Annotated in this window: 99 protein-coding genes, 2 tRNA genes, 1 rRNA gene and 1 pseudogene (1 of these 103 cut by a window edge); 47 read left to right on the forward strand and 56 right to left on the reverse strand. The window is 53.8% G+C overall.

Features of this window, described 5'->3' with window-relative positions:
* Positions 1 to 72 precede the first annotated feature (72 nt).
* Positions 73 to 187: ribosomal RNA gene (rrf, locus tag ACK5LI_RS01510) — 5S ribosomal RNA — on the forward strand.
* A gap of 1496 nt (positions 188 to 1683) precedes the next feature.
* On the forward strand, positions 1684 to 2199 hold the full coding sequence (locus ACK5LI_RS01515; protein WP_416945863.1) for a hypothetical protein: 516 nt from the start codon (positions 1684 to 1686) through the stop codon (positions 2197 to 2199).
* Positions 2200 to 2530: 331 nt separating this feature from the next.
* Here ACK5LI_RS01515 and ACK5LI_RS01520 read toward each other — a convergent pair whose 3' ends face one another.
* Together ACK5LI_RS01520 and ACK5LI_RS01525 are read right to left on the reverse strand one after the other, a co-directional pair.
* Positions 2531 to 3307: an acyl-CoA dehydratase activase gene (locus ACK5LI_RS01520; RefSeq protein ID WP_416945864.1), complete on the reverse strand. Its 777-nt coding sequence runs from the start codon at positions 3305 to 3307 to the stop codon at positions 2531 to 2533.
* A gap of 2 nt (positions 3308 to 3309) precedes the next feature.
* On the reverse strand, positions 3310 to 4590 hold the full coding sequence (locus ACK5LI_RS01525) for a double-cubane-cluster-containing anaerobic reductase (protein WP_416945865.1): 1281 nt from the start codon (positions 4588 to 4590) through the stop codon (positions 3310 to 3312).
* Positions 4591 to 4820: 230 nt separating this feature from the next.
* Here ACK5LI_RS01525 and ACK5LI_RS01530 point away from each other — a divergent pair, with 230 nt between their 5' ends.
* The 6 genes from ACK5LI_RS01530 (at position 4821) to ACK5LI_RS01555 (ending at position 9988) form a co-directional block, all read left to right on the forward strand.
* On the forward strand, positions 4821 to 6557 hold the full coding sequence (locus tag ACK5LI_RS01530) for a hydantoinase/oxoprolinase N-terminal domain-containing protein (protein ID WP_416945867.1): 1737 nt from the start codon (positions 4821 to 4823) through the stop codon (positions 6555 to 6557).
* Between the two features lie 21 nt (positions 6558 to 6578).
* On the forward strand, positions 6579 to 6932 hold the full coding sequence (locus ACK5LI_RS01535) for a hypothetical protein (protein WP_416945868.1): 354 nt from the start codon (positions 6579 to 6581) through the stop codon (positions 6930 to 6932).
* 449 nt (positions 6933 to 7381) lie between these two features.
* Positions 7382 to 7987 (forward strand): class I SAM-dependent methyltransferase, encoded by a 606-nt coding sequence (locus ACK5LI_RS01540; protein WP_416945869.1) that lies wholly within the window; start codon positions 7382 to 7384, stop codon positions 7985 to 7987.
* Positions 7988 to 8045: 58 nt separating this feature from the next.
* Complete coding sequence (locus ACK5LI_RS01545) at positions 8046 to 8288, forward strand: hypothetical protein (RefSeq protein WP_416945870.1); 243 nt, start codon at positions 8046 to 8048, stop codon at positions 8286 to 8288.
* A 37-nt stretch (positions 8289 to 8325) separates the two neighbouring features.
* Positions 8326 to 9396, forward strand: a complete 1071-nt coding sequence (locus ACK5LI_RS01550) for an FUSC family protein (protein ID WP_416945871.1) — start codon at positions 8326 to 8328, stop codon at positions 9394 to 9396.
* Between the two features lie 79 nt (positions 9397 to 9475).
* Positions 9476 to 9988 carry a ClbS/DfsB family four-helix bundle protein gene (locus ACK5LI_RS01555; protein WP_416945873.1) on the forward strand — a complete coding sequence of 171 codons (513 nt, stop codon included), beginning with the start codon at positions 9476 to 9478 and terminating at the stop codon, positions 9986 to 9988.
* A gap of 178 nt (positions 9989 to 10166) precedes the next feature.
* Here ACK5LI_RS01555 and ACK5LI_RS01560 read toward each other — a convergent pair whose 3' ends face one another.
* The 7 genes from ACK5LI_RS01560 to ACK5LI_RS01590 form a co-directional block, all read right to left on the reverse strand.
* Complete coding sequence (locus ACK5LI_RS01560) at positions 10167 to 10706, reverse strand: bacterioferritin (RefSeq protein ID WP_416945874.1); 540 nt, start codon at positions 10704 to 10706, stop codon at positions 10167 to 10169.
* A 313-nt stretch (positions 10707 to 11019) separates the two neighbouring features.
* Positions 11020 to 12735, reverse strand: coding sequence for an adenine deaminase (ade, locus tag ACK5LI_RS01565; protein WP_416945875.1), 1716 nt, complete (start codon positions 12733 to 12735; stop codon positions 11020 to 11022).
* An 83-nt stretch (positions 12736 to 12818) separates the two neighbouring features.
* On the reverse strand, positions 12819 to 13748 hold the full coding sequence (locus tag ACK5LI_RS01570) for an ABC transporter permease (RefSeq protein WP_416945876.1): 930 nt from the start codon (positions 13746 to 13748) through the stop codon (positions 12819 to 12821).
* A 65-nt stretch (positions 13749 to 13813) separates the two neighbouring features.
* Positions 13814 to 14908 carry an ABC transporter permease gene (locus ACK5LI_RS01575; RefSeq protein WP_416945877.1) on the reverse strand — a complete coding sequence of 365 codons (1095 nt, stop codon included), beginning with the start codon at positions 14906 to 14908 and terminating at the stop codon, positions 13814 to 13816.
* A complete protein-coding gene (locus ACK5LI_RS01580; RefSeq protein WP_416945878.1) occupies positions 14905 to 16443 on the reverse strand; it encodes an ABC transporter ATP-binding protein in 1539 nt (512 codons plus the stop codon). The genes ACK5LI_RS01575 and ACK5LI_RS01580 overlap by 4 nt, the downstream gene beginning before the upstream one ends.
* Before the next feature lies 1 nt (position 16444).
* Positions 16445 to 17116: a phosphoribosyltransferase family protein gene (locus tag ACK5LI_RS01585; protein ID WP_416945879.1), complete on the reverse strand. Its 672-nt coding sequence runs from the start codon at positions 17114 to 17116 to the stop codon at positions 16445 to 16447.
* A gap of 207 nt (positions 17117 to 17323) precedes the next feature.
* Positions 17324 to 18418: a BMP family ABC transporter substrate-binding protein gene (locus ACK5LI_RS01590; protein ID WP_416945880.1), complete on the reverse strand. Its 1095-nt coding sequence runs from the start codon at positions 18416 to 18418 to the stop codon at positions 17324 to 17326.
* 878 nt (positions 18419 to 19296) lie between these two features.
* Here ACK5LI_RS01590 and ACK5LI_RS01595 point away from each other — a divergent pair.
* Positions 19297 to 20220: an ABC transporter substrate-binding protein gene (locus ACK5LI_RS01595; RefSeq protein ID WP_416945881.1), complete on the forward strand. Its 924-nt coding sequence runs from the start codon at positions 19297 to 19299 to the stop codon at positions 20218 to 20220.
* A gap of 215 nt (positions 20221 to 20435) precedes the next feature.
* Positions 20436 to 21356: an ABC transporter substrate-binding protein gene (locus ACK5LI_RS01600; protein WP_416945882.1), complete on the forward strand. Its 921-nt coding sequence runs from the start codon at positions 20436 to 20438 to the stop codon at positions 21354 to 21356.
* A gap of 357 nt (positions 21357 to 21713) precedes the next feature.
* Here ACK5LI_RS01600 and ACK5LI_RS01605 read toward each other — a convergent pair.
* Positions 21714 to 21790: transfer RNA gene (locus tag ACK5LI_RS01605), tRNA-Arg, on the reverse strand.
* Positions 21791 to 22049: 259 nt separating this feature from the next.
* On the opposite strand from ACK5LI_RS01605, the gene ACK5LI_RS01610 reads away from it, so the two are divergent.
* From ACK5LI_RS01610 to ACK5LI_RS01625, 4 genes are read left to right on the forward strand one after another with little or no spacing between them, the layout of a single operon-like run.
* Complete coding sequence (locus ACK5LI_RS01610; RefSeq protein WP_416945883.1) at positions 22050 to 22628, forward strand: UbiX family flavin prenyltransferase; 579 nt, start codon at positions 22050 to 22052, stop codon at positions 22626 to 22628.
* 34 nt (positions 22629 to 22662) lie between these two features.
* Positions 22663 to 23385, forward strand: coding sequence for a metal-dependent hydrolase (locus tag ACK5LI_RS01615; RefSeq protein WP_416945884.1), 723 nt, complete (start codon positions 22663 to 22665; stop codon positions 23383 to 23385).
* A gap of 60 nt (positions 23386 to 23445) precedes the next feature.
* Positions 23446 to 23724: a GIY-YIG nuclease family protein gene (locus tag ACK5LI_RS01620; protein ID WP_416945885.1), complete on the forward strand. Its 279-nt coding sequence runs from the start codon at positions 23446 to 23448 to the stop codon at positions 23722 to 23724.
* Between the two features lie 41 nt (positions 23725 to 23765).
* Positions 23766 to 25352 (forward strand): DEAD/DEAH box helicase, encoded by a 1587-nt coding sequence (locus ACK5LI_RS01625; RefSeq protein WP_416945886.1) that lies wholly within the window; start codon positions 23766 to 23768, stop codon positions 25350 to 25352.
* Positions 25353 to 25465: 113 nt separating this feature from the next.
* On the opposite strand, the gene ACK5LI_RS01630 is transcribed toward ACK5LI_RS01625, so the two are convergent.
* From ACK5LI_RS01630 to ACK5LI_RS01645, 4 genes are all read right to left on the reverse strand, one after another.
* Positions 25466 to 26203, reverse strand: a complete 738-nt coding sequence (locus ACK5LI_RS01630; protein WP_416945887.1) for a Rossmann-like domain-containing protein — start codon at positions 26201 to 26203, stop codon at positions 25466 to 25468.
* An 8-nt stretch (positions 26204 to 26211) separates the two neighbouring features.
* The gene (locus ACK5LI_RS01635) at positions 26212 to 26880 is read right to left on the reverse strand and encodes a molybdate ABC transporter permease subunit (protein WP_416945888.1); all 669 of its coding nucleotides are present in this window, start codon (positions 26878 to 26880) and stop codon (positions 26212 to 26214) included.
* Between the two features lie 3 nt (positions 26881 to 26883).
* Positions 26884 to 27738, reverse strand: coding sequence for a molybdate ABC transporter substrate-binding protein (modA, locus tag ACK5LI_RS01640; RefSeq protein ID WP_416945889.1), 855 nt, complete (start codon positions 27736 to 27738; stop codon positions 26884 to 26886).
* A gap of 418 nt (positions 27739 to 28156) precedes the next feature.
* Positions 28157 to 29596 carry a PLP-dependent aminotransferase family protein gene (locus tag ACK5LI_RS01645; protein WP_416945890.1) on the reverse strand — a complete coding sequence of 480 codons (1440 nt, stop codon included), beginning with the start codon at positions 29594 to 29596 and terminating at the stop codon, positions 28157 to 28159.
* 259 nt (positions 29597 to 29855) lie between these two features.
* On the opposite strand from ACK5LI_RS01645, the gene ACK5LI_RS01650 reads away from it, so the two are divergent.
* Both ACK5LI_RS01650 and ACK5LI_RS01655 read left to right on the forward strand, forming a co-directional pair.
* A complete protein-coding gene (locus tag ACK5LI_RS01650; protein WP_416946013.1) occupies positions 29856 to 30761 on the forward strand; it encodes an AzlC family ABC transporter permease in 906 nt (301 codons plus the stop codon).
* Positions 30751 to 31074, forward strand: a complete 324-nt coding sequence (locus ACK5LI_RS01655; protein ID WP_416945891.1) for an AzlD domain-containing protein — start codon at positions 30751 to 30753, stop codon at positions 31072 to 31074. Before ACK5LI_RS01650 ends, ACK5LI_RS01655 begins: the two co-directional genes overlap by 11 nt.
* Positions 31075 to 31166: 92 nt before the next feature.
* On the opposite strand, the gene ACK5LI_RS01660 is transcribed toward ACK5LI_RS01655, so the two are convergent.
* Together ACK5LI_RS01660 and ACK5LI_RS01665 are read right to left on the reverse strand one after the other, a co-directional pair.
* On the reverse strand, positions 31167 to 32900 hold the full coding sequence (locus ACK5LI_RS01660; protein WP_416945892.1) for a LytS/YhcK type 5TM receptor domain-containing protein: 1734 nt from the start codon (positions 32898 to 32900) through the stop codon (positions 31167 to 31169).
* Between the two features lie 31 nt (positions 32901 to 32931).
* Positions 32932 to 33813: a LytR/AlgR family response regulator transcription factor gene (locus ACK5LI_RS01665; protein WP_416945893.1), complete on the reverse strand. Its 882-nt coding sequence runs from the start codon at positions 33811 to 33813 to the stop codon at positions 32932 to 32934.
* 159 nt (positions 33814 to 33972) lie between these two features.
* Between ACK5LI_RS01665 and ACK5LI_RS01670 the strand changes: the two genes are divergently transcribed.
* Positions 33973 to 34896 carry a DsbA family protein gene (locus tag ACK5LI_RS01670; RefSeq protein WP_416945894.1) on the forward strand — a complete coding sequence of 308 codons (924 nt, stop codon included), beginning with the start codon at positions 33973 to 33975 and terminating at the stop codon, positions 34894 to 34896.
* 245 nt (positions 34897 to 35141) lie between these two features.
* Here ACK5LI_RS01670 and ACK5LI_RS01675 read toward each other — a convergent pair whose 3' ends face one another.
* From ACK5LI_RS01675 to ACK5LI_RS01690, 4 genes are all read right to left on the reverse strand, one after another.
* Positions 35142 to 35321 carry a hypothetical protein gene (locus ACK5LI_RS01675; RefSeq protein WP_416945895.1) on the reverse strand — a complete coding sequence of 60 codons (180 nt, stop codon included), beginning with the start codon at positions 35319 to 35321 and terminating at the stop codon, positions 35142 to 35144.
* 516 nt (positions 35322 to 35837) lie between these two features.
* A complete protein-coding gene (locus ACK5LI_RS01680; RefSeq protein ID WP_416945896.1) occupies positions 35838 to 36050 on the reverse strand; it encodes a hypothetical protein in 213 nt (70 codons plus the stop codon).
* 125 nt (positions 36051 to 36175) lie between these two features.
* Complete coding sequence (locus tag ACK5LI_RS01685; protein WP_416945897.1) at positions 36176 to 36595, reverse strand: DUF523 domain-containing protein; 420 nt, start codon at positions 36593 to 36595, stop codon at positions 36176 to 36178.
* A 477-nt stretch (positions 36596 to 37072) separates the two neighbouring features.
* Positions 37073 to 39013: a lysophospholipid acyltransferase family protein gene (locus tag ACK5LI_RS01690; protein ID WP_416945898.1), complete on the reverse strand. Its 1941-nt coding sequence runs from the start codon at positions 39011 to 39013 to the stop codon at positions 37073 to 37075.
* 234 nt (positions 39014 to 39247) lie between these two features.
* Between ACK5LI_RS01690 and ACK5LI_RS01695 the strand changes: the two genes are divergently transcribed.
* Positions 39248 to 39619, forward strand: coding sequence for a TraR/DksA family transcriptional regulator (locus ACK5LI_RS01695; RefSeq protein WP_416945899.1), 372 nt, complete (start codon positions 39248 to 39250; stop codon positions 39617 to 39619).
* A gap of 478 nt (positions 39620 to 40097) precedes the next feature.
* Here ACK5LI_RS01695 and ACK5LI_RS01700 read toward each other — a convergent pair whose 3' ends face one another.
* From ACK5LI_RS01700 to ACK5LI_RS01760, 13 genes are all read right to left on the reverse strand, one after another.
* The gene (locus ACK5LI_RS01700) at positions 40098 to 40922 is read right to left on the reverse strand and encodes a carbohydrate ABC transporter permease (protein ID WP_416945900.1); all 825 of its coding nucleotides are present in this window, start codon (positions 40920 to 40922) and stop codon (positions 40098 to 40100) included.
* Entirely contained in the window at positions 40922 to 42040 is a 1119-nt protein-coding gene (locus tag ACK5LI_RS01705) for a carbohydrate ABC transporter permease (protein WP_416945901.1), read from the reverse strand. Before ACK5LI_RS01705 ends, ACK5LI_RS01700 begins: the two co-directional genes overlap by 1 nt.
* A 66-nt stretch (positions 42041 to 42106) precedes the next feature.
* Entirely contained in the window at positions 42107 to 43378 is a 1272-nt protein-coding gene (locus tag ACK5LI_RS01710; protein ID WP_416945902.1) for an ABC transporter substrate-binding protein, read from the reverse strand.
* Between the two features lie 151 nt (positions 43379 to 43529).
* Complete coding sequence (locus ACK5LI_RS01715) at positions 43530 to 44624, reverse strand: ABC transporter ATP-binding protein (RefSeq protein WP_416945903.1); 1095 nt, start codon at positions 44622 to 44624, stop codon at positions 43530 to 43532.
* A 12-nt stretch (positions 44625 to 44636) separates the two neighbouring features.
* A complete protein-coding gene (locus ACK5LI_RS01720) occupies positions 44637 to 46118 on the reverse strand; it encodes an aldose epimerase family protein (protein WP_416945904.1) in 1482 nt (493 codons plus the stop codon).
* Between the two features lie 8 nt (positions 46119 to 46126).
* Positions 46127 to 47131, reverse strand: a complete 1005-nt coding sequence (locus ACK5LI_RS01725; protein ID WP_416945905.1) for a LacI family DNA-binding transcriptional regulator — start codon at positions 47129 to 47131, stop codon at positions 46127 to 46129.
* A gap of 141 nt (positions 47132 to 47272) precedes the next feature.
* The gene (locus ACK5LI_RS01730) at positions 47273 to 48820 is read right to left on the reverse strand and encodes a galactokinase (RefSeq protein WP_416945906.1); all 1548 of its coding nucleotides are present in this window, start codon (positions 48818 to 48820) and stop codon (positions 47273 to 47275) included.
* A gap of 1 nt (position 48821) precedes the next feature.
* Positions 48822 to 49901, reverse strand: a complete 1080-nt coding sequence (locus ACK5LI_RS01735; protein WP_416945907.1) for a UDP-glucose--hexose-1-phosphate uridylyltransferase — start codon at positions 49899 to 49901, stop codon at positions 48822 to 48824.
* Positions 49902 to 50624: 723 nt separating this feature from the next.
* Positions 50625 to 50700, reverse strand: a tRNA-Lys gene (locus ACK5LI_RS01740).
* A 106-nt stretch (positions 50701 to 50806) separates the two neighbouring features.
* Complete coding sequence (gene serS, locus ACK5LI_RS01745; RefSeq protein ID WP_416945908.1) at positions 50807 to 52090, reverse strand: serine--tRNA ligase; 1284 nt, start codon at positions 52088 to 52090, stop codon at positions 50807 to 50809.
* Positions 52091 to 52255: 165 nt separating this feature from the next.
* Positions 52256 to 52654 (reverse strand): hypothetical protein, encoded by a 399-nt coding sequence (locus ACK5LI_RS01750; RefSeq protein ID WP_416945909.1) that lies wholly within the window; start codon positions 52652 to 52654, stop codon positions 52256 to 52258.
* Between the two features lie 614 nt (positions 52655 to 53268).
* Positions 53269 to 53703, reverse strand: coding sequence for an alternative ribosome rescue aminoacyl-tRNA hydrolase ArfB (gene arfB / locus ACK5LI_RS01755; protein ID WP_416945910.1), 435 nt, complete (start codon positions 53701 to 53703; stop codon positions 53269 to 53271).
* 81 nt (positions 53704 to 53784) lie between these two features.
* On the reverse strand, positions 53785 to 54183 hold the full coding sequence (locus ACK5LI_RS01760) for a PilZ domain-containing protein (protein WP_416945911.1): 399 nt from the start codon (positions 54181 to 54183) through the stop codon (positions 53785 to 53787).
* Positions 54184 to 54374: 191 nt separating this feature from the next.
* On the opposite strand from ACK5LI_RS01760, the gene ACK5LI_RS01765 reads away from it, so the two are divergent.
* The 4 genes from ACK5LI_RS01765 to ACK5LI_RS01780 all read left to right on the forward strand — a co-directional run bounded on the left by ACK5LI_RS01765 (position 54375) and on the right by ACK5LI_RS01780 (position 56286).
* On the forward strand, positions 54375 to 54740 hold the full coding sequence (locus ACK5LI_RS01765; protein ID WP_416945912.1) for a NifB/NifX family molybdenum-iron cluster-binding protein: 366 nt from the start codon (positions 54375 to 54377) through the stop codon (positions 54738 to 54740).
* A gap of 26 nt (positions 54741 to 54766) precedes the next feature.
* Complete coding sequence (locus ACK5LI_RS01770) at positions 54767 to 55255, forward strand: YchJ family protein (protein ID WP_416945913.1); 489 nt, start codon at positions 54767 to 54769, stop codon at positions 55253 to 55255.
* A gap of 145 nt (positions 55256 to 55400) precedes the next feature.
* Entirely contained in the window at positions 55401 to 55751 is a 351-nt protein-coding gene (locus tag ACK5LI_RS01775; RefSeq protein ID WP_416945914.1) for a restriction endonuclease, read from the forward strand.
* Between the two features lie 82 nt (positions 55752 to 55833).
* Positions 55834 to 56286, forward strand: a complete 453-nt coding sequence (locus ACK5LI_RS01780) for a hypothetical protein (RefSeq protein ID WP_416945915.1) — start codon at positions 55834 to 55836, stop codon at positions 56284 to 56286.
* A gap of 303 nt (positions 56287 to 56589) precedes the next feature.
* Here the strand turns inward: ACK5LI_RS01780 and ACK5LI_RS01785 are convergent, their stop codons facing one another.
* The gene (locus tag ACK5LI_RS01785; protein WP_416945916.1) at positions 56590 to 58299 is read right to left on the reverse strand and encodes a Na+/H+ antiporter NhaC family protein; all 1710 of its coding nucleotides are present in this window, start codon (positions 58297 to 58299) and stop codon (positions 56590 to 56592) included.
* 421 nt (positions 58300 to 58720) lie between these two features.
* A complete protein-coding gene (locus ACK5LI_RS01790; protein WP_416945917.1) occupies positions 58721 to 59230 on the reverse strand; it encodes a peptidylprolyl isomerase in 510 nt (169 codons plus the stop codon).
* A 162-nt stretch (positions 59231 to 59392) separates the two neighbouring features.
* Here ACK5LI_RS01790 and ACK5LI_RS01795 point away from each other — a divergent pair, with 162 nt between their 5' ends.
* A complete protein-coding gene (locus tag ACK5LI_RS01795) occupies positions 59393 to 61039 on the forward strand; it encodes an FAD-dependent oxidoreductase (protein ID WP_416945918.1) in 1647 nt (548 codons plus the stop codon).
* Positions 61040 to 61215: 176 nt separating this feature from the next.
* On the opposite strand, the gene ACK5LI_RS01800 is transcribed toward ACK5LI_RS01795, so the two are convergent.
* Positions 61216 to 63165: a diguanylate cyclase domain-containing protein gene (locus ACK5LI_RS01800; RefSeq protein WP_416945919.1), complete on the reverse strand. Its 1950-nt coding sequence runs from the start codon at positions 63163 to 63165 to the stop codon at positions 61216 to 61218.
* A gap of 110 nt (positions 63166 to 63275) precedes the next feature.
* Between ACK5LI_RS01800 and mutY the strand changes: the two genes are divergently transcribed.
* Positions 63276 to 64385: an A/G-specific adenine glycosylase gene (mutY, locus tag ACK5LI_RS01805; protein ID WP_416946014.1), complete on the forward strand. Its 1110-nt coding sequence runs from the start codon at positions 63276 to 63278 to the stop codon at positions 64383 to 64385.
* On the opposite strand, the gene ACK5LI_RS01810 is transcribed toward mutY, so the two are convergent.
* Together ACK5LI_RS01810 and ACK5LI_RS01815 are read right to left on the reverse strand one after the other, a co-directional pair.
* Positions 64382 to 65407, reverse strand: a complete 1026-nt coding sequence (locus ACK5LI_RS01810) for an ABC transporter ATP-binding protein (protein WP_416945920.1) — start codon at positions 65405 to 65407, stop codon at positions 64382 to 64384. The genes mutY and ACK5LI_RS01810 overlap by 4 nt on opposite strands.
* Positions 65383 to 66414, reverse strand: coding sequence for an aminoglycoside phosphotransferase family protein (locus ACK5LI_RS01815; RefSeq protein ID WP_416945921.1), 1032 nt, complete (start codon positions 66412 to 66414; stop codon positions 65383 to 65385). Before ACK5LI_RS01815 ends, ACK5LI_RS01810 begins: the two co-directional genes overlap by 25 nt.
* A 634-nt stretch (positions 66415 to 67048) precedes the next feature.
* Here ACK5LI_RS01815 and ACK5LI_RS01820 point away from each other — a divergent pair.
* The 3 genes from ACK5LI_RS01820 (at position 67049) to ACK5LI_RS01830 (ending at position 71336) form a co-directional block, all read left to right on the forward strand.
* Complete coding sequence (locus tag ACK5LI_RS01820; protein ID WP_416945922.1) at positions 67049 to 68800, forward strand: glycosyltransferase; 1752 nt, start codon at positions 67049 to 67051, stop codon at positions 68798 to 68800.
* A gap of 106 nt (positions 68801 to 68906) precedes the next feature.
* Positions 68907 to 70256 carry a protoporphyrinogen/coproporphyrinogen oxidase gene (locus ACK5LI_RS01825; protein WP_416945923.1) on the forward strand — a complete coding sequence of 450 codons (1350 nt, stop codon included), beginning with the start codon at positions 68907 to 68909 and terminating at the stop codon, positions 70254 to 70256.
* Positions 70257 to 70265: 9 nt separating this feature from the next.
* Positions 70266 to 71336: an aminopeptidase P family protein gene (locus ACK5LI_RS01830; protein ID WP_416945924.1), complete on the forward strand. Its 1071-nt coding sequence runs from the start codon at positions 70266 to 70268 to the stop codon at positions 71334 to 71336.
* A gap of 266 nt (positions 71337 to 71602) precedes the next feature.
* Here ACK5LI_RS01830 and ACK5LI_RS01835 read toward each other — a convergent pair.
* Positions 71603 to 72057: pseudogene (locus tag ACK5LI_RS01835) on the reverse strand (HPP family protein).
* A 138-nt stretch (positions 72058 to 72195) separates the two neighbouring features.
* Between ACK5LI_RS01835 and ACK5LI_RS01840 the strand changes: the two are divergent.
* Complete coding sequence (locus ACK5LI_RS01840) at positions 72196 to 72777, forward strand: TetR/AcrR family transcriptional regulator (protein WP_416945925.1); 582 nt, start codon at positions 72196 to 72198, stop codon at positions 72775 to 72777.
* 589 nt (positions 72778 to 73366) lie between these two features.
* Positions 73367 to 74272, forward strand: a complete 906-nt coding sequence (locus ACK5LI_RS01845) for a tetratricopeptide repeat protein (protein WP_416945926.1) — start codon at positions 73367 to 73369, stop codon at positions 74270 to 74272.
* On the opposite strand, the gene ACK5LI_RS01850 is transcribed toward ACK5LI_RS01845, so the two are convergent.
* The 6 genes from ACK5LI_RS01850 to ACK5LI_RS01875 all read right to left on the reverse strand — a co-directional run bounded on the left by ACK5LI_RS01850 (position 74269) and on the right by ACK5LI_RS01875 (position 78571).
* Entirely contained in the window at positions 74269 to 74412 is a 144-nt protein-coding gene (locus tag ACK5LI_RS01850; protein WP_416945927.1) for a hypothetical protein, read from the reverse strand. The two genes, ACK5LI_RS01845 and ACK5LI_RS01850, sit on opposite strands and share 4 nt — an antisense overlap.
* Positions 74413 to 74493: 81 nt before the next feature.
* Positions 74494 to 74850 (reverse strand): response regulator, encoded by a 357-nt coding sequence (locus ACK5LI_RS01855; RefSeq protein WP_416945928.1) that lies wholly within the window; start codon positions 74848 to 74850, stop codon positions 74494 to 74496.
* Between the two features lie 80 nt (positions 74851 to 74930).
* Positions 74931 to 75599, reverse strand: a complete 669-nt coding sequence (locus ACK5LI_RS01860) for a DUF1641 domain-containing protein (RefSeq protein WP_416945929.1) — start codon at positions 75597 to 75599, stop codon at positions 74931 to 74933.
* A 14-nt stretch (positions 75600 to 75613) separates the two neighbouring features.
* Positions 75614 to 76855 (reverse strand): NAD(P)/FAD-dependent oxidoreductase, encoded by a 1242-nt coding sequence (locus tag ACK5LI_RS01865; protein ID WP_416945930.1) that lies wholly within the window; start codon positions 76853 to 76855, stop codon positions 75614 to 75616.
* Positions 76856 to 77016: 161 nt separating this feature from the next.
* On the reverse strand, positions 77017 to 77616 hold the full coding sequence (locus ACK5LI_RS01870; protein ID WP_416945931.1) for an RrF2 family transcriptional regulator: 600 nt from the start codon (positions 77614 to 77616) through the stop codon (positions 77017 to 77019).
* A 445-nt stretch (positions 77617 to 78061) separates the two neighbouring features.
* Positions 78062 to 78571: an RrF2 family transcriptional regulator gene (locus ACK5LI_RS01875; RefSeq protein ID WP_416945932.1), complete on the reverse strand. Its 510-nt coding sequence runs from the start codon at positions 78569 to 78571 to the stop codon at positions 78062 to 78064.
* Between the two features lie 1183 nt (positions 78572 to 79754).
* On the opposite strand from ACK5LI_RS01875, the gene ACK5LI_RS01880 reads away from it, so the two are divergent.
* Positions 79755 to 81389 (forward strand): SDR family oxidoreductase, encoded by a 1635-nt coding sequence (locus ACK5LI_RS01880; RefSeq protein ID WP_416945933.1) that lies wholly within the window; start codon positions 79755 to 79757, stop codon positions 81387 to 81389.
* A 613-nt stretch (positions 81390 to 82002) separates the two neighbouring features.
* On the opposite strand, the gene ACK5LI_RS01885 is transcribed toward ACK5LI_RS01880, so the two are convergent.
* Positions 82003 to 82554 carry an acetate uptake transporter gene (locus ACK5LI_RS01885; protein ID WP_416945934.1) on the reverse strand — a complete coding sequence of 184 codons (552 nt, stop codon included), beginning with the start codon at positions 82552 to 82554 and terminating at the stop codon, positions 82003 to 82005.
* A 321-nt stretch (positions 82555 to 82875) separates the two neighbouring features.
* On the opposite strand from ACK5LI_RS01885, the gene ACK5LI_RS01890 reads away from it, so the two are divergent.
* Entirely contained in the window at positions 82876 to 84588 is a 1713-nt protein-coding gene (locus ACK5LI_RS01890; protein WP_416945935.1) for an ATP-binding protein, read from the forward strand.
* On the opposite strand, the gene fumC is transcribed toward ACK5LI_RS01890, so the two are convergent.
* From fumC to ACK5LI_RS01910, 4 genes are all read right to left on the reverse strand, one after another.
* A complete protein-coding gene (gene fumC / locus ACK5LI_RS01895; RefSeq protein ID WP_416945936.1) occupies positions 84585 to 85991 on the reverse strand; it encodes a class II fumarate hydratase in 1407 nt (468 codons plus the stop codon). The two genes, ACK5LI_RS01890 and fumC, sit on opposite strands and share 4 nt — an antisense overlap.
* A 221-nt stretch (positions 85992 to 86212) precedes the next feature.
* On the reverse strand, positions 86213 to 87427 hold the full coding sequence (sstT, locus tag ACK5LI_RS01900; protein WP_416945937.1) for a serine/threonine transporter SstT: 1215 nt from the start codon (positions 87425 to 87427) through the stop codon (positions 86213 to 86215).
* A gap of 254 nt (positions 87428 to 87681) precedes the next feature.
* Positions 87682 to 88584, reverse strand: a complete 903-nt coding sequence (locus ACK5LI_RS01905) for a M23 family metallopeptidase (protein ID WP_416945938.1) — start codon at positions 88582 to 88584, stop codon at positions 87682 to 87684.
* Between the two features lie 94 nt (positions 88585 to 88678).
* Positions 88679 to 89431, reverse strand: a complete 753-nt coding sequence (locus ACK5LI_RS01910; RefSeq protein WP_416945939.1) for a tRNA lysidine(34) synthetase — start codon at positions 89429 to 89431, stop codon at positions 88679 to 88681.
* A gap of 389 nt (positions 89432 to 89820) precedes the next feature.
* Between ACK5LI_RS01910 and ACK5LI_RS01915 the strand changes: the two genes are divergently transcribed.
* From ACK5LI_RS01915 to ACK5LI_RS01965, 11 genes are all read left to right on the forward strand, one after another.
* Positions 89821 to 91233: a DUF4340 domain-containing protein gene (locus tag ACK5LI_RS01915; protein ID WP_416945940.1), complete on the forward strand. Its 1413-nt coding sequence runs from the start codon at positions 89821 to 89823 to the stop codon at positions 91231 to 91233.
* Positions 91234 to 91266: 33 nt separating this feature from the next.
* On the forward strand, positions 91267 to 91485 hold the full coding sequence (gene rpoZ, locus ACK5LI_RS01920) for a DNA-directed RNA polymerase subunit omega (RefSeq protein ID WP_416945941.1): 219 nt from the start codon (positions 91267 to 91269) through the stop codon (positions 91483 to 91485).
* A 6-nt stretch (positions 91486 to 91491) separates the two neighbouring features.
* Positions 91492 to 92619 (forward strand): molecular chaperone DnaJ, encoded by a 1128-nt coding sequence (dnaJ, locus tag ACK5LI_RS01925; RefSeq protein WP_416945942.1) that lies wholly within the window; start codon positions 91492 to 91494, stop codon positions 92617 to 92619.
* A gap of 2 nt (positions 92620 to 92621) precedes the next feature.
* Complete coding sequence (gene moaC, locus ACK5LI_RS01930; protein ID WP_416945943.1) at positions 92622 to 93101, forward strand: cyclic pyranopterin monophosphate synthase MoaC; 480 nt, start codon at positions 92622 to 92624, stop codon at positions 93099 to 93101.
* 195 nt (positions 93102 to 93296) lie between these two features.
* Positions 93297 to 95267 (forward strand): ABC-F family ATP-binding cassette domain-containing protein, encoded by a 1971-nt coding sequence (locus ACK5LI_RS01935; protein WP_416945944.1) that lies wholly within the window; start codon positions 93297 to 93299, stop codon positions 95265 to 95267.
* Positions 95268 to 95318: 51 nt separating this feature from the next.
* Positions 95319 to 95714 carry a (deoxy)nucleoside triphosphate pyrophosphohydrolase gene (locus ACK5LI_RS01940; RefSeq protein WP_416945945.1) on the forward strand — a complete coding sequence of 132 codons (396 nt, stop codon included), beginning with the start codon at positions 95319 to 95321 and terminating at the stop codon, positions 95712 to 95714.
* Between the two features lie 8 nt (positions 95715 to 95722).
* Complete coding sequence (locus ACK5LI_RS01945) at positions 95723 to 96166, forward strand: DMT family transporter (RefSeq protein WP_416945946.1); 444 nt, start codon at positions 95723 to 95725, stop codon at positions 96164 to 96166.
* Between the two features lie 147 nt (positions 96167 to 96313).
* Positions 96314 to 96730: a bacteriohemerythrin gene (locus ACK5LI_RS01950; protein WP_416945947.1), complete on the forward strand. Its 417-nt coding sequence runs from the start codon at positions 96314 to 96316 to the stop codon at positions 96728 to 96730.
* A 55-nt stretch (positions 96731 to 96785) separates the two neighbouring features.
* Positions 96786 to 97832 (forward strand): aspartate-semialdehyde dehydrogenase, encoded by a 1047-nt coding sequence (locus tag ACK5LI_RS01955; protein ID WP_416945948.1) that lies wholly within the window; start codon positions 96786 to 96788, stop codon positions 97830 to 97832.
* Between the two features lie 17 nt (positions 97833 to 97849).
* Positions 97850 to 98791 (forward strand): aminotransferase class IV, encoded by a 942-nt coding sequence (locus tag ACK5LI_RS01960; protein ID WP_416945949.1) that lies wholly within the window; start codon positions 97850 to 97852, stop codon positions 98789 to 98791.
* 29 nt (positions 98792 to 98820) lie between these two features.
* Positions 98821 to 99981 carry a glycosyltransferase family 4 protein gene (locus ACK5LI_RS01965; protein WP_416945950.1) on the forward strand — a complete coding sequence of 387 codons (1161 nt, stop codon included), beginning with the start codon at positions 98821 to 98823 and terminating at the stop codon, positions 99979 to 99981.
* A gap of 81 nt (positions 99982 to 100062) precedes the next feature.
* Here the strand turns inward: ACK5LI_RS01965 and ACK5LI_RS01970 are convergent, their stop codons facing one another.
* The gene (locus ACK5LI_RS01970) at positions 100063 to 102471 is read right to left on the reverse strand and encodes an ATP-binding protein (RefSeq protein ID WP_416945951.1); all 2409 of its coding nucleotides are present in this window, start codon (positions 102469 to 102471) and stop codon (positions 100063 to 100065) included.
* Positions 102472 to 102817: 346 nt separating this feature from the next.
* Between ACK5LI_RS01970 and ACK5LI_RS01975 the strand changes: the two genes are divergently transcribed.
* From ACK5LI_RS01975 to ACK5LI_RS01995, 5 genes are all read left to right on the forward strand, one after another.
* A complete protein-coding gene (locus tag ACK5LI_RS01975; protein ID WP_416945952.1) occupies positions 102818 to 103942 on the forward strand; it encodes a branched-chain amino acid ABC transporter substrate-binding protein in 1125 nt (374 codons plus the stop codon).
* A 330-nt stretch (positions 103943 to 104272) separates the two neighbouring features.
* The gene (locus ACK5LI_RS01980; protein WP_416945953.1) at positions 104273 to 105178 is read left to right on the forward strand and encodes a branched-chain amino acid ABC transporter permease; all 906 of its coding nucleotides are present in this window, start codon (positions 104273 to 104275) and stop codon (positions 105176 to 105178) included.
* Positions 105175 to 106143 carry a branched-chain amino acid ABC transporter permease gene (locus ACK5LI_RS01985; RefSeq protein ID WP_416945954.1) on the forward strand — a complete coding sequence of 323 codons (969 nt, stop codon included), beginning with the start codon at positions 105175 to 105177 and terminating at the stop codon, positions 106141 to 106143. The genes ACK5LI_RS01980 and ACK5LI_RS01985 overlap by 4 nt, the downstream gene beginning before the upstream one ends.
* Positions 106140 to 106907, forward strand: coding sequence for an ABC transporter ATP-binding protein (locus tag ACK5LI_RS01990; RefSeq protein WP_416945955.1), 768 nt, complete (start codon positions 106140 to 106142; stop codon positions 106905 to 106907). The genes ACK5LI_RS01985 and ACK5LI_RS01990 overlap by 4 nt, the downstream gene beginning before the upstream one ends.
* Before the next feature lie 9 nt (positions 106908 to 106916).
* On the forward strand, positions 106917 to 107633 hold the full coding sequence (locus tag ACK5LI_RS01995; RefSeq protein ID WP_416945956.1) for an ABC transporter ATP-binding protein: 717 nt from the start codon (positions 106917 to 106919) through the stop codon (positions 107631 to 107633).
* Positions 107634 to 107873: 240 nt separating this feature from the next.
* Here the strand turns inward: ACK5LI_RS01995 and ACK5LI_RS02000 are convergent, their stop codons facing one another.
* The 5 genes from ACK5LI_RS02000 to ACK5LI_RS02020 all read right to left on the reverse strand — a co-directional run.
* Positions 107874 to 108731: a hypothetical protein gene (locus tag ACK5LI_RS02000; protein ID WP_416945957.1), complete on the reverse strand. Its 858-nt coding sequence runs from the start codon at positions 108729 to 108731 to the stop codon at positions 107874 to 107876.
* A gap of 242 nt (positions 108732 to 108973) precedes the next feature.
* Positions 108974 to 110257 (reverse strand): ATP-binding protein, encoded by a 1284-nt coding sequence (locus tag ACK5LI_RS02005; protein WP_416945958.1) that lies wholly within the window; start codon positions 110255 to 110257, stop codon positions 108974 to 108976.
* A gap of 324 nt (positions 110258 to 110581) precedes the next feature.
* The gene (locus ACK5LI_RS02010; RefSeq protein ID WP_416945959.1) at positions 110582 to 111220 is read right to left on the reverse strand and encodes a GNAT family N-acetyltransferase; all 639 of its coding nucleotides are present in this window, start codon (positions 111218 to 111220) and stop codon (positions 110582 to 110584) included.
* Positions 111221 to 111420: 200 nt separating this feature from the next.
* Entirely contained in the window at positions 111421 to 112734 is a 1314-nt protein-coding gene (locus ACK5LI_RS02015; RefSeq protein ID WP_416945960.1) for a (Fe-S)-binding protein, read from the reverse strand.
* A 398-nt stretch (positions 112735 to 113132) separates the two neighbouring features.
* Positions 113133 to 114343, reverse strand: the 3' portion of a protein-coding gene (locus ACK5LI_RS02020; protein WP_416945961.1) for a TRAP transporter large permease. It continues 127 nt past the right edge of the window; the window shows 1211 of its 1338 coding nt (coding positions 128–1338); the start codon falls outside the window, past its right edge; the stop codon is at positions 113133 to 113135.

Consider the following 114343-nt stretch of genomic DNA (forward strand, 5'->3'; position numbering starts at 1 on the left):
CCGTTGTCGATGTGGCGCAGGGAGATATACCTGCCGCCTTCCCGATAACCACCCGCCCGGCCACGAATTTGCCTTGGTGACCATGGAGGCTGGGGTACACCCGATCCCATTCCGAACTCGGAAGTTAAGCCAGCCATCGCCGATGATACTGCAGGGTAGCTTGTGGGAAAGTAGGCCGTCGCCAAGGCTTTTTCTTTTGAAAAAGCGCAACAGGCTCTGATCAGATACGATCAGAGCCTGTTGTCGTTTCGTCAACCACGCCATCTCCATCAATTGCTCAGAAGAGGCGTTTGTAGTAGTTGGCGCCGCGGCTTCCTTCTTTCTCTTTTCCCTTCCTGAATTGTTTCCAGCCGCACATCCTTTAGTCCGTTTGTTACGGCTCTCATTAAACCCATGCTGATTCTTCCGAGTTTTTTTAGGATGCCGAACTGGACCGGGATATATTAAAAACGTTGGTCATCTTCAGCAAGGCACCGAAATGAAGTCTCGTCTCATCAGGAAATACTGCGCACAGTTTTCGGTGAAAAGGATGCGCCATGTTCACAAAGTTTCCAAGAGCGAAGACATGTACCGGCATAGTAGTACCGTTCTATTCTCTGGTGTGCGCCGATGTCAGCCGTGCCTTACTTTCCCTTTCCCTCACTTCAGTCAGTTTGTCTGAGGTCTGATCTTGTGCAGGTTCCTTGGGGGGGCTGCCAGACTTATACGTTTATGTACGTTGTTTCTTCACCTCTCCAGCGCACTGTCGGCATTTTCTGGGAGATACAACTTCAGGGCCATAGTCAGATAACAAAAAATCACTCTGCTTCGGCTGGGCGCTAAAATCTGGCTACATGCTTTTGAGGGGTTGCAGGAATTCTCTTTGGACGCTTGTAGGCTATTTACTCACCTACCTATGCAGGAAGAGGCTGTAGCCTGCTAATGGAGTACGTTTGTATCAACGTCTTGACAGTTTTTAATAGCGCCTCCATGGATCAAAGGCTAGAACGATAACGCTCCGCATAAAGGTTTACGGATGCGCTCGTAAAGAGAATTCGTTTGCCTGTTACCAGCCGTTGAGTCTCCAGTTTAGTGGGGGCAACTCCAGCTAAGTGTATCCGAAAGTTACGCTCTGTGCTTCTCTTTGGGCACCTAATTTGCTTTTCTGAGGAGTGCTGGCCGCAAGGCGGGGGACTTCCTGTGCAAGTTAGCGTGAGGAAAAATACTGCAGGCTTATTCTTTCTGAGCCGTTGCCTACTACTTTCCCCAAATTTCTATCCATCGCCCCTTGCTCATCCCAACCTTATGGGCTTTGTTACAACCGCACTGCCGGAGACTAGCCCCATTTGTTGAAACAATGCCGAGCGCTTTCTCATCTGCAATCTCGTTATCAAAATCTATATCGTCTGAATTCGTTATTCATCGTATGCGTATGACCGCGGGCAGGAAAGGTAAAGGTTAGCTACATATGTATAGCGCTGGATGCGACTTCAAGGCTTTGCTAATAAATTGCCCCCTGTGTAACTGTATATATTTAGTGCCGCACCAGTAAGTGATGAAGTAGAGCACGAGAGCATATTGGAGGACAGGCGAAGGAAAGTAGTTCAGGGCTTGTCTAACCTGTTTGTATTAGACATATTGCGGTGGGTTATGCCACAACCAAGCGGACTGAGGATAACACAACTACGTTTTGCGAGGTTTGTTATGCGATATGTGCATATGCTTGTATTGGCTTTTGGAGTTGTATTAACGCTATGCAGCGCATTATTTGCCATGGAAATGGACGGTACCGCGTACAAGCCGAAAGGAAGGGCTTTAGTTACCGGTATTGAAGCCAGAGATAGTGCCTGGGATTTTATTTCCAATATATTTATTACCAACGTTTCCGATACAGAGGTAACGTGCCGGATAACCGTGTATAACCATATCGGCGAGAACGTCAGCAGTTTATGCAATGTTTATACGGGGAGTACTTCAGGTAGTCCTGTTGAGCTTACTTCCGGTGGTAATGAATTCCGCCTGCCTCCTGCCAATACCCGTATGGTACAGGTGTGGGCTCCGGGCATGATGCCTGTGGTGTTTGGCCACGCAGTTATAGAATGGACATCTGAAAGTACGACGGTAAGAAAGGCTTTGGTTGCTGCACTTAAAACGGTGCGCGTGAACGGGGCAAGTACCTATGGGTTTATGTCGCAGATAAACGGCGGAGAGCCTTTTTAGCTTTTGGTCAGCCTTTGTATAGGTAACTAAACAAGGCCCCTTATGGGGCCTTGTTATTTGTTTAGATACGCGTGGCAGATACTATTAAATCAGTAGCCATACTCTGCGCTGAAGACAGGCTGTTGTCTTGCTACCAGAGTAAAGTACAACTCCGTCACCTAACCTTTGAATCTTACCAGATGTTTGCTGGCAACAGCCTTTCTGGAACTCTGCAAAGCCTACATTGGCAAGGGGGCGCTGGAGCCAAACTGACCTTCAGGTTGCTTTCCATCGCTTTCTCATGCGTCATATGGTGTTGTGCTGTCTTAATCCATCTCATTCTCTGATGGAGTTAACCTTGAGCCCGCATCCGTGCGTGCAACGCTGCACCTCTGGCACCGTTCATGTCTGGCTCATCGGGAATCAGCAACGTCCGGCCTTCTTCCAGCCCCAATTCATCTGCGACCAGCTTTTTCATGCAGGGGTTGCGGGCAACGCCGCCGGCAAATACCAGCGGAGCTTCCAGCCCCACGCGTCCCAGCATATTTACAGTTCGTCTGATGATTGCCTTATGCAACCCCAGCGCGATATCGGCACCGGCTATACCCTGTGCCATGAGTGAGGTAGCTTCAGTCTCGGCAAAGACAGTACACATGCTGTTAATAACGGGCGGCGATTCGCCGTTAAGTGCGTATTGGCCGAATTCAGCAACGGGTATCTGAAAAACCGTTGCGGTATATTCCAGAAACTTGCCAGTTCCTGCGGCGCAACGGTCGTTCATCTCAAACCGCGAAACCTTGCCGCCTGCAAGCAGGGCTATGGCTTTGGTATCCTGACCGCCGATATCCAGCACTGTGCGCGCAGTTGGAAAGGCTGCAAGAGCGCCCATGGCGTGTGCTTTGATTTCGGTGATGGCTTCTACACGTTTTGCCAGCGCAAGTGGCTCCACCAGCGCTCTGCCGTATCCTGTTGCCACAAGCACGTCCGGATTCCAGCCCTCCAGAATACCTTTTACCTGTTTTACAGGTTCAAAGGTTGTGGGTACACAGGCGCTGTGAACGACGTCACCGTTTTTTTCAATCAGCACTTCGATTGAGCGCGACCCGATATCAATTCCGGCAGTGAGCATGGTTAGCTGCGTACCATTTCCACAAAGGCTTCCACGCGGGTTTTCAACTGTTCCACATCTTCCATGGAATAATCTGTTTCGATAGCAAGCATGGGAATGCCTGCTTCACGCGAAGCTTTATCAATTTTAAACGCTTCGTGTGCATACGGCTGGCAGAACATCAAAGCGTAGTGGACAATGCCGTCGGCCTTCAGTTCTTTTGCCATGGAAGTCACGTTGCCTGTGCGCTCATCGTTGGGCGTAAAGCAGGCACAGTCAATCTTCATGTATCTGTCCACGATAGCGTCGAGCATGGCATCCATGCTGTCTGCGGATTCATTTACCAGATCGCGGGTGTTGCGGGTGCCGATACAGGATTCTTCTCCCACGATAACAGCACCGGAGCTTTCCATGATGTAGGGCAGCTTCCAGTTGGGCACAGCCATGGGACAGCCGGAAAGCATAAGGCGGGGTGTGCCTGCGGGGGTAATGCCTTCACCTGCTTTTATACGCTCTTCCATCTGGTCGCACAGCGTGTTGACCGACTGTGTGAAGCGGACAGGATCGTCGTAGAATGACACCTGATTGATCAGCAGTGCGTCGCGGCCGGAGATGGGTGCGGGGTCGCTGGCGCGAAGTGCGGAAAGACGCTGCAGTGCGCGACGTTTTTCGTTGACGATGCGGATGCCTTCGGCAAGGCGCTGGGGCGTTATGGTAGTGCCTGTAAGTTTTTCAAGCTGTTCTTTGTAGCGCAACACTTCCGCCTTGAAGAGTTCCCGTGCAGACTGGCTTTTGGTGTGAGGTACTTCCATAACATGCATGGGAACATGCTCGGAAAATGCTTCGTACGCTTTCTTTTTGCCGTCACATGTGGTTTCGCCCACAACAAGGTCACAAGACTCGGTATAGGGGCAAAGGCGGGCCATTTTAAAGCCGATGAATGATTTGATCAGGGCGCATGTATTGCGGGGAACAAGTTGTTCCGCCTGTTCTGTGCCTGCGTCTGCACCGGCACACAGGCCCACATGCACGGCATCGGCGGCAAGGGTCAGCTCTTCCGGAACAAAAACACAGAACGTGCCGATGACCTTGCGGCCCTGCGCTTTGGCATCCTGCAGTTCTTTAATGCGCAGGCCGTGTACTTCTGAAAGAACAAAATCAAGGTATTCCATACCCTTCAGGCGGCCTTGCTGCGACAGGTAAATGTCGCCGTAAAATTTGCCTAACACTTCCAGCAGCCCGTCATGGGCGGAAAGGTCGAGGTTAAGATTTTCCCACATCTGCGTGTAATTCGGGTTGCTCATGCTTCCTCCGGTGCGTTGTCTGTGTCACGGTGTAGCCAGCCATCCCCCTCGGCTGCGGGTAAATGCAATATCCCGTGTGCAGCAGGAATGGCTTGCGGGCAAATCGTTTATATTGATTGTTTTTTGCAAAAAGTATCGACATGTTCGATAGGTGTGGCGTCAGGCATTGCCAACTGTAGCATCGGGCGGTATCACTGCCCGCAGGTGTGATAACAAAACGGAGCAGTTCAATGGACGACGCACTCATGGATACGCAGACTGCCAGACCGTACGCGGCTACAGGGTATGTAATCGGAGTTGACGCGGGCGGAACCTATACCGACGCAGTCATAGTGGATGTTGCAACCGGAAGCGCAGTTGCATGGGCCAAAAGTCCCACAACACACCACCAGCCCAGCATAAGCGTGGCTGCAAGTGTCGGCGCTGTTCTGAAAAAGGCGCAGATCAACCCTGCCGACGTACACACCACGGCGGTTTCCACAACGCTGGCGACCAACGCTTTGCTGGAAGACAAGGGTGTAGACGTGGGACTTTTTGTCATCGGCTTCAATCAGCGGATGGAAGTTCCGGCTGCTGCCGCGCGCTTTGTGCCGGGCGGGCATAAACAGGACGGCTCCGAAGCTGAACCGCTGGGCATCGAATACCTGATTGATCACCTGAAAGACCTGCACGGCAAGGTGGACGCTTACGCAGTGTGCTCCATGCATGGGTACGTGAACCCCGCCCATGAGCTGGTCGCGGCCAAGGCCATTCAACTGACCAGCAAGTTGCCGGTTTTTTGCTCGCACGAAGCCAGCATGCAGGCCGGTATGCGGGAACGCGCCACAACTGCGGTGCTTAACGCGCGCCTGCTGCCGGTGATGGAGCAGTTCCTTGCCGGTGTGCGTACCGCCTTGGCGGATCTGGGTCTGAAAGGCTCCGTATATGTAGTACGCGGCGATGCGACCACCATGACCATGGAAGAAGCAGCCAGAAAAGCAGCAAGTACAGTGGCAAGCGGCCCTGCGGCCACTGCCTGCTTCGGTGCGGAATATGCTTCCACCACATGCTGCGACTTCAGCGGGCAGAAACAGCCCGATGTGTTGGTAGTGGATGTGGGCGGAACCACAACGGATATGACCATTGTACGCAACGGCAACCCCGTGATTGACACCGGCGGCATGATCATAGGCGAGTGGCAGACACATGTGGACGCGGTTGAGATGTTTACGGTGGCAGTCGGCGGAGACAGCCTTGTGGCGCTGGACCCTGCCGGCGGTATGAGTATCGGCCCCACGCGTGTTGTGCCCGTCTGTATGGTGGCGGGGATGGGCATGGAATTGCCTGACCCTGCCGGATGGGCTGGTACCGGTCTGGGTTCCCGTTGCGTGTGTGCGGGGCAGGCTTTGACGGATGAAGCCTGTCAGGGCGACAAGCTGCTGGCGCTGTTAAACGAACGCAGGGTTATGCCGCTGAAAGAATTGCTGGCAGAGCTGAACATGCCGGAAGTCACCTATAATGCCCGCATGCTGCGCCTTGCGCGGGAACAGAAAATTTTTGAGTGCGGCTTTACGCCTACGGATGCTTTGCATGTGCTGGAAGCAATGAAAATGGGCTGTACGGAAAGTGCATTGCGGATGGCGCGCCGGCTTAGTGCTCTTCGGGGTGAAGATGCTGTCACCTTCAGCCGCAATGTGGTGGAAAAAGTGGAAGCCCGCATTGAAGACGCCATTTTGCAGCATGTGGCCCGCCGTGAAGTAGGGGGCAATCTTGCGGGGTTTCTGGCACGGCGTAACAATTTTTCTTTGCTGGATATCAAGGTGCGCCTTGCTGTTCCGGTGGTGGGTATCGGAGCTGCCTCGCAGTATCTGGTTCCCGGTGTGGCGTCCAGGCTGGGCACCCGGGCGGTTTTTCCCCGATTGCATGAAGTGGGTAATGCTGTGGGCGCTGCCATGCTGGCGCTCAAAGGCCTGCAACAGGCTGATTAAATGGATTTTCAAGGAGAAGTTATGGCGCACAGGCCATTATGTTTTGATGCGGCTATGGAAGTTTCGAGCGAACTGGAAGATTTTGGCGTGGTCCACGCATGGATTCGTAAAGATAGCATGTGGGTGCTGCACGCCTGGGCGGAAAACGAAGACGCCGTGTATGACCTGACAGAAACAAACAGCCCCATACGCCGTGAAGATTATTATGCTGCATGCGGCGTAACGGAAGAACGCCTGCGGCGTTATGACCGCGTTGCTTTTTTTACGCAGGTGGCGGAAAAAGGCATGTTCGGCCCGTTTGATACTGGCCTGTTCTTCGCTACGGAAAGCGAAAAAGACCCCCTTGAGGTGATGAAAACTTTTACTCCCCTGTAAAACGCCAAAAGGCCCCGTACGGGGCCTTTGGAGTCGCCGGTTTAACATCCCGGCAGAGCAAAGGGAGTCATCAAGTGAGGCAAGAACAGGGGGAGTCATGCAGCTGCCCCGCCGTATGGGGTGCCGTTGCTTTCCACCAGTTCATGGTCTGGTAGACAAGGCGCTTTTCCTGGGCGGGGATAGCGCGTAAAGCTTCGGCGATGGCTGACGGCCCGGAAGGAGGTACGGGCCTGCAGGTTACAGCAGTTTGTATCGGGGCAGTGTACATATTCATAACCTCACGTATGTATGTACTAAAGCATACGCCGTGCCAAAATGTTATTTTTAATAAATTCAGCCTAATAGTAGTTTATGACTGTGTTTGATGTGCAAGGCTTTGTGCAGGTTGTGTCTGTTTTTGCAACTCAATTTGTGCAATGCTATGCACTTGTGCATGACGGAGAAGTAGAATGAGCCAACCGGCCTCGGGCAGACGTCGTTCGCAGCTGCCCTCCATAATTGAATTTACGCATTCTTTACTTAAACGTGTTCTGCAGGCAGGCGACATTGCTCTGGATGCCACAACAGGCAACGGCCATGACACCATGTTTCTGGCAGCGTGCGTAGGCCCGCAGGGCCACGTATACGGTTTTGACGTGCAGCAGCAGGCTGTGGAGAACACTGCGCAGCGGTTGCAGGATAACGGGGCAGAGGGCTATTGTACGCTGTTTCATTGCGGGCATGAAGAAGTGGCCCGGCGGGTGCCCGATATGCAGGGCAGGCTGAGCTGCGCCATGTTTAATCTGGGCTATCTGCCCGGAAGCGATAAATCCGTTGTTACGCGTCACACAACCACTATTGCCGCGCTGGAGTCGCTGAAAGACATGCTTAAGCCGGGCGGCCTGATTACGCTGCATCTGTACGCAGGGCATGCAGGGGGCGACGCAGAAGCGCAAGCTGTGGAAGAGTATTGCAACGTATTGCCATGGCCCGAATGGCGGGTGCTGCGCTATGATTTTGCGAATAAGCAAAAAAACAGAGAAACTCTGCTGGTGCTTGAAAAAAGTGTATGTTAGCGGGTGCTGACCACACACGGAAGTGGCTTGGTCAGACTACATTCTCAAGGAGCATCCCATGACTGAAGAGACACTTGTTTTTCCTGATAAGGACGACATCGACCTGCTGCGCAAGGTGATGCAGGCCATCGAAGAGAAGCATCCCGGACGCTTTAACGATGCGCAGAAGCTGGAAGCTTTTACCAAGACATGCGAACGCTATGACGACTCTCTGCCTTTGGAGCGTTTTCTCAAACGTGCTATCATCAACTGTGTGTGGGACAGACCCATCATCGATAAAGATATTCTGGCCCGTAACTAACTCCGGACAATAACCGCTGCATTTTGCAGAGTAATACATGGCATATCACGATCCTACGTCTACAACTGCGCATGTGCGCCACGGTATAAAAACAGGCATTGCCGCAGTGCTTGCCTATCTGGTTACGCAATATTGGGGATTCAAGTTCGGCTACTGGGCGTCCATCTCTGCCGTTATTGTAATGCAGATGAACGTGGCCGACTCATTGCAGATGGGTTGGTATCGTTTCAGCGGCACTGCCGTGGGCGCTGTCATTGGCGTCTTCGCCATTCTGGCTTTTCCCGATACTACACCGATGCACATGCTGTCGCTTTTTACGTCTGTCAGCTTTTGTGCGTATATGACGCGGTACAACGCCCGTTACCGGATGGCAGCCATCACGGTATGCATCGTTGTACTGGCAAGTTACGGACAGCCAGAGCCTGTGCAGTTCGGCATCTATCGCGTGCTTGAGATTGTTGTGGGTGTGTGTAGTGCCTTTCTGGTTTCAATACTGCTTTGGCCCCAACGCGTGGGTGAAGTCCTTCGCGAGCGAATGCGCAGCCAGTTTGCCGAAGCTGCGCGTTTGTACGAAGTTATGCTGGAAGCGTTTATTGATTCGCAGAAAGTGCTTGATCCCGCCATGCTGGATAACTTCAATGCAGGGGTGGCAGAAGATAAAACCCTGTATCATAAAGTCGCCAGCCATGAGCGGCTGCTCTATCACGATGACGTCCACGTGCTTTCGCTGAAGGTGGATACATTGCGCAAGTGTGCATCCCACCTGCGCGCCATGCTCCATGCCTTGAATAATACAGAAGGCGAAGGCTATGATGTTATTATGAAGCACGAGCTGCGCGAATTGGCAGAAGCCACCAAGGATGGGCTGCAAGCCATCGGGCAAGGCAGAAAGCCGTCAATTTCTCATCTTGAATCATCACTGGCGGTGTGTGAAAACAGGCTGAGCACGTTACGCGATGAAGGGGCGACCAAACGTTTTTATTTGCAGAAGCTGCTGCAGTTTTTTGCATTTTATCACAGCCTGCAATTCATGGCGCATGACCTGCTTCATTATGCAAAGCAAATGGACCCGCTTGTGGCTTCAAACCAAAAACAGGCGGACTTGTAATTTCGTCGGAATGATTGCGGTAACGCGTGTCGCTGGGCCATTTCCCCACGATAAGGTTGATAACCGGTGAGTGTGCCATATGGGAGTACCGACTTCAAAGAGTGAGCTTCTGGCTGCCGTCTCTGAACGGTTCGGCAAGCTGGAACGCGTTCTGTCGCAGGTTCCCGATGCGTTACAGACTGTGAAGACCATGGAGGGGCACGCCAAAGGGACTGTTATGAGTCCGGCAGACCTTGTATCTTACCTGATAGGCTGGAACGAACTGGTGTTAAAGTGGCTGGCGCGGGATGATAAGGGGGAGCCTGTTGATTTTCCGGAAGCCGGGTATAAGTGGAATGAGCTCGGTAAGCTGGCGCAGAAGTTTTATGCAGATTATGCAGCGCTGAGTTTTGACGAAAAGCGGGAGCGGCTGACTGCCGCTAATCAGCGGATACGGGAAGAAGTCTCCGCGCGGTCAGACGAAGAGCTTTACGGGGCACCTTGGCACGGGAAGTGGACAAAAGGGCGGATGATTCAATTCAACACGTCTTCTCCTTACGAGAATGCGCGTGGACGCCTGCGTAGCTGGCTTAACTCGCAGAATCAGCGTTAAAAATGCTTTTTTTCTCCTTGCACCGGACGGAATGCATTTCGGGCTTAGCCTGCTTGTGGTAGTAACGGCGCAGGCTGAAGCGGGCAATATTTTGGGCAACAATATGCCCTGCTATATTCAGACATGAAAAAGCGCAGAACCGCAATGCGGTTCTGCGCTGAGTTATTTTGACAAGCTGCTATGCGCCGCCCTTTGCAATGGCAAAGCCTTGCGGCGTCAGACCTGTTGCGGACGGGGTTCCGGCAATGCGGGAAAGGTAGGAATCGCCCAGAGTTTCAATGTGGTTGTCTTCATTTTCAAAGTAGCTTAAGTGCAGCTGCTCATCTTCAATGATGGTTTCAAACAGCTTGGCACTGATGCTGTCGCCGTTTTCCCGACAGATCTGCAGGAACTGGTTGTAGGCGTCGATGGTGTCATCTTCAAGGTCCGCATCAAACGAATAAATCTTTCGTACGTCCTGACGTTTTTCAATGGGACCGGCAGGCTCTGCCACAGGTTCGCCGCCAAGCTCTTTGATGCGTTCAGCAAATGCTTCGGCATGGCGCATTTCATCGATGGCGATCAGCTTCATTTTACCTGCCATTTCGCCATAGTCCATGTCATCAAGGCCGTAGTGCTGGTTCATGTATTGATGAATTGCCTGCAGCTCCATGGAGCGGGCTTTGTTCAGCACTTCAATAACCTTTGCCTTTCTTTCTTCACGTTTTGCTGCTGTCATGGAATCCTCGCTCTGTAACGTTGTGAAGGTGTGTTAAAACCGCATGTCTCTGCGCACGGTTACAGTGGTAAAGGAAAGCGTGACTGTTACGATGCATTGCGTGCATGCGGAACCATATAGTTGTGTTGCCAGAGTATCCTTAAGAATTTTCCATGACAAGGATTCCGGTAAAAAATGCAATAGAAAAGCTGAGGCATTATAATGGTGTCACTATCATCATGTTTTTTTACAATGCATTGCGTGCGGGGTTCCGACCATAAAAAAGGCGGCCCCGTGAGAGCCGCCTTACGTTGTATTGAATCAGGCCGTGAAGCTATTCTTCTGTCCACAGCGGGACAAGTTCGAATTTGTGTACGTCCACAAGACCCATGTCGGTAAGCTTGAGAGACGGAATGACCGCCAGCGAAAGAAATGCCAGAGCGGCAAACGGACTGCTCAGCTTATAGCCCAGAGTCGCCAGCGCCTCGTTGATGTTGTGCAGCCCTGCCAGCACTTCTTCCACAGGGGCGTTGCTCATCAGTCCGGCGATGGGCAGCGGCAGCGAGGCAAGCACCTTGCCGTCACACGCCACAGCCAGACCGCCGCCGATACGCTGTACTTCCTGCGCGGCGGTAAGCATGTCGTCATCGCTCATGCCTGCCACGATAAGGTTATGGGAATCATGGGCGACAGTTCCTGCCAGCGCACCTTTGCGCAGTCCGAGGCCGGAAGAGAACCCGAGCCCCACATTGCCGGTACCTTTATGACGCTCAAACACGGCCATCTTGGCCAGATCGCGGTCAACATCGGCCACAGCCAGACCGTCCTGCACCTTGGGAGGCATTTCCAGCGCTTCGGTAATAACCTGTCCGGGAACAATGCCGATGACGCGCAGGTTGCCTTTGCCTTCGGGGATGCGAAGTGCCTCAGGTTCAAGGTTGGCTATATGTACTGTGTTTTCGCAGAACTCGGCACCGCCGTCGCAGAAAGTGATGTCCTTGACGTTTTTGCCTGCAAGGTAGCAGGCGGCAATTTTAACGGTTTCAAGGTCGTCCAGCAGTACAAAGTCTGCACGATAACCGGGTGCGACTGCGCCGCGGCGATGCAAGCGGAAGTAGCGCGCCGTGTTGATGGAGGCCATCTGAACGGCACGGACGGGCGGCAGCCCCGCGGCAATGGCTTTGCGCAGAATGTCGTCCATATGGCCCGTGTCCATCAGGTCGTTGACCACTTTGTCATCGCTCACAAACGATACGTTCTGGGTGTTGAACTCGTTCAGCACCGTAATCAGCTCATCAAGATTATGCTCCTGCGAACCGCCTTCGCGGATCATCAGATGCATGCCTTTACGCAGCTTTTCGCGGGCTTCGTTGGCGTTGGAAGTTTCATGGTCGCTGGAAGGGCCGCCCAGAATGTATGCATTCAGCTGCTTGCCGGAAAGAAGCGGTGCATGGCCGTCGATAACGTGATTTCTGGACGCATCAAGTTTTTCCATTACTTCTTCGTCGCGGAAGATTACACCGGGGTAGTTCATCATTTCTGCAAGGCCGGGCATACGGTCGGGGTAGCGCGAAAGAAAGTCGCTTACATCTTCTGCCCGCAGTGTGGCGCCTGCGGTTTCCATATGGGTCGCCGGAACGCACGACGGCATCATGACGAAGACGGAAAGGGGCAGCTTTTCACTGGCATGCAGAATGTATTCAATACCTTCCGCACCCATGACGTTTGCAATTTCGTGCGGGTCACACATGACGGCGGCAGTGCCGTGGGGCGCGGCGGCAGCGGCAAAACGCTGGGGCGAGAGCAGTGTGGATTCAATGTGAATATGCCCGTCGATCAGTCCGGGAATGCAGTGGCGACCTTTGCCTTCCACTACGGTTTTGGCTTCGTATTCTTCAAAGCCGACGATGACACCGTTCTTTACAGCGATGTGAGCATCGTGAATTTCTCCGGAAAGTACGTTGACCAGCTTTACGTTACGAACAAGCAGGTCTACGGGGCCTTCGTCCTGTGCCGCGCCGATAAGGGCGCGCATAGTCTTTTTATACATATCAGTATCCTCTGGCTGGCAACGCAGGCATAAAAGCACGGCTGCCTGTTGCTGCGGTTGCCGGTTTGGCGGTAGCGGCCGCGTTATCCTTCGCGGCTGAAGGGAACGCCCAAAGATGCGGGCGCACCGCCTTTGCCTTTTGTTTTATCAAGCCGCATGACCACGATAAGCACCAGAATGGTGATCAGATACGGGAACATGCGTAGCAGGTTGACGGGGATGACTTCGACCCCCGTAGCCTGAAAATAAAATTGCAGAGCTGTAAGCCCGCCGAAAAGCAGCGCACCCAGAAACGCACGGAACGGGTACCATGTGGCAAAGATTACCATGGCAATGGCAACCCAGCCCTGCCCCATGGTCATGCCTTCTTTCCAGCCCGGTGTATAAGCAATGGAAAGATACGCCCCGCCCAGTCCGGCCATGCAGCCGCCGAAAAAGGTGCACAGGTAGCGCAGCAGCACCACGTTGACGCCCATGGCATCGGCAGAGCCTGCATCTTCACCCGCGGCACGGATTTTCAGCCCTGTACGGGTGCGGAACAATATATATGCCGAAAGCGGTAGCAGCACGTAGGCAACATACACCAGCGGGGTGTGGGTGAAAAATATTTTTCCTACAACGGGAATATCCTGCAGGTAGGGAACCGACCATACCTTCATGCGCAGGGCGGCCTTGCCTATGTAGGCGCGGCCCAGAAAGCTGGCAAGCCCAGCGCCGAGGATAGTCAGCGCAAGGCCGGAAAGCGTCTGGTCCACGCGCAACGTAATGGCAAAAAAAGCATGAATAAGCGAAAACAGCCCTGCCGCAATCACGCCGCCAGCCACGCCCAGCCACGGGTTGCCGGTGGCTATGCCCGTGACAACAGCGCTCAGCGCGCCGATAAGCATCATGCCTTCCACGCCAAGATTCAGCACGCCGGAGCGTTCTGCATATATCTCGCCCAGTGCCGCAAACAGCACTGCCACAGAAGACTTCATGGCGATTTTTGATATGAATACAAAATCTTCAATCATTGTCGTTCCTGCAAGGGGCGGCAGTTAAATACCATGCCCCGTAGCCGCAGTATTGCGGCCTGCTGTTAAGCGTTTGCGCCGTCCTTTACAGAGCGGGCCTTTGCGGTGCTGCCAAAGCGGATATGGTAACGCTGAAGCGTTTCACCCAGCAAAAATCCAAAGAGCAGGGCGCCTTCCAGTATGCGGCTGATAGATGAGGGCAGCTGCATGGCTGTGGAAAGCTGCTCGCCGCCCACCAGAAAAATACCCAGCAGCACGGCGCACGCGGGTACACGCAGCGGTCGCAACGAGGCAAGGCATGCCACGATGATGCCGTCGAACCCGTAACCGGAAGCAAACCCTTCCTGCAAACGGTAGTGGATAGCCGAAACTTCGCCCATACCTGCAAGCCCTGCCAGCGCACCGCTGATGCCCATTACCAGCAGAATGTTGCGTCCCACGTTCATACCGGCGTACTGCGCGGCACGGGGGCCAAGGCCGATAACCCGGGTAGCGTAGCCCCATTTGGAGCGGCCCAGCATGGCGGCCAGTATCAGCGCGGCTGCGATGGCCAGCAGTATGCCCATATGGATGCGCATATCGAAAAGGCGCGGCAGCATGGCTTCGTCGGGAAAGGTCATGGTGCCTGGAAAGCCGAATCCTTCAGGGTCGCGCCACGGGCCGAAATACAGATGCTCCACAATGATGATGGCTACATAGTTAAGCAGCAGGGTGGAAAGGATTTCGCTGACGTTTGTCCAAACCTTGAGCGCGGCGGGGATAAGTGCCCACACCATGCCCATGACGGCACCGCACAGAATAACGGCAGGCAAAACCAGCCATGGCGGCAGAAAAGGGCTCAGATAAAGCGCGGCCCATGTGGCACCTATGCCGCCCATGACAAACTGGCCTTCACAGCCGATGTTCCACAGCTGCATGGTGGCAGCCAGCGCAACGGCAAGGCCGGTAAGTGTAAGAGGAATGGCCTTGACGGCAACCTCTGCAAGGCCGTAGCCGGAGCCGAGCGCACCCTGCAGCATGACGCCATATGCCGTAAGCGGATTTGCACCGAATGCGCCGATAACAAGCGCACCCACCACAAAGGCCATGCCAAGAGACAGCCCCAGCGTGACTAACGTTGCATGGCGCAGCGGTGTATGGCGTTTTTCAAGACGGATCATGCGGTTTCTCCTGAAGGAACAGAAGCGGGCGCATCTGTTGCGGCGGAGCCGGCCATCAGCAGGCCGATGCGCTCCACGGTGTCGGCATCCTGTGTATCAATGATGTCCATAAACCGGCCACGGAACATAACGGCGACTCTGTCCGCCAGTGAAAGGGCTTCGCGCAGGTCGCCTGTTACCAGCAGCACGGCGGAATGTTTGCGTTGTGCCAGCATGGCGGCCCAGACGTCTTCGGTGGCTTTAATATCAAGTCCTTGCGTGGGTTGCTCCGCAATGAAAAGCTTGGGCTTTTCTGCCATCTCACGGGCCAGCAGCAGCTTTTGCAGATTGCCGCCGGAAAGAGTGCCGGCACGTGTTTCTGTGCTGTGCGCTACTATTTCAAATTGCCTGATGGCTTCTTCCGTCTGCTCGCGCATGCGTTGCGGGTCCAGCCACAGGCCGTCGCCCGCATGCTTCAGGCGCGTAAGAAAGTAATTGTCGGCAAGGCTCATACTGCCGACGCTGCCGGTATGGTGCCTGTCTTCCGGCACGTACGAAAGCGAAGCCTCACGTTCCTGCGCCCATCGTGCCGCCGTGTATTCAGTGCCGCAAAAGCGCACAGTGCCGCTTTTGGCCGCACTGCGTCCGGCTATGGCAGCAGCAAGGGCTTCCTGCCCGTTACCGGCCACGCCGACAATGGCGAACACTTCACCCTGCTGTACGCGGAAGGAAATATCTTCAAAGCCGCCCAACGGCGATTCGCCGCTCAGACCTTGAGCTTCAAAGACGACTTCACCCGGCGGAATTTCGGGCTTGTCCACGCGCAGGACAACTTCGCGGCCTACCATAAGGCGGGCCAGCTCCAGCTTGTTATTGATGCGCGAGGGTTCTGTCTGGGCGACAATGCGGCCGCGGCGCAGAATGGCGATGCGGTCTGCGGCTTCCATCACTTCGTCCAGCTTGTGGGTAATGAACAGAATGCCGCGCCCGTCTGCTTTCAGCTTGCGGAATACTTCGAAAAGTCCGGCGACTTCCGGCTTTGCCAGCACTGCCGTAGGTTCGTCAAAAATCAGTACGCGGGCGTTTTGTACCAGCAGCTTGAGAATTTCCACACGCTGCCTGCCGCCCATGGAAAGATCGCGGATGCGGGCATCAGGATCTACTTGCAGGCCATACCGGTCTGCCAGCTCGCGCATGCGGGCGACCACCTGTTTCATGGACAGGCGCTGGCCGCAGGCATCGGCAGCCAGCAGGACGTTTTCTGCCGCGGTAAGCGTGTCTACCAGCATGAACCGCTGGTAGACCATGCCGATGCCGCGTTGCATGGCCTGTGCGGGAGCGGTAAAAGCTACAGGCTCTCCATCAATGCGTATGGTGCCTTCGTCGGGTCGGTACCTTCCGGCGATGATGGACATCAGGGTGGATTTACCTGCGCCGTTTTCGCCCAGAACTGCCACCACCTGACCGGCATGAACGGCCAGATCGATGCCGGTATTGGCATATACCGGCCCGAACCGTTTGCTGATGCCTTCGCAGGCAAGAAGCGGAGCGTTCATGCTACTCTGGCTCCACCGCCGACCCGGAAACGGGTTCGACAACAGGCTCGGGCAGAACACCCAACCCGTATACGGGGGCAGGCAGCAGAGGCGATTGTTCGCCTTCTGTTGCGGCGCAGAAGACTCCTGCGATTTCCGGTGCGGGCATACCCTTCTGGCGGGCAACTTCTTCCAGTATATCAGCAAGGCTGAAAATAGTGCCGCCGGAAGAGACAACGTCGTCCATCAGGATGAAGCGCTTGCCCTGTGCCAGCAGGTTCATGTCGCGCTCGTACAGCGCCAGAAATTTTCCGCCGCTGGTGATGGATGAAGCGCCGATCTGGATAACCGGTCTGCGCTGTGCTTCCATGTGCGGCTTTATGCGGTTGTAGGCTACTGCTACGGCTTCCAGACCCAACTCTTCTGCCACAACCTGTGCCAGCTGAAGGCCTTTTTCGACTACTGTCAGCATGACCACGCCGTCCATGCCGCCGACCACTTCGCGCACACGGGCTGCAAGCAGCTTGCCCATATCGCGGTTCAGGCGGATTTGTCCGACGAGGTTAAGGGAGGCTATCTTCAGAGTTTTGCCATCGGCAGGCAGGCGAACCAGCGGCAGTTCAACTGCGTAGGGCAGGCCTTCTACTTCCCAGCGGTACTTTTCACCAGAGTCCAGACCTTGCAGAACGTCCATAGGGGCTCCTTGTTACAGAACAGTCTCGGGTGCTGTGCCATGCACCGGTTGTTTTATGAAGACTGTATAGTGAAATCAGGCGGCACGCCACGCCGGTATACCGGCGTATGCACCACCTGCGGATAAAGCACGAGAGCAATGAAAGACGAGACTCCGGGCCGCCTGTGCGACCCGGAGCCGGAATTAGCAAACGTAGGGGCAAACCCGCTATTGCGGAATGCTGCCGTTTACGCCGTCGATGAGCACCATCATGCCCAGCAGGTCGGCATCGGATGCCTTTTGACCTTCTGCGATGATGACTTTGCCGGACTGGTCTTTGATGGGACCGGCAAAAATGTTGTCTTCACCGTTGGCCAGCTGCTGGCGAACGGCGTCAACTTTTGCGCGTACATCTGCGGGTACTTTTTCGTTGAAAGCGGTAATGCGGATGCCGTCGTCTTCAAAGCCGCCCCAGTAAGACTGAGCCTTCCACTTGCCGTCCAGAGCAGTCTGTACTGTCTTTACGTAGTAGCGGCCCCAGTTGAAGATGGAAGAGGTCAGTACGCAGTCTGCGCCGTATTCTTCTGCAGGGCTGCCGTAGCCCACTGCGGGCAGGTCGCGTGCGCAGGCTGCCAGCGAGCTTTCAGGGGTGTCTGCCATCTGGCGGATAAGGTCGTGGTCACGGTCGGCCAGAGTTTCTGCAAGGGTGGTTTCCTTGATGGGGTCTGCCCAGGACTTCATCCATACGACGGTGTTCAGCTTGTTCATGTCGTAGGCGATGCCTGCTTCATTCAGCCCGCGCATCAGGCCCAGCGTAAAAGCGTTTACGCCGCGGATGGGTTCGGGGATGGGGTGGGTACCTACGGTACCTACGTTTTTGTAGCCCATCAGACCGGCGGTGTAACCGGCAAGGTACTCAGCCTGATACATACGGCCGAAGTAGTTGCTCAGGTTCGGGCCCATCTTGTAGCCGGAGCAATGTTCAAACTTCTGGTCGGGGAAGTCTTTTGCCACGCGCTCAATGGCATCCATGTGCGGGAAGCTGGTACCGAAAATAAGGTCGTAGCCCTGCTGTGCATAGTTGCGCAGCACGCGCTCGGCGTTATGGGCGCCTACATTTTCGGTGTAGGAAATTTCAATTTTATCGCCCAGAGCGGCTTCCAGTTCCTGAATGCCTTTGTAGTGGGCGGTGTTCCAGCCGCGGTCGTCAATGGTGCCCAGCAGGGCAAAGGCAACCCGTAATTTGCCTTCAGCCATAGCGGGCATAGCAGCGCAGAGCAGCAGCGCAACAGCTGCCAGCAGAGTGCAGATACGTTTGGTCATCGGTGTTCTCCTCACGGACCATTTTTGTAAGTAGTTGCCAGCCGCCCGGAGCGGGCGCAACAGGTAATGAAAGCACCGGATGTGCACATTGTCAATCAAACAGTGATGAAGCGTGCTGAACCTTAGTGTTTACAGGGAGAATGAAGGCTTTTGTGTATTGTTTGCTACATTTTTACTGTCGGACGGTGTTGCCGGAGTCTCATTCTATCATGTGTCGCCTGATTCTGTTGTGCTATGTGCTGCTGAACATGGCTGCAGAGTGTTCTGCAAGAGGCTGTGTTGCAGTAGGTACAGGATGTCGCATGTCGATTGCTTGATAAAGTGTTGTATAACAATTTGTTATGTAGGATGGCAGCGTTTTTGTATGTCCGTTATCCTTCGGGGCTGATAATGAGCAGAAGTGGCGGCAGCTGTTTTGAGCTATGGGGATGCGTCGGAAAGGAGATCCTTGCTTGAGTGTTAACATGCTGTAATAGCAGGTGTTGTGTTTTTATGAAGATGGATGCAGTTCGCTCGGAATAACGGCGGATTGCTTGTCTTGAGTTTAGTAATACAATGTAAATTGAAATGATCATGCTGTATAATGCAATGATGTACTGTTATAATTACAATATAAATAAAATTGTACAATGGTATCCGAAAAAATGCTGATATAGAGATTTGATGAAGGTAAAAAAATAAATTTCTAACGCAAAAAGCTTGGCATGTGTTTCTTGAGGACGGGCCACTATTGTCAGCATGATTTGATGCTGCATATGTCGCTTTGACATTCAAACAAAAGTTTACTATCAAGAATAATGCATGGGGTGTATCCTGATGTCTTGATGCGCTTTGAGATGTGTTTTTTGATGCGTTGCCGGTATATATTGGAGGAAACTTTGAAACGGTTATTGCTTTTTATTTTACTCAGTGTTTTTTGCTTGTCATTGCCCCTTTCCGCCAAGGCTGAAGGGCTTCGCTTCGGTGTGCCGCCATGGCCCGGCGTGACGGTAAAGTCTGAAGTGGTATGTCAGATTCTGGAAGCTATGGGATACAAAACCAGTCAGCTCGAAATCGGCCCTCCGATCATCTACAAGGGGCTTACTACTGATGATGTAGACGCTTTTTTAGCTGGCTGGATTCCGCAGCAGAACGAAATGTTTCTGCCTTTAAAGGAAAAGAAGGCCATTGATGTGGTGGCGATAAACGTGGACGAAGCAGGAACCAGTCTGTGTGTTCCTACGTATGTATGGGAAGCCGGTGTACGTTCCATCGCAGACCTTGCTGCTCACGCGGAAAAGTTCGACAGCACCATTTACAGCATCGAGATCGGCAGCGGAATGCAGGTGAGCACCGAGGATATGATTGCAAATAACGTTGCGGGGCTCGGCGGCTGGAATCAGATCAGCAGCACTACTCCCGTGATGCTGAGCGCCGTACAGGAGCGCATCCGCGGCAAAAAGTGGGTCGTGTTTCATGGCTGGCAGCCGCACTGGATGAACTTTCAGCTTGATATGAAGTATCTGGAAGGAGTGCCCGGTACGGAAAAGCTGGTGAGCAACAGCGTTGTGTACACTGTTGTGAGCAACGACTTTGCCAAGCGTTATCCGCAGCCTTATGCGTTTTTAAAAAAGTTTTATGTTTCCGGCGCAGTGCAGAGCGAATGGATCAACGACTTCGGGTTTAAAAAGATTGCGCCCGAAAAGGTTGCATCCGACTGGATTGTCGCAAACCTTGATACTGTAGGCGAGTGGCTTGAAGGCGTAACTGCCGCAGATGGCTCCGCCGGTATTGATGCTGTGCGCAGCCGCTTTGCCAATTAAGTTTTTTCTGGTCGCCTGCGGGGTGTCTGCTGGCGGCCTTTTTTTGCGACCTGCGTCCGGCTGTTTTGTTTTTGTGTACGCATTACGTACTTGCAATCTGGTGGATACAGGCCGCAGCACAGGTCAGGAGATGCCTGTGTATTGTATATGCTTCGGCTTCAGCGTTGTTTACTTAGTGCTGAGCCGACTGGTTTTACTGTAACCTGGAGGTTGGTTTGAAAAAGGCCGTACTCTATGCTGTTTTTTTGACTTGTTGTTTCTTTGCTCCCGTTAACGCACACGCAGAAGCCGTAAAATTTGGTGTTCCGCCATGGCCCGGCGTAACTGTGAAGACTGAAATTTTGGCACAGATTATCGAAGCCATGGGTCATGAAACAGAGCAGCTCGAAGTTGGCCCCGCCATTGTCTACAACGGGCTGACCACAGGCGATGTTGATGTGTATGTGGCAAGCTGGATTCCGCTTCAGAACGAAATGTTCAAGCCGCTGAAGGAGAAAAACGCCGTCGACATCGTGGGCGTTAACCTTGATGAAGCGGGCGTAAGCCTGGCAGTGCCCACCTATGTATGGGAAGCAGGTGTCCGGACTATCGCAGACCTTGATAAACATGCCGCTAAGTTCGACAGCACCATCTACAGCATTGAAGTTGGCAGCGGAATGCAGATTTCCACTGAAAAGATGATTAATAACGACGTGGCAGGTCTGGGCGACTGGACCATGTTATGCAGCCCTGTGCCTGCCATGATTCGTGCTGTTCAGGATAAAGTGCGCGAAAATAAGTGGGTAGTCTTCCACGGCTGGCAGCCTCATTGGATGGTGTTCCAGATGGACATGAAATTCCTTGAAGGTGTGCCCGGTTCGGAAGAACTGGTCAGCGAAAGTACGGTGTACACGCTGGCGAGCCTCGACTTTAAAGATCGTTTCCCGCAGGTGCATAAGTTCCTCGGCAACCTGTACATCAAAGGCGCAACCCAGAGTGAGTGGATTAACGAGTACGGCTTTAAAAAAGTAAGGCCCGAAGAAATCGCCCGCACATGGATTCCCGCCAACCTTGATACGGTGGAAAAGTGGCTGGAAGGCGTAAAGGCCAAAGACGGCAGCCCCGCTATTGAGGCCGTGCGCAAGGCATATATGTAGTGTTCCGCTCTAGGTGATATGTTCACCCGGGTGGTATTGTTAATTGCTCGCTACCGTAACAGTAAAAGTCCGGCACGAGAGTGTCGGGCTTTTTTGCGGGGCCTGGTTTTGAGTGATAAAGCGAGGAGAGCGGGAGGGGGGCGTGCAGCACGCAGTCGAGCGAACGTTAGATATAGTGATCGGGGTTGGAGTCATACGCATGAGCTGTCATTGCATAACATCTTTTAAGAACAACGGTTTTTTTAATTATTCCATTACAACAGGTGTTCCTGCTTGTCCGAAAGCAGAAATACACAGGGCTCTTTTTGCCACAAAAAAAGAGCTTACCACAACGGTGGTAAACTCTTGATTTTTTCATGGCGGGCAATACAAGATTCGAACTTGTGGCCTTCAGCTCCGGAGGCTGACGCTCTATCCAACTGAGCTAATTGCCCGAGAACCAAAATTTCTAATCTTCATGCTTGCAATCTGTCAAGAAATAACTGACACGAAAGACCAACGGTGGCACCTATTGGGTGGCGGCTATTCTCTGTTTGCTCAATGTGTCTGATTTTATACAGAATTGAACAATTTTGTATGCATGTTACGGAATCTCTGGCGTGTGGTGCACAATTTTGCTAAAAAAGGCCACCTGAGCGCATGGTGGTAATGCTGCGCGTCCTATTTTGCTTAAAAAACAAGACAAGGATCACCATGAAGCGAATTGTCGTGGGTGTTTCAGGGGCCAGCGGAATGCCTCTTGCGGTGACGCTGCTGAATGCGTTGGCATGTGCTGCAGGCGTAGAGACTCATCTTATCGTTTCCGGCGCTGCGGAAAAGGTGCTTTCGCTGGAGTCCGGCCTTTCTGTACAAAAGCTGACCGAGCTGGCCGATGTATGCCACGATGTGGACAACATCGGGGCCGCACCCGCAAGCGGGTCGTGGCGACATTCCGGCATGATTATCTGCCCGTGCAGCATGAGTACGCTGGGAGCGGTTGCCAACGGTATAGGGTCAAACCTGATTCATCGTGCAGCGGATGTAACGCTGAAGGAGCGTAAGCCGCTTATTCTCGTACCGCGTGAAACCCCGCTCAGCAGAGTTCACCTGCGCAATATGCTTGCTGCGCAGGAGGCAGGCGCAACTATTATGCCGCCTTGCCCCGGTTTTTATAGCAGGCCGGAGACTATACAGGATATACTCAATCATCTGGCAGGCAGAATGCTTGATCATTTAGAAATAGAGCATGAACTTTGCCGCCGGTGGGACGGAATGCCGTCAGCTGACGCCTAACAAGCTTCTACAGCCACATAGAGAGGAGTATCCGATGCAGCATACATTGACATGGCATGGCCATGCGAATTTTCAGATCGCCACCGAAGGCGCTAATATTCTTATAGACCCTTTTTTTGAGGGCAACCCTTCGGCAGGCACTCCGTGGGCAGATATTACAGCGCCTGATCTGGTGCTGGTAACCCACGATCACGGTGACCACGTAGGTCAGACTGTGGATATCTGCCGGCAGACTGGCGCCATGATGGGCGCTATCGTAGGTACGGCAGAAAAACTGGTCGGTGCGGGAGTGCCGCAAGGGCAGGTGCTTAACGGCATCGGCTTTAATATCGGCGGCACCGTGATGCATAACGGCGTGGCTGTGACCATGACGCAGGCGTATCATTCGTCCGAGTCCGGCGCACCCGCAGGATACATCATTACGCTGCCTGACGGCTTCACCATTTACCATGCGGGCGATACCGGTATTTTTTCCGGCATGGAACTGTGGGGCCGCCTGTACTCCATTGATGTGGCTCTTTTGCCCATCGGCGGAGTGTTTACCATGGACGCAAAGCAGGCTGCGCTTGCCTGCCGTCTGCTCAAAGCCCGTTCGGTAGTACCTATGCATTGGGGCACCTTCCCCGTGCTGGAAGGCAACACCGCACGGTTTAAAGAGCAACTTATGAATTTTGCTCCGGACTGCCGCCTCTTCGACATGAAGCCCGGAGAAACACTGACGCTTGAAACTGCGTCAGAAGGCTGTGCCTGCGACTAGCAGGGTTTCTCATGCGTGCGTCTGGCATCGTGCGCCAGAGAAAACACATCGGCGGTTTAGATGGATTGGGTAGTCTACCTGTTGGCCTGTGCCGACGGAACGCAATACTGCGGCGTTACCACGGACATGGATCGACGCCTTGACGAACATAATCGGGGCTGTGGCGCAAAATACACGCGCGCGCGGCGTCCTGTTTCACTGATCGTCAGCGCCTCGTTTCCTGACCGGAGCACAGCGCAACGGGTAGAGTGGAAAGTAAAGAGGCAGCCCTCCGGCAAAAAAAGAACCTATCTGCTGCAAATGGCAGAAGAGTTCCGCAATGCCGCAGCGTTGCCATAACGCGATGCCGAAAGACGCATAGCAAGGAAACACATAAAACAATGGTCGAAAAACTTCTTTTTGCAGATCTTCCCCTTTCTAAGGAAGTGCTGCGCGCTATTCAGGACATGGGCTTTGAGGAGGCGTCTCCCATCCAGACAATGTCCATTCCGCATATTCTTGCGGGTAAGGACGTAGTCGGACAGGCCCAGACAGGCACGGGCAAAACAGCTGCTTTCGGGATTCCGATTCTCGAACGCATTGACCCCCGTGACAAAGCCACGCAGGCCGTGGTGCTGTGTCCTACGCGTGAACTTGCCATTCAGGTGGCAGAAGAAGTGACAACTCTGGCTAAGTACAAGCGCGGCATCAACGTGGTGCCCGTGTACGGCGGTCAGCCCATCGAACGTCAGGTGCGCGCGTTGCGCCGCGGTGCTCAGGTTATCGTGGGTACCCCCGGACGTGTGATGGATCACCTCGACAGAGGCACCATGAGCATCGAAACGGTCAAAATGGCCGTGCTGGACGAAGCGGACGAAATGCTCGATATGGGCTTCCGCGACGATATCGAGTTCATTCTGGGCAAAATGGAGCAGGAAGTGCAGACTGTATTTTTCTCTGCCACCATGCCCCGCGCCATTCTGGATATGGCAAAGCGCTACCTGAAGGAGCCTGAATACCTCAAGGTTACCCAGAAGCTGCTTACCGTGCCCAGCATCGAACAGATTTACTTTGAAGTACGCCCCTTCCAGAAGCTGGAAAGCCTCTGCCGCGTGCTCGACGTATATAACCCCAAGCTGACCATCGTGTTCTGCTCCACTAAAGTGGGCGTGGACGAGCTGGCCACTAACCTGCAGGCGCGCGGCTATGATGCCGACGGTCTGCACGGTAACCTGAATCAGGCCCAGCGCGACCGCGTGATGAACCGCTTCCGTAAAGGCAACATCGATATCCTGGTGGCAACCGACGTGGCTGCCCGTGGTATCGACGTTGAAAACGTAGAAGCCGTGGTCAACTATGACATTCCTAACGACGTGGAAAGCTACGTACACCGTATCGGCCGTACCGGTCGTGCAGGCCGTACCGGTCGCGCATTTACGTTTGTTTCCGGTCGTGAATTCTATAAGCTGCGCGACATCAAGCGCTTTACCAAAGCGCAGATCGCACAGCGTCAGGTGCCTTCGCTTTCTGAAGTGGAAAATGCCAAATCCTCTCAGATGCTGAGCGATGTTACCAACCAGATCCGCACGGGCGGTCTGGAGCGCTACATCGAGCTGGTGGAAGGCATCATCGGTGAAGAGTTCACCTCTGTAGAAGCCGCCGCCGCACTGTTGCGCATGATGATGCACCGCAATGCAGGCGAAGCCGTGGCAGAAGAGCAGAAGTTCGGCGATACCGGTGCTCAGCCCGGTATGGTGCGCCTGTTCTTCAACGTGGGCCGCAAAGCCCGTGTGACCGCCCGTGACTTCGTAGGTGCCATTGCCGGTGAAACCGGTCTGCCCGGTCGCATGATCGGCTCCATCGACATCTACGACCGTTTCACCTTTGTTGAGGTGCCTAACGAGTTCGCTTCTGAAGTGCTGGCCGTCATGAACGGCAACCAGATTCGTGGCAACCGTCTTGCCGTTGAGCCTGCAAGCCGTCGCTAGTCAGCTGGAAGGCGGCCGTTAGCCGGTTGCCAGCCAATTTGGCATAATACTGAAGACAGCCCGTTCCGGAATGTCGGAGCGGGCTGTTTTTTATTATGGGCACCTGTCTGTTTTCAGCTGCTTTTGGGGCAGTAGCGTTGCCAACCCATGAGCGAAGCGGCTCCCGCTATGGTTGTGCCGTAAAACAAAACCGGCTTGCGGTCTGCCTGCTCTGCAAGTTCTCCGATGGTGTCGTTTGCCAATGTAGTGCCGGTTATCAGCAGCAACTCTGCCCATTCAAGCGCCTCTGCGGCCGTTTCTGCGCCTTCAATCTGCACACTGTAGCGGATCTGCCCGATGTTGTCGGGATCAAGGTCCACGATGCGCAGAGGCAGCTGTGCCGTGGTGACCGCGCTGGCCATGGCAGGTTGCATACCAATCAGGGTTATGCGCGGAGTACCGTAGTTGCGGCGGATAAACTCAGGCAGTTCTGCTGCACATTCCTGCGGGCCGCAGTCTTTACAGTGAATTGTGTTGGACGTGCGCTGCTGCCAGCGCATAACCGCGTTCATGGTGGACACAAAAACAGCGCGGTGGAAGTTACAGTTCAGGGGGAGGTCTGCAACCTGCTGTAATGTGCCGCTGTAGGTTCCGTAATGGTCGGTAAAGGCCTGTCCGCGTTCAGAGCGGAAATGAGCCTGCATCAGTTTTTCCTTGCCTTTCTGGATGGGAAAGTCAGTCTGTTGCGGTTTACCTATGGCTTCTTCCACTGTGAGCGGGCCGGCTGTTACTGCGATGGTTTCACCCATCAGACCTGCCTGCAGCCATTCGGCGGCAACTCTGTTGCGGATAGATTCAAGAATCGTCGGCATGATGACTCCTATAGAGCGGAAAGACGTTTGAGCATGAAAAAGATACCTAGCGAAAACAAACCGATAATGCCGGAGAGAACCAGCGCCCGGTCAAATTCCCCGCTGAAAACGGCATTGTATATTTCAAGCGACAACGTGTTTGTTTTGCCAATGATGTTACCTCCAAGCATCAATGTAATGCCTACTTCGCCCAGAGATCTTCCCATGGCCAGAAACCAGCCGGAAAGCACGCTGCGGCGTACATTGGGCAGCAGCACCTGCCAGAAAACCTGCCATTCGTTCTTACCCAGTACTCTGGCTACTTCCGCCAGCCTTTGCACTTCGCCGCGCAGTGCGGCTTCCACGGGTTTTACCATCAGTGGCATACCGGCAATGACAGAAGCAATGACAACGCCCGTAAAGCTGAAAATCATATCCACAGGCAGCATTTTTCCGAACACACCCTTGCGCCCGAGAAGCAACAACAGGAAAAATCCCGTGGCGATAGGAGGAAAGACCAGCGGCAGAGTAACGACAAAGTCCACAGTGGAGCGGACCGGACTTTTAGGGCCTGTCAGATAAAATGCCAGCAGCACGCCGCCCAGCAAAAGCAGAATACCGGAAACTGCAAGCGTTTTTGCGGTCAGCACAACTGGGCCGGTGGTTTCCGGCTGGGCGAGGATGGCAGCCACAGACATTGGTTACAGTCCGTGTTTCTGAATGATTGTTTTAGCCTGCGGTGTGGCCAGAAATGTCAGAAAGCTAAGGGCGGCTTGAGGTGCGGGGGCACCGTCCAGCAGGCCTGCCATGATGAGGATGGGCTTGTGTTTTGATGCATTCAGAACAAGATATCCGCCAAGCTTGTCGGCAACGTTCAAGGCGTGGGTCAGGTTCATGAAGCCCAGATCTACTTCTCCTGCCGTGAGGTATGAAAACACCTGTGGTACAGTGGCTACTTCGATCAGCCGCGGCTTGATGGCAGGCAACCTGCCTGTGGCGGTAAGATATTCGCGTGCGGCAATGCCATAGATAGCTTTTGATGCGTCCGGCAGGGCGATTCGCTGCATTCCGGCATCATCAAGTACGTCCGGCGAGGTAATGGTGTGTCCCTTCGGACAGGCAAGAACCAGTTTGCCGTGACCAAGTATCAGTTCCTGCGCAAACGGCAGACCGGCTCCGTGCAGGTATGTCTGGTCGCCTATGACCATATCCACTTTGCCGGTTTGACCGGCAAGGGTAGTGACACGGCCCATATTACCGTAGATACGGTCAACGGTAATGCCTGTGGACCGGGTAAATTGTTGCACCAGCGCGTTTACCATTTTTTTGTAACCGGCACCGGAGGCAAGCACCAGCTGAGGCTCTGAAGCCGGTGGATCTGCTGCGGCGGCTGGAGAAAATGATGTAAAAACGCACCACAGAAAAAGTAAAAGTACGCTGGCTTGTTTCAGAGAAAACGCTTCGAACAGCATGGTGTTGCGATGTTTTAGTGTGTGGGATACCGGTTTGGAAAAAAGCGGACGGGCAGATTCAGATTCTGAAGGGCGTGAACGCATGAGGCCTCCTTCTTTGTTGCAGATGGTGTGTGCAATGGAAAATCAGCAGGCTATCCCATAAGAATACTGTGCACACAGCACAAGAACGTCACGAAAACAGGTAAATACGTGACCGGCGATGGAGGGCAAACAGTAGTTTGCGGGGAGTTTTTTGGTGAGTGACCCGTCCCGAAATAAATTGACGGTCTTAAGATTGTTCAGGATCGGGCTGGGAGAGTACCCAAGCAGCCCGCTTTATATAGGTATTCCGGCGTGTTCATATTTAGGTCAAGATGAGGGCGCTACGTATCGGGATATTCAGTAGCTGCTCTTGCGTTTTTGCAAACGACAAAGGGCGCAGGAGTGCGCTCATCATCACTATTTCTTGTGGAGCTGATTCTCGGCAGCGGGCCGAGCACGTGGTTTCCCGCAGAGAAATTTATGCCAGTTCCTTCGCCAGTCCGCCTAATTCCCGCAGCGCTTCTTCCATCCGCTGATTCCAGATACCGCAGCAAGATAGGCGGATGTAGTTAGAGAACCGGTCTCGGGTTGAGAATATCGATCCCGGAGCAATTCCGATACGGCTTGCCCGGGCTTTAAAGAACAGATCTACTCCGTTGATGGCGGGTGGCAGCTCCAGCCACAGAACGCCGCCACCGCGAGGGCTGGTAACCCGTGTTCCTTCCGGAAAAGACGCAACTATGCATTCATGCATGTGGTGAATCTGGCCTTGCAATGCTGAACGTAGTTTTTTCAGTTGCTTGTCGTACAGGTCAAGGCGTAGAAACTCCGCAATGGCTGCCTGCGTGGGCGAGGTACAGCATACGTTGGTGGTTGCTTTTACTTCGAGCGCTTTTTCCATAAACCGTCCCGGCAGCATCCAGCCAGCACGGTAACCCGGTGCAATGGTTTTGGAATATGATGAGCAGAAGACCACAATCCCTTTTTTGTCATACTGTTTGAATGACGCAGGACGCTTGCCGTCAAAGTGCAGATCGGCTGACACATCGTCATCAACCAGCGGGATATTTTTTGCTGCCAGAATCTCGACAATTTCACGTTTGGCGGCATCAGGAGTGATGGACCCGTCGGGATTATTGAAGTTGCCGGACAGGATACAGGCGGATACCTCGAAGGTTGAGAGCGCCTTGGAAAGGTCGGCAGGGTTGATACCGTGCTTAGGGTCGGATGGAATTTCGACGGCGCGCAACCCGAGTGTTTCCAGAAGCTGTAGGAAGCAATGATAGGTGGGCGACTGGATGAGCACGTTGTCACCGGGACGGGTAAGTACGCGTAGGGCTATGTACAGTGCCTCCATGGCTCCGGTAGTCGCCACCACTTCCGATGCGCGTGTGGGCATACCATCTTCGCAGGCGCGTCGGGCAATCTGCATACGGTATTCCGTATTGCCCGGTATGGTTTCGTACGCCACACATTGTTCTGCGTTGCGGCGGGTCAGGTCGGCCATAATCTGCCCGAGTTTTTTACCGGGCAGCAGTGTCGGGTCCGGACTGACTACACCGAAAGGCGCCATCTGCGGGTTGCCTACGGCTTCCAATACGGTGGCTATCAGGCGGCTGCGGTTAGCCTCGCGCGGTTCTTCTTCTTCCGCGGGAGCGCTGTGTGGCAGAGGCAGCGGGCTGGGCAGCGTACGCACATAATAGCCGGAACGCGGCCGCGACTCGACTACGCCGCGCCGCTCAAGCTCCTCGTAGGCATGGCATACTGTGGAAAGACTGGCGGTGAGGTGCCGCGCAACTGCCCTGAGTGAAGGCAGGCGCGAGCCCGGAGGGTATTGCTTTGAATCGATCAGGCGCAGAACGTGCTGTTCGACTTCATGATACCGGAATGCTTCGCGTTGTGGTGATTCAGTGCTCATCTGTACTTACCGATTTTTGTAAAATCTGTATCTGTTCCGGCGACAGTATCTATGATTGAATATTCTCGTCAAGTTGAGAAGCCCTTGCCGCAGTTCCCTGTGTTAACGGAAAGGTAATGCAGGTTTATGCGAATAATTGACGGGCAACAAGAGGTATGAGGAGGTGGGCGGTATGTCCGTAACAAAAGGCGCAGGCGCAATGGTTGCCGGTGCCGTGGAAGAAACAGCAGAGGACGCAATGCAGAAAACTACCGCCACGATGACAGACAGGCAGAAGCCTGCCGAACGCGCCGCGCAGGGTATGCGTCGTGCTGTTCCCATTGTGCTCGGGTATCTGCCTGTAGGCTTTGCCTTTGGAGTGCTGGCAGATAAAACAGGATTGTCTGCTCCAGAAACAATTTTTATGTCGCTGGCTGTGTTTGCCGGTTCGGCGCAGTTGATTGCGGTGGGCATGTTGGCTGCTGCCGCCAGTGTGACCGCTGCCACCTTTTCCATTGTGCTGACCACGTTTGTGGTTAACTTGCGCCACCTGCTGATGTCGGCTTCACTGGCACCATATATGCGCCGGTGGTCAAAAAAAATGCAGGCCCTTTTTACGTTTCAGCTGACGGATGAGACGTTTGCCATGCATGCTGTGCACTTTCACGCGCAGGTAGCTGAATTGACAGGCGGACACAAAGATTGCGGCGGTGCACGGCAGGCTGCGGCCCTGCGTGACTACTCGCCCGACAAGGCAGAAACGACAGGGCTCAATATGACAGCCCAGCTGGGATGGGTGACAGGCTCTGCTCTGGGGGCGCTGTTTGGCGGCCTGATAGGCGATGTGAAACCCCTTGGGCTTGATTACGCGCTGCCGGCCATGTTTGTGGCGTTGCTGGTGGCACAGGTGCGGGGCAGACTGCATGTCATCGTTGCTGTTACAGCGGGTGCGGTCTCGGTGGGATTGTCGCTGGCCGGAGTAGGACAGTGGAATGTTATTATCGCCACCGTGCTTGCTGCTACGCTGGGCACAATGATTGCGGGGCGCGAGCCTGAAGCCGTTCAGTCCGCGGAGTGCCTGCCGGAATTTGATGACGAGATTGCAAACTCAGAGCAGCAAAGTGTGGGAAAACGTGATGCAAGCGACAGCGCGGCAACACCCGCAGGAGGCCGTCATGAATATTGATGTGGTTCTGCTTATTCTGGGCATGGCGGCAGTAACGTATATTCCTCGTCTGCTGCCTGTATGGATGCTTTCTTCGCGTACCTTACCGCCTGTGGTGGGGCGTTGGCTCAGCTTTGTGCCTACGGCAGTACTTTCTGCTCTGCTGATGCCTGCACTTGTACTGAAGGATGGTGCGCCGGATGTGTTCGGCAATGTGTATTTCTGGGCTGCGGTGCCCTCGTTTGCCGTGGCTCTGTGGACGCGTAGCTTCTTCGGGACGGTTGCGGCGGGAATGATTACTGTAGCAGCAGCCCGCTATTTCGGTCTGGCATAACGGGATTGCAGTGTAACAGCCTGAAAAAATGGTTGATATAAACGAAAAGCGTCCGGAAGGTTATAGATTGCTTTCCGGACGCTTTTTTTGTTTTACTGTACCATCGCCATTCTGGGCACCCGAAAGGCCACCTCTGTGCCTTGCCCCGGATGACTGTTGATGCTCAGCGTATAGCTGGGGCCGAATATCTGTTCCAGCCGCTGCATGCAGTTCACCACGCCGATACCGGAAGAGTGCGAGTCAAACGCATACGCATCTGCAGTTGCCGAGCCGTTGCGGCGGCGCGAAAGGAGCTTTGCCACCTGCCGCGCGTCCATGCCCACGCCGTTGTCAGCCACGCGTACTGCAAGTTCTTCGCCCTCTTTGCCTATGTGTAATGTAATGATGCCGCCCTGTTCCCGCTGTGCAATGCCGTGGCGTACGCCGTTTTCCACTATCGGCTGAATCAGCAGGGGGGGGATGGGCCAGTCGCCGCAGTCCGGCGCAATGTCTACTTCTACTTTTACACGGTCGCCAAAGCGCGCCTGTTCGATGGCAAGATATGATGCCACCTGAGCCAGTTCTTCGGAAAGGGGCACAAGCCCGCGGCTGCTGTCGAGGCTGCGGCGCATATATCGCGAAAGGTCCAGCAGCAGCTCACGCGCCTTGTCCGGGTTGGTCCGGCAGAATGCGGCGATTGTATTCAGAGAATTAAACAGAAAGTGCGGATTGATCTGGGCCTGAAGGCGGCGGATTTCCGCATGAGCCAGCATACGGGCTTTCAGGTGAATGTCTTCCAGCTCCAGTTGGGTGGAAAACAGCCCACCCAGACCTTTTGCAATTTCAAAGCGGATATTATCCAGCGGTTCATGTGCACTGCCGTAAAACTTCAGCGTGCCGGTAACAACGTCTCCTTTACGCAGGGGGATGATAATGGCGGAGTTGAGCGCACACCCCTTGTGTCCGCAGGCTATCTGGCGTTTTCCACGCAAAAAGGCAGGTACGCCGGACTTGAGCACCTTGCGGGTGGCTTCCGTCTGAATGGCTTTTTCCGGCAGATGGTGGTCGCTTCCTGAACCTATATGAGCCAGTACCGTTTCGTTGTCGGTGATGCTGACAGCCGCTAGCGGGACGTTATCGTAAATCAGGCGTGCCGTCGCTGCGGCGGATTCTGTATTCAGGCCGCTGCGCAAATGGCTTACCGTCTGGTTGGCGATGAAAAGAATTTGCTGCGCGTTGCTGGAATCGCGGCGTTCGCGTCCTTTTGAAATCATGTTGATGATCTGTACAAACAGAGCGGCTCCCAGAGAGTTCACCACAATCATGGGCATGCCGATAACTTTGACCAGTTCCAGCGCCTGCGGAAACGGGCGGGAAATAGCGAGCACCAGAATCATATGCAGGCTTTCGCCGAGAATCCCGAGAAGTCCGGCAAGACGCCAGTCCATGCTGTCTTTGATGCGCCACGCAATAAGTCCTGCCACTAATCCTTCAATGACAGTGGCAAGTCCGCACGGAAATGCGCTGAACCCGCCGGGGTCGATTACATAACGATGCAGACCGGCAATCAGGCCGGCGCCGAAGCCGACAACAGGTCCGCCGAACAACCCCGCCGTGATGGCAGCCATAGCGCGCAGGTTGGCAACGGATTCAAAAATAGCGTTGCCGCTGTATGTACCCAGAATGCCGAACAGCCCGAAGAAAAGAATGCAGAAAACCTGTTGCAGAGGCGAATTGGTGTCGCGGCGCAGTTTATGAACGTGACTGATGGAAAGCAGAATAAAAGCGCCCGCAACAAGTAAGCCGAAGCGCTCGATAAGCGTGATGAGCAAAATGCCCGTCGTCATGGTGTGTCTCCGCTGAAAAACGGAGCGGAGGCTAAATCAGCCCCAGCCGCTCCTTGAAATCTTTGACCCTGCTGCGGTTGACCGTGATTTCAGTCTGACCCGGGTCGCTCATGACAATGCTGTATTTGCCGTGCATCCACGGCGTGAATTCGCGAATATGGCGCATGTTGACCAGCTCGCCTCTGGAAACGCGGAAAAAGTCATGTCCGCCCAGTTTGTCTTCCAGCTTTTGCAGGTTGGTTACGCCATGGCAGGGGGCCACGCCTTCAATGGTATGTGCCCACAGCCGCTTGTCCTGTGCCTGAATGAAAAAAACTTCATCCGGTTGCAGCAGAACAATGCGTCCGCCACGTTCTATGGCAATGCGTGTAAGTACATTGCGCTTACCCATATGCTCCAGCAGCCGCTCCAGCCGCGTTTGGTCATTTGCAGTATGCGGTGCAGCAAGGTTGGCGAACAGCGAAGAAGCCAGAGAATAAGTTGCCGACGCCGCGCTTCGGGGCGTGCGGGGCTGTTGTCCGGCTGCCGGTGAGCTTTCGGAACGGGTTGCCAGCGCTTCGCGTACACGCTCCAGACTTTTGGCAAGACGGTCTTCTTCAATGGGTTTTAGCAGGTAGTCTACGGCGTTTTCTTCAAAGGCGCGTATGGCGTACTGGTCGAACGCTGTGGCAAAGATAACAAGCGGAGGATCGGGGTAATCAAGAAGTTGTTCTACAACATGAAATCCGTCATGGCCGTACATCTGGATGTCCAGAAATACAAGATCGGGCTTTTGCTCATCAATTAAAGCCAAAGCCTGCTCTGCAGAACCCGCAGTGCCCACCAGCTGCACATCCGCAATGCCGGAGAGCAGGTAGACCATTTCGTCTCGTGCCGGGGGTTCATCATCCACAACGATGCAGCGAATTGTCATGCCCAGACCCTAATGTGCCTTTGCCTGCTTGTCCATAGGGCGCTACGTGCGTTTATAAAAGTACGTTGCATGCGGGGCTGTGTCGCTTGTTTACGCAATATCATGTTGTCAGGACAAGGATAATCCTGCCACTAACGGCATAAAGCGGGGCCATCGGGTATGAACGAAGAAAAAGAAGGGCGCAGGCAACGTGGCGAATGTATTGTCAGTGCTTGCCCGCAAAGAGTGTGCGGTGTACACACACTGAAGTTCTACTCTATAGCGGAGGCTTACAAACTGATGATTCTTAAAAAGCAAGGCGGCGTGTTGGTCGCCATGATTTTAGCGGCAGTGGTGGCCCTTTTTGCCGCGCAGCCGGCACAGGCAGAAGATGCCGAACTGAAGGAAGCAATCCGGCAGGTACTGCGGGATAACCCCGAGCTGGTCATGGAAGTGTTACGCCAGAACAGCGAGCAGGTTTTTGATGTGGTACGCGACGGCAACCGTATTGCCAGAGAGCGGGCCATGCGCGCTCAGTGGCAGGCCGACATGCAGCAGCCTAAAAATGTGCATTTTGAAGATCGTCCCATACGTGGCGCGGCAGATGCGCCTGTAACAGTGGTGGCATATTCTGATTTTACCTGTCCGTACTGTGCACAGGCAGCAGGTACCGTGGCAGCCCTGATGGAGCATTACAAAGGCAAGGTGCGGCTGGTGTTTAAACATTATCCGCTCAAGTCGCATGATAATGCAGAGATTGCTTCGCGCCTTTTTGTGGCTGCAGGTATGCAGGATGAGGCAAAAGCATGGGCGTTGTATGATGCCATGTTCATGGAACGTGGCCGCGTAATCAAAGAAGGACAGCCCTTCATCGTGCAGAAGGCCGAAGAACTGGGCCTGGATGGCAAAAAACTGGTTCGGGATGCAAAGAGCGAGTTTGCAAACCGCATTCTGCAGGAAGACAGAGCCGAGGCTGAAAAGCTGGGTATCGAAGGAACGCCTACATTCCTTGTAAACGATATCGTGGTACGTGGCTCGCTGCCGCTGCAGCAGTTTGCCGATGCCATTGACATGGCATGGGCCGGTGCGGAAAATCGCAACTAGCCAGTCAGATCAGTAGATAAAAACAGAAAGTAAAAAGGGCGGCTTCCTTACGGGAGTCACCCTTTTTTTGTGTAGCCGATACATGACAAATTTTTTGTCCGGCTTTGTCTGTCTGATGTGCAAGCTGCTTGTGGCAGGCACGGTCCGGCTGGCATCAGCGAGCTTGTTTATTCAAATAGCTCGTCTGGGAATAAAAGCGCATAACGTCATCGGATACTTCGCTGTTTTTCAGAAGTCGGTATTTGTTATTTCCCTTCTTTTTCCTGCCTCTTCGCTTCCTTGCGGGCAAGAGTCAGACCTGCAAAAAAGCCACCTACCATGCCGACAGCAACAGCGCGGGGCAGGTTGTCGCTGATGCCGAGTAACGCGCCGAAAGCCCCCAGCGCACCGCCTATAAGAATGCCGCGAACAAGATAGTTGGACATATATGCTTCCTGTGTGTGCGGCTGCGCCGCAAAGGCTAAATGGTTGCTGTAGAAAGGTGAACGTATGGAAAGGATGCGCCGGCTGTCAACTGCCGCATCGTTTTGAGAAGCCGGGCACGACGTATGAGTAAGGTACGCGTGGAAACGGCAGGTATAACAAAGGGGCGGGAATGTATGCCGGCATTTGATGCAAAAAAGTTGCCGGAAAAAGGAGTCCCCCGACCGCACGGTGCGGTCGGGGGTAGAGCAAAGGAGGTATTGGACGGGTTTTCTTGTGCCAACCACAACCGGCATGGGCGTTGCCAAGGTTGGCTTCTGTCGCAGAGGTGGTGTCCTCATGGCAAATCGTATATATAATCCCGCCGGGCGGGTTTGCATGCTGGGCAAGGCCCCGTTGGCCTTGCCACGTCGCCATCTTTCGCAGTGCCGACCACCTTTGGGGAGGAGGAAACCAAGTGGTCGGTGGGGAACGGGGTTCCCGATATATCAATTCGGTCAAATGCGTGACCGTTAGCGCTAGGGCTTTCGCCCTGTCGGCTGCTTCAGGCCGGACATCCCCCAGAGCGCCACACTCTCGAATCGGGGGTGTCCGGCATAGGAAACTGCCGTGTTGTCCATGGCCTGCCTTGGGCGGTCAACCGCGTGTGGTTCATAAGCGGCAGGCCGGAATATGTAGGATGCGTCTGTTTCAGAGGAAACTTCATTCGCCATTTGTTTTGTATAAAGCATATGCCGTGCCAAAACTGAAAAAGCTGCAATATCATAATGTTATTGCAGCTTTTGAAATTGTGCCATGCAGTATGTGCAATGAGATGCACATTTTTTGTGCAAAAAAACATGCACATGTGCAGGCCTCAGGAAAAGTAGGTATCCTCTTGCACCATAAAGTTGTGCTTGCGCAGAAGAGAGGCAAAAACTCCGCTTCCGGTAATCAGGCTTCCGGTAAAAGAACCGTCGTAAATTTGCGTTGCTCCGCAGGAAGGTGAGCGGGACTGAAGAATAGCACCCTGTGCACCGAAAAGCTGTGCCAACTCAAGAGCCTGTTGCGCGCCCGAGGTAAATTGTTCCGTCACATCTTCGCCTGATTCTGTGTAGATGCGGTCGTTTTTCATTTCGGCTTTGCCTCGCGGGGTGGGCAGTCCGCCAAGCTGTTCAGGACATACGGGCAAAGCCTGCCCGCTTTTGATAAGCTCCAGAACACGCTCATGCGGTTTACTTTTTCCGTCATAGCGACAGCAGACACCGGCAAGGCAGGCACTTACGATATAACGCATGGAAAACTCCTTTCAGGTAATTTACGGGGGTGAATCCAGTTGACGCAACCGGCAGAACCCCGCAGGAACTGTGGTCCTGCGGGGTACGCTTGTCAAGCCGCGCTAGCTGTATCCGCGGCTTTGGCAGAAGGTACAGGGGCGGTCTGCGTTTCCGGCGTGCTGGGCATGACCGGAGGAGTTACGATCAATACCCGCACAAACGCAGTGGCGAGGGATTTACCCTGCACTCTTCCCGGGATGATATCGGAGCGGCTGCTACAGATTGCGGATAACGCGGAAAGAAGCCACCCGAAAGCAGGTAATGCACCAGCATGGCATACCAATCTTTTCTGCAGGGCTGTTATCTGAAGTATTCCTTTGGTCCCTGCTTTATGTCTTTAGCCGGTTTGCCTGTCGCAAGAGACGGCAACTCCGGCGGCGTTATCATGTTTGTTCAGCCTGTATGAAACACGCTGCTTGTGTGGACACAGCAGGCTGTTACGCGCTGTTACATTTTCTGAGAAAGTTTTCTGCATCCTCATTACCCATGTACCGTTGCAGCATGGCTGGAGGAGCGTCCGCAAGGTCTATGCACAAAAATGCATCCAGTGTTTTGAATGCTGTGTCTTCGTGAAAGGCTGCTATCTTGCCGCCAAGCTTGAGGTAATGTTTGAAAAGTATGGGAATAGAGCGCCCGCCCTCAACGTCTTTAACCAGATTGCATAATCCGCTGAACTGCATTGCCTGCAGATTCACCATGTCAGGAGCTCTTTTGTCCTTTTTATACTGCGGTGTTTTGCGGCCTGACACCATACCGGCAAGGTAGGTGTCATAGTGATGCTGAACCATAAAGGAAGTCAGGACATTGCGTGAATACGGACTATACTCAAGGCTTACACTCACAGGGCCGAAGAGCCTGCGAACACCGGGGCGGCGCAGTACAAAGCGGGCAATGCCTTTCCAGAGAAGCAGCAACGGGGCGTAGTCCCGTTGGTACGGTCTGGTTACAAACGCGCGGCCCAACTCCAGCGCGTTGTTGTCTTGCGTGAAAAAGCGTGAGCTGAAGCGAAACAGCGTGGAAGAATATAGTCCTTTGATGCCGTATTCCGGCAAGATGCGGCCTGTCTGTCCGATACGGTATGCGCCTGCAAGCCGTCGGTCTTCTTTATGCCACAGAATGATGTGGTCATAATGATTGTCGTATATATCAGTATCCAGTGCCTGCCCGCTGCCTTCGCCTACTTCCCTGAAAGAGATTTCCCGCTGCCTGCCGATTTCGTGAAGAAAACAAGGCGTCTGCCAGGCGCGGGATTCAAACACCAGATACTTTTCTTCCTGTACGAGAATCTGCTCTTCCGGCAACTGGCTGAGCTCCGCCTGCAGTCGTGCCAGAGGAAAAGGTGCTGCCACAGGAGCCTGTTTTGCAGGCGAGACATGAACAGATCGCTTTTCAGCTCCGGCAGGTTGCGCAAGAGCATAACTGCGGGCTCGAAGGTAGGCGGTAATGTCCGCATCATCCGGCAGATTGCGAAAGACGGATGGCGGTATGATGCGGCCCACGTTCAGTCTGATGGTGGACGAGCGTTTTTTTAAAAGTTCCGCAGGCAGCATGGCTGTGCGCGCAAAAGGGTGGATAAGCCCCAGCAGGTTAAAGAAAATGCTGTTGCGCCCTTCAAAGTGCAGGGGCAGTACGGCGGCTCCTGTACGGCGTATGATGCCCGCTATGTTATGATTCCACGCCGGATCAGTGATGGCGCGGCGAAGCGGATGCAGGTGCGCTACCTCTCCGGCGGGAAAGACACACAGGCAGCCGCCCTGACGCAGATGCCCCATGGCGGCGCGCAGCCCGCGGATGTTTTCGCGGCGGGCTTCTTTTGAAGAAAACGGGTTTACCGGCAGGATCATGTCCCGGATTTCAGGAATGCTGCGTAACAGAACGTTTGCCAGAAACAGCGTATCGGGGCGAACAGGGAGCAGAGTCGCCATCAGCACCAGTCCTTCCAGCACCCCGAAAGGATGGTTGGAAACGATAACCAGAGGCTTGTCCGCGGGCAGGTCGGCAAGATCAGCCTGATGCTGCATATGCACATCAAGATTGATATCAAGGATTTTCAGTGCGTCACGGGCAAAGTCGAGCGGAGCTTTCCGGCTGCGCCCTTCTGTCTGCATGTCTGACAGTCTGCGAAAAATGTCTGTGGTGAAGGCGGGAGCATACGGTTTATGCGTATTGCCTCTCTCAGGTGTTGTTACCGTTGCGGCGGCACTGCCTGTGGCAACTTGTTCGTACATGGAAAGCAGTAACGGCAGGCGCAACGCGTGTATCAGTGAGTTACGCAGCGGTTTCGGAAGGGCTTTTGCCGCAGGGGGAAGAATTGAAAAAGGAATGTTATGTGCCTGCGTGGAAAGCAATGCCTGCTGTCCGGTGCGTTGTTTCAGCATGTGTTCACCTTTCCTTGATTAGGGTGCTGTGCCGAAGATGGTTTTCACACCGTTGTGCTAGGCGTGTGGTGTGAACATGAGGTGAACAGCAGGTGACTGTTTGATGAAATCCGGCGGCAGATAACGGGCGCAACGTGTTTGTAAGAAATCCGTAACGGAACTGTCGTGCAGAGATGAGCCTGAAGAGGCAAAACCCTGAAGCATCAGAAAACTGCAAACTCATGGAGTACAGGCATGAATGACAACGGCTTTTGTTCCATTGCACGGTCTTTGCGCGATAAGGTGGCGTTTCTGAAGCATCAATGCGGCATGAAATCCGGCCCCGAAGCGGCAGTGCTAGCATGTCCGGATGAAAATGAACTGGCCTCGCGTCTGGCGGAACATACGCTTGATATGACGTTGCATGAAAGGCTGGCAGAACAGCTGGTGGCTGCAGAGTCCGCGCTTAAGCGCCTTTCTGCCGGAGCATACGGCATATGCGGCGAATGCGGTGAAGAAATCGGCATTGCGCGTCTAACGGCAAGCCCTACCAGCACATTGTGTATCCATTGCCAGGAAGAAATGGAGGCTGCGCCGTCAGCACCGTATCAGGGGTTGTACGCGTGAAAGCCGCAGGCTGGATTAGTGTCCGGCTGACAGCATTATCTTGCTTCCGGTCATATGGCGGGAACATTTTGTTAGTATAATTGCCGTCCTGCACAGCTGCTTGCCACATACCTAGCGAGTACAGACTTTGTGTCTGTTTTATAGGTAGTCAAATCTGCGGTTCCGGTAGCAAAGGGTGGGCAATACCTTTTGTCTGCGCGGGCTGATACCTGAGCATGCCTGATTTGGCCCTGCACAGGGAGGCGTGCGTACGCGATGTTTGTGCCCGCTTGCTGCCACGGCTTTTGCGGAGTATCATCAAAGTCACTAGGCGGTGTATTTGAAGCGCACACAGCGTGCAGGTGCAAAAGGCACATGCATAATTATACGAAAATGAAGCGAAAAAGAGGGTGCAGCCTGCATTATGCGGACTGCAGAAGAAAGACGGACATTCCGGAAGGAACGCCCGTCTTTTGTTTTTTGGTGTGCGTGGGCCGGATTATTCTTTTACCGAACCGGCCAACAGGCCGCGGATAAAGTAACGTCCCAGCAGAATGTACATCAGCAGCACCGGCAGTGCGGCAATGAAGGAGCCCGCCATGGGCAGGTTCCAGCTGACGGCCTGTCCTCCGGCCAGCTGGGCAAGGCCCACTGTTATGGGAGCAGAGGTATGTTTGGTAAGCGTTATCCCCCACAGGAATTCGTTCCAGATCTGGGTACACTGCCACAGACTGGTTACAACAAAACCCGGAATGGAGAGCGGGAAGATTACATGACGGTAAATGGAAAAGAACCCTGCGCCGTCCAGCTGGGCAGACTCCACAAGCGTTGTGGGAATCTGGCTGTAGAAGTTGCGGAAGATCAGCGTGGTGATGGGCAGTCCGTATACGATATGGGCAAGAATCAGCCCCGGCAGACCGCCGTACAGATTCATATCGCGCAGCAGCTTGAACAGCGGAATAAGGATGATCTGGTACGGAATGAACATGCCGAAGAGGAACAGCGTAAAGACGATTTCACTGCCTTTGAATTTCCATTTGGAAAACACATAGCCGTTCAGCGATCCGAGCACGGTAGAGCCTATCGTACCGCAGACAGTCAGAATAAGGCTGTTGATAAAGTTGGGTCCCAGCTTGCGCGCCGCATCGGCAAAGCTGGTCCAGTTGGCCGCAGAAGGCAGTTCCCACGCAGTGGGCAGGCTGATTTCCGCAGGCTGCTTAAGAGCTGTGATAAGCGCCATGTACGCAGGCGTGATATACAGGATAGCCAGCAATACCAGCACCAGATACAGCAGCACGCGGGAAGGAGAGAATGCGCGGTTCATTAGTAGCCCCTCCTTTTCTGCCGATATGAGCTGACAAGGTACGGTATGATGAACATGGCGGCCAGCAGGAATAGAACAACGGCAATGGCTGCACCTTTGGCAAAATCGTTTGCCCTGAATGTGGTCAGGTACATAAGCAGAGCAGGGTGGCCGGTGGCGGCATTATCCGGCCCGGTCATGGCAAAGATAAGGTCAAACATCTTCAGCGAGATATGCGAAAGAATGATAACAGCGCTTATGGTGATGGGCTTGAGCATGGGGATAGCCACATAGCGGTAGTATGCCGCCTGTGATGCTCCGTCCAGCTGGGCTGCGTCTGCGATATCCTGCGAAATGCCGTGCAGCCCTGCCAGATACAGGGCCATGGTATAGCCCGAATACTGCCACACCGTGGCAACGATAATACCTATTGTGGCAAGGTTGAAACCGTGCATTTCTTCCATGAACAGCGCTTGAGGCAGGCTGCTTCCGGCGATGGCAACAAACAGCCCCAGCAGAGTTCCTGTTGCAAGCAGCTTTGTGGCGCGCTTACGTTTTGAACGCAGATAGGCAAAGCCTGTGACGATAAGCACAGCGGCAATTAGGGAAAGAAGCATCGGCAGCAGGTTCTGCCAGTTGAATGCGAAAATGGTTTCTTTGCTGGTCAGCCATTTGAAGCTGAGTTTTTCAAACCCGAAGTACGTAGGCAACACGTTGACGCCGCCCTGTGGAGCCAGCAACCAGCGCCATATTGTGCCGCTGACGATGAAAGACAGCGCCATGGGGTACAGAAAAATTGTGCGCAGGATGTCTTCGCCGCGGGGTTTTCTGTCCAGCAGAATGGCTATGAACAGCCCGAGTCCTATGGCTCCTGCCAGCAACGTGACGGAATAGAACGTGGCATTGACCATGTCCTGCCGGAATCGGCCGTCAATAAAGCCTGTAAACAACTCTATGTAGTTTTCGAAGCCGATGTAATTGATCTCGGGATTCAGCGAGAGTGCCGCGCCGCGTCCCCAGTCTGTCAGCGAAATCTGAATGGTGTTGCCGATAAAGCCGTACACAAACACCGCAATGAGTACAATGGACGGCGAAAGCGTAAGTAGCGCTTTCCATTTGTCCCGAGAAATATCAGCCATGATTCTGGTTTCCCGTGTGATGCGCCGGAGGCTGTGCAGCCTCCGGCGCGGTGAATCAATTACAAGTTACTTCTTGGCAATGCCGTTTTTTACAGCAATGGCGTTGCAGGCTTTGGCGGCCTGTTCCGCATTGCGGCTTTTCAGGTACATTTCCATTACAGAAGCAAAGTCGCTCATAAAGCCTTCGTTGGCGGTTACGCCATGAGCAAGGCTGCCCACTATGCGGTTTTTGCCCCAGTCGCCGGCTGCGGACTTGGAGTACGCATTGTACAGCGAAAGGTCGGTATCAAGGCGGGGCGAAATGGAACCCTTCAGGGGGTTGAATATGTCACTGCCTTCACGGGAACCGACCAGCTTGAGCCATGCAACGCTGGTGTCGCGGTTTTCCACACCCACGGGCAGGCCGAAGGAGTCTGCAAGGAACATGAAGATGCCGTCTGTACCGGGAGATGCAGCCCATCCGAAGCCGGTGCCGGGAGCAAGCTTCAGGGTGGTATTCATGTAGCCTGCTGCCCAGTCGCCCATCACGTTAAATGCGGCGCGGCCGTCAACAACCATGTCGGTGGCCTGCTGCCACGAAAGCGAGCTGGCATCGGCGTTGGTGTACTGCAGTACTTTACCGAACAGTTCCCATGCCTGAATTACTTCAGGGCTGGTCCACGCCAGTTCGCCGCGCCACAATGCATCCCACTTGTCGGGACCCATGGAGGCAAGTGCTACAGACTCCCACAGGTGGTTTACTGTCCAGTTGGTGGCAAGAGCCAGCGGTACAATACCTTTTGCCTGCAATTTAGGTGCGATGGCCAGAAATTCGTTCCAGTCCGCGGGAACAGTTACGCCCCATTTTTCAAGGTTGGCAGGTACAAACCATATTACGTTGGAACGGTGAACATTTACAGGAACAGACCAGATGCCTTTGTCGGTGCCGATCAGGTTAATAAGGTCTGAAGGGAATGCATCCATCCAGCCTTGTTCTTCGAACAGCCATGTAAGGTCTTCCATGCGGTCAGACTTGACCCATGTACCGATCAGTTCCTGACCGGCGTGCACCTGAAAGCTGTTGGGGGGATTGCCACCCAGCATACGGGTTTTAAGTACGGCGCGGGCATTGATGCCGGAGCCGCCGGTAACGGCTGCATTTTCAACCGTGACATCTGGGTACTGCTCATTAAACTGTTTGATGAGCGCTTCGAGTGCCGGGCCTTCGTCACCTGCCCACCACGAGAAAATTTCCAGAGTGCCGCTCAGGTTGTCTTTAGCCTGAGCCATCAGAGGTGCCGTAACCATAAGGCATACGGCAGCTGCCACCACAGCCGCTTTGGTGAAAAGTTTTTTCATACCTTTCCTCCTGGGTTGTTGCGGACTGGCGTCCCGCCACTTTTCCGCTGTGTTCCGGACCAGTTGTCCGGTAGTCCCGTACCTGCGCGTGGCGCAGGCATGTGTTATTCATAGTGCGTCCGTACCGTTACGGAGCGCACGGTACGGCGCATTATGCAACGGCCATCTGTGTTTGCGGGTCAAACAGCAGTACCCGTTCAGGGTCTATGCCTACACGAATGGTGTTGCCGGGGCGTACAAGCACTCTGCCTGCCACTTCTGCAATCATGGAAATGCCACCTGCGGAAATTTCCAGCAGAGACTGGCCGCCCAGAATTTCCGCCACTTCCACTCTGGCATCAGATGTGGCTGCCTGCGGCAGGTGTGTCAAAGCATCGCCTGTTTTGATGGCATCAGGCCGTATGCCGATGATAACGGCGGTACCGTCTGCCAGAGTGGTACCTGTGGTGTCAGGCAGCGGAATGCGTAACGATTCTATGGCAACATGTTTGCCGCTGCCGTCAGAATAGAATGTACCCTGCAGCACGTTCATGGGCGGATTGCCGATAAAGCGGCCTGTGAATACATTGACGGGCTGCTCGAAAACCTCGACGGGGGCTCCCACCTGCTGGATGTGGCCGTCTTTTAAAAGAACTATGCGGTCGGCAAGGGTCATTGCCTCTACCTGATCGTGGGTGACATAGATGGTGGTAGTGTTCAGCTTGAGGTGGAGTTTTTTCAGCTCCATGCGCATCTGGGTACGCAACTGTGCGTCAAGGTTTGAAAGCGGTTCGTCAAACAGAAACACCTGAGGCTTGCGTACTATGGCACGGCCCATGGCTACACGCTGGCGCTGACCGCCGGAAAGTGCGGCAGGCTTGCGCGCAAGGTAATCCGTTAGCCCCAGAATTTCTGCGGCTTCATGTACCTTGCGCTCTATTTCATCTTTGGGACGCTTCTGCATTTTCAGGCTGAAGCCCATGTTTTCACCCACAGTCATGTGCGGATAAAGTGCATAGTTCTGAAAGACCATGGCAACGTCACGTTCTTTAGGGGGAACGTCGTTGACCACACGGTCGCCGATGCGGATTTCGCCCCCGCTTACGCTTTCAAGACCGGCGATCATGCGAAGAATGGTGGACTTGCCGCAGCCCGAAGGGCCTACAAGAACGATGAATTCGTTTTCTTTGATGGACAGGCTCACATCATGGATGACCCGCACATCGCCATAGCGTTTACTGATGTTGGTTAACGATACCTTTTCCATATGTGTCCCGCTTCATGCTTTTCGGCAGAGGGCTGTACCCTGCTGCGCCTTGTGGGTGAAAAAGCGATACTCGGTAATATGAGTATGCGGTTGTTTCTCTGTAACAAAAATTTGGGGAAAGTGTGCGTTATTAACGGCATTGGGGTAGCCGTGTGGTTCCAGACACACTGCCGATTGCGGCTGGTAGTGCACACCGTTCTTGCCGGGTGTGTCTGGTGCGATAAAGTTTGCCGTGTAGCATTGCAGTCCGGTCTGATTGGTATGCACCTGCATGGTTCTGCCTGTGGGGGCGTGGTGCAGTGTGGCGGCGTGGCAAAGCTGCGGGCAGGTGTCTTCGGTTCCCGACTGTGAATGACGGACGGATGCTGCTTCGGGCAGCGTGATAATAGCGTAATGGTCAAAACCTTCCGGCACCTCATGCAGCGCCTGTGTCAGATCTCTTGGGTTATTGAAGTCGAACGGCGTACCGTGCACAGAATAAATTTTGCCTGCAGGAATCCGGCTGTACCCTTCTGCTGACGTAAGCTGCTCCGTCCCTTCACATACGCCTGCTGACTGTGCTTTTTCGCCCTCCGTGCCCTTATCGGGGGTGCCCCCCGGCGGCAGATAGCGGTCCGCATGAATAGTCAGAATGTGGCCATCCAGCGTTGCGGTGTCGTGCCCTGCCAGATTGAAATAAGGATGGGCGGTCAGTGATACCGGTGTCAGAACCGACGCTGTATCGTCTGTAGCCGCGCTTAGTTCGAGCCGCAGCGTGTTGTCGTTTGTCAGGGTATAGGTTGCTGTCAGGTGCAGTGTGGCGGGGTAGCCTTCTTCCTCGTCAGGGCTGGTGCATTGCAGCACCAGTGTTGCGGCTTTGTTGCGGACTTGGGGCGTTGCCTGCCACAGCCTGTTATGCAGCCCGGTGTTGCCGCCGTGCAGATGATTGATTCCGTCGTTGGCTGTCAGACGGTACGTTTTGCCGTTAAGGGTAAATCTGGCTGCCTTTGTACGGTTTGCAAGGCGACCGATAACCGCCCCCATGTAATACGGATCGTCAACATAGCGCGCGGGACTGTCGTACCCTTGAATAACATCAATAGTCCCGCAGCTCCTGCGGGAAATATCGTGTTCTGCTGTATAGCAGGAATCCGGCTCTATGGCTGTTTCATCGTGTGGTAAGGTGATGGAAACCAGTCTGGCACCGAGATTTGTAATACGAACAGTCATGCCATTTGTATTGCGAAGCATGAAAAGGCGGACATCGGCCGTTGTGCTGCCTTGTTCCTGCGTAGGCCAGTCAACCTCATGGCATTGAGGCGAGCCGGCGGTGGAATAAGGGATTGCGTTCAAGCCGGATGAGGCTGCGGTAAGATCATCGGGCTGACGGCAGGCAGGAAATTGCGCAGTGGAAGAGGTGTTTTGAATACAGGTTGCAGCGCTGCCGCCTTGTAGCGGGGGGACCTCGTACTGTCGCCTTGTTGCGGTAACTATGGTCTGTTGCTGCCTGTTCATGCTAACCTCTATGCAGATTCCCGCTCAACAACGCGGGTTGGTAATGTCACGTTGACGGGGCTGCTGCCTGCGTTGCCGGCAATTATGTCCAGAAGCAACAGAGCGGAGGTTCGGCCTATTTCAAAGGCTGGCTGGTGCACCGTGGTCAGTGTCGGTGTAACCAGTTCGCTCAGCGGGTTGTCGCTGAAGCCCGAAACCGCAATGTCTTGTGGAATGGAAAGGCTGCGCTCGCGCGCTGCTGTGTAAACGCCCACTGCAATGGGGTCTGTGGCGCACATTATGGCGTCGGGCGGTTGCGGCAGGGCGAATAATCGCTCTGCGCCCTGTTTTCCGTCTTTCTCATCAAAGCCGCCTTCCAGAATATAGTCAGGACGGGGCTTGATGCCCGCCTCGCTTAGCGCCCGAATAAATCCGGCATGGCGCGCTCTGCCAACGGGCAGATGCTGCCAGCCGCCGATATGCGCTATGCGGCGATAGCCTTTTTTTATCAGCAGGCAGGTTATGTCGTATGCGCCTTGCTCGTCGCTTACGGTTACACTGCTGCCGGTAAAGTCTTCCGGCACACGGTCAAACATGACAACCGGAATATGGCTTTGACGGGCGGGGGCAAAGTGCGCGGTGTCTTTTGTTTCGCACGAAGCCGTAATTAGCAGCCCTGCGATCCGCTGACCTACCAGTGCACGTATGTTTGTGGATTCCCGCAGTAACGATTCGTGGCTCTGGCACAGCATGGTGGCGTATCCGGCATCGTAGGCGACTTGCTCGATGCCGCTGATGGTGGCAGCAAAAAAGTCGTGTCTGATTTCAGGCACAATAACGCCGATGGTGCTGGAATGCTTCTGTTGCAGGCTTTTGGCTACAAGGTTGGGCTGGTAATTAAAGCGGGCGGCAAGCTCTTTGACCTTTGCACTTGTTTTATCGCTTATGTCGGGATGACCGCTGAGCGCACGCGACACCGTAGAGGGCGAAATGCCAAGCTCTTTAGCGATGTCTTTGATGGTGTACTGCCGCATGAAGTATCCCGATCCGGTGCTGGTATGAGCAGGTTGTTGCTATTTCGTTTGTGTTACCGCAAACGTTTGCAGTTTGGCCTTATTTACATGCTTTTGTCAAAGATTGGTACAAAAAGTTATGTGGTAACCGCATTGTGCGCGTTAAAGGTCTTGTGGCTTTACATGCTGGAGAACAGGCAGGTTATGTTGCCTGATGCTTAATTTGATAACACTGCCTGCGCCGAAGACTGCTTCCATCTGTGCAGTGTATCGGGAAATATCTTCTATGGGCACGTACACCTGAATGGTTCCGGCAAACCCGCCTCCGTGCACCCTCCATGCGCCTTTTCCGCACAGCAGCAGCCGCGTAAGTTCCAGAGCAACAGTCAGGGGCTGTTCCACTGCTGTCTGGGGGTAGCAGTTCTGCAACAGCCGCCACGAAGAATCGCCGCTGGCACGTATCAGTTTCAGCAGACAGGCGATGTCGTTGTTTGCGATGGCTTCAGCTGTGTTCTCCGCCCGCTGCGTTTCTTCTGCAAAGTGCAGCAGACGCAACAGGGCGCGATCTCCGGCAATGCTGCGTATTTTTGCGGCGCAAGCCATGATTTGCGTTGTGGTAATGCCGTGGGCGACCTTTTGCCCCAAAACAGCGGCTGCGGCCTGCATCTCATGCGGGATGGCAGCATATTCGGGGGTAAGGTCGGCGTGGCTGCCACCTGTGTTTACCACAACGAGCTGGTATCCTGATGCCGTGATGTGCAATGGCAAAGCCGTTATGGTCTTGCCGTCCGGCACTGCAAAGCGGATTACGGATGCGCCGTCTCCTGCACAAGCTATCTGGTCCATTTCGCCGCAGGGTTTGCCGAAGTAAGTAACCTCTGTACTGTGCGCCAGCCTTGCCTGTTCTTCCGCTGGCGGAAACTCATCACAGTAAAGTCCTGTAAAAATGCGTGCGGTAAGAACTTCGAAAGCGGCGGAAGAGCTGAGTCCCGCACCCACGGGAATGGTGCTGTGCACGCAGGCATCAAAGCCGCCTGCTGGGCGTCCGCTGGTGGTAAGGCCCGCAGCCAAGCCGCGGATGATAGCGGCGGTTGTTTCTTTTTCTTCGCCGTGTACCCGTGTGTCTGCAATGTCGATGGCAACAGGAGCATCAAACCCTGCAGAGAGCAGATGAACAAGCGTGTCGCTGCGGGGAGAGGCTGCAGCTACGCAGTCCAGTGTAACTGCTGCGGCAACAACTGTGCCCCGGTTGTGGTCAGTATGGTTGCCTACAAGCTCTGTTCTGCCGGGGGCAGTAAAAATGGCGCATGGCCTTGGTCCGTACGTTACCAGATGCTGTTGCAGCAACTGCTCTATACGGATGCGCTGGGCAACGATTTCCCGGGCGTTTGCTTCATCGCCGTATGGCAGGGGATTTGCCGGACTGTTTTGATCCTGTACGCTACGTGTGGCAGCGGCGGGTTCAGGGAGTTGTTGTCCCGTTGCTTTGTCTGCATCGTTCGCCTGTTGCGCAGCTGGCATGTCTGAAGAGTGCTTCATGCCGTTGCAAGCCGCAGCTGCGCTTTGCTGCACATGGCGTTGCAGCGGTACGTCTTTATCAGCGGCGGATGCAATGTCAGGCGTATACAGTGCCGCCAGCACATCATCCATAGCCCCTTGCCGTAGAGCGTCGATAAGTTCCTGCTGCGTAAAGAGGTTGGTTGCTGCCATGCTATTCTCCGGAATCGCGGTAGTGGGTATCAGAGGTGGCGCGCAATAACTCTGCTGCTGCCTCCGGTGTCAGATCGCGCTGCGGGCTGCCCAGCATTTCATATCCGACCATGAACTTGCGCACCGAGGCAGAGCGCAGCAGCGGTGGATAAAAATGGAAATGATAATGCCATTCGGGGTGTGTACCGCCGTTGCAGGGCTTCTGGTGTATGCCCATGGAATAAGGGAACGATGTTTTAAAAAGGTTGTCGTAGCGTGTTCCGAGACGGATGAGCGCATCGGCAAGGTCGGCTTTTTCCTTATCCGTCATGTCTGCGATATGTGCAGAGTGACGACGTGGCAGAATCATGGTTTCAAAAGGCCATACAGCCCAGTAGGGAACAAGTACCGTAAAGGAGTCGTTACGGAAGACAATACGGCTGCCGGCTTCTTCTTCTCGCTGTGTATAACGGCACAGCAGGCAGCTGCCATTTTCGCGCAGATGGCGTATCTGCATGGTCTGTTCCTGCTGCACAGTGTGCGGGATGGACGCGCTGGCCCATATCTGCCCGTGCGGGTGCGGGTTGGAGCACCCCATCATGGCACCTTTATTTTCGAATATCTGCACGTAATCTATGTGGGGATTGGCGCATAGGTATGCATATTCCTGCTGCCATGTGGTCACGATGTCTTCTACCTGAGCAGCGCTCATGCGCGCCATTGTCAGGTCGTGTCGCGGCGAATAGCAGATAACGCGGCAAATACCGGTTTCCGGTTGTGCGGTGAACAGATCATCGTCGGGATTGGTGGATGAGGTTTTGCCTACTGGCAGCCCGAGGGGCGAGTTGTCTGCCTTAAGCGCCTGAAAGTCGTTATTGAAGACAAAAGTTCCGGTATACTCTTCGTTGCGCACACCGCCTACACGAGCGTTTCCGGGGCATAGGTAGCACTGGTCGTCGTATTGCGGCAGCAGGCTGGAATCCGGCGCGTCCTGTTGCCCTTGCCATGGCCGCGCAGCCCGATGCGGTGAAACAAGGACCCATTCTCCTGTCAGTGCGTTGCGGCGCCTATGCGGAATATCGTTGTAAACCTGAATGCCCATATATTTTCCCCCGATTGTATAATTAAAGAGCTGATGCTCACTACAGGTGCCGTGGCAGGCAATGAAGATAGTGCTGAAAAAAAGTGATCTGCCTACAGCACGGTAATCAGTCTAACGGAGTTTTCCGCATGCTGCAAACGTTTGCGGAAAGTATTTGCAAGAATGTGCAGAGTGTATATGTGCTGTTTTGGCGGTGTGTTGCCGATAGGAGCGCAGGGGCGCTGTCGTATTGGCCCTGCACCTGTTGTTATGGTCGCGCGAGGTCTTTGCAATGTGAGAGAAAGGGAGGGGCCGCAACATACACTATGTTGAAGATGCCTGACTGGACGTGGGCGAAGGAAGCGTTCAGGCAAAATGAATGGAGGACATTATGTTTGTTGCTATTAAGACCTCGGGGGTGTGGCAGAATAACCCAACACAGTAGCTGAAGGCATACAGCTTCTGTCTTTTTCGTTGCGCTGTTGTACTGCTGCGTTGCCGGTTGGCCGTTGCTGTTTCTGCATGTGCTTACAGTTGGGAGGGGGATGACACATACCTTTGCCTGCATCCGGCGTGATTACTGTCACAACGGAGGCCGCAGCGATGCATTGCGGATGAAAAGCGTAAATACTGTGTGTGGCTGGGCTGGCTGACTGGTGCAGCCGGAGTGGGCGAAGATACATCAGGCAGATTTTGCAAACGAAAAAGGGTTACGATTTTCATCGTAACCCTTATGTTCGCTTGTGGTGGGGCGTGCTGGACTCGAACCAGCGGCTCTCTGCTTAAAAGGCAGGTACTCTACCGACTGAGTTAACGCCCCCGACGTGAGGAAAGCGTTTTACGGTGAAGGGGCTACGCTGTCAAGCGGTTGTTTGCAGAAAAATTTATTTTTTTTGCAACACACTGATTCTTCACCGCTATTTTGATTAAAAAGGTCCGTCTGGTGTCATAACTTCAACGCCGCCCATGTAGGGGCGCAGCGCTTCAGGCACCACAACACTGCCGTCTGCCTGCTGGTAGTTTTCCAGAATAGCTACCAGAGTACGGCCAACTGCAAGGCCGGAACCGTTCAGAGTATGCAGGAACACGGGCTTCTTCGCATCTGCAAGCTTAGTGCGGATGTTGGCGCGTCGTGCCTGAAAATCTGTGCAGTTGGAACAGGACGAAATTTCACGGTACTTGTCCTGACCGGGCAGCCAGACTTCAAGGTCATAGGTCTTTGCGGCGGAAAAGCCCATATCGCCGGAACACAAGGTCACTACACGGTAGTGCAGGCCCAGCTTCTGAAGCAGCACTTCGGCGTGGCCGCGCAGCTTTTCCAGCTCTTCAAAAGATTTTTCAGGGTGCGCAAAGCGGACCATTTCAACCTTGGTGAACTGGTGCTGCCGGATAAGGCCTTTGGTATCTTTGCCGTAGCTGCCTGCCTCGGAGCGGAAGCACTGTGTCTGTGCAGTGTAGCCGATGGGCAGTTTTTCTTCGGGCACTACTTCACCGCTGTGCAGGTTGGTAAGGGGCACTTCGGCAGTGGGAATCAGGTAATAGTCTGATTCGTTCAGTTTGAAGAGGTCTTCCTCAAACTTGGGCAGCTGGCCGGTGCCGGTCATGGTCTGACGGTTGACCATGGCAGGGGGGAACACTTCCATATAGCCGTGTTCGCGGGTGTGGACATCAAGGAAGAAAGCCGTCAGGGCGCGTTCCAGCTTGGCTGCCCAGTGCCACAGGATAGTGAAGCGGCTGCCGATAAGGCGGCTGCCACGTTCGAAGTCAAGACCCAGAGCGGGGCCTATTTCCCAATGCTCCTTAGGTGTGAAATCGAACTGCGGCTTTTCGCCCCATGCATGCAGGAAAACGTTGTCGTTTTCATCTGCACCCTGCGGGACGCTTTCGTCAGGAATATTGGGCAGCGTGATAAGCCAGTTGTTCACTTCTGCCTTTACGGCTTCAGTCTCAACATCCAGCTCTTTGATGCGGTCGGAAAGCTGGCCGAGCTTGGCAATAAGGTCGTCGGCGTTTTCTCCGGCACGCTTCATGCGGGCAACTTCGCCGGAGGCCTTGTTGCGTTCGCTTTTCAGCGTTTCCACTTCCAGCAGCAGCTCCTTGCGGCGCTGGTCCAGTGCGGTAAATTCAGAAATATCAATGCTGGAATTGCGCTTGGCAAGCGCGTCGGCAACAACCTGCGGGTCGTGCTGCAGCAATTTAAGATCAAGCATGGGTTTCTCCTTCGGCGAAATGCAGTGGAGGAGAATAGCCCCAAGCCAGAACAGGGTCAACCGCGCACTGCAAACTGTACAGTTGTCATCGGTTGCGGTGCCTTTGCGCACGAATGGTCAGACATCTGTATGTAATATTACCTGTAACCGCAGAAGCGGCGGCACTCAGTTGCCGGTGCCGGTAGTGTCTTTTTCTGCCCCGAGAGCCTTGTCGTGGTATTTCAGCAGATAGTCGAGCAGGCGGGGGTGCTCTTCGTTGCTTACCATCTCAAGCGGACCTTCGGTGGAATAAAAGCCTACAAATACAGGGTCCAAAAGTGATGCAGGGCAAGAGTAATCTTCGCGGGTCATAACCCATACGGTTACGGGAATGCCTTTGTGCTCTGTTTTGCGCTCAAAAGCGGGAAAGCCCGCAGGCGTCATGGATACGGAATACCCAAGCGCCAGCATTACACGCTGGACTCTGCTTGTGGAGTCGCCGGTTGCGCTGGCGTTACGCAGCAACTTTCTGAATGCTGCTGCTTCCGGTGATGCCTTTCTGCCACGAGTACTGGTTTTGGCCATGGTTCGCTCCTTAATAAAACTGTTTCTGCGCGCAGTTTTGTCTGCGCCGCTGTTACAATGCCCCGAATGGGACTATGGCCTACTATCCATATTGTCAGGCTTTTGGCGTATGTCAACGCAGAAATGAAGGCGGGCACGCGTATAATTATCTCTTTGGTTGGGTGTGCAACCAAAGAAGAAGCACTAGCATGGCTGCTCAAGATAAAACAAGTGCAGGAATACAGGTTTTTTCGTGCCGCTGTATGGTGTGGGAGTGAATGATCAACCAGTGCGGTAGATTATGAAAAAAATAACTTTCATAGCCAGTAGAGCGAAAATCAAATCAGGCCGTTGAGCCCGTAACCAGCAAAGTCGGCAAATTATTTTTTTGGATCAGCCTGTTATGTATTATTGGAAAATGCGGTGCGACACTGCGAATGTGAAAGTTTGGATTTGCGTGGTGTCCAGCCCCTGAAAGAGGTTGGACCATTGTTTCTGACGGGCAGCGCTGCTGTAATTATATGTATGAGAATGTGGAGCAGCCAGTCTTTCGCCTGAGCATGTCTGGGAGCGCCTAGGGGGACTGAGGGATGACGGGTCAGGACTTTTCTGGCGGTGGTAAAAGTAAAGCCGCGTCAGTAATCCTGCGCGGCCTTATTTCTTGTACGTTTTATGGCGGAGCGTCTTTTTTTGTTATCCAGTCGCTTTTGCTTCTGTGCCAGTGTCACGCGGGTTTTTGTGCGCTTTTTGGGCACATGCAGGGCCACTTTTAACAGTTCTCCCAGACGTTCCAGCGCTATGGCCTTATTGGAATGCTGGCTGCGCCCGTCGCTGGAGGAGACGGAAATGATTCCTTCAGAAGATATGCGCGTAGACAGCCGGGACATGATACGGTTTTTTTGCTGCTCACTAAGGGCAGCGGAAAGGACAACATTAAACCGGACTGTAACACGGCTGGCGGTAACATTGACATGCTGTCCTCCGGGGCCGGAGCCGCGGGTGGCAGCAAAAGTCAGTTCTTCATCGGGGATGACAAGCAATGTGCCATCATCCAGAGTAACTGATAGCATGAGTATTCTCCTTTGCAGGGCGTGGTACAACGCTATGACTGCTCTTGCAACTGTCTGCCTGCAAAAGAGAGCGGATGTACGTTATTTTTCTCTCATGGCCTTGTCTACCATGCCGCACAATGCTCTGCAGGCATCAGAGTCAATATCAACAAATTTTACGCCGGTAATATAACCTACTCCGTTACGTTCCACCCATGCCACTTCTCCGATGGCTTGCAGGTATTGGTCGGCGTCATTTTCATAGACCTTGAAAAAGCTGGGCGAAAATTTATTCAGGGTAGGTATGTGAACCGTAAGCTTCAGCTTGTCTCCGGGATTAAAACGGGCCGAAGACTCAAAGCAGACACCGCCACCGCTAATATCTGCACAGCTGGCGCTTACGCTGCTCTGGCCGGAAAAAGGAAATTGCAGGATGCTTGCCTCAAGGGGGAAATTTTTAGGAAGCCGCGCGTAGCGGCGTTTTTCTTCTGCGCTTTGCATAATTGAACCTCCTGAGATGATTGGCTACGGCTGGGGAGTATAGAGTACAGTATCAAAGCAATGTGGCTATGACAAACGTGTTGCGGTTATAATTCGACTAAAGGATGTAAGTGGTCATTGACTTGTGCAAAAGGGGAATTATAGTTCGATGCAGCTAACTGTATCAACTGAACCGTAAGGAGATAACCACAATGAAGATAGCTCTTCCTACCCGCGAAGGCGCAGTAGACCAGCACTTTGGCCATTGCGAATATTTTACCATTATGACAGTGGACGAAAGCAGGCAGATTGTGGAAGAAGAACGCCTGACACCCCCTCCCGGATGCGGATGTAAATCCGACATTGTGCCGACACTGGTTGAAAAAGGTGTTAAGGTGCTTATCGGGGGCAATATGGGGCTGGGTGCTGTGAATAAGCTTGAATCGCACGGCATTCAGGTTGTGCGCGGTGCACAGGGCCCCGTTCGCGACGTGGCCGGTCAGTGGCTGGAAGGCAACTTGGCCGATAAACAGGAAATCTGCCATGCCCACGGGCACGATGGATGCCACGGGCATTAATTAAACTATACAACAGGTAACCGATTATGACTTTATGCCATTGCGGCTCCGGTAACGACTTTGAAGCGTGCTGCGGGCCTCTTATCGCCGGAACAAAAAAGGCCGCCACTGCAGAAGCCCTTATGCGTTCGCGCTTCAGCGCGCATTGTGTAGGCGCCTATGATTACCTTGAAACCACGGCGCACCCTGATATCCGCGACGAAGCCACAGCCGAAGAGATCCGCCAATGGTCCGAACACATGAGCTGGACAAAGCTGACCGTGCTGAACACTGAAAAAGGCGGCGAAAACGACAACAGAGGCGTTGTCGAATTTCAGGCCGAATACACCATGCGCGGTGTGCTCCAGTCTTTGCGTGAAACCAGCAATTTTGTACGGGTTGACGGCGAGTGGCTGTACGAAGACGGCCACGTGCACAGCCAGACCGTTCGTCGCGAAGAGCCTAAAGTGGGACGTAACGATCCCTGCCCTTGCAACAGCGGAAAAAAATACAAAAAATGCTGCGGAAAGGCATAAGCCGGTAACCCGCTGTCATACTTTGTATCATCAGGCCGGAGCGATTACGCTCCGGCCTTTTGCTGTGATGAAAGATGATACATTCCCGCATAAAAGTGCGCGGCAATACATGGCAAGCAACTAAAAAAATGTGTACATCCATCGCATGGCAAAAGTGAAACCCATAAAAGCTATCAGGCGTTTCTGTGTGGCGTGTCAGGGCGGCTCGTCCGGCATGGTCCGCGGCTGCGAAGATGCTTCATGCATTTTGTACCCCTTCAGAAACGGCGAAGAGCCGGAAGACGCAGAGCGCTCGTGCGTGCAGACCATCCGTAGGCATTGCTTTGAATGCAGCGGCGGGGAACGGGCAGAGATACGCCGTTGCGCCGCACGTGAAGATTGCGCGCTCTGGTCGTTTCGTTTCGGCTGCAGCCCTGAAACATGGCACAGGGTGCGTAATAGAAAGAAAGGAGCCAAGGCTTTGCTTTTGCCCGGTATAACTCTTTCAGGCGGCTAGCCGGAAGCGGAAGCCGTATGCCCTTTAACGCATGACGGTTGCGCATGGCGGCTGGTAGATTTCAAGCGGACAGGAACGGTATATGAGTGTGAATTTTCGGCGTGGGGCTCTTGTGATTGTACTTGCAGCGTTGCTGCTAGGTGGCTGTCTTGGCAAAAAATCCGCAATCCCCAGATATAGTGCTTCCAGTCTGCATGCAGACTATATGGCGGAAAAGAAGCACGTAACTGACCTTGACGGGCGCGTGGTGAACATAAGCGGCACTGTTACACGTCTTGATCAGTCGCTTATGCGTTCTGTCTATCTGGTGCTGGACGGCAACATTGTGGTCTATATCCGTAAAGATCAGGTTCACAAGCTTGGCGAAATCGGTGTTGGCGTGGGCGATCATATCACCTGTACCGGCGTGTTCGGCGGGCGCAGTGTTGTTTCAAAGTACACCACTGCTTCGGAGGGAGATATTCTGGTGCTGGATAACGCCGAAGTCATAGGTGTGTCCGAGTCGTGGATTCCTGAATTGCCGCTGCTGGATTAGCAGCTACCTGAATGTTTTTTTCAAGCACTGCCGGATGCGTCCGGCAGTGCTTTTTTTATGCGTGAAAGAAGGGAAGGGCGGGCTCTTTTTGAATATAAGTGTGCCCCATGAACATACTGCTAGGGTTGCACGCCTGCGCATAGAAAACGGTATGGCCGTGTGACTGACGAGAACTGTGTGACGGGGCGTTACATGTATACCGGAGGACGCCGAAAAAAAGCGGGCAGAAAGAGCTGGCCTGAAAAAAGAAAAGCCGCCGGAGACATCCGGCGGCTTTGTTTGTCTGAAGTGCGGTGATGTTGCCTAATCGGGCAGTCGTTTACCCATAATGCGCATGGTGGCGCAAACAGCCACAAGGCCGAGGGGCAGTATAACCAGAACCGGCAGGCCGAGGCCCGCAGGCAGGTAGCCGAAGAGCACTGCGCATGCACCTACGACCAGCGCGTACACCAGCTGTGTACGGGTGTGGTCTATATGGTCGCAGGCGGCACCCATTGAGGACAGAATGGTTGTGTCGGATATGGGCGAACAATGGTCGCCGAAGATGGCGCCGGTCAGCACCGCGCCGATGTTCATTATCAGGTAGTTGTGCTCCGGTGCGATTGCCCATGCCAGAGGAATGGCCAGCGGCATCAGAATACCCATGGTGCCGTATGAAGTGCCGGTGGCAAACGAAATGGCAGAGCCGAGGATGAAGATAATGCTGGGCAGCAGGAACGGCGGCAGTGTGTCGGAAAGGACAGTTACCAGATATCGTGCGGTGCCCAGTTCTTTGATCATGCCGGAAAGCGACCATGCCAGCAGCAGAATAACTGCGGTGATGCTAAGTGACTTGATGCCCTGCACCCAGGTGGAGAGAGCTTCTTCCAGCGTGAATATACGGCGGGTAATGCCCATGGTAATGGCGACAATACCGGCAAACAAAGCAGCCTGAAAGAGAACCACGGAAGCATCGGAAGCACCGAAGCAGTCGCGCAGCGAGGCAAAGCTCATCGGGGAGTCTTTTACGGCGGCAATCAGGGCTGCGTCGTCGCCGCCCATGATGGCGTGGTAGCCGTTAAAGTAAAAACCAAGGAACGCGGCTACGATCAGCGTACCGATAGGAATAATGGCGTTCCAGATGCAAAGCTTGGTGTCGGGGTCGGGCTCAAGATCGGTGGCTTCATCTGCAACCATGGGCTTGGCGCCGTCTTCAATCACTTTGCCGGTGGTGCGGGCACGAACTTCGGCCTTCAGCATGGGGCCGAATTCACGCAGCATGTAAATGCCTGCCAGCACGAAAACCAGCATGAAAATATTGTAGAAGCGGAACGGCAGGGTTTCTACAAACGTTCCGTAGGCATTGCCCTGCAGGCCGATGGCGTCGAACCCGTCTTTGATAAGGCCGATTTCGTAGGCAACCCATGTGGAAATAAGTGCCATACCGGCAATGGGAGCGGCTGTTGCGTCGATAAGAAATGCCAGCTTTTCGCGCGAAACTTTCATTTTGTCCGTTACGGGGCGCATGATGGGGCCGACGGTAAGCGAGTTTGCATAGTCGTCGAAGAATATCACGATACCCATAAGGAAGGTGGAAACCTGAGCGCTTTTGGCGTTTTTGGCTTTGCGGGCCAGTGCTTCTGCAATGGCTTTTGCGCCGCCCATGCGCGAAACAAGAGCAATCAGACCGCCGATGGCAAGTACCTGCAGAACAATACCTGCGTTCCACGGGTCTGCAAGCGAACCAAGAATTTCGCCGGAAACGCGCAGAAAACCGTCAATAAAGCCGGAGTAGAGATCAAAGCCCCTGGTTTCCAACATCAGCGCGCCGGAAAAAACACCGATGAAAAGTGAAAGCACCACGTTACGGGTGATGAAAGCCAGAACAATGGCCACCAGAGGCGGAACCAGAGTCCAGATGCCGAAACGTTCGGCGTTGACAGGACCAAGGCTGGAGTCAGCCGCATACACAGCAGCCCCGCTCATAAGCAGGACTATCAGGGAAAACAGAAATCCCTTGAGAAACAGACGCATACTACCCCCTTCACAGTGCTGTATTCGGTCGTTTCCAGATGAAAAATAAAAATCAGCGCAAAAGGTTATACTAGAGCGGGTATGCATGGCAACTGTTTGTAGAAGTGTTCGCACCGGAAACGTAGTGGTTCTCTTTAGAACGCCCTATGGATGCAGCGCTTTTATAATGAAAAAATTTTTTGCAGCCGGCTGCCTGAGATTTGAAAAAAACAGTTCACTTTCGTTAATATTGGTATGTGTATGGCCGCTGCAAGCGTCCATGTTTTATTTGAAGTGCTTTTGCGTGGAGCGTGCAGGGAAGAATCATCTTTACTGTGCAGGCTGAAAGCAGAGTTGAATTCCTGCTTTCTTTAGCGTTGCCGTATAAGCAAAAAAACCGCCTCAGGAGAGGCGGCTTAAACTTTTTACTCAGCGCGGGCGGTTACATGTCAAAACGGCTTACGCCTGTAATGACAACGGAATCGACAGGAACATCGTCATGTTCGCCCATGGGTTTGGTTCTCAGCTTGCCGATTTTGTCCACTACGTCCATGCCTTCAATTACTTCACCGAACACGCAGTAGCCGAAGCCTTCGTTGCTGGTGTCCTGATGGTCCAGGTCTTCGTTGTCAACAAGGTTGATGAAGAACTGGCAGGTAGCGCTGTGAGGCTCTGCCGTGCGGGCCATGGCTACAGTGCCGCGGGTGTTTTTCAGGCCGTTGGTGGCTTCGTTTTCAATGGCATCGTAGCCTTTTTTGTCTTCCATGCGCATGGTTACGCCGCCGCCCTGAATCATGAAATTTTTGATGACGCGGTGGAAGATAGTGTTTTCGTAAAAGCCTTCATCAGCGTAACGCAAAAAGTTTTCAACGCTTTTTGGGGCCTTGTCTGCAAACAGTTCTATCAGAATGTCGCCGGAAGAAGTTTCCAGCAGAACCATGGGATTGCTCATGAGATAACCTGCCTTGTTATGGAAATAGTCTACGCCGTGTTTGCCTCGCCGGAGCAAAAAAGGCAAGTCTGCCTTGCGCCGTGCTGTTGTTGTGTTATGTTCATCTTTAGAATCCGCAACTTGCGTTACCTATGATTATTTATACAGCAACGGAGACTCCCTATGAGCGATACCCGTAAAAGCAATGAGCGTCAGTGGTTGATTCCCGAAGAGGGGCGTGAGCATCTTGCCGGAGTTTTTAAAAAACTGCCGGGTAAGGTTACGCTGGATGTGTTTACCGATGGTGACGAGCAGAATGTGTATAATGATTACGCCATCAGGTTTGCAGAAGAACTAGCCCTGCTGGCGGAAAATATCGAAGCCCGTACACATACATTGGACAGCGAGGAAGCAAAGCGGTTTGATGTGACCATCGGGCCCGGCACTCTGCTGAATGCGGATGACTATTCCATCCGCTTTACCGGCGCGCCTCTGGGCGAAGAAGCCAGAGGCTTCATTGAAGCGATCATGCTGGTATCCGCGGGTAAGGGGGCTGTTACTCCTGCCTTTGAAAAGGCTCTGGAAAAATTGACGGAAGAGCGGACAATCCGTGTGTTTTCATCGCCCGGTTGCCCGTATTGCCCCGGGCAGGTTGTTAACGCGGTACGTGCTGCCATTGCAAAGCCCGAACTGGTCAGGGCGGAAGCCATTAACTCGGATGAATTCCCCGAGCTTTCACAAAAGTATGGCGTCGGTTCGGTACCGCATACCAATATTAATGACACGTTTGATAGCATTGGGCTGATGCCTGAAGAGCGTTTTGTGCTGGAACTGGTGACACTGCAGAGCGCGGAAGAATTAACGCGCGAGGCTGGCGGAACTCAGGATGCACGGGACGATTACCGTGTGGAAAAAGTGGACCTTGTTATTGTAGGGGCCGGACCGGCCGGTCTGACCGCAGGCATTTATGCCGAGCGCAGCGGGTTGAAAAGCGTTGTGCTGGATAAATCCGTTGCGGGCGGGCAGGTGGCAGTTACCCCCACCGTTGAAAACTATCCCGGTTTTAAAAATGTGGGCGGCATGAATCTGGTGGAGGTGCTTACCGCGCATACCCGCCAATACTCCAATGTCCGCGAGCATGAAGGCATTGAAGAAATCAAAATCGGTAAAAATATCGAAGTATATACGGCCAAGACAGTGTTTCTGGCCAATGCGCTGATTTTTGCCACCGGTTCGCAGTGGCGCGAGCTGGGTGTTGAGGGTGAAGATACTTATTTCGGCAAAGGCGTGTCGCATTGCGCCTCGTGTGACGGGTACATGTTCAAGGGGAAGAAGATTATCATCGTAGGCGGCGGGAATACTGCCGCAACTGATGCGCTGCATCTGAAAAACCTTGGCGTGGACGTGACACTGGTGCATCGCCGTGACGAGCTGCGTGCCGAACAACAGCTGCAGGATGCTTTGAAGCGCGACGATGTTCCCATTATATGGGATACCGTAGTTGAAGAAATCAAAGGTAAAGACGGTGTAGTTACCGGCGCTGTACTTAAAAACGTGAAGTCCGGCGAAACAGAAGAACTTGCGCTGGACGGCGTGTTTGTGGCAGTGGGCCATGTGGCTAATTCCGAGCTTGCTGCGCAGATCGGGGTTAACCTGAACAGCGACGGCACCATAGCTGTAGACCGCAGCATGCGCACCAATATACCGCGTATCTATGCCGCAGGTGATGTGACAGGCGGCATTCGCCAGATTGTTACTGCAGTGGGGGAAGGCGCAACAGCTGCACTCTCTGCCTTTGAAGACCTGCAATCGCCGCGGTGGAAAAAATAACCGGAAGATTATGAAGCATGTGTTCAGGGCAGCTTTCGGGCTGCCCTGTTTTTTTATGAATGAAAATTATATGCTAGGCGCGGGGTTCCAGAAAGGCGAAGCCTGATAGAGCACACCTGTAAGAGTACACTGCGTCGATGACACGGAATTTATAGTGGAGAAAAGGGGAAGCTTGCTTAGGGCTGTTCCCGTTCAGAAGCTTCTGCCGCAGCGCCACGCGCAAAATCGGAGGCCATTCGGGCGGCGTTTTTGCCGGAATTTTTTACTCCGTACATGGCGTTGTCCGCTTGTCGCAGCAGTTCTCCGGGGGTGCTTCCATGTTCCGGATAAATGCTGAGGCCGATGCTTGCTCCGAGCTGACAGGAATACTGACCACAAACATATTCAGGCCGTAATGCATCCAGCAGCTTGTCTCCGAAGCGCTTGAGGTCTGCGGGGCTTTTGATATCCCACAGCAGCACTGCAAACTCGTCGCCACCCAGACGGGCTACAACATCGGTGTCGCGGACAATCTGTTGCAGTCTATGCCCTACTTCCTTCAGCAGCAAGTCGCCGGAAGCATGACCGTACTTGTCGTTTACGTCTTTGAACCCGTCAAGGTCAATGAAGGCAACACCAACTTTGCGCTGGCTGCGTCTGGCCTGCGCAAGCAGACGTTCAAAAGATTCATCCAGCCCGTAACGGTTGGCAAGGCCGGTAAGATTATCTGTGGTGGCAAGAGTACGCAGTTCCAGTTCATGCAGCATGTGCTGCGTAATGTCGGAAACGACACCTTCAATGCGGGTCAGCTTTCCGCTTTGATCTATAAATGCCTGACAGCTGATTTCCACCCAGAAATGGGAACCGTTACGGCGCTTCATTTCGGCACGGTACGCAGTCAGCCGTTGTGATTGCCGCAGCTTGTCCACAAGCTCTATGAAGTCGGCATCGCGTATGAACAGTTCTTTTACAAGGCCGGATTCGTGCAGCAGTTCATCACATTTCTCATAGCCGAACATGCGTGCGAATGCCGGATTGATTTCCTGCAGAATGCCGCCCGGGCTGCAAGTGAAAATACCGTCCAATGCATGCATGAATATGGTGCGGTAGCGTTCTTCCGCGCGTCGCAGGGCTTCTTCCATTTCCTTGCGTGAAGTGATGTCTATGATTACCCCGACAATGCCTGCAGCTTTTCCGGGTTCATCAAAAATACTTTCTTTATACAACAGAATTTCAGCCATTCCCCGTTCTGTCTTCACCACTGTTTCATACCGCTGGACAGCAGGTCCTGCCGCATTGAAAAGCTCGTTGTCTGCATCCCTATATATCTGCGCATGTTTAGGCGGTGCAAATGATGCTACATCGGAACCTATTATTTTTGACACAGGAAGGCCTACCATACGCGAAAAAGCGCGGTTGACTACTTTGTATATCCCGTCGGCAGACTTGTAGAAAAACGGGTTAGGCATTGCATCCAGCAGCGTTTGCAGCATAGTGCTGGTTTCTTCCAGCTCTTTCTGGACCATGCGCTCTTTAGTAACGTCAAAGATGATGCCGACTATGTTGTCACTGTGCGTGCTGAGAATGGCAGAAATACAGGCTATATGCAGATCTCCCGCATAGTCCTTAAGAGAAAATTCGGCATTGCGCACAACACCGTTTTCCTGCAGCAGGCGGGTAAATGTTTCGCGGTCTGTGGGGGATGCGTACACATCAAAGGGCGTTGTCGACCGGATGAACTCTTCTTCCGAGTTTAGCCCGTAATCGTTCACAAGTTGCTGGTTTGCTTCGATAAAACGCGAGCCATCAAGCGATGAGCGGAAAAGGCCTATGGATGCATACTGCAGCAACGTACGCAATTCGCGTTCGCGGTCAGCCCACTCCGCATTTTGTATAGCCCTTTCTGCAAGCAGCTTCTGGGCTTCCGCGTTTTTTTTTGCAAGCCTCCGGGCACGCAGGATGGCAGCCAGAGCCATGGTGGCGGAAACAAGGATCAGCGCCATCATAAATACATGAAGCTGGTTGTCATTGGCGGCCCATACGGACGTATCGTTCATACTCTTATCGGCAGATACGCTCCGGATGAGTGTCAACGACAGAATCGCACCACTGGCGAATATTATGAGGTGCTTACGAAATTGTCTCACAGCGTGCTCCTAAGGAATGCCTTATGTATACCACATTTTTATCGCAAGACGAATAATTCTTTGCGTAAGGGAGGGCTTTTCAAGCCTTGCAGGCCACGTTACAAAGCCGCATGGTTCACAACAAAGATAAAGCCCGTTTTACGGAAGCTCTCTTACAATGGTTTGCGGCCAATATGCGTGCTCTGCCCTGGAGAAAAGACTACAGCCCCTACAGAGTCTGGGTGTCTGAAATTATGCTGCAACAGACTCAGATGGAGCGCGGGGTAACCTATTTCACACGCTGGATGCAGCGATTTCCGGATGTGCGTTCTGTTGCCGAAGCTGAAGAAGATGCGATTTTAAAAGCATGGGAAGGACTCGGCTATTATTCCCGCGCGCGGAATCTGCATAAGGCTGCCAAAAAAATAATGACTGAGTTTGCAGGTGTGTTTCCTGCAGATTATGATGCCATCCGCTCACTGCCGGGCATTGGTGACTATACGGCTGGTGCCATCGCTTCCATTGCTTTTCAGCAGAATTATGTGGCGGTAGATGCCAACGTGGAACGTGTTTTCTCGCGCCTGTTCGACATTGATACCCCCATTAAGCAAAAGGAAAATATCGCGTTTGTGCACCGCACCGCGCAGGAGCTTTTGCCGGACGGAAAAGCGCGTCATTTTAATCAGGCTTTGATGGAACTGGGCGCACTGGTGTGCAGCAAAAAAGCCCGTTGCGAACAATGCCCTGTGCAGGAATGGTGCGAGGCATACCGGCTGGGCATTCCGCATGAACGGCCGGTAACAGCGCCGCGCAAGGCCATTGTTTCATTGGAAGTTGCCACGGGTTTGCTGGAGCACGAAGGGCATATTTTTATTCAGAAGCGCCCTGAAATGGGCGTGTGGGCAGGCTTCTGGGAGTTTCCCGGCGGCAGCGTGGAAGAAGGTGAAACTCCGGAACAGGCAATCTGCCGTGAATTTATGGAAGAGATGGAGTTTGACGTCACCCCGAGAGAGAAAATTGCCGTGGTTCGTCACGGGTACACCACGTACAGAGTAAATCTGCACTGCTACCTGTTGGGTTTGAAAAACGGCAATACGGCTCCGGTGCTTCATGCTGCCACAGAAAGCCGCTGGGTGCGCTTTGACGAGCTGGATGCGTTTACGTTTCCGGCAGGGCACCGGAAGCTTATCGACCTTTTGCGGGGCGGCCTGCAGTGGCAGTGGCTGCGCGAGGCCGGTTAACTGTCTGTAAGATTTAATGACCGGACCACGCCTATCTGTACGCTGTCGCCTTCTTTCAGCCCGTCATGCAGAGCATAGGCGATAAGGCGGGCGTCGCCTACCTGTACCTTGTAGCGGATGTAATGACCGCCGTAGCTGATTGCGGTTACAATGCCTTTGCCTTGCGGATGGCTTGTCAGGGTGAGTGCTTCGGGCCTGATCCGCAGCCCGTTGCCGCCGTGCGCAAGGGCCAGCCTGTCGCAGACTGCGGGGGGCAGAAAGTTAACCGGCCCCAGAAATTCTGCTACCTGTGTGGTGGCCGGTGCACTGTAAAGCTCTGCAGGTGTGTCGTATTGTTCCAGCCTTCCGCCAAGCATCACGCCGATACGGTCTGACATGGCAAAAGCTTCTTCCAGGTCATGGGTTACGCTGATGGTGGTAATTCCGAACGCCTTCTGGGTGTTGCGGATGAAGTCTGCGGTTTCTAGCTTCAGGTTGCGGTCAAGGTTGGCAAAGGGTTCGTCCAGCAGCAAAACGGCAGGGTTGACCACCATAGCTCGCGCAATGGCCACGCGTTGCTTCTGACCGGCGGAAAGCTGCACCGGATATCTTTGCGCCAGATCCTGCAGATGAAAAAAAGCCAGCATGTCAGTGACGCGCCGGTCACGGTCTGTGCGGGGCATGCGGCGCGCTTTCAGGCCGAAGGCCACATTTTCATGCACTGTAAGATTGGGAAACAGCAGATAATCCTGAAATACCATGATGGCAGGATGGCTGCTGCTTTCCGGCGTGTCTTTGCGCAGGGAAAGACCGGAAAGGGCACCGCACAGCAGACTGCATGATGCTGCCGGTTTTCCGCCGAAAAGAATATCGCCCGAATCGGGTGGTTCCAGACCGGCAAGGATGCGCAGAAGCGTGGTCTTGCCTACTCCGGAAGGCCCGACAAGAGAAACAATGTCTCCTGCTTTTGCATAAAAGCTGACCGCATCCAGTACGGTTTTACCGGCGTAAGCTTTTGCTATTCCCCGTACTTCAATATCCATTCAATATTATCCAGATACGACGTAATGCGTGAAAAGGTGAATGCGTTACGTAACGCCCTTTGCTGCCGTTCATATTCATACCATGCCATGTAACACCATGACAGGGCGCGTAACAGGATGGTGCGTTCAAGTACTCGGGTACGCTCGTGCAGGGCATCCATTTCGGTCCGGTTAACGGTTCCGGTGCGGGCTTTCAGATACTCCCGCAAAAAGTCCATGCGGCCTTCAGGCGTATAAGTGAAGTCTGTTCTCCAGCGGGTGGTGGTAGGAATAAGAAAATGCCCGAGGTCCTGATGACAGCACGACACAACTGCTTTTTCCCAGTCCACAAGGTATAGCGCAGTTGCCGATGCCGGTTGGCCGTTTGTACGTGTGGCAGCAGCATCCAGTAGAATAAAGTTTCCGGAATTGACTTCTGTATTTGTAATCACCTGCGGTTCATCTGCAAAAAGGGGTTTTGTGTCTGCCCCAAGTTGCAGCACTTCATCGCGGTAGGCAAGCAGGCGGGCAAGAACGTCTTTTCGCGGGTGGTCCGGCTGGCGTGTAAGCAGCCCTAGGCATTCGTCCGCAATGTCTTTAACAGGATCAGGCTGGGCAACCAGCGTGCCTTGCGGCGGTACAGGACAGCTATGGACTTTGGCAAAAAGCGCTGCCGCGGCTGCGGAATCCCGCTCGTATTGCAGCGGTGTGCCGGGAAGGTATTCCATCAGCAGTACCCCGTTGCCAAATCCGTGTTCACCTGCCTGCGAGTCAAGAGCAAAGGGCTGCGGCGTTACTCCGGAGGCCGCCACATGGCGCAGCACGGAATATTCGTAACCTATCTGATCTGCCTGATTTAACTGGCTTCCGTGGTTGATGCGGAATACGGCGCTATGATTTGCACACCTGATCAGCCAGTTTTCGTTATATTCTCCGGCTGCCAGAAAGCTGACTTGCGATGCGACAACCGGCGTGTTCATCCAGTTTTTTTGCGTAAGGTATAATGCAATGTTTTGCGCGCGGTCCACGCGGTGTCCCCCCTGCGTATATGCGTTGCTGATGTATGTCATAGGTTAGACTAATCAAGGATATGTCACAACTAATGCAGCTAGCACAATTACAATAATCAGGCGTAACGGTCTGCCTGTGCAGGTGTTAAAAACTGTTCCGTGGGGTTGTTGAAAGTTCAGCGTATGCCATACGTGGCAGCGGGTGAGGGGCATCGAATGCTACCGTTTCATTCTGGAAGATGTGATGACGCAACGTGCCTGAACGGCAGTCAGATGTGTGTGCTTGTAGTTTGGGATGCATGCAAAGTTGTTGGCGCTTGTGTGAAGTATTTCTGGTAAGGCTGGTAGTATGGGTTCTTCGCTGTGTGTTGTCGTGCTAAGGGATTGTCTGATGCACAGGGCCATGGCAGAATGGTTGTGTTGTTACAAAGAGATGCGGCTGATAGCGGCCCCGTTGCCATAGCCACCTGTGCAGTCAGTGCCGGAGGTGGTCGACGTGGCTTGATCGGCGTTTGGCTGCTTTGCAGGGTGCCCGGAGGCGTGCAGTCCGGCGGAAAGGCTTGGTGCCCGAAAGACTCTGCACAGGCAGGGGCGGCGGCTGTCCCCTTTTTTTTACGCAAGATAATTTTCAGGGAATGCATCAGGAGTTCATATGACCACAGCTTTTTTTAACGCTGCTTCCTGCTGGCGAAGGTTTCCCGCGTTTTTACGTGAGCACCTTTTGCACGGCAGCGTGGGCAGCTTTCACCTGATGCAGGCTGCCTCTGAAACGCTCGGGGCCATGAATCAGGCCGCACCGGCGGATAAAATCCTGTTGTGGCATACAGGGCGGGAGTTGCTGTTGGCTGCGTGGGAAGATGACTGCCTGAACTGCCAGCTGGCTGGGCAGCTTGTCGAGCTGGATGGTCACGCCCGTAAACAGGAGGGGCGTCCGTGGCTTTCGCAGCAGCTGCATGATGCGCTCAGCGCGCTGCATAACGCTGGCGGCAGGCCGGAAAACCTGCGCTATTACGAGCGGCTTGCCTCTCAGGGAGACTATGAACGCTGCATCCGGTATCTGGATGGCGAGCGCGGCAAGCAACCTGAAAATATCTGGTGGGTACAGCAGGTGTGCGCAGTGGGCGAGCTGACCGGCAGGCTGGAATGGAGCAAAGATCATCTTGCCCGCTATGCGGCCTCTGCTCCGCCTCAGTTATTGCCCATACTCGAATATGCAGCAGCGGGGATTGATATTTCTGCGGGTAATATGCATGGCGCAGGCGAGGCTTTGCAGCGCATTCTGCCCTCTGATGAGGCTTTGCAGGCCGGAATGCTGCTGGGCGCCGCAGAACGGCTGGGGCATGTGATGCTGCATAGCGGCGACCGTCACCGCGCGCTTGATTTGTGGGGGGCTGTGCTTCAGGCTCGTCCGTTCCATACGGGGCTTGCCATGCGCATGCATGCTGTCCGGAACGGTTTTGACTCGCCGGAAAATCCTGCATCGCTGGGAAAGGTTGCGGCACTTCTGTACTCGTACAACAAAGCCGGGGATCTGGATCAGGCATTCCGGCATCTGGCGCAAAGCGCAGACCTGTTGCAGACGATTATTGCCTTGGACAACGGCAGCACGGATACAGAGATTGGCGGAACAGGTGCCGTGATCGACGCGTGGGTGGACAGACTGGCGGGCAAGGCGCAAGCCATCCACCTGCCGGTGAATATCGGCGCACCCGCTGCGCGTAATTGGTTGATGCATCTGCCGCAGGTGGCGGAGTGCGATTATGCCGCCTATCTTGATGATGATGCGGCGCTGCCGCCGGACTGGCTCGGGCATATGGCTCGGGCGGTGCAGGTGCGGCCGCAGGCCTCGGTATGGGGAGGCAAAATTATTGATTTCCAAGCACCGCATATTATCCAGTCGGCAGACCTGCATCTGATTATGGCCGGAACGGAGCAGGATTCGCAGGAAGAACGTAATGCAAGGGCGCAGAACTCACTGGCTTCTACTTCTGCCAATCCTTTCAATGTGTCGGAACTGCATGCGCAGGTGGCGGACTACGGGCAGTTTGACTACATACGGCCCTGCATTTCAGTGACCGGCTGCTGCCATATGTTCCGCACGGCAGACTTGCTGGACTCCGGCGATTTTTCTCTTATGCTTTCGCCTTCGCAATATGATGACTTCGAGCATGATCTGCGCATGGCCACGCAGGGGCGTCATGCCTGCTATACCGGTTTTTTGTCTGTGCGGCATATGAAGCGCACAGGCAAGGCCACGCGTATGAGCGCGGCCCAGTACGGAAACGGTATGGGCAACAAATACAAACTGCACAACATGTATCCTCCTGATGAAATTATCCGTCTGCGCAGGTCAGAGCTGGATATGCTGGAACAGGATTTGCTTCGCGTGTTCACATTTGCATAAAGGACGGCAGGCTGCTGTCCGTGCCGCGTATGCGGAAATATACGTTCCGTTAAATCAGCGTGTTGTGCCTTCTGGTGCACGGCGCACCTCAGGGAGTCTTTACACCATGCATGTCAAATATCTGATAATCGGCGCGGGGCCGACGGGCCTTGGTGCCGGACGGCGTCTGCGCGAACTGGGCGAAAAAGATTTTCTGCTGCTGGAGCAGAACAGCTACTGCGGCGGTCTGGCAACCAGCTTTAAAGATGACGCCGGATTTACATGGGACATCGGCGGCCATGTTGTCTTTTCGCACTATGAATATTTCGACAGGCTGATTGAATCCCTGCTGGGCGATGAATATCTTGAGCATCAGCGCATTGCGCGTGTGCGTATTGCAGAGCGCTGGATTCCCTATCCTTTCCAGAACAATATCCGCCATCTGCCCGAAAAAATGCAGTGGGAATGCGTACAGGCTTTGCTGCCGCATATCCGCACGCAGCAGCATCCGGAAAATTTCCGCCAGTGGATTGAGTATGTCTTCGGGGCCGGTATCGCACGACATTTTATGTTACCGTACAACTTCAAGGTGTGGGCGACCCCGCCGGAACTTATGGCCTATCACTGGATAGGCGAGCGTGTCAGCGTCATTGATCTTGAGATGGTGCTGAAGAACCTTGTGCTGCAGCTGGATAACGTCAGCTGGGGGCCGAATAACGTGTTCCGCTTTCCGCTGTATGGCGGTACCGGCGAAATTTTCCACCGCATGGGAGCAGACCTTGGCGATTACGTCCGCCTGAATACCCCCGTTGCGGGCATTGATCCTGAAACACGCACCGTGCAGACCGCAGACGGACAGGCCATTACCTACACACACCTGCTTAACACCGGCCCGCTGGACAAGCTGATGCTGGAACGCATCAATACGCCGCATACCGCACTGCGTGATGCCGCAGGCAAACTGAGCCGCAACGGTGTGTTTGTGGCTGGCGTGGGGGTAAATGATACCCGTGACGACGACACCTGCTGGATGTATTTTCCTGAGGATAGCTGCCCTTACTACCGTCTGACAAACTTTCATAACTATTCGCCCAATAATACGGCGGTGCCGGGCAGACAGCGCGCACTGATGGCGGAAACGTCGTGGTCGCAGCACAAGCCGGAAGACCTTTCTGGCATTATGGACAAGACCGTGCAGGGGCTTATCAATACCTCAATGCTGGACGAGGCTGACAGGGACTTGATAGTTTCGCGCTGGAGCATTGCCGTGGATTACGGCTACCCCGTGCCCACGCTGGAGCGTGACGGTGCGCTGCGCACTCTGCTGCCCTGGCTGGAAGAACGTGGAATATATTCACGCGGACGGTTTGGCGGCTGGAAGTATGAAGTAGCCAATATGGATCATTCCGTCATGCAGGGTGTGGAGTGGGCAGAGCGCATGGTGCAGGGCACGGCTGAAAAAACATACATTCTTTAGGAAAAAACAATGAACGCAGATCGTTATGCAGAGCGGCGAGAGCGGTTGCGACCGCTGCTGCGTAAAAACGGACTTGATGCGCTGCTGGTCAGCCTTGATGCGAACCGCTATTACCTGAGCGGCTTTGAACTGCATGATGCCCAGATTAATGAAAGCTGCGGACGGCTGCTTATTACTGCGGACGGACCGGACTGGTTGTGCACGGACCCTCGTTTCGAGGAAACTGCACGCCGCCTGTGGGATCGGGAATATATTTTTATTTACAGCGGCAACGCGGCTGAACGTCTGCGGGATTTTATCAAAAGCCGCTCGCTTGGCGTGGTAGGATTTGAGCCTTCCTGCGTGACAATGTCTTTTTACGAGTCCTTTTCTGAAGGGCTTACCCTGAAAAAAGCTGGCGGGCTGGTAGAAGAACTGCGCGTTATTAAAGAGCCCGAAGAAATCGGGCGCCTTGAACGTGCTTGCGCTTTGAACCACAAGCTTATGGAATGGTTGCCGCAGGTTTTGCACCCCGGCCGTACCGAAGCGCAGGTTGCGTGGGATATTGAAAAGTTTTTCCGTGAAAACGGCGCATCGGAACTGGCGTTTCCCAGCATAGTTGCGGCGGGCCCTAATGCCGCCATGTGCCATGCGATTCCGGATGAAACCGTGCTGCGTGAAAATTGTCCTGTCCTGATTGATGTAGGCTGCCGTGTGGATGACTACTGCTCGGACCAGACGCGGACTTTCTGGGTGGGCGACAGACCTACGGACGAGTTCTTGCACACCCGCGATATGGTGCAGCATGCGCAGCAGGTCGCATTAGACATGATGCGCCCCGGTATGCCGTTGGCCGATGCGCATAACATTGCCCTGGCTGTATTTGAGCGGCACGGCGTAGCTGCCAGCTTCAACCATTCGCTGGGGCACGGCATAGGCTTGCAGACGCACGAGGCCCCTGCCGTGAATCCCCGGACTGATGCCAGACTTACTCCGGGGATGGTCGTCACCGTTGAGCCGGGCCTTTATTTTCCCCTTTGGGGCGGGGTGCGCTGGGAATATATGGTGCTGTGCACAGAGGACGGCGTTCGCGTGTTGTAACGCGTGAGGTATCTATTCTTCTGCCAGTAACCTTTGCCTGTATTAATGTAGAAGCCGGTGTACGTGTTGTGCGTACACCGGCTTTTTTTTGAATAGGACCGGATTCAATAGAGTAAATATTGCGGGAAGATATGCAGACAGCAGGCTGAGGTGGCAGGTTATGAGGCTTGCAAGCTGCGTTTACAGACGGCTTGTGCCTGTTTCGGGGGCCTTCTTCCGCTCGCGCAGGGGCGGGAGGCTGTTGCTTTTATCTGCATGGGGCACCGTTAATTTGCAAGAAAATGCCTGCTGGTAAGCTTGTTAACGTAACGGCCTATAAGAACAATTGCTACGGCCCCGATGAGAACAGGAAAAATGATGAATCCCCAGCTTTTTCCCGCAAGCATGATAAGCATAGGGTTTGCTCCGGCGGGGGGGGGGTAGTCCCAGTTGCCAGCATTGTCATGATGGCACAGCCAGTTGCCAGCGCAAGGGACCATGGCTGGATTCCAACATAACTTGCGAAGAGTACTCCGATTGTTGCAGACAGCACATGGCCGAAAATTACATTTTTGGGTTGTGCAAGAGGGCTTTGTGGTACTCCGAAGACAAGCACCGTCGTTGCCCCGAAGGGCGCCATCAGCCAGAAGCCGGATTGCGTTGTAAAATCGAGATACGCCAGGAGTCCAATAGCAACTGTTGCTCCGCAACCCGCCCAGACGGGGAATAATTTTGTCATCATGATACTTCCTCCACTTATTGTTTTTACAGGCCAAATGGCGTTGATGTGAAAAGCAGGTAGACCGATTGGTCTTCTTGTAAACTGTAGGTAGACAAACTTGTCTACCTATGTCAACCTGCTTTTCAGATGGAGGGAATAATGACGGAAAAACAAAAGCATATAGTCACCACGGCGCTGCACCTTTTTTACCGCAAAGGCGTTCATGCGGTTGGTATTAATGAAATACTTGCAGAGGCGGGAGTGGCCAAGCGCACTCTGTATAACTATTTTGAAACGAAAGAAGAGCTGATTGCAGCTACGCTGGCGTATCGTGATGCTACTTTTATCGAATGGCTCAAAGGGCGTCTTGATACGGTCAGCAAGGGAAAAGAAGCCCTGCTGGAGTTGTTTGTCGCGCTAGATGACTGGTTTAATAACAGGTGTGAGCCGCTGGCCCGCTTCAGAGGGTGCTTTTTTATTAATGTGGCAGCCGAGTATGGCGACCCGGAATCTCCCATATTTCAGGCCGCGAAAGAACATAAACGCAGAGTGCGTGCTCTGGTGCAGGCGCATGTTGCGGAACTGGGCAGGAGTGCGGAGGAGAGCCGGCAACTTGTAGATACAATCACCCTGCTTAAAGAAGGTGCAATTGTGACTGCTATGGTTCAGGAAGATAGTGCCGCTGCCCGAAAACTACTTCCGGTGGTTGAATGCTTGTTGCAGGTTTCGGCCTGCAGGTAGCAGCCGCGGAAAGAGGTGATGCTGCGGCGCGGCTGGAGTGTGTCATCGGCTCTGATCAGACTTTGTAAATTTTTGTGTTCTGGTACGGCTGCAACCATTCCGCTGAAAGTAGAATAACCGGAGACGTTCCTGCGGTTGTCTGGCCGTTCTTTAGTGCGCTGTTCTATAGTATGTGCCCCTGCCTCGTATATGTATTGTGCATACACATTACTCCCGTATCAGCAGCTCATTTGCCCCGTTAACCCGCTGCCAGCGCGGTTAAGCAGCCAACATCCGTTAGGGCAACAAACTGTTTTATTGTTTTGGTACCACGTTTTGTTGCCCGTCATCCTGCTTTTACCTGCGTTCATTTTCTAGATTCCCTTCGGTTCTTCCCCCTGATGTGATTTTTTTCTGTAAAGAAGTTTGAGTGTTGTTTTTAAGGTAACATGCCGTTTTGTAATGTTTTTATGAGGTAACGAGTACTCGCTTTCAAAAAAAAAGTTATTACTGACTAAAAAAGTCGGGATGACCCGTTGACAATATCCTACGCTGGAAGTAGGAATTAAATCATACCGATTAGGTATGAGTTTGCAGACGGCTCGCAGATATGATTCGGGGCGGCCCGCAATCACCGCCGCGTGGAGTGGCAACCACGCAGAACCGGACCATGGCTGGTCGTGGCAGGCCAAGGCAGAAGCTGACCAAGGCAGCTTTGCACATGCTGAACGGTGCACGAAGTGTGCATCTCATCGGGAAGGGCGTTCTTTTACTACACACCAACCCAAAGGTGGACGGTATGCAATTACAGGAACTCTTCTCATTGGCAGAGGCCGGCGATTCTAATGCTCAGTTTAATCTGGGTGCAATGTTCTACGAGGGGCGCGGTGTAGCGCAGGATTTCAGCAAGGCGGCAAAGTGGTTCGGTCTTTCCGCAGACAAGTATTACCATGAGTCGCTGAATATGCTGGGTGTAATGCACTACAACGGCCAAGGTGTGAAGCAGGATTTTGCAAAGGCAAGCGAATGCTTCTATCTGGCAGAGTGGGCAAGCTTTAACGACGAGCCGCTGTACGATGACGTTGCAGCAGACTGGCGTGACAGAATGCTTGCACCTGAAGTGGTAGACAACAAACGGCAGTTTTTGCGTAAGGCCCGCGTGATGGGTGGCGAGGCCCGCTACGGAATTGGTGCCGGATTGAGCGCTACCGGTGAAGTATCTGAAAATCTGGATGCTGCACGCAAAAGTTTTGGTTCTGCTGCGGCGCTGGGCAACGGCAGGGCAATGTATTCTCTGGGTGTGATGTGTCGTGATGGTCAGGGTGTGACCGCAAGCAAAGCCCGCGCTTTGATGTGGTTTATGCTGGCCGAAACTGTGGGACTGGCAAAGGCTCGTGACGCACGTGCGCAGCTTGCCGGAACCATGAAGGACGACGAAGTGGCCAAGGCTGAAAAGCTGATGCGCCGTTGGCTGCGTGTATACCCGCTTGATTCGGAACTTGCTGTTGCGGCCTAGCCGTGGCAGGAAATTGCGCCGGACTGCTGCTGCCCGCAGTCCACAGGGCTGTATGTGTTCTGAAAGGGAAGAACACAGACGAGTCCGGCATTTTCGGGTCGGGTGAGTACGAGAACATGGGGTACGGCTGTACTGGCCATATTCCGGACTCGTCTGCTTATGTGCTGTTACTGTGGCGGTAGCTGCTTTGCAGAGCTGCTAACCGCATCGGGTTGTTCTGACTAGGCGACCATGGCACGAGAGACGGTATCCAGCAAAGTTTCGGTTGCAGCCGGTCTTTGCACTACGGGTACCCCTTTACGCAGAGCTGCAGGCCTCGGGCTTACGCTGCTCACCACGACCACGGGAGTATTACGCAACGCAGGATCACGACGCATACGTGCGTAGAAGATGGTGCCTCCGGGGCTGGGCATATTCATTTCCAGCGCCACGAGATCAGGCTTTTGCGTACGGATGACTTCAAGTCCCTCTTTTGTGCAAGAGGTGACAATAACTTCATAGCCGTTGGCGGAAAGCACATCGCAAAGAGACTGACGTTCTTCGGTGTTGCAGTCCACAACAAGAATCCGCTTACTCATTGTTATTTCCTTCACAAGGCTTTCTGGTTAAAACCCCGCCGTCCGCAAGAACGGCGGGGTTTGCTTTTAGTAGCTAAGGCTTAGGCTTCGATTGCAGCCTGACCCTTGAGCTTGCCGAGGTTGCGCAGAAGTTCCACAACAACGCCAAGGCCTTCCTTGGCTTCTTTGGAACCGAGCGCGCCCACTACGCCGAACACACCGCAGGGCTTTGCGTTTTCCATGTCCAGTGCGCCGAGCATTTCGACGGCGTTGGAAAGGAACTGCTGCACTTTGGGGTCGGCCAGCTGCTGAAGCAGGCGGGTAAGGTAAACCAGAGATTCACCCATGCGCTCAAAGTCTTCAGGGCTGTTGGCGGTCATTATTTCACCGCCAGCATTTTTGAGGGCAGCCATCTTCTGGAAGACGCCTTCCTGTTCCCAGCGGCCGAGGCCAGCGATAACGTGGGGCCAGGTGGGGGCGATTCCGGGGTGGATGGTGCGCCACAGGTCAATAAGGTTTTCCAGCTGGTCAAGAGTGTAGTTGATATTGCGTACGCTCTTCAGACCGCGGAAACCCAACTCTTTGATGTCATGAAGGTTCACGTCACCCTGGAGGTCCTGACAGCCTTGAATGCTGAGCAGGAACATATCCTTGATGATGGGGTTCATGTCTTCGACCAGCTCGCGCATGGCGGTGCCGCGCTCTTGAAGTTCATCAAGGCGCTCTTCCATGCGGTCGAGCTTTTCGAGAATGCGTTCTTCGTTGGTCATCTCTTACCCCCGGCCTATTTCTTGCGCATCAAGGAAGTGTCCTTGCCGTGCAGGTACATATTAGGTTCGAAAGGCAGGTCGTGACCCTTCAGCATCAGGTTGAAGTATACCCACTTGAACATGAGCTTGCCCCAGTAGTTGATATGGCTTTCGGCCAGCAGTTCGCAGGGGCCGATACCGGGCAGGGGGAACATGCCGGGCAGGGGTTCAACATCGTAGCTGAAGTCGATGAGCGAAGCCTTTTCGTAACCGGTCAGAATGAAGCAGGTGGAGTGGCCGTCGAAGTGATGGTAGTGGTCGGAACCGGTCAGGTCTGCCATCAGGTTTTCGGCAACAACGTCAGCTTCGAAGTGGGCAACAGAGCCAGCCTTGGAGGTAGGTACGTTGGTACCGTCGCCAAGGATGTACATGTTTTCCCAGCGCTTGGACTTCAGGGTTCCCTTGTCGGTTTCCATGAAGCCTACTTCGTTACCGATATCGCTATCGACAACGTACTGTGCGCCGAAGTTGGGCGGAATGGATACGAGCAGGTCGTAGTCGATTTCGTCACCCATGACGGATTCGATGACTTTGCGCTCGGGGTCAACGCTATCAACAACGTAGTTGGTGGTAACCTTGATGTTTTTCTTGTCGCACAGTTCACCCAGAATACGGGCGCCTACGGGCTTGGTAAAAGCGCCGGTCAGCGGGGTGACAAGTTCGATTTCGATGTCGTCACGCACGCCCATCTTGGTGAAGTACCAGTCAGCCATGTACACGAACTCAAGGGGTGCAACAGGGCATTTAATGGGGCTTTCACAGATGTGGTGAACCAGACGGCCTTTCTTGAACTGTTTGAGCTGCTTTTCAAGAGCTACTGCACCGTTGGGAGTGTAAAAATCGTGCACGTCGCCGTGCCAGTCATCCATGAGGCCGTCAACTTCTTCAGGAGCAATGCGGCAACCGGTAGACATGATGATCCAGTCGTAGGTGTGCTTGCTGTTTTCGCAAGTAACGACTTTCTTTTCAGGATCCACGTTGATGATGGTGTCCTGAACAAACTCAACGCCGCGGGGGATAAAAGCCTTTTTGGGGCGTTCGCAGTCCTTCAGGGTGTAGATGCTGAAGGGTACAAACAGCCAGCCCGCCTGGTAATGATGGGTGAGGTCGCGGTCGATGATAGTGATTTCCCACTCACGTTCCGACAGCTTCTTCCTCATTTTGGTGGCAATCATGGTGCCGCCGGCACCAGCACCAAGAATGAGCAACTTTTTCATGCCGTTCTCCTTTAAGGCGCTTCGATTGAAGCGTGTAATCTTGTTTCGCCTCTCCAGTGGCAAAATGGAGCAGCGTATTTCCTTCCGGCCCCCGGGTTTCCGCGGGCGTTATCGAACGCCCGACGGGTGAGGCGGGCGAGCGTGTCGTAGTAGTGTTTCTGCTAGGAGACAGGGCAGCCGTGGCTGCATGAGCATGAATCCGAGGCAGAAAGCAGAGGGTCGCAACAGCGGCTTTTGGTATGGCTGCGGGGCGAAAGCAGTTTGCCTTCGCCAGCCTCAGAGTCGTCTTTCGACTCTGACTCCTTGCTGCTGTGGCTGCGTTTTTTGGGCGGTTCGGGCAGGTTGGTGCATTCGGGTGCAGGATCATTAAGCAGATCCAGCAGCGTAATGGCATCAAGCGTGCGTTCCAGTGCGCGGCTGACGCCTGACCACATCTGACGTGTGGAGCACGACTCCTTGGAGCGGCAACGCTCAGGGTCGTCACAGCAGTGGGTAAGGTCAATGCCGCCTTCGATGGCGCGAACCACATCACCCAGACTTACCTGCTCGGGGCGCATGGCCAGCATATGTCCGCCGGTTGCGCCGCGAACACTGTCCACAAGCCCTGCTTTTTTGAGGGGGCGGATGATCTTTTCTACGAACTTGATGGAAATACCGGTGCGTTCCGCCAGAGCCGCCGCAGGAATGGGTGCTTCGTCGGCATGGCGTGTCAGCATGACGAGTATTCTGGAGGCGTAGTGTGACGATGCAGAAATGCGCATGTGTCTCTCCCGGTTCCATCCATGCTGGCCGTTTCGGGTACGGAAAGCGTGGAGCGTGTAAGTCGGATTAAAATTATCTAGATTAATACAGTCTGGATTGAATAAATCAGACCCCCGTAATCCAGACTGGTTTGGTCTGATTAAGACAAAAGAATTCCCCCTGTCAAGGGAGGAAATAAGAAAAAACCTGTTATTTCATAGTGTGCTGATTTTTGTGAAAAAAATATTTTGTTTGAGTGGTTGCACAGTATGCTTTGCAGGGAGTGTGTAAGTGAGGCGATGTGGGTTTAATTTTTGAATTTATACTAAAATAGGAGGAATTTAATAGCAGGTTTTGTGCTGTTTTTTAACGGGTAATAAAAAACCGGATGCATCGTTTTGAAGCATCCGGTCTGTGTTTCTGGGTGTTCTGTTTTGTTTCTTGCTTTTCGGGGGGCGGTATCGGTTATATTCCGCCTCCGCATACGCCGCAGTCTTCCATTTCTTCCTCTTCCGGCAATTCTTCTAACGGGGTGTTCAGGGTTTCCTCAATCCCGCAAATGTCGAAAAGGCTTTCTCCGCTCATAAGATCGGCAAGAGTAATGGATTTAAGTTCGCGTTCCAGCAAATCAGAAATTTTCATCCACGCCACACGGGTTTTACAGTGCGGTGTTCTTGTACACAGCTCATTGTCTATACAGCAGTCTGTCAGGCGGATGCCGCCTTCCATCACTACAACTACGTCTGCCAGAGATATTTCTTCCGGTGAACGGCTGAGCATATGCCCGCCCGAAGCCCCGCGAACACTGTTAATGAGTCCCGCTTTTTTTAACGGCTTGATGATCTGTTCGATAAACTGGACAGACACACCTGTCTGCTCCGAAAGGGCAGATGCTGTTCGGGGGGCATCAGTCGCGTGTTGCGCCAGATCAAGAAGGAGCCTGGCTGCATATCTGGTGCGTGCGGATAACTTCATAAGCAGAAAAAAGTAAAAACGTTGAAATGACAGATGTTTTTTGTTTGCCGGAAACAGGCGTGTACGAAAAAAGAGCGTCTTACGTCAAGATTCGCACGTGCTCCCTTATTTGTCAGCTAGTGTAAGCGGGATTTTGCAGCTTGTCAGCAACATGGAGAAAAGAGTTTTTTAAAAAGCTTAGTTACTCTGCGACGACACATGCTATATCTGAATGGTGTATTTGCCTGCTTTAATTTGTATCCGGACTTCGTTTTGGGAAAAGCATCGTGGGGTACATGCGTATATGAAGAAGGCTGGGGTGTTATGTATAGCCGAAGCGGGGAGAGAGACATACTTAAACGTATTTTGTTAGTGCTGGTGGATGGAGTGCACAGGCTGTACGCAACGCTCAGGGAGACACGTTACGCGTATAGAGCCAGCAGTCAGTGTGCAACTATAGATACTGCGAAGTCGTTCCGCCTCTGAAAGGCAAAAACAGCGAAGTTGTTTTGAAAGCTCCGTGACCCGTTGCGCCGCCAATCTTGCATGCTCTTGCGTCAGAGTTGTACCGGCAAGGGCAGAAAGATGATGCCGTGTCCGGTATCAGGCCGGGCAGTTGCGTGCCCGACTTGATGCGAACCGAGATGCCGACGCGTCTGCCCGTCGGGCTGTGGCTGTCTTGGGCATAAGTTCGGGCAGCCCGTCAATTTTCATGCGTTTAACGAAATGGATGGGATGAAGCTGGAGGAAACCGTGAAGCGCGTGCTGGAACGGGAAGCCCGTACCCCCAGAGATTATGACCACCGCTGAATTGACTTTCACGAGTTGCGCTTCATGACTGCTTTCGGGGTAAAAGAAGATGCGGAAAAGCCGTTTAGTCTGCCGGAGAGTGAGTGACCTGAGATTGCCTGAAAAACTCATGAGGATTATCGGGCAGGCTATCTTGAAGTGATGGAAAAGCTGAAAAAAATAAATCGGAGCAATAGATAACACCATAGCTTCTAGTCGATCGATATCGGATGCTGCATTTTTTATTGTCATTCAGCAGCGTCGCAACATGTTGAATAGTTGCGGTGCGGATTTTTTAACCGGTCATGGTGCCATGTATTATTTGGGACTAATCTGCATATAATCCTGTGCCTTTCTGGTGTAGCAGGCTAATTATTAAAGGAACGCAATTAACAGATTAAGAGCAGGGATTGTGATGGAACAAAACGTAACTACCCGTGATTCCCAAGCGGCAGGGCAAACTGCCAGGCCCGACAGTGCCGGACCGAAAAGCACTGTGCTGGTTGTCGGGGCTTCCGGCTATGTAGGCGGCAGGCTGGTTCCAAGGCTGCTTGAATCCGGTTGGCGGGTTCGTGCCGCGGGGCGTTCCATAGAAAAGCTTATGTGCAGGCCGTGGGCATCGCATCCCGCCTGTGAGATTGTGCGCGTTGATGCTATGGATGCAGAATCCCTGAAGGCCGCAATACATGAGTGTGAAACCATGTTTTATCTGGTGCATTCCATGTCTGACCGCGGAAAAGGATTTGAAGATGCAGACAGGCGCGCAGCGTATGCCACGGTAGAGGCGGCAAATAGCCAGTCTCAGGCTTCCGGCGGTTCGTTAGGGCGCATCATCTATCTTTCCGGCCTTGTTCCCGACGATCCGCAGATCAGTTCGCACTTACGGTCACGGGCAGAGGTCGCCCGTATTCTCGGCCTCGGGCAGGTGCCGGTGACAACGTTGCGTGCTGCGCAGATTCTTGGTTCAGGAAGTGCCTCCTTTGAAATCATCCGGTATCTTGCAGACAGATTGCCGGTCATGCTTACTCCGCGCTGGGTTCGTATGGAAACGCAGCCCATTGCCGTTTCCAATGTACTTGATTATCTGGAAGGCTGTCTTGAGCATCCTGAAACTACTGGAAAGTCATATGACATAGGCGGGCCGGATATTCTCAGCTATACGGATTTGTTTCACCTGTATGCAGCGGTGGCAGGGCTGCGGCGCAGGTTGATTCTGCCTGTACCGTTTCTTACTCCGCGGCTTAGTGCTCACTGGCTTAACGTGATAACTCCTGTGCCTTACGGCCTTGCAGGGCCACTGGTGCAAGGTTTGCGTAACAGGGTTGTCTGTGCGGAAAACTCCATCAGGGATGTTATTCCGGTAACACTGGTGGACTGTCGAACAGCCATCGGCAGAGCATTGGATAAAGTGCGCCAGCACGCCGTGGCTACATGCTGGACGGATGCCGGCGCAATTGTCGAACCGGAATGGCTGGCAGAAGGAGATGCAGGCTATGCCGGAGGCACCGTGCTGCAGGACGGATACGGTATCCGCATTGCAGCTGCGCCTGAGCAGGTCTGGGAGCCTGTACAACGTCTGGGGGGAGAAACAGGCTGGTATCACACAGACTGGTTGTGGTGGATTCGCGGAGCAATGGATAAATTTGCAGGCGGCGTGGGGCTGCGTAGGGGGCGCAGGCATCCTGTCGATTTGCGTGCCGGTGATGCGCTTGATTTCTGGCGGGTGCTTTCGGTGCGTCATGCCGATCACTTATTACTGCTGGCAGAAATGAAGTTGCCGGGGCAGGCTATGCTGGAAATCAGAACAGTACCGCACGGAAGTGAAACGGAATTGCAGATGCGTGCGTGGTTTTTACCGCGAGGTCTGTGGGGGATTATTTATTGGTACGCAGTGTATCCGTTGCACGGCATTGTTTTTAAAGGGATGCTGCGCAGCGTTGCAGAAAAGGTTTCAGAAAAGGCCGGAGGTAACACTGAACAGGCAAGTGTCCGCAAGTTGTCGCCGGAAAAGCCTTCATCCTGCAAGCTTATGCGTTCTGATGATGCATGAACTTTTTGTGGATAATCCGCGACGTTTTTTTTCGGAGTCGCCGGTAATTGTTTCTGATGCGAAGTTAAACAGCTTGCGACGTTCGGAGTGTGGCGCCGTTGCACTCTCTGGCTATGGCACGTACGCTGTTGTTAGATACTTTTGAATGGCAGTACTATCGGGGCGGTTACATTGAAACATATACATGGTGCCATAGAAACGGGACCGGCAGAACTCGTTTGTTTCTGCTTCGGCTATACTGCCGGTGACATAGAGGAAGACATTCGCCTGAACGGGAAGTCCACGATACTTCAACGCATAATGGACGAGTAACAGGCCGGAACATGCCGGTGCGCCGAAAAAAATCCCAAAGGCCGCTGATGTTTTTCAGACGTCCGTCAGGTGGCGGAAAAAGCGATACATAAGGGAAAGCTCCCTTCAGAGGACTGCATATAATCCAGCCATATTCTTTTTTGAACAATGCGATGTGGCTGACATCGTAACGTACTAAAAAGCGGCCCGCTTCGACTGAAGCGGGCCGCTTTGCTTTTATTGAACGCAGTCAGATACCCGTAAGGTTTCTGCTGTGGTCAGGCTGGTGGCCGGACCAATTCTGTAGCGGGTAAAACAATATCTAGTAAGGAAGAACCTTGCGGCCGCGAGCTTCGTGGAGAACTTCAGCCATGGCCAGATAGAAGGCACTGGCGCCACAGATGATGCCTTCAAAACCGGCAATGGTGCCGATGGTTTCGCTGCCGGTCCAGTCGCGTGCTGCCAGCAGCATGAACAGGATTACCAGCGAAAGAAATACAAAGCGCAGCACCGGAGAGCCATTACGGGTGCCGATGTACATAAACAGGGTGAATACGCCCCACAGGAACAGATACCAACCCATAAACGCATGGGAAGTAGGCTCGGCAAGGCCCATTTTGGGCATGACGATAAGCGCAACCAGCGTCAGCCAGAACAGACCGTACGAGGTGAAAGCGGTAAGGCCGAAGGTGTTGCCTTTTTTAAATTCCATAATACCGGCGATGATCTGAGCGATGCCGCCATAAAAAAAGCCCATGGCCAGAATCATGGAACCGATGGGAAAGAAGCCTGCATTGTGAATGTTCAGCAGGATGGTTGTCATGCCAAAGCCCATAAGCCCCAGCGGCGCAGGGTTAGCCAGTTTGTTCTCCATTGTGATGACTCCTTGGTGTGATCTTGTGTCGAGCGGACTGTTCGACCAATCAGCAGCTTCTACCTGTAGTTTGCCGTGTTGGCAAAGGGTGTTGATGTGGGTGCTCACGTTTGTTTTCGGGCGTTTTACCAGCACTGCCTTCTGGCCATGAGCCGCACCTCAGTTTTATGCAGTAGAGGATGCTTTACCGTGGACTAAGGGAATTCGCAAAGACAATTATAAGAGTTATACTCGACGCATGGAGGCAGTTGCGATACCGTATTACGCTGACTGATTACTGTAGCCATCTGCGTGGCGGGTCCCGGATGTAAGGAGCATCGCATGAGTTCGGATGAAAAGGACACCTTGCTGGTTTTTGCTGCGGATGATGATATCGCAGCGCCTCAACAGCAGCCGGAAGGGTTCTGGGATATTCTTGTTGTTGATGACGAACAGGAAGTCCACTCCGTTACTCGTATGGTGCTTACTGAAGTCAGCTTTTTGCATAAGACTATCCGCTTGACCCATGCTTACAGCGCAGCCTCTGCGCGTGAGCTGCTTACAAAGTTCACTTATGCAGTCGTCCTGCTGGACGTTATGATGGAAACAGACAATGCAGGGCTTGAACTTGTTGAATTCATCCGGTCTGTGCCTTCGCTGGCGGAGACAAGAATAGTGTTGTGTACCGGCCATCCGGGGCAGGCGCCGGAAGAACGTGTCATCGTGGATTATGACATCGACGATTATCGGGAAAAAAGTTCTCTTACTTCGCGCCGCTTGAAAGCAACAGTCTTTGCCGCGTTACGCAGCCATGAAAGGCTGTGCATTAACAGAGAGCAACGGCTTGAGCTTGACCGCAGCAAAAGCCGGATTGAAGCGCTTATCGAGGCGTTGCCTTCTGCCATTGTGGGAATTGATGCTAAGCAGAACATTATTCTCTGGAGCGGTGGCGCGCAGACGTTAACCGGCATTGCCGCCACGGATGCTTTAGGGCTGCCCTGCGAGCAGGCTTTGCAGGCTCTGGGCGTTTCCATGGAGCTGGTCCGGCGGGTAATAGAGCAGGGCGAAGCCCGCAGCCGCTTGCGCGAACATGTGACGCTGCCTGTAGCCGGACAGATGGTGCGTGATTTGTTTATTCACCCTGTCGGGGCTTCTGGCGGCGTGGTGCTGCGTATTGATAATGTGACGATGCGTGACCGTATTGAAGGCATCATGGTGCAGAGTGAAAAAATGGTTTCGCTTGGCAGTATGGCTGCCGGTATGGCCCATGAGTTGAATAACCCTCTCGGCGCAGTGCTGCAGGGTGTTGATACTGTGCGGCGCAGGCTGGATTCAAAGTTGCCTGCAAATGCCAAAGCCGCAGAGGAGGCGGGGCTGCCGTTTGATGCCTTGGCAAGATATATGGAAGCGCGTCGCATCCTGCATTTTTTGGGCGGGATTGAGAGTGCGGGCCGCAGGGCTGCCGACATAGTAAAGAACATGCTGGATTTCAGCAGGCAGAGCGGCGAAAAAGAACTTGTCAATGTGCACAGGCTTATTGATTTAGCCTTGGAGCTGGCAGGAAAAAGCTACAATCTGCGCGATTCCTGGGATTTCAGGCGCATCTCGGTGAACCGTCAATACGACGTGGCTTTGCCGGAAATACCATGTTCCAGTCAGGAAATTGAACAGGTGCTTTTGAACCTGTTCCAGAACGCCGCTCAGGCCATGACTCCTGATGCAATGAATGGCAGAGAACCGCAGCTGACCATTACCACAGCGGCGTTGCGGGACGGTATCAGCATTGAGGTGTCCGACAACGGCCCCGGTATTCCTGATGATATTTCAAGGCGGGTTTTTGACCCGTTTTTTACCACCAAACCCACGGGAAAAGGCACAGGGCTCGGACTGTCTGTCTCGTACCACATAGTGGTGGACAGGCACGGCGGCGAATTTCTTATGTCACCTTCTGAAACAGGTGGGGCCTCTTTCTGGCTTATGCTGCCTTACGTTGCCCGTTGCGCCAATAACCAGTGCCGTGCCCCGCAGCAGGATAGTGCCGAAACAGGAAGTTAGCCTTCTGCCCCTCCATATGGCTTTGCCATTTTCAGCGGTATTATGGCCGCGTCAAACTCTTCATTACTGATCAACTGTAGTTGCAGGCAGGATTCTTTAAGAGTCAGGCCGTGTAGATGCGCATGATGGGCTGCTTTTGCCGCGTTATCATAGCCGATAACGGGTGAAAGTGCCGTTACCAGCATCAGCGAACGGGCAAGGTGCTCCTGTATGCGAGGTACATCAGGTGTCAGATCTTTCAGGGCATGTTCAGTAAAGGATCGGCAACTGTCTGTCAGCAGGCGCGCCGAAGTGAGCACGTTGAATATCATAAGAGGCTTAAAGACATTCAGTTCGAAATTACCCTGTGAAGCAGCCATGGCTGTGGCCGTATCAAGCCCCATCACCTGCACAGCCACCATGGTCATGGCTTCGCACTGCGTCGGGTTGACTTTGCCGGGCATAATGGATGAGCCGGGTTCGTTGGCAGGCAGGACCAGTTCGCCGATGCCGCAGCGCGGGCCCGATGCCAGCCAACGGATGTCGTTTGCAATTTTCATTAAGGAGCCTGCAAGCGTCCGTAAGGCTCCGCTGGTCATGGAGATTGCATCGTGCGCGGAAAGTACGGCAAAAAAGTTCGGGGCAGGGGTAAAGGGCAGGCCCGTAAAATTGCGTATATGGTCTGCCGCAAGGCGGGCAAAGCCTTCCGGCGCATTCAGGCCCGTTCCTACGGCAGTACCCCCGAGGGCCAGCCGGTACAGGTGCGGCAAGGTGGTTTCAATCCGCTCCAGCGCATCGCCCAGCAAAGCCGCATAGCCGGAGAATTCCTGTCCCAGAGTCATGGGAACCGCGTCCTGCAGGTGGGTACGGCCTAGTTTGACTATGCTGTCCCACTGTGCACTTTTATGGGCCAGTTCGTCCCGCATGGCAACAACGGCAGGCCGTAGTGTGCCGGTAAGCATAACCGCTGCGGCAATATGCATAGCGGAAGGAAACGTGTCGTTGGACGACTGTGACATATTCACGTGGTCGTTCGGGTGCACCGGCGTTTTAGTGCCCGGTGTGCCGCCGGCCAGTTCAATCGCCCTGTTGGCGATAACTTCATTCGCGTTCATGTTGGTCTGTGTGCCGCTGCCCGTCTGCCACACGTGCAAGGGGAAATGCGCATCCAGCTTTCCGGTGACTACCTCATCTGCGGCACTGCATATGTAGCCGCAAAGCTCGGGCGAAAGCCTGCCCAACTCTTTATTGGCCAGTGCCGCCGCTTTTTTCAGCAGCCCGAAGGCACGGATGATTTCCTGCGGCATCACATCATGACCGATATTGAAATATTTGAGCGACCGCTGGGTCTGGGCTCCCCAGTATTTGTCTGCGACAACTTCCACAGGGCCGATGCTGTCATATTCTGTGCGGGTGGCTGTCATCGTAAAGCCTCCTTTTGCCGGACTGCGTTGCAGAAATTATTTCTCTGATGTGTGAAGCACTAATAAATGCCGTATGATAGCCGTCAAATGGGACTGTGTCCATGTGCTGTGCGATATTGGCGCACCTGCTGGATAATAGAAAACCCCCGATGCGACATCGGGGGTTTGAATCATAAGTAACCGGCAGTTTTTTGAATGCCGGAGGAAATGCCTACGTTACGCTAGGACTTTCTGTTCTGAGCGTTGCACACTGCAGCGGTAAACACCACGTCTGTGGAGCTGTTCAGGGCTGTTTCCGCAGAGTCCTGAATCACGCCGATGATGAAGCCGACTGCGACAACCTGCATGGCGACATCGTTCGAAATTCCGAACAGGCCGCAGGCAAGAGGAATAAGCAGCAGCGAGCCGCCGGCAACACCGGAAGCGCCGCAGGCAGAGATGGCTGCTACAACGCTGAGCAGCAGGGCTGTAAGAAGGTCAACCTGTACGCCCAGAGTATGAACGGCGGCAAGCGTCAGTACCGTAATGGTAATCGCCGCACCGGCCATGTTGATGGTCGCACCCAGCGGAATGGACACGGAGTAGGTGTTTTTGTCCAGTTTCAGCTTTTCGCACAGAGCCATGTTCACAGGAATATTTGCGGCACTGGAACGGGTAAAGAAGGCTGTAACGCCGCTTTCACGCAGACACTGGAATACCAGCGGGTAGGGATTGCGGCGGGTGACCACGTAAACGATAAGCGGGTTTACAACAAGCGCGATAAAGCCCATGGCGCTGAGCAGCACCGCGATAAGCTGTGCGTAACCTGCCAGAGCTGAAAAGCCGGTAGTGGCAAAGGTAAGAGCCACAAGGCCGAAAACGCCGAAGGGAGCAAAACGGATGATGCAGCGGACAATCTGCGACACACCGTGGCTCAGGTCGGTAAAAACATCCTTGGTTGCGCCGGATGCGTGGTGCAGTACAATTCCAAGGCCTACAGCCCAGCCCAGAATGCCGATGTAGTTTGCGTTCATCAGAGCGCTGACGGGGTTGTCCACGAGCTTGAACAACAACGTGTTAAGAACTTCCGTAATGCCCTGAGGCGGTGCAGTGCCTTCTGCCCCAGCAACCAGAGTCAGCGAGGTGGGAAACATGAAGCTGAGGACAACCGCAGTAAGAGCCGCGGAGAATGTACCTATAAGGTACAGCATGATGACCGGACGCATGTTGGCCGGCTGGTTCTTCTGCTGATTGGCAATGGATGATGCCACCAGAAAAAATACAAGAATGGGGGCAACGGCTTTCAGTGCCGAAACGAAAAGTTTGCCCAGCAGGCCGGCTTTTTGTGCCATGTCCGGCGAAACCGAGGCCACAATGACACCCAGAACGATACCTGCAAGAATCTGCAGGACGAGGTTGCCGCGCATAAAGCGGGCAACAATACTGTTGTTTTGCATGACTTCCCCTGTATTTGGATTGATGTATGTCCGGACTCCGGATTCCGGAAGCGACCGCCTGATTGTCCGCTCTTGACGTTTCAGACAGTTTGACACGTGGGTCTGTTTTTTGCCTCCTGCGCAGCGAAGTTGGCTCCCTATAAGTTGTATACCGTAACGCCTTCACCGTTGCGGTATACGGCTGCGTAAAAAAAGAGAGCTTCCACGGGTAATGTGGAACGCTCTCTTTGCCTTATATCATAACTACGCAGTGTTTAATTGAGAATGTAGCGCATGGGGTCTACACATACACCGTTCAAGCGAACTTCGTAGTGCAGGTGGGGACCGGTGCTGCGACCGGTATTGCCCATGTACGCTATAAGCTCGCCACGTGCTACCTTCTGCCCTTTTTTGACAGAAGAACTGCGCAGGTGAGCGTAGCGGGTAACCAGCCCTCCGCCGTGGCGGACAAGAATGGTACGGCCATATGCACCGTCAGTGCCGGTAAACAGCACTTCTCCGTTGGCAGGCGCATATATGGGTGTGCCCGGGCGGTTGGAAATATCAAGTCCTTTATGGAAATCTTTTCGTCCGGTGAATGGCGACCGGCGCGGACCGAAGGGCGATGTGATCCAGCCTTCGGTAGGCCAGATGGACGGAGTGGCCGCAAGAAGCTCGCGGTTGTCGTTCAGCGCATTCAGCAGTTCCTGCTGACGTACTTCTTCAAGCCGGACTTCGGTATTCAGCTGTTTCAGGAAGCTGTGCATTTTGCGTGCAAGCAGTTCCTGTCTATGAATGGGCAGATAGTCGCTGGAAAAATCGTCTGGCTGCGAGCCCCCTACAGAAGAGGTTTCCATAGGCTCGCGGTCCATGTTGATCATGATGCGGAGTTTGGAATCGAACTGACGGATACGTTGCAGGTCTTCGCGGATGTTTTTCAGCTTGCCTGCCATGCTCAGTATCTGCACGTTCTGCTCATCCACCAGTTTCTCTGATGATGAAAGCTGGTCTTTCAGCGTGTGGTACTGGTGGTAGAATTTGGCAAAGTAGACGTTACTGCCGACCAGTCCTGCAATCAGCAAAAAAAGTCCGGCAGCAATCCACCCGCGCAGGCGCAATTTCCTGCAGCAGCCGTGGTCGCCTTTGAATATGACAATATGATATTTGTTAAACAGCATAACCGGAGCTTGTCGTACCTGAAGTGTTACCGTCTTGTTGCCCTGCAGAGCGTCGGTTCAGGAATGAGAAAGACAGGCAGAACAACCTTAGTAATTACTTTGATTGCGCTTTGCGTGTCAAGTCGAGTTGCCAGCGAATCAATCCATTGAAAACATTACTTTTAAGATTTTTGTTATTTTTGCACAATGCCTTGAACTCGTCCATGACTTCGCTGCGGCGCGAGTTAAAGGCAGAAGGGCACGGGTTTGACCACAGGGGCAGCTCCCATGCTTTTACCGCTCTGTTTATTACAGATTTTTCCACCAGCATCAGCGGACGTATGACTTTCAACCTGCCGCCGAAGAAGTCCTCGCACATACCCATGCCTTCCACTCTGCCGCCTTCATACAAATTCATGTAAAAAGTGCCCACAAGGTCGTCCGCATTATGGCCGAAGGCAAGATGGGTCAGGCTGTACTTGCCGCACAGGTCAAAAAGATGCTTGCGGCGCAGCATGGCGCAGTAAAAACAGGGCGAATTACGTCTGTTCTCCGGCGAGTGCGCTCTGGGGCCGTGGTTTGTAAGTTCCACATGGCCGGAAACCCCGTTGCGGTTCAGCCATTCCAGAAGCGGAGCATGGCTGTCGGGGTTAAAGCCGGGGTTTACGTGCAGTGCCATTATTTCAAAGTGGAAAGGCACAATGCGCTGGCGGTACAAAAGAACCTGCAGCAGAACCCAGCTGTCCATTCCGCCGGAAACTGCCACGCCGACTCTGGCGCCGGGGTACAGCATGCCGGTGGTTTGCATCAGCTTTCCGGCGCTGGCAATGCATTGTTTTTGTGCGTAATTCAGTTGTTCTTTGCCCATTGTCTCTCCGTTGGCAAGCCTTGTGTTTTTCCAGGCTACCACTGTGTGCGGGCTGGTCTGATACATGCTAAAAGCCTTGCGCGCAAGTTTGTGCAGTCTTGCTTGCAAGTGTGGCAGCAGGGTTGCACATCTGCTTCTGCGGTAACGCAACATATCAGAATTGCATGGCGTGAATGAAAAAAGTGCGTTACGGTGAAAGCTCCATTGACAACGTTCTTGCCCGCGGGTAAGCTGCGCAGCTTGGCGTGTTGCGCCCTTTGTGGGATATATAACAAAAGCAGTTGTTTTTTTAACGGCATATTTTATCGGATGCCGAGCTGCAACATCCTATATTACTGTAAGGTTTGCCGTTTTCGGGTGGCAATCCTTTTATTATACTAAGTGTACTCATGAGCAAACGCCTGTTTGTAACGTTGGCCGTTACGGGGCTTGCCTTACTCGTCGCCGCGGGGGGCTACTGGTGGACGCGCCGTGTGATGGTGTTTACAGACTCCGCCTGGCCTGTGCCTGCGGTCTCCTCTCTCACGCGCATCTCTCTGATTTCCGACGGTAAGGCATTCGACCTGCAAGCCCGCAATGGTGGCTGGGTGCTGCGGCATTCCGAAAACGATGAACTTTGCCTTGCCCGTACAGATAAAGTTCTGGATCTGGTGGATACTGTCCGGCGTAACAGGCCGTTGCAACATCTGGGAAAGTTTTCTGAAGACGATGCCGATGCATACGGTCTGGACAAAGAGCTTTGGGGTATTACGTTCTACGGGCGTAAGTCGTGGAGCCTGTATCTGGGCGGTGACGGTTGGCGTAAAGGTTCTGTTTACGCACGTTCCACACATGACGGGGACGAAGTGTACCTCGTCGGCAGTGTTTATAAAAAAGCGCTGCAGGTATCTGCCGGTTCGCTGTGCGATACAGGGCTGCTCGGGCTTGTTCCGGCGGATGTGGCGCGAATTGCCGTAGAAGGCCCCGGCCTTGGCGCATGGGAAGTTGCCCGTACGGCAGGTGGCTACGCATTTACCGGTCAGTTGCCGGATCAAGGGCCGCGCGTTTCAACGCAGGCCATGGATTTTTACCTGCACGTTCTTACCGGCATGCAGGCTTCCGGTCGTATGACTACCGCGCCCGATTCGCTGCCGCCGGTTCATCTGCGTATCAGCGTGTGGAGAAAAGGTGCGGCGACACCGGAAGAAGTGCTTATTTATAATGATGGTGACGGTGATTCGTCATACATCTGCACTTCAACCCGCCAGCCGGGGTTTATGAGGCTGGAGGACGACAGGCTGGAAAAACTGGCCTTGTCCGCGTTTGACGTAAGCGAACGTCCTGTCCTTGCAAAGCCGTTGAATGGCATTGAAGGCCAGAAAATCACGTTGACCCGCGACGGTCTGGAAACATCGTTTCTGCTGGGCCGCAAGGCACAGGGATGGTCGGACCTTGTGACGGGCGGCGATGTTGTCGGTCTTGATGTGATTACCTACGGACTGGGTTCGATGCAGTATGAACGACCGCCGATACAGGTGCAGCCCGAAAACGCACGGCCCTGGCTTGTTTGGAGCCTGTACGGCGAAGGGGGCGCAGCGACGCTTGCCTTGCATTTTTATAGAGACACAGACCTGCCTCCGGGCATGTGCTGGGTCAGGGTGGATGACAAAGGACCGTGGTTTACGGTGAAAACCCGTCTTGTGGACGATGTGCTGAGCCGTGTTCCGGCTCCGGCACCCGTACCCGAGGCGCCGCAGAAAGCTGCAGCCGCAGCCGCGGGGCAAAATGCCACCAATGCCACATTACCGGCAAACGGGCAGTAACTGCCCGCACTACATATCGTTAAGGAGTCTAACATGGCACGCATTACCGTTGAAGATTGCATGGAACAGGTAAGCAACCGCTTTTTGCTGGTGCAGATGGCTATCAAGCGGGTGAAGCAGTTCCGTGAAGGGTACGAGCCGTTGGTGCCTTCCAAGAACAAAGAAATTGTTACTGCTCTGCGCGAGATTGCATCTGCTAAAGTGAAGCCCGAAGAAGACGTAATCGCTGTTGCAGAGCACAGAGCCGAATAACGTATCATGAGTCAGCGCGATTATTACGAAGTTCTCGGGGTTGAGCGGGACGCGGGAGAAGACGAAATCAAACGGGCCTACCGCAAAAAGGCCATGGAATTTCATCCTGACAGAAATCCCGACAATCCTGAGGCGGAAGAAAAGTTTAAAGAAGCTGCTGAAGCATATGATGTGCTGCGCGACTCTGAAAAGCGTGCACGGTATGACCGTTTCGGTCATGCGGGCGTCAGCGGCAACGGCTTTGGCGGCGGTGGCGGTTTTTCCAATACCGAAGATATTTTTTCGCACTTCGGCGATATTTTCGGAGATCTGTTCGGTTTTGCAGGAATGGGCGGCAGTCGCGGTCCGCGGCCCCAGTCGGGTGCCGACCTGCGCTACAACCTGAATATTTCTTTCCGTCAGGCTGCCAAGGGTGACGAAGTATCTTTGCGCATACCCAAAAACGTGACCTGTCTGGATTGCTCGGGCAGCGGCGCAGCACCCGGAACTCAGCCCGAAACGTGTTCGCAGTGCGGCGGTACCGGTCAGATGGTACGCCAGCAGGGCTTTTTCCAGATGGCAATGCCCTGCAGTGCCTGCCGCGGCGAAGGCCGTATCGTGCGCAATCCCTGCCCGCGTTGCCGCGGGGTGGGGCAGGTTCAGGAAACCCGCGAACTTTCCGTGCGTATTCCTGCCGGTGTGGATACCGGAAACCGTCTGCGCCTGCGCGGTGAAGGCGAACCCGGTGTGCACGGTGGCCCTCCCGGCGATCTGTATGTGGTTATCCGCGTAGACAACGACAAGACGTTCAGCCGTCAGGGGCAGGATCTTATCGTGCGCAAGGAAATTTCCTTCGTGCAGGCCATTCTGGGCGACAAGATCGAAGTTCCCACGCTGGACGAGCCTGTGACTGTTGATATTCCGCGCGGCACACAGAGCGGCGAGGTTTTTCGCCTTCCGGGCAAAGGTCTGCCGCACCTTGGCAGCAGCCAGAGCGGCTCGCTGCTGGTAGAGGTAACTGTACGTATTCCCTCCAGCGTGAATGACGAGCAGGAAAAACTGCTGCGTGATTTTGAACGACTGGAAGAGAACAAGCCTCTGCGCAAGGTTAAAAATATGTTCAAAAAGGCCGGCAAGGCCATGGGAATGGACTGAAAATGAGCACCGGTTTTTCGCACATGAGCGACGACGGTTCCATCACCATGGTGGATGTAAGCGATAAAAACGACACCAAGCGCATCGCGATTGTCCGCGGCAGGGTGGAGATGGCTGCATCCACTCTGGACCTTTTGAAAAAAGAGGCCCTGCCCAAGGGTGATGTGCTGACCACCGCAAAGGTGGCGGGCATTCAGGCTGCAAAGCGTACATGGGAGCTTATTCCCCTGTGTCATCCGCTGTTTCTCAGCTATGTGGACGTGCGTTTTACCATTGATGACACTCTGCCGGGCGTGATTGTAGAGGCTGAAGCCAGAACCACAGCCCAGACGGGTGTGGAAATGGAAGCCCTTGTTGCCGCGCAGGTTGCCGCCATGACTATTTACGACATGTGTAAAGCCGTTCAGAAAGATATCGTGCTGCGCGATTGCCGTCTGGTGTTTAAATCCGGCGGTAAAAGCGGCGAATTCAGAGCCGATTGATCTTTCCTTCAGGCCGTTCAGACATACTTTGGTTCCGTGCAAGGCCCCGTTCCGTCAGCTGCGGAGCGGGGCCTTGCTGTATCTGCCCCGTGACAGGCTTTGCAGCCGGAGCCGTCTTTCGCTATGTGAAGATCAACATGGCAGTATATAAAGAATTTATCGGGAACATCCGTTGCGCCGTGTTCCGGAGAGAATATGAAAATTTCTGTACTTAACCTTACCAAATCCTACGGCGACTGGGATTTGTTTTCTGATTTTTCGCTGGAGATTCCTGCGGGGGTGCGCCTTTGTGTGTGCGGTCCCAACGGGTGCGGTAAATCCACGTTTCTGCGTATGCTGGCAAAAGTGGCTGATCCTGATGGCGGTAAGGTAAGCTACCCCAAACATTGCCGTATCGGTTACGTGGAGCAGGAGCTTGACGACTCGCGCCTTGATACTCCGCTGCTTGAGTGGGTGCTGGACGTGCTGCCCGACTGGAACGACTTCTGGCACGAGTGGGAAGCCGCATCACAAAGTCGGGATGAAGCCGCATTGCGGACTTTGGGACACCGGCAGGCTGAATTGGAGCAGATTTACGGCTACAATCCGGAGCATCGCGCCCGTGCGGTACTTTCCGGTCTTGGTTTTTCAGAGTCCAAGTGGAATAAAAATTTACGCGAGCTTTCAGGCGGCTGGCGCGAACGGGCAAAGCTGGCCCGTGTGCTGACCGCCGGTGCCGATGTGCTGCTGCTGGACGAACCTACCAATCACCTCGACCTTGATGCCGTGGAGTGGCTTGAGCAATTCCTGATGGAATACAAAGGTGCGCTGGTGTTTGTGGCACACGACCGTGTTTTTATGGATAAAGTGGGTACCCACGTTCTGTATCTGGGCGGCAGTAAGCCCATGTACCGCAAGGGAACGTTTACCCAGTTCCTTTCGCTGCACGAAGAGAATGAAGCCCGAAAAGAGCGTGAAATACAGCGCATGGCGGAAGAAATAGAGCGCAAGATGGATTTTGTGCGCCGCTTCAAGGCCAAGGCGACCAAAGCGCGTCAGGCGAACTCACGCAAAAAGCAGATCGAAAAGATGGAGCGCGAGCTTGAAGGCGTATCGCTGGAGGCTAAACGTCGCTCTTTAGGTTTTGCATGGCCCGAACCTGCCCGTGCGGACAAAACGGTGCTCAGCGTTGTGGACCTGAGTTTTTCGTTTCCGGACGGCACAAAGTTATGGCCTGATCTGAGTTTTCAGTTGTACCGCGGGCAGAAGATTGCCCTTGTCGGTCCCAACGGCTGCGGCAAGTCTACTTTGCTGAAGCTGGTGGCGGGCAAACTGGAAAAAGACGGTGGTTCCGTTGTCAACGGCACTCTGGTGCGTATGGGGTACTTCAGCCAGCATCAACTTGATACCCTGAATCCCGCAAACAGTGTGCTGGGCGAAATCCGCCGTCTGAGCGACCCGCGTACCACGGAAGAAGAGTTGATGAGCGTGCTCGGGTTGTTCATGCTCGGTCAGTCCTATTTTGAACGTCAGGTAGCGCAGCTTTCCGGCGGTGAGAAAAGCAGGCTCATTCTTGCCATGCTGTTTCTTGCGCGATGCAACTTTCTGGTGCTGGACGAACCCACCAACCATCTTGATCTTGAAAGCCGTGAGGCGCTGGTGGATGCACTGGACAGCTTTCCCGGCACACTGCTGATGGTGGCACACGACAGGCATCTGCTTTCTTCCGCCGCAGAGCAGGTATGGGAACTGGGGCAGGACGGCTTTACCGTATACGAGCGTGGTTACGAAGCTTGGGATGAGGCCCGCAAGGCCCGCCGGATAGGTCTTGATGCAAAAGATGATGCTGATGCAAAACCGGCCGCTGCCAGCCTGAGCCGCGAAGAGCAGAAACGCATCAAGCGCGAACAGGCGGAGCTGCGTAATAAATTACATCGTGAAATGAAGCCCAAGCAGCAGAAATACGAAAAGCTTGAGGCGGAATTTGAAGCGTTGCTGCTTGAACAGGGCGAAGTAGAAACTGTTCTGGCTGAACCGGACATTTATGCCGACTCCGGCAAGGCTTCCGAACTGCTTAAACGGTTCCATGAGCTTCAGGCAAAAAGTGAGTCGTTGATGGAAGCCATGGGCGTGCTGGAAGAAGAAATAGCCGCCATAGAAGCCCGTAAGGAAGAAGCAGGGCTGTAGGCCTTTTTTATGCGGGGCCTGTTGCGGCGCTGGATAACTGACGGAGAAAGTATGCCTGTAGTAGAAGTTGTGGCCGGAATTTTATGGCGTGATGGTCGCTTTCTGGCTGTTGAACGGCCTGAAGGAAAGCCGCGTGCGGGATTCTGGGAATTTCCCGGCGGCAAGCTGGAATCGGGAGAATCCGCCGAAGAGGCACTGGTGCGTGAGTTGAAAGAAGAGCTTGGCATAGGTGTTCAGGAATATCGTTTCTGGCGGCATGTGGTTCATGCGTATGACGATTTTACCGTGCGGCTGCATTTTTATCACGTTACCGGCTTTTCAGGAGAACCGCAGGGACTGGAAGGGCATGCGCTGGCATGGCTGGACGCACAGGCGGCAGCAGCTTTGTCGTTTCTGGAGGCTGACAGACCGCTGGTGGCTGATCTGGCACATGTAACGTTTGATTAGGAGGCGTCATGGGCGCATTACTGCTGGTGCTGGCCGCTCTGGCCGGAGCAACGCTGCCGACGCAGGCGGGAATAAACAGCGGCTTGCAGGTGCATTGGGCCGGCAGCCCGATACTGGCATCTCTGGTGTCGTTCAGCGTGGGTACGCTGGCACTTGTTGTCTGGTGTCTGGTTATGCGCATCGGCCCTGCTATGCCTGCCACGGGCACCACCCAATGGTGGCACTGGACAGGCGGGCTGCTGGGTGCTTTTTTTGTAAGCGCGGTTACCTATCTTGCACCGCGTCTGGGCGCTACTTCCATGGTGGTTCTTGTGCTAGCCGGGCAAGTTGGCGCGTCAGTGCTGCTCGATCATTTCGGAGCGCTGGGCTATCAGCAGAAAGCGTTGAACCTTCCGCGGCTTATCGGGCTTGTCATGGTCGGTGGCGGGGTGTATCTCATCCGCCGGTTCTGATTTTTTGACAGAACTTTTGTGTTATTCGCGGCAAGGGTTTTCTTTGCCCCGATGTTGTCATAGTATTTGTAAAGCATGCATTCGCCGCGCCTATGGCAGGGCATGAAGGCGAAAGACATAAGGCCGGCAGGGCCAAAGCGGGTACGTATGAAGCAGTTGCAATTTGATGATTCCATGAAAATCGGTATAGCCAGCCTTGATGCACAGCATGAGGAACTTACCGCCATTATCAACGAATTGTACTATGCATATATGCAGGGCACACATCGTGAGGTGCTGTGCGGCCTGATCACCCGCGTGAACGACTATGCGCATGAGCACTTTGAACTGGAACGGCGCTATATGGAGCCGTTTGTGTTTGAAATGCCGGATTATATGGCGCATATGGATGAGCATCGTGCTTTTTTTACCGATGCCATCGGCTTTTTATTACGCTATCTTGAAGAAGATACTGCAATTACAGCAGAAATGCTGGATTTTTTGCTGGACTGGTGGAAAAACCACATCATGAAGCGGGATAAGGAGATGGGACGCTTTTTACGTTCACGCGGCGTGACTGTGTAGCCTGTTTATAACAAAGAGATGCAGCATACGCTTTCCCACCTATAAGGAGTTTTTGATGTCCAAGGAACGTTTGGTTGTTGCAGTGGTCGGCGCTACGGGTGCAGTAGGCCGCGAAATGCTGAAAACGCTGGAAGAGCGTGAATTTCCCGCTTACGAAGTGCGTGCTCTGGCTTCGGCTCGCAGTGCCGGTACTACCGTACCCTTTAAAGGGGGCGAGCTTACCGTGCAGGAGCTGACAGAAGACTCCTTCGGTGATGTTGATATCGCCCTGTTCTCCGCAGGTGGCGGTACTTCTGCCAAGTTCGCTCCGCACGCGGTCAAGGCCGGTTGCGTTGTGGTGGACAACTCCAGCCAGTGGCGTATGGACGAGCGCTGTCCGCTGGTGGTGCCTGAAGTGAACCCCGATGACCTGAAATGGCACAATGGCATCATTGCCAACCCCAACTGCTCCACCATCCAGATGGTAGTGGCGCTGAAGCCTCTGCATGATGCGGCAACAATCCGCCGCGTTGTTGTTTCCACATATCAGGCAGTTTCCGGCACAGGCCAGAAGGCCATTGACGAACTGGAAACTCAGGTTCGCCAGATGTTCAACCTGCAGGAACCGGAAGCCAAGGTGTACCCTCACCGCATTGCGTTCAACTGTCTGCCGCACATCGATGTTTTTCTTGAAGACGGCTACACCAAGGAAGAGCGCAAGATGATCGAAGAAACCGTGAAAATCATGGGTGACGCTTCGATCAAGGTAACCGCGACAACGGTTCGCGTACCTGTATTTTACGGCCATTCCGAGTCACTGAACGTTGAAACCGAGAAAAAACTGACTGCCGCTCAGGCGCGCGCTGTTCTTTCTCAGGCTCCCGGCGTGACCGTGCTGGATAACCCCGAAGAGAAAATTTATCCCATGGCCATTGATGCAGCAGGCGAAGATGATACCTTTGTAGGCCGTATCCGCGAAGACCATACCATTGAGAATGGTCTTAATATGTGGGTGGTTGCGGATAACCTGCGCAAGGGTGCAGCCCTGAACGCCGTTCAGGTTGCCGAAGAACTGATTGACCGTTCGCTGCTTGATATCGGCGACCCTGACAAGTTCCTGTAATATCCGGAGCAAATACGTTGATACCCGTTCTTGATACTGATGCATGGGTAGAAAAGCTGCTGTCCACTCGCCGTAGCGCAGAGGGCAAGATTCTTGCTTTTTATGAACACCGTATGGGAGCAATCTGCCGCGACCCACGCCTGTTGCTTATGCCTGCGGATGACCATCTGGCCCATCGCGGCGATGGCGTGTTTGAAAGCATGAAGTACGAAGGCCGCAGGCTGTACCAGCTGGATGCGCATCTTGAGCGTATCGAGCGTTCTGCACGTGGGATTCATCTGACTTCGCCGTGCACCAGAGAAGTTATGCGCAACATTGTGCTGGAAGTTGCCCGTGCCGCTGATGTGGATAACGGCTGCATCCGTATTCTTCTGGGGCGCGGGCCCGGTGGTTTCGGCATTGATCCGGCGGAATGCCCTGTGCCCAGCTTGTACGTGGTGGCATACAGTTTAAGCCCCAAGCCGGACGCATGGTACGACAAGGGCGTGACCGCGTTCCGTACGTCTATTCCGGCAAAGCAGGGCTACCTTGCTACCATCAAGAACGCCAACTATATTCCTAACGTGCTTATGAAGCTTGAAGCGCGTGAGCGCGGCTGCGATATACCCGTCAGCTTTGATGCAGACGACCATATCGCCGAAGGTCCGACAGAAAACCTGTGCCTTGTGGATTCTGCGGGTACACTGGTAGTGCCGGAGTTTACCAACGCGCTTTCCGGAACCACGATCATGCGTGTGATTGACATGATTAAAGGCGAAATGCCTGTTGCGTTCCGTCAGGTACGTGAGGACGAGCTGTACACTGCCGCTGAAGTCATGGTGCTGGGCACCACCACGGAGTGCGTAAGTGTGGTTGCCTTTGAAGGGCAGCCCCTAGGTGGCGGTAAACCGGGCCCTGTGGCGCGCAAATTCCGTAATTTGCTGCGCAAGGATCTGGTGGAAAACGGGGTGCGGTTCTAGCCCTGCACCACGGTTGCGGAACCTGTTCCGTGCAATACAAACAAAAGGGCCGCGTCGAACCCCGGCGCGGCCCTGTTTACTCTTTCGATACAGGCAACGATGCCGTATCGGTTGCAATTGATATGCATATAATTTTGCTTGATCTCGGGTGCGAACTGCGCGGCGGCCAACGACAGGTCTTTTATCTTGCCCGCAGCCTTGCCCGGCACTCTGAATTCTCCTGTGTTATAGCGGCGCCGCATAATGCCCCGCTGCTTGCGCTTGCGCAGGAGGCCGGGTTGCCGGTGCTGCCTTTGGGCGGCAGAAGGGCCTGGGACGTGCGTACGCTGTTTTCCTTGATGCGTTATATGCGCGGCAAGCAGTGCATCCTGCACACAAACGATGCTCACAGTGCCGGACTGGGGGCATGGCTGCATAAGCGCGGCGGTGGCTCCACTCGCCTTTTGCATACGCGGCGGGTGTCTTATCCCCTGCGCAAAGGATGGCGTGGCCGCAAATACCTGATGGCTGACGCCGTGGTAGGAGTCAGCGCCGAGATTGCGCAGGTCATGTGCGATTCCGGCATGCCTGCGGACAAGGTGTACGTGATACACTCCGGCATCGATGCTTCCATGTATCCCCGAAAACACAATCGTGACGATGGCCGGCTTGTCATCGGTATGGTGGGGGCACTTACCCGTCAGAAAGGACACGAGGTTTTCATCCGAGCGCTGGGCGAACTGGAACGTGATCCTTCGGGAACTCTGCCGCCGTGGGAAGCCCGTATCATCGGCGGCGGGCCGCTTTTCGATTCGCTGCTGGAGCTGGCCGAACAGGAAGGCGTCTCCGGTAGGATAGCCTGTCTTGGCTGGCAGGACAGCAAAGACATGATGCCCGATTTTGATATTCTGGCGGTCCCTTCTGTGGATGGCGAAGGGTCAAGTGCGGTAATCAAGGAAGGCTGGGCTGTTGGTCTGCCTGTGATTACTTCCGACCTGCCTTCCAATCTTGAGCTTGTGACGCATGAGCATAACGGACTTACTTTTCCTAACGGAGATCATGCCGCACTGGCAGCTGCCTTGCGGCGCGTAGCCACAGATGCCGGTCTGCGCTCCGTTCTGGTGAGCGGCGGTACACAGTCGCTGAATGATTTTACTGATGAACGCATGGCGGACGCATATGTCCGGTTGTATGAAAGCCTTATGGGCTAGCATTGTCCGCTGAATCTGCACAAGAACGCAAATAAGCCGGTACAGTTGCTGTACCGGCTTATTTTTATAGTTGTGGCAGGGTTATTGTCTGGGCTGCAGAATCCGGAACAGTTCACGCTGCAATTCTTCAGCATCAATCGGTTTGGATAGGTACCCGTCCATTCCTGCTCCGATAAACGTTTCTTTGTCGCCTTTCATTGCATGAGCCGTAAGGGCTATGATGGGGATGCCCTGAACACCCTGTATCTTGCCGCTGCGCAGCGCTTTGGTCGTTTCCATTCCGTCCATGTCGGGCATCTGGATATCCATGAGGATGCAATCTGGTTTGTGTTCCTGCAGCAGTTCGATAACATGCAGACCGTTTTCCGCCGGTATCACGGAGTGTCCCATTTTCTGCAGAAGGTACGTTGCCGCCATGCGATTTACTTCTTCATCTTCGGCCAGCAGAATTGTTAACGGAGGAAGCTCAGGCAGGGGCGCTTCCTGTTCCGTAATTACGGAATCTTCGCCGGAACGCGCTTTGCTCAGCAGCAGCGAGCAGCAGATGGTTGTGCCTTGGTTTGGCGTACTTTCCACGCTGATATTGCCGCCCATCATGGTCACCAGAGAACGTACAATCCCGAGCCCCAGACCGGTACCTTGATAACGGCGTCTGTAGCTGCCGTCGATCTGGAAAAAAGGATCAAAAATACGGGGAACCATATCAGGAGCCATGCCGATGCCTGTGTCTTCAACGCTTATCAGCAAGCGTACGGCTTCATCCGTAGGCGGAGTAAGCATCAGAACGTCCACGCGTACGTAACCGTGGCGGGTGAATTTCACCGCATTGCCGATAAGGTTGAACAGAATCTGGCGGATGCGTGATTCATCCCCTATCAGAACATCAGGCACTGCCCCGTCTACGTTTTCTGTAAGCTGAATGCCTTTCTGACGGGATTCGCCGCTGACGTTGTCCAGAACGGACTGGACTGTTTCGCGGATGCGGAAGGGGGCTGTTTCAAGCCCTGATGCGCCGGCGTCTATGGTGGAGAAGTCAAGAATGTCGTTGATAATGCTCAGCAGCTTACGGCCGGAATCCAGTGCCGTATTGGTGATGCGTTGCTGTTTTTCTCCGGTTACCTCGTTGCTTAAAATCTGGAGCATGCCTAGCACGCCGTTAAGCGGGGTGCGGATTTCGTGGCTCATGGTGGCAAGAAAAGCACTTTTTGCTCTGGCGGCAGCCTCTGCCGCAATCTGTGCTTTTTTCAGCTCGGTTATGTCTGTGTGCGAACCGACAGCAAGAAGCGGCGTGCCGTTTTCTTCGAACTCCATAATTCTGCCGCGGGAAAGCAGCCATATCGCATCATCATCAAGGCTGTTCAGCTTGAATTCATGCTGCAGGTTGTCTCCTCCATTGCGGAAGAATTCCCGGACAAAACTTTTGATGCCTTCCAGCTCTTCTTTCGGGGCAGGCAGGCATGTACATTCCTGCATGGCCTGAAACGGGTCAGGAGTATCCATTTTGCCGCAGGTGATGTTGTCGTTGGGAATATCGTAGGCCCAGATGATGTCACTGGTGGCGCGCAGCACCATTTCAAAACGATGCTCACTACGCCTGAGGGCTTCTTCGGCTTCTTTCTGGCGGGTGATGTCTCTTCCTGTGCCTACCGTGCCGATGAGCACGCCGTTCTGGTCGTATAGAGGAGACTTCTGAACTTCCAGCGCAAGGTATTTGTTCTTCACCAGCCCGTCTTCCACAAACCTACCCGGTTTGCGTGATTGCAGCACAATGTCGTCACTGTTCAGGCACAGCTCGCCGAAGGTGTGTTGCCAGCCAAGCGCACGCTGTCGTTTGGCAAAATAAATATCGTTACGCCCCAGAGGGTCTATTTCATCACAGCACAGTAGATTTTCACAGATGGCTTTGTTGGCAAAAAGGTAGCGGCCTTTGGTGTCTTTTGCCCACAACATGTCAATCATGTTGTCGGCCATGGCCCGGGTAAGGTTGATTGAGCCGTCCGGTGAAGCTGTTCCTTCCGGAAGAATCATGAAGCGCCACGAGTCCTTGCATTTCGGGTGCGTTTCTGAAGGTGGCTCAGGCAGCGGAATGGCCATGACAGGCATCGTGGTACCGTCTACCTTGCGCAGCTGCAACGGCACACTGACCAGCACAGGGTTGTTGTCCGTACAAAGCAGCGACAGCTGCCATGGCGTTGAGGAAAAAAGAGACTCCGGATTGTCGGGCGGCTTTGAGTAACCGGCAAGGTCCAGCAACGCTTCACTTACCGAGGTGACACAGAGGTTGTGTACGCTCAGCGGGCTTTGCCCTGCGTTGTGTCCGGGTTCTGATGCACAACCACCATTGACCAGCGACAGCTGGATAATGGGCAAGCCGACAAGTGTAAGGCCTTCGGCGGACTTTCCCTGACGTTGTGCAGCGTGACGCAAAGTTCGGTTGTCTTCTTCAAGACGGCGAAGAGCTTCAAGTAGAGCTTGTACAGCGTAAGTCATGCAGGTATCCCGATAGTTACTGGATCGCTCATCCTCCCCACATCTATTTATGACATTGGTTTAGGTAATACTGCAACCTTCATCGGGTAATAATGGTTGATAAATAAAATCCACGGTGCTTTTTCGCTGAAAATCGTTTAAAGAAGCATAAAGGTGCGGCGTAACAGGACTGCCTTTTTGACAATTCTGTCTCACCAGTATACTATCCTCTAGGGATAGCCGTCTCCTGATGCGTGAAGGTGGAAGGAGACGCCTGCGGCTGAAAAGGGTCGGACGTTGAGGAGTTGTGGCATCTGGCCGCTTACGCATGACGCTTGCAAAATGTGCAGGCAGGAGGTTTCTTTTCATGAGCAGAAAATTGACGGCTTTCGTCCTGAGTGTTCTCGCGACGGTGTTGATGACAGTTCCCGCTATGGCAGGCACGGTGAAAATCGGCCTGATGTGTCCTCTTACCGGCTCATGGGCCAGTGAGGGGCAGGACATGCGCAACATCGTTATGATGCTGGCTGAGCAGGTGAATAAAAACGGCGGCATCAACGGCGATATGGTTGAAATTGTCGTAGAGGACGACGCAGGCGATCCCAAAACTGCGGCACTTGCTGCACAGCGTCTTTCCACCATGGGCGTAGCTGCCGTTATCGGCACTTACGGCTCTGCCATTACCGAAGCCTCGCAGGCTATTTACGATGAAATGGAAATTGTTCAGGTGGCTACCGGTTCCACCGCTATCCGCCTGACAGAAAAAGGCCTGCCTCTCTTTTTCCGTACCTGCCCGCGTGACGACGAGCAGGGACGCGTAGCTGCCGCTGTTCTTAAAGAAAAGGGCTTTAAAAAGCTGGCTATTCTGCACGACAACACCTCGTACGCCAAAGGCCTTGCGGAAGAAACGCTGGCACTGGTGAAAAAAGACGGGACCGAGGTTGTTTTCTACGACGCTCTTACTCCTAACGAGCGTGACTATTCCGCCATCCTGACCAAGCTTAAGGCCGCAGGCCCTGACGCTATTTTCTTTACCGGCTACTACCCCGAAGCAGGTATGCTGCTTCGCCAGAAGCAAGAAATGAAATGGGACGTGCCCATGATGGGCGGCGATGCCACGAACAACCTTGATCTGGTAAAGATTGCCGGTAAGTCTGCAGCAGGCTACCTGTTCATCAGCCCGCCCACACTGCAGGATCTTCCCAATAAGGAAGCAAAAGATTTTGCCTCTTCTTATGAAGCAAAGTACGGCTCCATGCCTGCTTCCGTCTGGTCTGTTCTGGCAGGCGATGCCTTTACCGTGCTGGCCAAAGCAGTGGAAGGCACCAAGTCTACCGATCCTGAAAAAATTGCGGAATACCTGAAGACTCAGCTGAAAGACTACCCCGGCCTGACCGGAACGCTGTCTTTCAACGAAAAGGGTGACCGTGTGGGCGACCTGTACCGCCTGTACCGCGTGGATGAAGACGGCAAGTTTGTATTGCAGCCTTAGCCCGCGCCCCCTTATTATGAATTGAACGGACGGGGGGTTATATGCTCCCCGTCCTGTTTGTATACTTTACTGCCGCAGCCTTTTGCGCTGTATACCCACCGCAGTGCAGGTTCTGCGCAGAGTATGCTCCTGACGGGGATTAAGGTCGGGCCGCGTGCGAAAGGGCCTTAATATTTCGGCATATTTCTTTTTTTGCCGTATAACTGATCGTTTTTTCCTAAGCTGAAGGGGGCACGGCAGTACGCCGTGCATGCAAGAGGATATGCCGCAGGGGGTGCGGCTGCTCCTTCACGTCGGCTTTGCAGCCGGCAAGACACAAGGTTGAATTTCATGGAAGAGTTTTTCCAACAATTGACCAACGGCTTGGCCGTGGGTGGCATCTATGCACTGATAGCCCTTGGCTATACCATGGTGTACGGCGTGCTGAAGCTGATTAACTTTGCGCACGGTGATCTGTTTACCATCGGAGCCTATCTGGGGTTGACCCTGCTCACATCATTTGGCCTTACCGGACATCTGGGGGCTGTAGCGGGAGTGCTGGTGCTGGCCATTATGGTGCAGGTATTGGTTGCGCTGATAGGGTATATGCTGGAGCGGGTCGCGTATCGACCTTTGCGGCAGTCTCCCAGACTTTCGGCGGTTGTGTCTGCGCTGGGTGCCTCAATCTTTTTTCAGAACGCTGTCATGCTGGTGTACGGTGCCCGTTTTCAGGTGTATCCGCACGATATTCTGCCCACCACGGCGATCAACCTGTTCGGGCTTGATGTGCCGCTGGTACGTATTTTGATGTTCCTTACCTCTGTGGTGCTTATGCTGGGGCTGTACTTCTTTATTCAGAAGACAAAAACAGGCACGGCTATCCGCGCAGCTGCCATTGATCAGGGCGCGGCAAAGCTGATGGGCATCAACGTAAACAAAGTTATTTCTCTGGTCTTTCTTATCGGCCCTGCGCTCGGCGGTGCTGCCGGTCTGATGGTCGGCCTGTACTACGGACAGATTAACTTTACCATGGGCTGGGTTTACGGCCTGAAGGCCTTTACGGCTGCCATTCTGGGTGGCATTGGCAACATTCCGGGCGCTATGGTGGGCGGTTTGCTGCTGGGCGTGATTGAAGCACTGGGTGCCGCGTATATTTCCATCGCGTGGAAAGACGCCATTGCTTTCTTCGTGCTTATCCTGATTCTTATCATCCGCCCCACGGGTCTTCTGGGCGAAAGGGTGGCTGACAAGATATGAACAAACGATACATGCTCTATCTGGTTGTCGCGGCGGCTTTTGCCACCATGCCGGCGTTTATCAATCCGTACTGGACTGATGTGCTCAACAACGTGGGGCTATATGCCATTCTCGGGTTGTCGCTGAACATCATTCTGGGCTACGCAGGTATGTTTCATATGGGCCATGCGGCGTTTTATGCTGTGGGCGCATATACAACAGCCGTCCTGAACGTCTCCTACGGTGTTCCCGTGCTGTGGGCCATGCCGCTGGCCGGTGCGCTGGCTGCAATTTTTGCTCTGGTTGTTGCCCGTCCCATCATTCACCTGCGCGGCGACTATCTGCTTATTGTGACCATCGGCATTGTGGAAATTGTCCGCATTGCGCTGATTAACAACATTTTTGACCTTACAGGCGGCGCTAACGGTATTTTCGGCATTGCCCGCCCTGAACTGTTCGGGTTCAAAATCCGCAAGCCCATGCATTTCTTCTATCTTATCTGGGGTTTCTGTGCGGTAACTATTCTGCTGTTCCACTGGCTTGAAAATTCCCGCTTCGGCAGGGCGCTTAACTACATCCGTGAAGATGAAGTGGCGGCAGAAGGCAGCGGCGTGAACACTGCGGCGTATAAACTGGCAGCATTTGTTCTGGGCGCTTTCTGGGCCGGCATGACGGGTACTATCTTTGCCGCCAAAATGACGATTATTTCTCCGGAATCATTTTCGTTCTGGGAATCTGTCGTCATGTTCACCATTGTTATTCTGGGCGGTATGGGGTCTATCCGCGGTGTGTTGCTGGGTGCGTTTCTCATTGTCGGTTTGCCGGAACTTTTCCGCGAACTTGCCAGTGCTCGTATGCTGGTGTTCGGTGCGGCCATGGTTGCCATGATGATTTTCCGCACACAGGGGCTGCTGCCACCCGCACCCAAAGTATACAATCTGCGGGGCCTGCTATCCGCTGACCGCGGGCAGGAGGAGCGCGCATGAGCCTGCTGAAATTATCGAATTTGACCAAAACATTCGGCGGCCTTGTGGCTGTGAATGATGTTTCCATGACCGTGGAGCAGGGCAGCATTGTGGGGCTTATCGGCCCTAACGGCGCGGGTAAGACTACGGTGTTCAACCTGATTACAGGTAACTACAAGCCCGATTCCGGTACGGTGGAATTTGACGGAGAGAACCTGACAGGTCAGCTGACGCACCGTATTGTCATGCGCGGCATTGCCAGAACCTTTCAGACAATCCGTCTTTTCCAGAACATGAGTGTGCTTGAAAACGTACTGGCAGGTTGCCACTGTCGTATGAAGTCGGGACTGCTTTCATGCATGTTCCGCACCCCGAAGCAACGTGCGGAAGAGCGTAAGGCTCTGGAGCGCGCTTTGAAAGAGCTTGAGTTTGTCGGGTTGGGCGGACAGCATGACAATCAGGCCAAGAACCTGTCGTACGGCAACCAGCGCCTGCTGGAAATTGCCCGTGCGCTTGCTTCCGACCCGCGGTTTATCATTCTTGACGAGCCTGCAGGCGGCATGAATGACCATGAGACAGTCCAGCTTATCGACCTTATCCGTGCCATCCGCGACAGAGGCATTACCGTGCTGCTTATCGAACACGATATGGGCCTTGTGATGAAAGTCTGCGAGCAGTTGGTGGTGCTGGAATATGGTGCCGTGATTGCACAGGGCACGCCCGATGTTGTAAAGGCTGATCCTAAAGTTATTGAAGCGTACCTCGGTGCGGACGACGATTTGTAAGGGGGCTCGATGTTTCTTGAAATACGCGATCTGCATGTGAAGTACGGCAACGTCGAGGCGCTGCACGGTGTGAATGTCACCGTAAATCAGGGTGAAATTGTTACCATTCTGGGTGCTAACGGCGCTGGGAAATCTACCACGCTGATGGCTATCAGCGGGCTGGTGAAGCCCTCTGAGGGCGGTATCTGGTTTGAAGATGAACCGCTTCATAAGCTGCCTAGCCACGAAGTGGTCATGCGCGGCATTACCCAGTCGCCGGAAGGGCGCCGTGTTTTCGGAACGCTGACTGTGCAGGAAAACATGAATCTGGGCGCCTTTACCCGTAAAGACCAGTCGGGCATCAAGCGTAATATGGACTGGATTTACTCATTGTTCCCGCGTCTTGCAGAACGTCGCAGCCAGCTTGCGGGTACACTTTCCGGCGGAGAACAGCAGATGCTGGCTATCGGCCGAGCACTTATGGGCGACCCGCGCATTCTGCTGCTTGATGAGCCCAGCCTTGGCCTTGCGCCAATTCTGGTGCGGTCGATCTTTGAAACCGTCCGCAAGATTAATCAGGCAGGTGTAACCGTGGTATTGGTCGAACAGAACGCCCGTGCCGCCCTGAAACTGGCAACCAGAGGCTATGTGCTGGAAGTGGGCAATATTGTGATGGAAGATACCGCCGCAAACCTGCTTGCCAATCCGGAAGTGCAGAATGCCTACCTTGGTGGTGCAGGAGCATAATTTTTGCCCGTAAGATCAGTATCTCTGTTAGTTACAGGCTATGGATAATAAACCGGTGTGCCAGAAGGTACGCCGGTTTTTTTACGGCTGGCAACGGCTCACGGAGGCGGAGCATTTGAGCCGGAGACGCATTAAAGGGAGCCTGCCTTTATCCGGCTATTATTCAGCCTGCTATAGTGCGCAACAGCACGCTGATTGGCAGGCTGGCAGCAGCTTATTTCCGCCGGAACAGCGTTCGGGCTATTTTTTATGCTTAGGCGGTGCGTACCGCTTGCGGATAGCTTTAAAAAGCTCCGGTTTGCGGTCGTACTGATGCACCAGCAGTGGGGGAGCATCACTGCCTGCTACCGACGTAACCTGTATGAATTCCTGCCCGCGGACATTAAACGGCGGTTCGCCTTCGTAATATCCCAGCGTTAAAACAGGGCCGGAATTGTCATGCACGGTTACGGGTGCTGCGGCTGCCAATGCGCCGCTGTGCAGCAAGTGGTTATGTACGCCCTGATCATACCCCGCCATGCGCGGCGCGGGGGTATACAATTCCAGCATAGGAAGCATCAGGCGGATGTATGCATCCATGCCGTCATGGCAGCATACGGTTGTTCCGGAGCAGGATATGGGTTTGTCCGCAATGGCCTGCAAAGCCTCATTGCCCAGATGGCCGCCGGTCCAGTGCGTCATGTACGGGCAATCGCCTATGGTCATGTGCCTGTCTTCCAGTGTGACGTTGATTCCCGCAGGCCAGGCAAAGCCGAACGGGTCGGACTGAAAGATCACGTCACGCACGTCACTTATAAGAATGCGCTCATATCTGCGTTCAGAAGTAGCCAGAAAGTCACGGTACAGGAAAAAGCGCACCGCATTGTACGGCAAATGCTCAAGCTGTCCTGTGCGTTCAAAAGGAACGACAGTCACACCGTGAGCCGCTATTTCATCCAGCCCGCGGGTTGTGGGAGTTACAAACAGCACGCACTGTCCGGCGTATCCTGTTTCTTCCAGTGAGCGGACAAAAGGACGTACGTCACCGTAGTGGTATCCGGCCGCAAGGCCCATAACAAGGCAGTTTTTGCTGCACGTTGTTTGCGAACTGTTATGCATGATCAGAAATCTATCCGTGGCTGAGGAAATTGCTGTGCAATTGTTGCAGATTGCTCATGTTCTGCTGGCAAAGTGCATTCTGGTTTATAGCGCATGTTGCCTGACGGTTGGCGTTGCGCAAGGTCAGATAATGTTATTCGAAACGTGCTTTGGGGCTGACTGAGTTGCAAAGTATTGTGCAATGGCTTCCGCAGTAATTGCGTAGCAAGCTGTCGGTTAATTATCTTCCAATGCGGTTTCAGTTACAGTGCAGCCTTGCGGAATGCCGACAAGAAGCGTGATCGCAATGTTTCGCTCATCAATCCCCGCTTTACGGGCGAAAGCCGCAGAAAGCCGCCCACCAGACCGCGCATGAATTCCTGCGTGCGGCTGTTCGGGTTGTCAAAAATCAGGTTCTGCAAGGTTCCGCGTTCAAGGCTTTGCAGTATCACCCGCTCAAACGAATCTGCCGGATGGAACACCCGCTGGTCACGTTTATGCAGCTTCAGCGCTTTTGTGGGACACTTCAGTGCACAGGCACCGCACCCCAGACAGCTTTCAGCGGTGACCGCTGCAAGTTTGCGTTTGCCGTGGTCGACCTGCGTATTCGCGCGTGGTTCCATACGTATGGCGTCAATGGGGCAGGCTTTGGCACACTTGCCGCACCCGTTGCATTCGTCACTGTCTACGACGGCAATAAACGTAGATGAGACCAGAATGCTGGTAAGGCCCGTGTGCTTGATGCCCTGCATCAGGTTGCAGCAACAGCCGCAGCAATGGCAGATGAAATTGGCGTCCTGACGGACGTTGTCTGTAGAAAGGGTAAGCGCAAAATCTTTGGAGCGGTCAAGAATATCCAGCATCTCGGCTTTGTCTATACGGCGCGCAAAGTTGTTGCGGATTAGAAACTCCGCACCGCCGCCCATGGAGGTGCAGGTTTCCATAGGAACATGACAGTCTTTGCCTAAGTGGTACTTTTCATGCCTGCACGAACACAATCCTATGGAAAAGATGGTGTTCGCTTCCACCATTGCAGAGGCTTTTTCGTAGTCCAGAATCTCGACATGGTCGCCCGCAATGACGGATTCATAAGGCAGGGCGCGCATGATGGAGACTTGCTGCCCGTCACCGAAGTTTGCTTCAAAAAAATTACTGTCACCGAACATGTAATTGTTAAACAGCCCGGACCACTGTTTTAGCGGCAGGTTGCCGCCCGTGCGCATCATGGTGAACTCGAAGATGCCTATGACAATGGGGCTTATCATGTACTGGTAGGATTCACCGTCCCAGATGTCGAGGATGAGTCCCTTTTCGCACAGGGCATCCAGCAGCGGGCGGATTTCATCCTGCGGGGCTCCGCATACACCGGCAATCCGTGCAAGCGAAGAAGGACGGTACGGCATCCGGCAGATAAGCTCTGCCTCGCGCGGCGTATACAGCGCTTTGAGCATAGCCTGAAACGCCGGAGAATCAGGTGTGCGTACAGGGGTTCCGTCTATGGTCTGAGCCAGTGAGCGGTAAATATCTTTTCCAACCAGATGTCCCATGTCGTTTTCCGTCGAAGGCTTTTGCCGGAACCTGTCTGACCGGCGTTATTCTGTCATGTGCAGGCTTACAGGTGCTGTAGCAGTGTTGTTTCTGCCAACTGCCATAGGCTGACAGTACCGGCAGGCTTTGCGCCGGATATGCCGAAGGGAGCAAAGCGGATGATGCAGTCCGCCTTCACAGCGTACGGCCGGCTTACAGGCTGCACGGACAGCGGCAAATATTTTTTTGCTGCTTCGGTATTTGTTGTAAAAAAACTGCCCGCCGTGTTCATGGCACGGGCGGGCAGCTTTGGCAATGTGCGGGTAATCGCGCGGCGGGGTATGCTAGTCGTCTTTTTCCAGCTTGCAACGTCCGTTGCCGTTAACCCCTTGTGTCTTGCCGGCTTTAGGCTCGACAGGAGTGCGGTTGCGCCTTTTTTTCGAGTGTGTCGTGTGCGTTTCTTTTGCCGCACCTGAACCGTGTTTTTTCAGCACGCTCTGGTACATGTCGCAGTGATGCAGGTTCAATGTCATGATGACGTGATCCTGCTCGCTGGAAAAGCCCTTGCTGTTAAAAAAGCGCAATGCAGGCCCGTTACTGGGGTCGGTGTCTGCAATCAGATAGCGGGCACCTTCTGCCACCATGCGGTCCACCATCTTGTCGAACAATTTGTGTCCGATGCCGCAGCTGTGGAATTTAGGCTCTACTCCGATCCAGATGATGTAGCCGTATGTCCACGAAGCCTTACTGATAAGTGTTCCGATGATGAAGCCTGCAAGAGTTCCGTCCACTTCTGCCACCATGCAGAATTCAGGGTCGGTGTTGTAGTGTCCTACAACTTCCCATTCATCCCATGTACGATACAGGAACGGGTACAGGTCGCACGTAAAAAGTCGTTCGCCCATATGGTAGACCGGGGCAAGATCGTCGATGCTCATCTCACGGATGATTACGTCCGGAGAGTGCGGTTTGTCGGAAGCCATGATGTTCCCATGACATGTTTGTTCGCAAGAATATGCGAGGTGATGCCCGTACGCGCAGCAAGACATTTGCGGCGGGTATTCGGGCGTTTACGCAAGTATAAACCTAAGGTGGATACTGTCAACGGGGGAACTGTTCAGGAAGAGATAAAGCGTAGTTAATCGGTTAAATTAGCAGCAGGGAAAGAAGAAGGTCAAGTCGGTTAGCGGAAGTATTTTCGTTTCCACCGCCCTTTAACGCGCAACCGGTGCAGATAGGTAAACGGAGCGCGGGCGGGCTTCATGCGGCCCCCCAGCGTTTTTACGGGAAAGAATGCCAGATCAAGCACATGCGCAGTCTGGACGAATGGAGAAAGAAAGCCCGTGCATCCTGCACAGTATGTAACAACGGTTTTGCCGTTTGCCTGTCCGCTGCGTTTTTCTGCCCACTGGCGGGCAAAGTCCGGTCGTATGGCTGCCGTCGCTCCGCCTTCGCCGCAGCAGAGGGTGCGGCTTTTGACGGAAGGCATTTCCACTATGTCTGCCCCGCTGCGCAGGGTAAGCGCGCGGGCTGCATCATGGATGGCAGGGTAAGTCCGAAGCGGGCAGGGGTCGTGCATTGCCACAGGCGGAAAATGATATGCATCCTGCCTGTCAACGCAATCCTGCGCCGCTGTCTGCGGCGGATGTTGGGCCAGAACTTCGTAGATGCTGACAGCCTCCATGTCGTGTGCATAGTTGGCGAAAACCTTATGGCAGTTAGGGCAGGCCGTGATTATCCGTTTTATGCCGCGGCTGTGCAGCTGCCGGTACAGCTTCCCGAACTGTCCGTTAAATTGTTCCTGCCTGCCCAGATCATGCGAGGGCTTGCTGCAACACGCCAGAACCGCGCCTATGCGCGGATACACCGAGCGCAGGTGTTCAAAGGCAGCCTGCACGGTTTGCGACCGCGTTCCCGTCAGGGTGCAGCCGGGAAAGAATACCGTGTCTGCATTTTCAGGCAGGCCGAACAAACTGAATGCGTCAGAGTTGCCGCACGATTCGTAGCTGATAAGGCGCTTGAAAGGCTTCAGCGATATTGCCCCATGTTGTACCGCATTCCTTCGCATGGCCAGAAACAGCTGCAGCGGCTCAAGTTTTTCAGGGCAGGTTGCACCGCATAGAGAACATAAGCTGCACTCGAATGCGTTGCGACTGGCGTTTTCATCACCGGACAGAATTTGCTGCGCAATGTCGCGGGGGTTGCCGTATTCCTGCAGAAACGGACACGCGCGTACACATGCGCCGCAACCGGTGCAGCGTTGTGCTATGCGGGCAGCCACTTCCTCCAGCGACTGCAGCTGCGGGGCAGGATAGTCGCTTGTCACTTCCGGCGTTTCTGCGGGCGGACAGAACGATGCCAGTTTTTCTGCGATGGGAATTTGTTGCGAGAACAAAGGGCGTAGTAAAAGGGCCGTAACGCGCCGGACTCCTGACATTAAAACGCCTGAAGGAGTGTTGGTTGCGGAAGATGCTGTATGCGGGTGGCCGTCAGACATGATTGCTCTTTGAACAGTGAGAATACGTATACGGGAGCGCAGCAGGGTAACTCCCGCTACTTCCGGCTAGTTATGGCAAGCCGTCAGGGCATGGTCAAATCGGAAAACATGATGAATCATTAGCTATTGCATAGGGCTATGCTATTGGTTGCAGGTGCTGTGTGCGAGGGTGTGCAGTTTTGCTTTGCGGCTCGGGTTGTTAGCGGCGAGAGTACGCTTGTGACTGGGACGGAGCCGTGCTTTGCGTGTAACGGGCTGACGGCTTGTCCGGTCATTATTATGGGGCTGTGGCTTTCGGCCAGCCTGTGGGTACAGGTGGGGCGAGTTTTTGATTATCTTTTCTGAAACCCCGCTCCGCCGCTTTGTGCTGCTGAGCGGGTATGTTTATTTACAGTTTGCTACATGCCGCGTGCCAGTTCCGGCAGCCACAACAGCAGCTGCGGAAACGCCATGCACAGTCCGAGAACCACCATCTGCATGAACACAAAAGGAATAATTCCTTTATAAATTGACAGGGTGGAAACCTCTTTGGGACACACTCCTTTTAAGTAAAAGAGTGAGAATCCGAATGGCGGTGTCAGGAACGAGGTTTGAAGATTAATGGCAAAGATAAGCGCCAGCCAGCAGGGATTAAAGCCCGCTTCCACCAGCAGGGGAGCGACTACCGGAACAAGAATGAACGTGATTTCAATAAAATCGAGGAAAAAGCCCATCAGAAAGATGATGCCCATGATCATCATCAGGACGCCCCAGTTGCCGAACGGCAGCGCCGCAATAAAATCGCGCACCAGATGATCGCCGCCAAGGCCCCTGAATACAAGTCCGAAGGCCGTAGCACCCACAAGAATGATAAAGATCATGCTGGTCAGGCGGGTGGTGGATTCCATCACTTCGTACAGCATTCGAAGCGAAAAACGCCCGTTGCAGTAACTGAGTACCAGCGCGCCGAAGGCGCCTACGCCAGCAGCTTCCGTGGGGGATGCAATCCCCGCGAAGATGGTGCCGAGCACCGCAAGAATCAGCAGCAGCGGCGGGCCGAAGGCGCCAAGCAATTCCCGCCAAGTAGGCGCGTCAGGCTCTGCTTCACAGGCTTGCGCAGAAGATGCCTTCGGCAGTGCCGTAGGCACCTTGTCCGGAAAGAGCATTGCATAAACGACAATATAACCGACATAGAGCCCGACCAGAAGAAAACCCGGAGTAACCGCACCTATGAACAGGTCACCCACCGGAACGCCAATGACATCGCCCAGCAGGATAAGCACGATGGAGGGTGGAATAATCTGCCCCAGTGTGCCGGATGCGGCTATTACTCCCGTTGCCAGCGGGTGCCCGTAGCCGCAGCGCAACATGCTGGGCAGGGCAAGCAGCCCCATGGTGACAACTGTTGCCCCCACAATGCCTGTTGATGCGCCAAGCAGCGCACCCACCAGCACAACCGCAATGGCCATACCGCCGCGCATTTTGCCGAAGAGCATCCCCATGGATTCAATCAGCCGTGTGGCAATGCCGGAACGCTCCATAGCCATGCCCATAAAGATAAAAAGCGGCACAGCCGTCAGGGTAAAGTTGCTCATGGTGCCCCAGATGCGCAGGGGCAGCAGGTTGAAAA

This window comes from Oleidesulfovibrio sp. (genome assembly GCF_047973035.1).
GTDB lineage: Bacteria > Desulfobacterota > Desulfovibrionia > Desulfovibrionales > Desulfovibrionaceae > Oleidesulfovibrio.

Coding starts and splice junctions, on each gene's coding strand:
- ACK5LI_RS01515 (WP_416945863.1), top strand. CDS start 1,684: ATGCGATATGTGCATATGCTTGTATTGGCTTTTGGAGTTGTATTAACG.
- ACK5LI_RS01520 (WP_416945864.1), bottom strand. CDS start 3,307: ATGCTCACTGCCGGAATTGATATCGGGTCGCGCTCAATCGAAGTGCTG.
- ACK5LI_RS01525 (WP_416945865.1), bottom strand. CDS start 4,590: ATGAGCAACCCGAATTACACGCAGATGTGGGAAAATCTTAACCTCGAC.
- ACK5LI_RS01530 (WP_416945867.1), top strand. CDS start 4,821: ATGGACGACGCACTCATGGATACGCAGACTGCCAGACCGTACGCGGCT.
- ACK5LI_RS01535 (WP_416945868.1), top strand. CDS start 6,579: ATGGCGCACAGGCCATTATGTTTTGATGCGGCTATGGAAGTTTCGAGC.
- ACK5LI_RS01540 (WP_416945869.1), top strand. CDS start 7,382: ATGAGCCAACCGGCCTCGGGCAGACGTCGTTCGCAGCTGCCCTCCATA.
- ACK5LI_RS01545 (WP_416945870.1), top strand. CDS start 8,046: ATGACTGAAGAGACACTTGTTTTTCCTGATAAGGACGACATCGACCTG.
- ACK5LI_RS01550 (WP_416945871.1), top strand. CDS start 8,326: ATGGCATATCACGATCCTACGTCTACAACTGCGCATGTGCGCCACGGT.
- ACK5LI_RS01555 (WP_416945873.1), top strand. CDS start 9,476: ATGGGAGTACCGACTTCAAAGAGTGAGCTTCTGGCTGCCGTCTCTGAA.
- ACK5LI_RS01560 (WP_416945874.1), bottom strand. CDS start 10,706: ATGACAGCAGCAAAACGTGAAGAAAGAAAGGCAAAGGTTATTGAAGTG.
- ade (WP_416945875.1), bottom strand. CDS start 12,735: ATGTATAAAAAGACTATGCGCGCCCTTATCGGCGCGGCACAGGACGAA.
- ACK5LI_RS01570 (WP_416945876.1), bottom strand. CDS start 13,748: ATGATTGAAGATTTTGTATTCATATCAAAAATCGCCATGAAGTCTTCT.
- ACK5LI_RS01575 (WP_416945877.1), bottom strand. CDS start 14,908: ATGATCCGTCTTGAAAAACGCCATACACCGCTGCGCCATGCAACGTTA.
- ACK5LI_RS01580 (WP_416945878.1), bottom strand. CDS start 16,443: ATGAACGCTCCGCTTCTTGCCTGCGAAGGCATCAGCAAACGGTTCGGG.
- ACK5LI_RS01585 (WP_416945879.1), bottom strand. CDS start 17,116: ATGGACGTTCTGCAAGGTCTGGACTCTGGTGAAAAGTACCGCTGGGAA.
- ACK5LI_RS01590 (WP_416945880.1), bottom strand. CDS start 18,418: ATGACCAAACGTATCTGCACTCTGCTGGCAGCTGTTGCGCTGCTGCTC.
- ACK5LI_RS01610 (WP_416945883.1), top strand. CDS start 22,050: ATGAAGCGAATTGTCGTGGGTGTTTCAGGGGCCAGCGGAATGCCTCTT.
- ACK5LI_RS01615 (WP_416945884.1), top strand. CDS start 22,663: ATGCAGCATACATTGACATGGCATGGCCATGCGAATTTTCAGATCGCC.
- ACK5LI_RS01620 (WP_416945885.1), top strand. CDS start 23,446: ATGGATTGGGTAGTCTACCTGTTGGCCTGTGCCGACGGAACGCAATAC.
- ACK5LI_RS01625 (WP_416945886.1), top strand. CDS start 23,766: ATGGTCGAAAAACTTCTTTTTGCAGATCTTCCCCTTTCTAAGGAAGTG.
- ACK5LI_RS01630 (WP_416945887.1), bottom strand. CDS start 26,203: ATGCCGACGATTCTTGAATCTATCCGCAACAGAGTTGCCGCCGAATGG.
- ACK5LI_RS01635 (WP_416945888.1), bottom strand. CDS start 26,880: ATGTCTGTGGCTGCCATCCTCGCCCAGCCGGAAACCACCGGCCCAGTT.
- modA (WP_416945889.1), bottom strand. CDS start 27,738: ATGCGTTCACGCCCTTCAGAATCTGAATCTGCCCGTCCGCTTTTTTCC.
- ACK5LI_RS01645 (WP_416945890.1), bottom strand. CDS start 29,596: ATGAGCACTGAATCACCACAACGCGAAGCATTCCGGTATCATGAAGTC.
- ACK5LI_RS01650 (WP_416946013.1), top strand. CDS start 29,856: ATGACAGACAGGCAGAAGCCTGCCGAACGCGCCGCGCAGGGTATGCGT.
- ACK5LI_RS01655 (WP_416945891.1), top strand. CDS start 30,751: ATGAATATTGATGTGGTTCTGCTTATTCTGGGCATGGCGGCAGTAACG.
- ACK5LI_RS01660 (WP_416945892.1), bottom strand. CDS start 32,900: ATGACGACGGGCATTTTGCTCATCACGCTTATCGAGCGCTTCGGCTTA.
- ACK5LI_RS01665 (WP_416945893.1), bottom strand. CDS start 33,813: ATGACAATTCGCTGCATCGTTGTGGATGATGAACCCCCGGCACGAGAC.
- ACK5LI_RS01670 (WP_416945894.1), top strand. CDS start 33,973: ATGAACGAAGAAAAAGAAGGGCGCAGGCAACGTGGCGAATGTATTGTC.
- ACK5LI_RS01675 (WP_416945895.1), bottom strand. CDS start 35,321: ATGTCCAACTATCTTGTTCGCGGCATTCTTATAGGCGGTGCGCTGGGG.
- ACK5LI_RS01680 (WP_416945896.1), bottom strand. CDS start 36,050: ATGCTTTATACAAAACAAATGGCGAATGAAGTTTCCTCTGAAACAGAC.
- ACK5LI_RS01685 (WP_416945897.1), bottom strand. CDS start 36,595: ATGCGTTATATCGTAAGTGCCTGCCTTGCCGGTGTCTGCTGTCGCTAT.
- ACK5LI_RS01690 (WP_416945898.1), bottom strand. CDS start 39,013: ATGCTGAAACAACGCACCGGACAGCAGGCATTGCTTTCCACGCAGGCA.
- ACK5LI_RS01695 (WP_416945899.1), top strand. CDS start 39,248: ATGAATGACAACGGCTTTTGTTCCATTGCACGGTCTTTGCGCGATAAG.
- ACK5LI_RS01700 (WP_416945900.1), bottom strand. CDS start 40,922: ATGAACCGCGCATTCTCTCCTTCCCGCGTGCTGCTGTATCTGGTGCTG.
- ACK5LI_RS01705 (WP_416945901.1), bottom strand. CDS start 42,040: ATGGCTGATATTTCTCGGGACAAATGGAAAGCGCTACTTACGCTTTCG.
- ACK5LI_RS01710 (WP_416945902.1), bottom strand. CDS start 43,378: ATGAAAAAACTTTTCACCAAAGCGGCTGTGGTGGCAGCTGCCGTATGC.
- ACK5LI_RS01715 (WP_416945903.1), bottom strand. CDS start 44,624: ATGGAAAAGGTATCGTTAACCAACATCAGTAAACGCTATGGCGATGTG.
- ACK5LI_RS01720 (WP_416945904.1), bottom strand. CDS start 46,118: ATGAACAGGCAGCAACAGACCATAGTTACCGCAACAAGGCGACAGTAC.
- ACK5LI_RS01725 (WP_416945905.1), bottom strand. CDS start 47,131: ATGCGGCAGTACACCATCAAAGACATCGCTAAAGAGCTTGGCATTTCG.
- ACK5LI_RS01730 (WP_416945906.1), bottom strand. CDS start 48,820: ATGGCAGCAACCAACCTCTTTACGCAGCAGGAACTTATCGACGCTCTA.
- ACK5LI_RS01735 (WP_416945907.1), bottom strand. CDS start 49,901: ATGGGCATTCAGGTTTACAACGATATTCCGCATAGGCGCCGCAACGCA.
- serS (WP_416945908.1), bottom strand. CDS start 52,090: ATGCTTGATCTTAAATTGCTGCAGCACGACCCGCAGGTTGTTGCCGAC.
- ACK5LI_RS01750 (WP_416945909.1), bottom strand. CDS start 52,654: ATGGCCAAAACCAGTACTCGTGGCAGAAAGGCATCACCGGAAGCAGCA.
- arfB (WP_416945910.1), bottom strand. CDS start 53,703: ATGCTATCAGTTACTCTGGATGATGGCACATTGCTTGTCATCCCCGAT.
- ACK5LI_RS01760 (WP_416945911.1), bottom strand. CDS start 54,183: ATGCAAAGCGCAGAAGAAAAACGCCGCTACGCGCGGCTTCCTAAAAAT.
- ACK5LI_RS01765 (WP_416945912.1), top strand. CDS start 54,375: ATGAAGATAGCTCTTCCTACCCGCGAAGGCGCAGTAGACCAGCACTTT.
- ACK5LI_RS01770 (WP_416945913.1), top strand. CDS start 54,767: ATGACTTTATGCCATTGCGGCTCCGGTAACGACTTTGAAGCGTGCTGC.
- ACK5LI_RS01775 (WP_416945914.1), top strand. CDS start 55,401: ATGGCAAAAGTGAAACCCATAAAAGCTATCAGGCGTTTCTGTGTGGCG.
- ACK5LI_RS01780 (WP_416945915.1), top strand. CDS start 55,834: ATGAGTGTGAATTTTCGGCGTGGGGCTCTTGTGATTGTACTTGCAGCG.
- ACK5LI_RS01785 (WP_416945916.1), bottom strand. CDS start 58,299: ATGCGTCTGTTTCTCAAGGGATTTCTGTTTTCCCTGATAGTCCTGCTT.
- ACK5LI_RS01790 (WP_416945917.1), bottom strand. CDS start 59,230: ATGAGCAATCCCATGGTTCTGCTGGAAACTTCTTCCGGCGACATTCTG.
- ACK5LI_RS01795 (WP_416945918.1), top strand. CDS start 59,393: ATGAGCGATACCCGTAAAAGCAATGAGCGTCAGTGGTTGATTCCCGAA.
- mutY (WP_416946014.1), top strand. CDS start 63,276: ATGGTTCACAACAAAGATAAAGCCCGTTTTACGGAAGCTCTCTTACAA.
- ACK5LI_RS01810 (WP_416945920.1), bottom strand. CDS start 65,407: ATGGATATTGAAGTACGGGGAATAGCAAAAGCTTACGCCGGTAAAACC.
- ACK5LI_RS01820 (WP_416945922.1), top strand. CDS start 67,049: ATGACCACAGCTTTTTTTAACGCTGCTTCCTGCTGGCGAAGGTTTCCC.
- ACK5LI_RS01825 (WP_416945923.1), top strand. CDS start 68,907: ATGCATGTCAAATATCTGATAATCGGCGCGGGGCCGACGGGCCTTGGT.
- ACK5LI_RS01830 (WP_416945924.1), top strand. CDS start 70,266: ATGAACGCAGATCGTTATGCAGAGCGGCGAGAGCGGTTGCGACCGCTG.
- ACK5LI_RS01840 (WP_416945925.1), top strand. CDS start 72,196: ATGACGGAAAAACAAAAGCATATAGTCACCACGGCGCTGCACCTTTTT.
- ACK5LI_RS01845 (WP_416945926.1), top strand. CDS start 73,367: ATGATTCGGGGCGGCCCGCAATCACCGCCGCGTGGAGTGGCAACCACG.
- ACK5LI_RS01850 (WP_416945927.1), bottom strand. CDS start 74,412: ATGGCCAGTACAGCCGTACCCCATGTTCTCGTACTCACCCGACCCGAA.
- ACK5LI_RS01855 (WP_416945928.1), bottom strand. CDS start 74,850: ATGAGTAAGCGGATTCTTGTTGTGGACTGCAACACCGAAGAACGTCAG.
- ACK5LI_RS01860 (WP_416945929.1), bottom strand. CDS start 75,599: ATGACCAACGAAGAACGCATTCTCGAAAAGCTCGACCGCATGGAAGAG.
- ACK5LI_RS01865 (WP_416945930.1), bottom strand. CDS start 76,855: ATGAAAAAGTTGCTCATTCTTGGTGCTGGTGCCGGCGGCACCATGATT.
- ACK5LI_RS01870 (WP_416945931.1), bottom strand. CDS start 77,616: ATGCGCATTTCTGCATCGTCACACTACGCCTCCAGAATACTCGTCATG.
- ACK5LI_RS01875 (WP_416945932.1), bottom strand. CDS start 78,571: ATGAAGTTATCCGCACGCACCAGATATGCAGCCAGGCTCCTTCTTGAT.
- ACK5LI_RS01880 (WP_416945933.1), top strand. CDS start 79,755: ATGGAACAAAACGTAACTACCCGTGATTCCCAAGCGGCAGGGCAAACT.
- ACK5LI_RS01885 (WP_416945934.1), bottom strand. CDS start 82,554: ATGGAGAACAAACTGGCTAACCCTGCGCCGCTGGGGCTTATGGGCTTT.
- ACK5LI_RS01890 (WP_416945935.1), top strand. CDS start 82,876: ATGAGTTCGGATGAAAAGGACACCTTGCTGGTTTTTGCTGCGGATGAT.
- fumC (WP_416945936.1), bottom strand. CDS start 85,991: ATGACAGCCACCCGCACAGAATATGACAGCATCGGCCCTGTGGAAGTT.
- sstT (WP_416945937.1), bottom strand. CDS start 87,427: ATGCAAAACAACAGTATTGTTGCCCGCTTTATGCGCGGCAACCTCGTC.
- ACK5LI_RS01905 (WP_416945938.1), bottom strand. CDS start 88,584: ATGCTGTTTAACAAATATCATATTGTCATATTCAAAGGCGACCACGGC.
- ACK5LI_RS01910 (WP_416945939.1), bottom strand. CDS start 89,431: ATGGGCAAAGAACAACTGAATTACGCACAAAAACAATGCATTGCCAGC.
- ACK5LI_RS01915 (WP_416945940.1), top strand. CDS start 89,821: ATGAGCAAACGCCTGTTTGTAACGTTGGCCGTTACGGGGCTTGCCTTA.
- rpoZ (WP_416945941.1), top strand. CDS start 91,267: ATGGCACGCATTACCGTTGAAGATTGCATGGAACAGGTAAGCAACCGC.
- dnaJ (WP_416945942.1), top strand. CDS start 91,492: ATGAGTCAGCGCGATTATTACGAAGTTCTCGGGGTTGAGCGGGACGCG.
- moaC (WP_416945943.1), top strand. CDS start 92,622: ATGAGCACCGGTTTTTCGCACATGAGCGACGACGGTTCCATCACCATG.
- ACK5LI_RS01935 (WP_416945944.1), top strand. CDS start 93,297: ATGAAAATTTCTGTACTTAACCTTACCAAATCCTACGGCGACTGGGAT.
- ACK5LI_RS01940 (WP_416945945.1), top strand. CDS start 95,319: ATGCCTGTAGTAGAAGTTGTGGCCGGAATTTTATGGCGTGATGGTCGC.
- ACK5LI_RS01945 (WP_416945946.1), top strand. CDS start 95,723: ATGGGCGCATTACTGCTGGTGCTGGCCGCTCTGGCCGGAGCAACGCTG.
- ACK5LI_RS01950 (WP_416945947.1), top strand. CDS start 96,314: ATGAAGCAGTTGCAATTTGATGATTCCATGAAAATCGGTATAGCCAGC.
- ACK5LI_RS01955 (WP_416945948.1), top strand. CDS start 96,786: ATGTCCAAGGAACGTTTGGTTGTTGCAGTGGTCGGCGCTACGGGTGCA.
- ACK5LI_RS01970 (WP_416945951.1), bottom strand. CDS start 102,471: ATGACTTACGCTGTACAAGCTCTACTTGAAGCTCTTCGCCGTCTTGAA.
- ACK5LI_RS01975 (WP_416945952.1), top strand. CDS start 102,818: ATGAGCAGAAAATTGACGGCTTTCGTCCTGAGTGTTCTCGCGACGGTG.
- ACK5LI_RS01980 (WP_416945953.1), top strand. CDS start 104,273: ATGGAAGAGTTTTTCCAACAATTGACCAACGGCTTGGCCGTGGGTGGC.
- ACK5LI_RS01985 (WP_416945954.1), top strand. CDS start 105,175: ATGAACAAACGATACATGCTCTATCTGGTTGTCGCGGCGGCTTTTGCC.
- ACK5LI_RS01990 (WP_416945955.1), top strand. CDS start 106,140: ATGAGCCTGCTGAAATTATCGAATTTGACCAAAACATTCGGCGGCCTT.
- ACK5LI_RS01995 (WP_416945956.1), top strand. CDS start 106,917: ATGTTTCTTGAAATACGCGATCTGCATGTGAAGTACGGCAACGTCGAG.
- ACK5LI_RS02000 (WP_416945957.1), bottom strand. CDS start 108,731: ATGCATAACAGTTCGCAAACAACGTGCAGCAAAAACTGCCTTGTTATG.
- ACK5LI_RS02005 (WP_416945958.1), bottom strand. CDS start 110,257: ATGGGACATCTGGTTGGAAAAGATATTTACCGCTCACTGGCTCAGACC.
- ACK5LI_RS02010 (WP_416945959.1), bottom strand. CDS start 111,220: ATGGCTTCCGACAAACCGCACTCTCCGGACGTAATCATCCGTGAGATG.
- ACK5LI_RS02015 (WP_416945960.1), bottom strand. CDS start 112,734: ATGTCTGACGGCCACCCGCATACAGCATCTTCCGCAACCAACACTCCT.